The organism is Micromonospora sp. DSM 43699, assembly GCF_055517075.1.
This window is the reverse complement of the sequence record NZ_JBTMMT010000001.1, coordinates 1-112,734: the sequence shown is the minus strand read 5'-3', so window position 1 is coordinate 112,734 and position 112,734 is coordinate 1. Positions and strand designations below refer to the sequence as shown.

Here is a 112,734-nt window from a genome sequence, read left to right as displayed (position 1 = left end):
GCTGCTGCGGCGCAACGTCGGGCTCTCCGTGCTGGTCGGCGGTTTCGTCGCACCGTGGGCGGCGATCTCGGTGGCGGCGTCGGTGGTGGCGCTGTCCTGGGTGCTGCTGGCGTCGCTGCTGCCGATGTTCCTGCTCGCGCCGTTCCTGCAACGGGCCGGCGTGGTGGAGCACTGGTGGCGGGGGCTGCCGTCGATCTCACTGATCGGCTGGTCGCTGCTGAACTTCGTGGTGCTCACCCTGGCCGGGGCGCTGTGCTGGAGGGTGCCCGGCTGGTGGACGGTGCCGGTGGCCGGCGCGGCGGGGGCATTGAACGGGCTGCTGTGGAACCGGACGATCCGGGCGGCACTGCTGCCGTCGCGGGTGCGCTGGGCCCGGGTGCCGGTGACTCCGCTGGCGGCCCTGCTGGCGTTCGCCGTACCGCTCGTCATCCCACCGCTGACGGATCTGGTGCCGGGCAACGAGCCGTGGATCAAGACGGCCGTGCTCGACCGGCCGCTGCCGTCCGAGGTCACGCACGCGGTGATCGTGCTCACCGGCTACGGCTCGGCCTACGGGGGCGAGCAGCCGGCCGACCCGCGGGTGCAACGCTTCTCCTACCGGGGGCTGGGCCCCGACGGCAGGCCGCTGGCATACCAGCCCCGGGACACCACGAAGTCGATGGCGGACAGCGTGCGGCTGCTCGGCCAGCAGGTGGAACGGCTGCACCGGCGTACCGGACGGCGGGTGGCGCTGATCGGGGAGAGCGAGGGGGCGATGGTGGCCCGCACCTACCTCGCCCGACGCCCCGATCCGGCGGTCGACGCCCTCGTGATGTTCAGTCCGTTGATCTTCGCCGGCCGGGCCTACTACCCGCCCCCGCACCACGACCAGGGGTGGGGGGTGGTCACGGGGTGGCAGTTGCGGGCCGTCTTCGCGCTGGCCGGCGTCGGCAGCGGGCCGGACGAGCCGTTCATCCGTTCGCTGCTCGACGACGCGCCGTTCTACCGTAACCAGCTGATGTGTCCCGTGCCGGGGGTCCGGATGGTCGCCTTCCTGCCCACCGCGACGGCCACCGAGGCGCCCCCGGGCGAGTACACCCGGATTCCGGTGGTCCAGATTCCCGGGGTGCACGGCGCACTGTTGGACCGGCGGCTGCTCCAGCAGCGGCTGATCGACTTCCTCCTCGGTAAGCCGATCGCCCAGACCAGGGTCGAGTATCCGCTGCTCCAGAGCTTCGCCGCCGCCTGGCAGGCGCCGCCGCTGCCGATCGCGGCGAACCCGGCCTGGGCGGGCAACCGGCAGCCCGATCCGGCGTTCACCGGAAAGGTCTGCCTGCCGGCCCGGTGACTGTCCGGACCGGCCCTGTCACCCCACCCGCCGACCCGCAGGCCGCGCGCCGGCCGCCGTGGTCAGCTCCACAGCAGTTGGACGACGACCAGCGCGGCGACCAGATCAGGGCCGCGCAGCACCTGACGGACCAGGTCGACCGGCATCATCGCGAAGGGGGTGTTGACCATCGCCCCGCCGTAGCGCATCGGTGGGCGGGTGCCGGCCCAGAAGGCGGCCGTCACGACCCCGGGCAGCAGCACCGCGTCGAGCGGGCCGGGGACCGACCGTAGGGCGGGCAGGGTGGCCAGGTACCACAGCGTGGCCCCGACGCCCGGCAGGACCAGGTGCGTCAGTCGCAGCAGGATGTCGTTGCCGCCGAGGGACCGCCGCAGGCCCGGTGAACGGCTCACCGCGCGGAGCCCGCCGGTGAGCAGACCCGTCGCCAGGTACGCCAGGATCACGTGTGCCGGGCCCGCGGCCGACGGCAGCGCCACCGCGACGGCGTACATGGTCAGCAGCGCCCCGGCCCAGCCGACGAGGGCGCCCCGACGCCGGGACAACCGGCGTACCTCCGCCTGGAGCAGCACCGGGAACCGGCCACCGGGGCGGAACCGTCGGCCGCGCACCAGTCCGACCGCGCGCCACCGGCGGCTCTCCACCAGCGCGGCGAGCAGCGACGGATCCAGCAGCACGGCGGCGGTGGTGGCGGCGTTGGCGAACTGCGCCCCCGTGGTCAGCGCCGCCCGGTCCACCCGGGCGAGCTGCCGGTGCGCGCGGACGGTCGACGCCACCGCGACCGGCAGCAACGCCAGGCCGACGCCGGCGGTGAGCGGTACCGGTGGCAGCGGGAGGGACCACCCGACGGCGTGCCCGACCACCACCAGCACCGCGATCGCCGCACCGACGGCGGGCAGACCGACGGTGAGCAGTCCCGCCCAGCGGGGCGTGGCGCGGGCGCTCTGGGCGATGACGGCACACCCGGTCGCGGTGGCTCCGCAGGTGAGACCGGCCAACGCCGACCAGCCCAGGTCGGCGGGGCGGTCGAGGCCACCGGCGAAAGCGGCCGCCACCGCCAGCAGGCCCGCCCCGGCGGTGACGCCGCCGACCAGCCCGCCGAACCGGGGGAGCAGCCACGCCCGGCGGTCCACCGGAGAGCTGACCAGCCAGGTCTGGGTAGCGGGGGTGACCAGCAGCGGTCCGATCAGCCGCAGCCCCCACCAGGCGAGTCCGGCCCCCGCCGTCACGGCGGCGACGGCGATCCAGTACCGGTCGCCCGGGTCGGTCCGGGTGACCTGTGGGGCCGCCAGGTGGTCGCGGATCGCGGCGACCGCGAACCAGCCGTACAGGGCGACGAACAGGACCACGACGTAGGCGTCGGTGAGCACCTCGCCGAGCGAACCGGGATGGTGCCGGCGGCGGGCCCGTCGCAGCCGGGCCCGCAGTTCCCGGGGTGCGGGTCCGACCACCGGCGGTGGGGAGGTCCTGGTCGACGTCACCTCAGCCGCCGATCTCGACCCGCCGGTCGGCGACCGCGTCGATCAGATCGGTGTCGTGGGACGCCATCAGCACCGCCGTGCCGGCCGCCTTCTCCCGCAGGAGCCGCTGCGTCAGCCAGGCCCGGCCCCGGACGTCGAGGCGCTGCTCCGGTTCGTCGAGGACGAGCAACCGGCGCGGGCGTACGAAGCAGGAGGCGAGGGCGAGGCGGCGGCGCTGGCCGCTGGAGAGGGTCGCCGGGAGTTGGTCGCGGGCCGGTTCGAGACCGAGTTCGGTGAGCACCTCCGCGACCGGGTCGGCGGTGCCGCCGTGGGCGTAGGCGACCAGTTCGAGGTGTTCGACGACGGACAGGTCCGGAAAGAAGTCGACGTCGTCGAGGGCGGCGGCGACCGCCGCGCGGACCCGGGGGTCGGTCTCGTCACAGCGGCGGCCGTCGAGCAGGACCTCGCCCTCGTCGGGGCGGTCCGCCCCGACGACGCAGCGCAGCAGGGTGGTCTTGCCGGCGCCGTTCGGGCCGACGACGACGGCGACCTGCCCCGCGTCGAGCTGGAAGCGCACGTCGTCGAGGACGACCAGCGCGCCGAACCGGCGGATCAGCCCGCGTACGGCAAGGATGCTCACAGTTGCCCACTGTCGCACGCGGGCCGATGGTGCCGCCGCCCTGGTCCGACGTAACGGTCAGCCCTTCACGGCACCGATCAGCACACCCTTGATGAAGTGCCGTTGGATGAACGGGTAGACCGCGACGATCGGGGCGACGGTGAGCACCACCACCGCCATCTTGATCGCCTCGGTCGGTGGCATCGTCACGCCGCTGCTGCCGCCGGAGGTGTGCGGGGCCTGGCCAGCCAGCAGGTAGCTCTGCAACACCCGCTGGATCGGGTACATGTCGTTTCGGTCCATGAACAGCAGCGCGTCGAACCAGACGTTCCAGTAGCTCACCGCGTAGAACAGGCCGACCACGGCGATGACCGCCCGGGACAACGGCAGCACGATCCGCATCAGGGTACGGAAGTGACTGGCCCCGTCGACCCGGGCGCTGTCCAGCAGCTCCTGCGGGATGGCCTGGAAGAATCCCCGCACCACCACCAGGTTGAACACGCTGATCGCCGGCGGCAGGATCAGCGCCCAGATGGTGTCCTTGAGGCCGAGCCCGGTCACCACCAGGTATTTCGGCACCAGCGGCGGGTAGACCAGGAACGGGACCAGGAAGTAGATCAGCAGCCAGCGGTAGCCGACCGAATGCGGCTGGGACAGCCCGTACGCGGCGAGCACCGTCACGGTCAGCGCCAGCGCGCTGCCGATGACGGTGACCAGCGTGCTGATCCACAACGCCCGGGTGACCGCCCCACCGGCGAAGATCGTTTCGTAGGCCGCGGTGTCGATGCCCCGGGGGATGACGACGATGCCGCCGGCCTCGGCGAGGGTCTCCCGGGAGGACAGGCTGGTCACCAGGATCACCCAGAGCGGGAAGAGCACGCTGAGCACGAGCAGGGTCAGGAAGGCGGCCTTGAGCCCCTGGCCGATCCGGGTCGGCGGTTCCTCCCACACGGGCCGACGGTCGCGCCCGGTGCGGGCCCGCAGTGCGACGGTCTCGGTCATTTCGAGTAGATCCCCCGTTCGCCGAGCAGGTGGGCGACCCGGTTGGCGGCCAGGATCAGGCCGAGCCCGATCGCGGCCTTGAACAGGCCGGCCGCCGCCCCGTAGCCGTAGTTCCCGGTGGCGATGGAGAAGTGGTAGACGAAGGTGTCGAGCACCTCGGCGGCCTGCCGGCCCACCGCCTCGCGTTGCAGCAGGAACTGTTCGAAGCCGACCGAGAGGGCGTCACCCAGCCGCAGGATGAGCAGCAGCACGATCACCGGGCGCAGACCGGGCAGGGTGATGTGCCACAGCCGCCGCCACCGGCCGGCGCCGTCGGCCGCCGCCGCCTCGTAGAGGCTGGTGTCGATGGTGGACAGCGCGGCGAGGAAGACGATGGTCCCCCAGCCGACGTCCTTCCAGACCGCCTCGGCGGTGACCAGGATGATGAAGGTGTCCGGGTTGGTCATCACGTTCCACGGCTGCATGCCGGCGTCGCGCATGGTCTGCGCGAGCAGGCCGGCGCCGCCGAGCATGGCGACGAAGAAGCTGACCACCAGCACCCAGCTGAAGAAGTGCGGCAGGTAGACGACGGTCTGCACGAAGCCGCGCCACCGGCTGGAGAGCAGGTTGTGCAGCATGATCGCCAGGAAGATCGGCAGCGGGAAGAAGAAGACCAGCTGGAACGCGGTGATCGCCAGGGTGTTGCGGAGCGCTTCCCAGAAGGCCGAGTCCTCGAAGAGCAGCTGGAACTGGCCGAAGCCGATCCAGTTGCTGCGCGCGAACGCCTGCAGGGGATTGTCCCCGAGGTAGGGGTTGTAGTCCTGGAAGGCGATGACGTTGCCGAGGATCGGCAGGTAGCTGAAGACCAGCAGGACGAGGAAGCCGGGCGTCACCATGGCCAGCAGTTGCCAGTCCCGCCCGAGCCGGGCGCGCAGCGGCACCCGGCGCCGACGGGCGGGGCGCTGGCGGTGCCTCGCCCGGGTGGGGCCGTCGGGCCGGGTCCGGTCGGACCCGGCCACGACGGTGGTGTCGCGAGTGGTCATCGCCCGGCCTTGGGCAGCGACTTGGCGAGCAGTTCCCGTGCTTCCTCGCCCCCGTTGGCCTTCCACTCCTGCACGATGGCGTCGACGTCGGAGAGCGGCCGGCGGCCGCGCAGCACGTCGGTGAGCTTGTCCTCGGTGGGCACCTGGTTGGCCTTGTACGCGGCCGGCATCTCCAGCTTCACCCCGTCCCAGGGGTCCTTCTCCAGGTACTTCACCATATCGTTGGAGTAGGTCAGGAGGTCCGGCACGTAGTTCGGGGTCTCCGGGTACGGGCCGATGGTGGGGTTGCGACCGCTGATGAAGAAGTACTGGTTGGCGATCTCCTTGAACGCCAGGTCGGTCTTGACCGGCCCGTTCGGCGTGCTGGTGTGGTGCTTGCCCGCCACCCCGTAGTCACGCAGCTGGGCCTCCTGCGAGCCCAGCGGCGCGGAGCACCAGTTCATGATCCGCAGCAGCTCCTCGACCCGCTCCTTGCCCAGCCCCTTCTTGACGAAGGTGAAGGAGATCGGTTCGTCGTCCCCCCAGACCAGCGGGTCGCCGCCGGTGGCGGAGAAGACCGGCACCGGCTGGATGTTGAGCTTGGGGTTGACCTTCTGGTGCTCGGCCTGGGCGCCCTGCCAGAAGCCCACGCCGTTGCGGGTGAAGACGATCGCGCCGTTCTTGGCGAACAGCTGGGCGCTGTCCGCACCTCTGGTGGCGATGATCTCGGGGTGGACCAGACCGTCCTTGTAGATCTTGGCCATCACCTCCAGGGCCTGCCGGTACTCCGGGGTCTCGTACTTGAACTCCGGGGTCCCGTCGGCCTTCAGCCGCCAGCCCTGCTTGGAGGCCGGCACCTTGTGGTACATCTGGATCATGTCGAAGACGTTGTCGAACGCCCACACCTTCTTGGCCGGGTCGGTGACCTGCTTGGCCACGGAGAGCAGGTCGTCGAGCGACGCCGGCACCGCCAGCCCCCGGGCGTCGAGCAGGTCCTTGCGGGTGAACAGCGCCCAGGGGAACGGCCCGTCGGTGGGGTTGGGCACGGCCACCAGCCGCTCGTTCCACAGCGAGTTGCGCCAGGCCCCGGTCGGGAACGAGGCAAGCATCGGGTACGCGGCGGCCGCGTCGCCCTTGAGGTAGTCGGTGAGGTCCTCGAAGAGCACCTTGATCGCCTCGGAGAAGCGCGGGATCTTCTCCACTTCCCAGCCCGGTACGCAGAGCAGGTCCGGGACGTCCCGGGCGCCGAGCATCGCGTTGAGCTTGTCGGCGTAGGTGTTGCCGTCCTGGATGGTGAAGCTGACAGGGGTGCCCAGCTCGGCGTTCACCGCCTGCAGGTAGGCGCTCTGGGTGACCCCGGGCGGGGCCGGTCCCCACGCCGGGGTCATCGCGGTGACCTGCTTGCCGCTGGTGCCGGGCCGTTCGGTGATCGCGTCGACAAGCGAGCTCGGGTACTTCGTGTAGCCGTCGGGCACCGGGCGGGTGCCGATGATGTCGGGCTTGATGCTCTGGGCCAGGTCCTTGTGCGTCGGCAGCAGGTCGGCGAAGGCGTCGAGGTTCTGCGCGGCGCCGGAGCCGGCCGGCTTCTCGGAACACCCGGCGAGCAGCGGGCCGCCGGCGACGGCGGCCGTGCCGAGGCCGACCAGGCCGAGGAAGTGTCGGCGCGAGGCTGTCGAGCCGGGTTTCTGGGGTGTCATCGGTCCCCCTTCGAGAAGGGCTGGTAAGCGGATTCGCAGGCTGAGGTGCAGTAGTTGGTGTGGATGTTAAACAAACTAATGGACGGCGGGAGATTCCGACAAGAGGCATCGATGCCCCGGCCTCGGTGGACCCGGTCCCGACCCGGCCGTCGAGTCGGCCGGGTACGTCCGGTGACCCCGGACGTCGATGTCGGCCGGTGGTGACGGCGGGAACGGCGGCGCTGTCGACAGGCGGCCCCCCCGCCGGCTGCGTAGGCTGCCCGGATGAGCGCACCGTCCCGCATCCTGGTCTACGGGGTGTACGGCGCGGGCAAGTCCACCCTCGCGGCGGTGCTGGCCGACCGGCTGCGGCTGCCCTGGCACCCGGTCGACGACCTGCTGTGGCAGCCCGGCTGGGTCGAGGTGCCGGTCGCCCAGCAGCGCAGCCGGATCACGCAGATCTGCCGGGGAGAACGCTGGATCCTCGACGGGGCCTACCACGGGTGGCGGGATGTGCCGTTGGCCCGCGCGGACCTGGTCGTCGCCCTGGACTACCCGCGCTGGCGGTCCTTCGGGCGGCTGCTGCGTCGTACCCTCGGCCGGCTGGTGACGGGGGAGGAGATCTGCAACGGCAACCGCGAGTCACTGGGGAGCGTGCTGTCCCGGGAATCGATCCTGGTGTGGCACGTCAGCGCGTTCGGCCGGGCCCGGCGACGGATGCGGGCCTGGCAGGCGGATCCGTCCGGGCCGCCGGTGCTGCTGTTCCGGTCGCCGGCGGAACTGGACCGCTGGGTGGCCGCCCTGCCCCGGCGGTGAGCGGGCCGGGGCAGCCCCCTGCGCCCCGGCCCGTCACTGTCGTGGCGCAGGACCGTTGTCGACGAACCGGAACACCGTGTTCAGGGTGGCGTCGCCCAGCTCTTCGAGGATCAGCCCGCGCTGGTCGGAGTACTGGAGATAGGCGGAGTTGTTGCTGAGGGCATAGGTCTGCTGGCCGCCGTCCGAGCCGTGCGCGACGATCGAGAACAGTTGTCGCGGCTCGGCCGGCGAGCAGGTCGCCGCGACGACGGTCAGCGGGTCGGAGCCCGCCGCCCGGACCTGCCAGCAGGCCCGCTTCCCGTCCGCGTCCGGCTCGGCGGTGCGGACGAGGTAGTTGCCGGACTCCTGCGGCACGAACACGAACAGCCGACGACCCTCGTCGCCATCGACCTCACCGAGCCCCTCGTCGTCGAGCAGGGACACCACGGATTCCACCGCCGAGGACCGGACGAGGACGAACTGGCGTTGGCCGAGCCGCAGCGGGTCGGTGGGCGACGAACTCCGGGGCGCACTGGGCGTGGCACTGGGGGTGGCGCTGGGCGATCCGGACGTCGGTTCACCGGTGTCCGAGGTGTTCGGGGTCGGTTCGGCGGACGGGGTGCCCGGGGTCGGCCCGGCGGACGGGGAGCCCGACGTCGTCCCGTTCGGGCCGGCGGGCAGGGTGGTGTGTGGGGCCCCGGCAAGGCGGACCATGGTGACGCCGGCCCCCAGCGCGCCCACCAGGGCGACCCCCAGCGCGGCGCTCGCGACCTGTCGACGACGACGCCGGCTGTCGCCCCGACGACGGACCTCGGCGACGGCGGCGAGCCGACCGGTCTGTCGGGCGTGCTGGGCCAACCCGCGCAGGGCCTCGTCGAGCGTGTCGTCAGGCCCCATGGCTCCTCCCGCCCGTCGTCTGATGTTCGTCCGCGGTCAGGTGCACGGCCAGGCCCCTGCGTCCCCGGGCCAGCCGGGTCTTGACGGTGTTCGGATTCGCCCGGGTCTCCACGGCGATCTCGGCCACGCTGAGGCCGACCAGATGATGCAGCACGATGGCCCGGCGCTGCTCGGCGGGGATCCGCCGCAACGCGTCGACAAGCACGACGTGGTCGACGGAGACCGAGTCGACCTGCTGCCCGGCCGCCTCCCGCCGGTGCGCCCGGACGCGGTTCACCGCCTTACGCCACGCGCTCACCGCGATCCGGTAGGCGACCTTGCGGACCCATGCCTCGGGGCTGTCGCACTCCCGCACGGTCGACCACCGTCCCCAGGCGCGGGCGTACGCCTCGGCCACCGCGTCCTCGGCCTCGGTACGGCTGCCGACCATCGCGTACACCTGCCCCAGCACCCGCTGAGCCGACGAGGCGTAGAAGGCGTCGAACTCCTCGGTGTCACGCATCGATCAAACTCTCCACCCGACCGGTCACCGCTGATCCCACTCCACCGGGCCAGGGGGCCGCCCTGGCGCGGTCGGATCGGTCGGGGCCGTCCTCCCGTCCGATCCGACCGGCCTGCCGTCAGCGGTTGGCGGGCGCGGGTCCGTTGTCGTTGAACCGGAAGCTGCTCGTCGGCGGGGCGTCACCCAGCTCCTCGAGGATGAGGCCGGAGCGTGCGGAGTTCCGCAGGAACGCCCCGGCGTTGCTGATCAGGTAGGACGGCGTGGTGCCGCTGGTGGCGGTGATGATCTCGAACTGCTGGCGGGGGTCGTCGGCCTTGCAGGTGGCGGCCTGTACGACCAACGGCTGGGTGTTGCCCGGATTATGCACCCGCCAGCAGAGCGGACCCGCACTACCCCGGGCGTACGCCTTGATGAGGTACTTCTGCTGGCCCAGCGGAGTCGGCACGAAGAGCTGCCGGCCCTGGTCGTCGTCGACCTCGGCCAGCCGTCCGGAGTCGGTCAGCGACAGACCGCCCTCGAACGAGCCGACCCGCACGATCGTGTACTGACGGGTGCCGGTGAACCCTCTCGGCGCGGAGCTGGTCTTCGGCGGCGTGGCGGACAGCCCCACCGGGACGGCCGCCGCACCCTGCTCCGGCGCGGCCGCCGGTGCGCCGGGCCCGGTGTCGACCGCGCACGCCGCCAACGCGCCGGTCAGTGCCAGCAACCCGGCACCCGCGATCCATCGTTTCATCGACATTGTCCGCTCCTCGGGGTGGATGATGTGGTCGGTGGGCACGTCGTCGCACCGGCCCGGTGTCGGCCTCGTTGCCCGACTCACCCTTCAGGACGTCCGGCACGGCCACCCGGTTTCCACCCCACCCCACGTTTTTCGGCACCCCCGACGTCGTCCGCGGCGACGGGAGCGGGTGTGGGGCTCAGCCGCCCGGCCGATCACCGATCGCGGGTCGGCCCGCAGCCCGCGGAGCGACACGCGGTGCCGGCCGGCCGATGGGCGGTGCCCGGACGACGAGTTTGGGATGCTGTGCCGGTCCACAGATCGACATCATCCGACCCGAAGGGACCTCTCCGATGGCAAAGGTCATCTCCACGCTGTTCATCTCGGCCGACGGCGTGGCCGAGATCGACCCCGAGTGGCACTTCCCGTACTTCGACGACAACATGGGCCGGGCCGTCACCGAGGACTACGCCACCGCCGACGTGCTGCTCGTCGGCCGGGAGACCTACGACAGCTTCGCCGGGGCGTGGCCCGACCGGGAGGCCGCGGGCGGCGAAGACGCGCCCTTCGCCAAGCAACTCGGCGACCTGCGCAAGGTGGTCGTCTCGCGGCAGCCCCGGGACTTCTCCTGGCGGAACTCCGAACTGCTCGACGGTGAGCTCGTCGCCGCCGTCGCCGCGCTCAAGGACGACCCCGCAGTGGGCGGCATCCTCATTCCCGGGTCGATCTCCGTGGTGCAGCAGCTGCTCGCCGCCGGCCTGGTCGACGAGCTGCGACTGCTCGTGCACCCGGTGGCGGCGCGCAAGGGCCGTCGGCTGTTCGACGAGGGGGAGTCGCCGTACCACCTGCGGGTGACGACGACGGAGGCGTTCCCGACCGGGGTGATCCGGGTGATCTACGTGCCGGCCGACGCGCCCGTCCCGGCCGGTTACGACGAGGCCAAGGAGAATCTGGCGGGAGAGTAGCCGCCCGCCCCGCGCGGACCGCCCGGCCGCCGTGCGCCGCCGGTGTCGCGTGGTGCCGACCCGGTCGGCGGCCCGCGCGGCGTGACGCTGACGGATACGCGATCCTGTTCGTCCGGTCTGTCGTGGCGGTGTCGCCGGTCGGCGTACCGGACTATCGCGTGGATCCGGGTGGCTGTCGGTCCAGCTCGGCGGTGGTGACGCCGCCCTGCGTCCGCAACCAGGCGACCAGCTCGGTGGCGCCGCGCCGGACGGCCGCGTCCAGGGCGGTGCGGTGCTCCCACGGCGGTATCCAGTTGAGCCGGGCACCCCGCTCCCACAGGTAACCGGCGCAGGACTGCCGACCGCCGTGACAGGCTCCCCAGAACGCCACGTCGATCTCGTCCGACGACGGAAGGGTGACGCCGCTGAAGGCCTGCTCCACCCGGTCGAGCAGGCCGAGCGTGGCCGCGTCGGTGAGGGTGGTGCGGGCCCCCCGTACGACGAGCCGGTACGCCGCCCGCCACTGGGCGAAGGCCCGCGCGTCGGCGAGCGGCGTGCCGCCGGCGATCACACCCCCGGGGGCCTCGATGTCGGCACCGGCGTCCAGCAGCGCGTCGACGACGTCCACGTCGTCGCAGCTGGCGGCCCAGTGCAGCGGGGTCTCCTGGTGCGGTCCGACGAACCGGGCGTCGACGTCGGCACCGGCGGCGACCAGGGTGGCCACGGTGGCGGCACCGTGCGGAAACCGGCCCGGCCAGTCGGTGACCACGTGCAACAGCGTGCGGGAGGTGACGCCGGGTCGGTCGACGATGCGCGCGGTGGTCAGCCCCGGGTGTGCGGTGAGCAGCTGCCGCAGCGCGGTGCGGTCGCCGTCGCGGATCGCCCCGGTCACCGCGACCGCCAGCGGATCGTCGACGCTGAGCAGCAGGGGATCAGTCACCTCCGCGACCCTACCTGTCGTCGGGAAGCAGCCGGTCCAACGGCCGGGGACGTGCTCCAGATCGAGGGCGCGCACCAGCGCGACGGCGTATCGCGCCTTACGGCCGCTGGTGGTGCCCAAACTGGAGTTGCCACCGGGAGCCGTAGCGGCTGAGTCGGACCACCGCCAGCGGCGCGACGTCCAGCCGGGGCAGGGTGGCCGTCGGGAGCCGCAGTGCGTGCCCGATCGCCACCCGGACCACCATCGGGTGGGTCACCGCGACCACCCGGACGCCCTGGGCGAGTCGGCAGTCGAGCCAGCCCCCGACGCGTTCGCGTAGCGCGGCGAGGGACTCCCCGCCGTGCGGTGCGGCGTCGGGAGTGTCCCACCACTGCCGCAGCGCGTCGGGGTCCCGCGCCCCCACGTCCGCCAGGCTCTGCCCGGACCAGTCGGCGTACCCGCAGTCGGCCAGCGCGGCCTCGACTGTGGGGCGCAGCCCGAGGGCGTGAGCGGTCTGCACCGCCGCCGGCGCCGGGCTGGTCAGGCAGACGTCGACCGGGCCCAGTGGGCCGCGCCGGTCGGAACCGGCCAGGGCGAGGGCGGCCCGCCGGCCGCCCTCGTCCAGGTCGTCGTCACCCGCGCCGAACACCGCCCGCCGCAGGGCGGCGGTGTGCGCGTGTGCGACCAGCCGCAGGCTGGTCGCGGTCACGCCGGTGTTCCCGCACCGGTCATCGGCTCGCCGGGGTGACAGTCGGAATCCCGCCCGCCCCCGGTCGCCGGTCCAGCCGCCGGCCCTGGCTCATCAGGGCGCTGAACAGCAGGCCGATCGCCGCCCAGAGCACCACCTGGGTACCGAGAGCGGCCAACCGGAAGTTCCACAGCAGAGTCGCGGGGAAGTCGTCCGGCACCTCCTGGAAGGACGGCAGGACGACATACCCGGCACCGGCGACCAGGAGGAAGCCCCCGACGGCCGCGCCGACCCGTTGCCAGACCGGTGCGTCGGGGCGGACCGACCGGTAGCCGAGGGTGCCCGCCCAGACCGCCACCAGACCGAGCACCACCAGGGTCAGGTAGGCGGCGGTGCGTTGGTCGATGGTGTCGGGACTGCCGACCGCCGGGGGGTTGGCCGGATACTTGAGGAACGGCACGAGCACCGCGCCGAGCAGGGCGCCGCCGGCGAGCAGCAGCGCCGACCGGCCGTCGTCCGTGGTCCGCAGGCGACGGCGCAGGAGCGCGTACCCGGTCGCCAGCAGGCCACCCATCGCGGTGCCGAACAGCCCGGTGGCCAGGAACAGGCCGGCCCGCTGGCCGCCCCGGCCCACCAGGGCGTCGGCGTGGTGGTCGTCGGCCACCGGCCCGGTGTGGCTGGCTGCCTCCTCGATCGCGATGGCCGCCTCGATGCGCGGCTCACCGACGAGGTAGCCGAACGCCCCCGCGAGCAGGCCGGCGACGAGACCGGCGAGCAGACCGCGGAGCAGGACGGTGGCGAACGTGGGTGGATTGTGGGTGGGGTTCAGTGGCACGGGACACCGAGCAGGTGCCGGCCGTCGTGCATGAGCTCGTGCAGGTACATGCCACTGCGCGAGACCGCGCCCTGGTCGAACGCGACCAGATAGGTGAGCAGCAGGAGTACGCCGACGACGGCCAGTGCCGCCCAGTACACGCGGGTCGACCCGACGGGGTGCACCAGCGGCTGGGCGGGAGTGGAACTCGACATGGGACACGAACCTTCCCGGGGATGACGCGTCCCCATCGCAAGGCTGCGGACGACCGAGCGTCCTGGCTCGCGGACCCGTCGACGACGGGGACCGCTCACAGTGGCGCGACCGCGCCGGATTCTCACCGGCTTACCTCGCGACGCCGCAGATTTGGATCGACCGTAGCGGCGTGACCCCCGAGCGGTCAATCGTCATCCCGCCGAATGTGAGCAACCGGGGCGGGGACCGGCGCTGCGCGAGTCGACCGCCCCGTCCGACGCCGAGCGGGCGGCCGGACGGGGCGGTCGGTCATCGACCGGCTGGTGCGGGTGAGGTGGGGACGGTGCTGGTACGGCGTCGTCGGCCCACCGCCCCCAGGACGACGTCGACGAGGAGGAAGACGAGCAGGGTGAGCCCGAGCAGCGGCAGCGCCCAGCCGACCGCCACGACCAGTGGTGTGCCGACGATCAGGACGCCGCGCGGAAGGCCGGGTACGCCGCCGCGGGCCGGTGGGGTGCCGGTGAGGGCGCGGCGGTCGGCGCGGGTGGGCCGGCGTTGCCACCACATGCGGTAGCCCCAGACGATGACGCAGAGCAGCCCGAGGGCCAGCGCGGCGAGCAGGATCTGGTTGAGCGGTCCGAAGAGCACCCCCATGTGCGCCTGGATGCCGAGACCACTGAGCTTGGCCAGCAGTGGCCAGTCGGCGAAGTCGCTGCGGGCGGTGACCGTGGCCGTGGTGGGGTCGACGGCGACCCGGTCCTTCGCGACCGGCCAGACGTTGTCGACCTGCGTGACGGTCCAGGCCGAGCCCGGTTCCGGCGCCGGGGCGATCTCGACCGGGCCGGTCAGACCGGCCGCACGGGCGGCGGTCAGGACCCGGTCGAAGGCGGCCGATTCGACCACCCCACCCGCTCCGGCCGCCTCGTGGTGACCACCACCGGTGTCGGCCGGGGCGGTGGGCGCGGCGGTGAGGGCGGTGGAGATCTGCGGGGCGCGGGCGTCGAGCGCGTCGAGGCCGGCACCGAAGTTGGCCCCGGCGTACCGGGACCAGGTCAGCCCGGTCGCGGAGAGGAACAGCAGGCCGACGGTGAGCCAGACGCCGACGGTGGCGTGCCAGCCCCGGGTCCGCCGTACCCCTCTGGCGGTGGACAGATCCGGCACGAGCAGGTGCCGGACGGTGGCCCGGGAGGCGCGGCGGCGACGCCACCACAGTACGACCCCGCCGAGCGCGATGACCCACAGCCAGCTCGCGGCCAGCTCCGAGTAGTGCCGGCCCACCACCCCCAGATGCAGGTTGCGGTGCAGGTCGTCCAGCCAGGTGGTGGCCGGCGTGGACCCGAACCAGGTGGTCAACTGCCCCTGCACCCGGCCCGTGAACGGGTCGACGTATACGGTGTGCTGCTTCTCGCCCAGCTCCGGCGCCGAGAACACCACCCGGGTGGTCCGGTCGTCCGCACCGGGCTGCACCGCGGCGACGCTGCCGTAGGGGTGCGCGTTGCGTGCTGCCCCGACCTGGTCGGCCACCGGCAGCCGACGCTCACCCACCTGGGCCACCGTCAACCGGTCGCCGTAGAGCATCCCGTCCACCTGCGGAGCCACCGTGTAGGCGAGTCCGGTCAGCGCGGCGACCACCAGGAACGGCGCGACCAGCACACCGGCGTAGAAGTGCAACCGCAGCAGCAGCGCACCGAACGGGGAGGTACCTCGGGCCGACCGGGCGGGTGGGTCGGCGGTGGTGGCGGCGGGCTCCGGCGTCGACGGGCCGGACAACTCGGTGACAGACATGTTCTTCCGATCGGAATTGTCGGGATACACCCGGTGGTCGTTCCCCGTGCATGCGTGCGGGTCGGCCGGGTCCGTGGTGTCGGCCTCGCCCGGAGAGGTAGTCGGCGCGAGCGCCGCCATGGTTCCCGGGAATGTCCGGACGGGACGGGTCCGTCGAGGGTCCGGTGCCTGGTGGCGGCCCGTGCCGTCGCGGCTGTCGACATCGGAGGGTCCGGTCCCGGCGTACGGGTGGACGCCTGACCTCAGCGGCGAAGCGGGCGGCGTCGCCACCACACCAGGCCCGCGACCACCGCCAGGACGACCACCGCGCTGCCGGCGACGGCGGTGCCCGGACCACCACCGGTGTCCCCGGCCGCGGCGGTGACCGGGCCGCCCGACGTCGTCGGGGGAGCGGCCGTCGGCGCGGCACGGCCGGCGGGGTCGGCCACGGTGAACGGGTACGACCCCTGCACCGGATGCCCGTCGGCGGAGACCACCCGGTAGGCGACGGTGTACGTCCCGTTGGGCAGTGGGTCGGTCACCTGGACGGTGCTCTTCGTTCCGGTGACCACCGGATCGCCGGTGGGGACCCGCCGTTTCGTCCCGTCGGTGAGCACGATGGTGGTGAAGGTCGGGTCCAGCCGTGCCATGAATTCCAGCGTGATCTCGGCCGGCGCGCTCGGCAGCGTCGCCTCCCGGGCCGGGGAGGCCGAGCGGAGGCTGTTGTGCGCCCACGCCGGCGTTGCGGCGACGAGCAGCGCCAGCACGGCGGCCGACAGCGCGGCGGCGAACCGGACGACGGCGGGGCGGATCGGCGTGGTGATCATGATGCTCCGGGTGGGCTGGTTCATCCGAGCACCTGTTGGCCGATCCAGCCGTCGGGTGGGCAGCCGGGTGGGATGGCGAAGACGGCGGAGCCGATCGGGGTGGTCCACTCGTTGAGCAGGTCCCGGTCGGCGAGCCGGCGTTGGATGGGCAGGAACTGGTTGGTGATGTCGGCCTGGTAGGCGGCGAAGATCAGTCCACTGTCGGCGTGCCCCTGCGGGGTGGGGGTGCCGTCGTAGTTGTAGGGGCGGCGCAGGATCCTCAGCCGGTCGTCGGTGACGTGGGCCCGGGTGAGGTGGGAGAAGTCGGGGATGACGGTGAGACCGTCCTCGCCGACGGCGGCGAAGTCGGGTTCGTCGTGTTCGTCGGTGCCGGTGAGCGGGGCCCCGGTGTCGAGGCGGCGGCCGATGGCCAGCTCCCGGTCGGTGCGGCCGAGCAGGTCCCAGGTCTCCAGGTTCATCCGGATCCGGCGTACCACCAGGGTGGTGCTGTCCTTGAGCCAGGCCGGGCCGTCGGGCACCCAGACGGCGGTGTCCAACGGGGTGCCGGGGCGGGGGTTGGCGGTGCCGTCGAGTTGGCCGAACAGGTTGCGTTGGGTGTGGCCGGCGGGTTCGACGCCGGGGCTGCGCCGGAAACCCTGCTGCACCCAGCGGACGGTGGCGAAGGGCCGGCTGTCCTTGATCAGCACCCGCTGGGCATGGGCGACGGTGACCGCGTCGTCGGCGCAGATCTGCACCAGCAGGTCGCCGCCGGACCAGGCCTGTTGGAGCCGGTCGATCCGCAGCGCCGGCAGGTCGACCACCGAGGTCGGTCGCCGGTCGTCGACGCCGGCCGCCCGGTAGAGGCCCGGCCCGAAACCGAAGGTCACCGTGAGTCGGGCGGGCAGCAGCCCGAGTTCCGCCTCGGTGTCGGCCAGCGCCGGCCGGCCCTGGGTGAGTCGGGCGGCGTCGTCGCTGAGCAGCCGCAGCAACCGGCCCAGCGCCGCCCGGTCGGTTCCGGGCCGCAGGGTGAACGCGACGAACGCGCCGTGGGCCTGCGGCTCGGTGGCCACCCCTGCCTGCCGGGGGCCGTGGAACGGCTCGACCAGGCTGCCGACGGCCGCGACGGGCGTGATGTCGGGGGTGGCCTGTGGTGGTGCTGCACTGTCCTCGGCACGGATCGCGGTGACGGCGGCTGCTCCGGCGAGGGCTCCTCCGGCGGCCATGACCCCGCCGGTGAGCAGGCCGCGCCTGCTCACCGGCCGGGCGGGTGGCGTGTCCGTCACGACGCCGGGCTCATGCTCATGGTCGGCGTGGCGCTCATACCGGGCATGGGCTGGCCGTGACCCGGGGCGTAGCTCTCCTGCGCGCCGGTGAACGGCTTGGCCACGGCGGTGAACTGCTGGGTCCTGCCGTCGGCGAAGGTCAGGGTGAACGTCAGCTCGTCGCCGGCCTGCACGGGCTTGGCCAGGTTCATCAGCATGAGGTGGTCACCGCCGGGCTCCAGCGCGTGCGTGCCCTTCGCCTTGATCACGATGCCGCCCTGCTTCTGCTGCATGACCATCTTCCCGTCCTTCATGGTCATCTCGTGCAGCTCCATCGGGGACACCGACGTGGTGGCACCGGTCAGCGTCACATCCGCGTCGCCGTCGTTGACCAGGGTCCCGAAGGCCGCCGTCATCCCCTTGTCGGCCGCCTTCACCCACGGGTCGCGAATACCGACCACCCCTGCGGCCGTACCCGCCGAGGCCGCGGCAGAGGCGCTCGACTGCGGGCCCGACGCCGGGTCGGCCGGACCGCAGCCGACGACGCCGACCGCCAGCAACGCTGCGGTGGTGAGGATGACCGACGAGCGTCGATTCGAGCCGAGTGGGCCGGTGGGGCGCATGGGTTTCTTCCTCCGTTGTCCTGATGATCTGTCCCGTTGGTCGGTCACCGGGCACCGAAAGTTCCGGCCGGGCGGGATTGTGAAGTTCCGGCCGGGCGGATCGTCGTTCCGTCGGGCGGGCCGGGCGACGGCCGGTCAGGCCGCCGACCGGTCGCGGACCCGCGCCGAACCCGGGTGCGGGGGCAGCAGGCGCAGCGTCGGCGTGGCGGCGGCGGGCACGTCGTTCGCGGTGAGCCGCCAGGCGGGACGGTCGCCGTGGCCACGCCCGGCCGGACCGTCCGGTCGCCACCGGGGCCGGGACAGGGCGACCACGATCAGGTAACCGGTGAGCAGGAAACCGTGACTGACCAGCCGGGTCGGATCCACCCGGCCGGTCACCAGGTCGTTGGCCGAGAGCAGCACGAGCGCCCCCACGAAGGCGCTCAGGGTCGGCAGGAGCCCGCTGGTCGGGGTGCGCCGGGCCGCGACGAAGAGGAAGCCCGCGCCGACGGCGATGTTCCACGCCGCCGACTCGTGCCACAGGTGCCCGGACGCCAGTGCGTCGAGGGCGCCGTGGGCGTGGCCGCCGACCGTCGGGCCCCGACCCACCTGCGCCAGCCCCAGCACCAGTTGCAGGGCGCCGATGAGGGCCAGCCCGGTGCGCAGGGTGAGCACGAGTCGGTCCCGGAGCCGCCGGGGCGCGGGGAGCGCGGCCAGGACGACGTCGGCGAGGTCGGGCCCGGTTGGGTCGATGGTCGGACGTTGCCGGTCGGGAGCGGGTGCGGCGATCGTGAACCGTTGCCGGTCCGGACCGGGGGAGGAGAGCGTCAGACGGGACCGCCGGGTCACCGTCGCGGCCTTGTCACACCAGTCCCGGCAGTCCGCGCACCGGTCCAGGTGGGCGTCGGCCGCGAGCCGTTCGGCAGGGGTCTCCTCGCCGTCCAACTGCGCCGACAGGATCTCACGCCACTGCTCACACCCCATGTACCGATAGTCGGACCGCAGGGCGTCGTGGTTCCCCGCCGCCTTCCCTGATCTGCCGTGGCGGCCCAGGTCACCGGTCAGCCGGCGGCGCTTCCCGGCCTGCGTCGGATCGACTGCGGGTTGCCGTCGACCGCCGCGACGAGATCTTCCCGGGCCCGCGCGACCCGGGAGCGGATGGTGCCGACCGGGCAGCCACAGACCTCGGCCGCCTCGGCGTAGGACAGGCCGAGGACCTGGGTGGCGACGAACGCCTCCCGACGGTCGTCGGGCAGGGCCAGCAGCAGGTCGTTGAGGACCACCTCGCCGTCGAAGCCGCTGCCCCGGGTGTCGGGCGTGTCGTGCCACTCGGACAGCGGGACTGTCCGTGGCCTGGAGGTGGCGGCGCGGACGTGGTCGACGGCGGTGCGGCGGGCGATGCCGAGCAGCCAGGTGCGGGCCGACGACCGGGCGGCGAACGACGGTAGCGAGCGCATGGCCCGCAGGTACGTCTCCTGGGTGAGGTCGTCGGCCTCGGCCGGGCTGATCAGGTGGGCGACGAACCGTCGTACGTGCTGCTGGGTCGCCCGGATGAACCGGGCAGCGGCGTCCCGGTCACCCCGACCCGCAGCCAGCGCCCACGCGGTGATCTCCGCGTCGTCGTCGGTCACCTGCCACCTCCGTGTCCGGTTCTGCCGGCCGCCATGGTCCAGCGCCGCCCCATCAGCCGTCACGACGGGGTGTAGTAGGTCCCGGGTGAGCGTACGGCATACCCCGCGTCACCCCCGCCCACTGGTACGGACGGAAGCCGACGGCGGATCACCTCCGGGCGCAGGCCGTCGGGTGGGATGCCCGCCGGGAACGGTGGCACAGCCGTGGGCGAGTTTTGAACACGGGAACTCGATGTTGGGTGCTCGTGACCAAAACTTTTGCCATCTGCGTAAAAAGTTCGTGAACTGTTGCGCGAAGTCCACGCTTCGTGAGGATGATCCGATGCGCCGTCTCCCTCCGACCTGCGGACCCGTCGGACGTGCCCTCGCGGGCCTGTTCGCGTCCGTGCTCGCCGCAGCGATCGTCTTCCTGCCCACCCCCGGGCCGGCACAGGCACACGGCACCCTGGCGATGTCCACCCCGGCCGCCGGCGCCACGGTGGCCGAGCCGCTGACGGAGGTGGAGCTCTACTTCACCGAGCAGGTCGCCGCCAACGCGTACTTCACCGTCACCGGCCCCGGCGGCGGTCGGGTCGACGCCGGCTGGCGGCACGGATCGCCCCGGCCCCTGGACAAGCCGGTACGGGAGTACCTGCTGGTCAACGGGAAGTTCGAGCCCAAGGAGTACAGCACGGGGTTCCCTGCGGTGGTGACCCTCGCCCACCTTCCGGCGGCGGGGCAGTACGCGGTGAGCTATCTGTCGGTGGCCTCCGACGGCGAGCCGGTGCGGGGCACGATGAGCTTCCGGTACACCGGCCGGTCGACCGCCGCGCCGCAGGGTTGGCGTCCACCGGTCGACCAACCGGACCCGGCGCTGGTGGCCGCCGCCGAGCAGCACGCGACCTCCGGACACGCCGGCGGCCCGGCGGCGTCCGCGGTGCCGACGGCCCCCTCGACGGCCGCCGCCCCCGTGGCTCCGCCGGCCGCCGCCCCCGACGACGACGAGGGTGGCCTCGGGTGGTTGGTGTGGGCCGGCGGCGCGGTGCTGGTGGTGGCGGCGGTCGGTTACGCGGGCTGGCGTCGTCGCCCGGTTCCTGCCGGTCGACCGGCAGGCCGGGCGGGCGGTCGCTCCGGCGGCCGGTCGCGCGTGCCGGGTACGACCCCCCGGCGGGGTGCCGCCGCCCGTGCCGGACGGCCCGGGACGGTAGCCGGTCGCAAGGGCGCGGCCCGTACCGCCGCCACCGCCGCCCCACATGCCGCCGGCTCGCGTCCTGCCGTCACCGCCGCCTCGCGTGCGACCACCACCTCACGTGCCACCACCGTCGCCCCGCGGGCCAGGGTGGACGACCGGCTGGCAGTGGTGGCCGACGACGGTGCTGCCCCGACCGGTGACGGAGCACTGGCCGGTGACGGTGTCGTTCCGGCTGGCGGCGGTGCCGCCCCGACAGGTGACGGTGTCGGCCCGGCCCCCGGTTCTCGGCTGGGTAACCGGAACCTCGCGTTGCTGGTGGGGGGCCTGGTGGTGGCCCTGCTGGCCGGCTTCGGGCTGGGGCGGATCAGTCCCACCGCGCCGCCGCCCACCCGGGCCGCCGGCACGCCGCTGTCCACCGGGCCGGTGCTCTCGGCGGGGGACGGACACCAGCACGGGGCGGGCACCGGACCGCACACCCATCCCGGTGACGGGGGTGGGACCCAGGTGACCGGGATGTCGGTCAACGCCGGGGGCTACACGGTGCAACCGACGGCCCGGTCCCAGCCGGCGGGCGTACGGGCGGACTACCGGTTCCGGATCGTCGGCACCGACGGACAGCCGGCGACCCGCTTCGCTGTCGTCCACGACAAGCAGCTGCACCTGGTCGTGGTGGGTCGGGACCTGAGCGGTTACCAGCACCTGCACCCGACGATGGAGGCGGACGGCACCTGGACCGTCCCGCTGACGCTGGCCCGGCCCGGCGGCTACCGCATCTATGCGGACTTCTCGGTGACCGGTGCCGACGGCAGCACGTTGCCGCTGGTCCTGGGCGTCGACCACCAGGTCCCCGGTGCGCACGACCCGGTCCCGCTGCCGCCGGCCGCGCCCCGGGCGACGGCCGGGCCGTTCACGGTGACGATGGCCGGCACGCCCACGGTGGGCGTGACGGTGCCGCTGTCCTTCCGGCCCGACGGGGTCGACCCGGCGCGTCTGGAGCGCTACCTGGGGGCGTACGGGCACCTGGTCGTGGTGCGGGAGGGCGACCTCGGTTACGTGCACGTCCACCCGGAGCCGGAACTGGTGGACGGGGCGGTCCGGTTCTGGCTGACGGCACCGAGTGCGGGTCGGTACCGGGCGTTCTTCGACTTCCAGGTCGACGGGAAGGTGCACACCGCGCAGTACACGCTCGACCTGGCCTGAGCGCCGGCCGGGCCGGGGGCCGGCCGGTCGGGCATGATGGGTCGGTGAAGATCCTGTCCATCCAGTCCTCGGTCGCCTACGGGCACGTCGGCAACTCGGCGGCCGTGTTCCCCCTCCAGCGGCTCGGGCACGAGGTCTGGCCGGTGCTGACCGTGCACTTCTCCAACCACACCGGGTACGGCGCCTGGCGCGGGCCGCTGCTGGCCCCGGCCGACGTGGCGGAGGTGATCGAGGGCATCGCCGACCGTGGGGTGCTCGGCAGCGCCGACGCGGTGCTGTCGGGATACCAGGGCGACCCGGCGATGGGTGCGGTGGTCCTCGACGCGGTGGACCGGATCAAGGCGGCCAACCCGGACGCGGTGTACTGCTGCGACCCGGTGATGGGCGACACCGGCCGGGGGATGTTCGTCCGGCCCGGCATCCCGGAGTACCTGCGCGACGTGGTCGTCCCGCGCGCCGACATCATCACCCCGAACCACTTCGAGCTGGACTTCCTCGCCGGCCGGGCGACCACCACCCTGACCGACGTGCTGGACGCCGTCGACCTGGTACGGGCGACCGGGCCACGACACGTCCTGGTCACCAGCGTGCTGCACGGCGACGTGCCGGCCGGCTCGCTGGAGGTGGTGGCCGTGTCGGACGAGGGGGCCTGGGCGGTGACCACCCCGTTGCTGCCGATCAACCCCAACGGCGGCGGTGACGTGACCGCGGCGCTCTACCTGGCGCACCTGTGGACGACGGGGTCGCCCGCGACGGCGCTGGAACGGACCATCGCCTCGGTCTTCACCGTGCTGGAGCGGACCCTGGCGGCGGGTACCCGGGAGATCCAGCTGATCGCGGCCCAGGACGCGATCGCCGATCCGCCGGCCAGGTTCGCCGCACGCCGGTTGCGCTGACCAGGTCCGGGCGGCTGTATCGAGCAGCGTCGACCGGGCCGCCGTGCTCGTCGGCACCGCCGGTGAGGGCCTCCACCACCTGCCCGTAGTCGCCGAGGTCGGCCAGTAGGAACTCGCCGTCGACGTCGCGGGGATCGCGCCCTGCGGCCCGGTCCACGGCCAGCACGTCGACACCCACGGCCCGCAGGTGGGCCACCACGGCGCGGCCGAGCTTGCCGGTGGCCCCGGTGACGACGACACGTCTGGGAAGTGCGGATTCAGCTGCCCGGTCGGTCATGCCCCTCATCCTTGCGGCAGTGGGGTCGTACCGCATCCGGGAGCCGGTGACCCGGACCCTCGCGGGCCGGCGACCCGTCTCGGCGACGGGCGGCGACGGCCGGGCGCCGGCGCGACACCCGGGTCGGTCGGGTGGTCCCGGCGCAGGCTGACGCCGCCGGGCTCAACCGGCGCGCAGGGCGTGCGCGAGCCGGCGGACGGCCTCGTCCATCAGGCCGGGCGGGGCCGACGCGTAGCTGAGCCGCAGGTGCGGGGCCGGGGGTTCGGCGGCGTACCAGGGGCGGCCGGGGAAGACGACGACACCGGCGGCGGCTGCGGCGGCGGCCAGCGCGACGTCGTCGGTCCCCGCCGGCAGCCGGACCCACAGGTGCAGGCCGCCGCGCGGGACCGGCTGCCCGACGAGCTCGGGCAGGTGCCGGCGCAGCGCGGTCAGCAACGCCTCGCGACGGGCACGCAGCGCAGTGCGCAGGGTACGCCGGTGCCGCTCCCAGGCCGGGCCGCTGACGAACTCCATGGTGGCCTGTTGCAGTGGCCCGGCGACGAAGAAGTCGTCGAGCAGCCGGCCCGCCCGTAACCGGTGACCGGCCGGGCCACGGGCGCCGATCGCGGCCACCCGCAGCCCGGGAGCGGCGGACTTGGTCAACGACCGTAGGTAGACGACGTGTCCGTCGGGGTCGTCGGCGGCCAGCGGCGGCGGGGCCGGCCCGTCGATGGTGAGGTCACGGGCGTAGTCGTCCTCGATCAGGAACGCCCCGGCGTCGCGTACCGCCTCGACGACCCGGGGCCGGCGGTGCGCTGCGAGCGTCGCGCCGTGCGGATTGGCGTACAGCGGCTGGCAGTAGAACAGCCGTGCGCCGGTCCGGGCGAACGCGGCGGCGAGCTGGTCGGGTCGTACCCCGTCGGGGTCGGCGGGCACCGGCACCACCCGCAGCCCGGCGGCCCGGCCGGCGGCCAGCGCGCCCAGGTAGGTAGGTGACTCGACGAGCAGGGTGTCGCCGGGCGCGGCGAGCGCCCGCAGTGTCGACGACAGGGCGGCCTGTCCGCCCGAGCAGATCACCATGTCCTCGGCGTGCAGCCCACCCCCGGCCTCCCGGGCGAACCAGGCACGCAGGTCGGCCCGGCCGTGCGCCGGGTCGCGCTGCCAGGACGCGGGTTGCCGGGCGGCGCGGGTGAGCGCCGCGCCGAGCGCGGCGGCGGGCTGGAGGTCGGCGTCCAGGTAGCCACCGGAGAGCGGGATCGCCCCGGCGGGCGGCAGCGCCAGCAGCGCCCGCATCTCTTCCTCGCCGGGCCGGCGCGGGCCGAGCGCCACGGTCTGCCAGGACAGGTCGGCGACCGGCGTCGGCCGGGGCGGGGTGGCCACGAAGGTGCCCCGGCCGGCGCGTGCCTCGACCAGCCCCTCGGCCACCAGCTGCCGGACGGCCGCGGCGACGGTGACCGGGGAGGCGTGATGCCGGGCGGTCAGCTCACGGACCGACGGCAGCCGGGCACCGGGCTCCGCGCCGGCCACCGACCGGCGCAGATCTTGGATAACACGCTCGGCTGCGTTACCGTCTTCCATGAGAGCGAAGAGTAACGCTACCGTCCCCGAAGCGGTAACAGCCGACCGGTTTACCGGCCTCGCCCTGGGCGCGCTGGGCGTGTGCGCCTTCAGCCTGTCGCTGCCGGCCACCCGGGTCGCGGTGCAGCAGCTCGACCCGTGGTTCGTCGCCTTCGGCCGGGCCGTCGGCGCGGCGCTGCTGGCCTGGGCCTACCTGCGGTGCACCGGGGCGCCACGGCCCACCCGCGCCCAGCGGCGGCGACTGTCGATCGTCGCCCTCGGGGTGGTGGTCGGCTTCCCGCTGTTCACCTCGCTGGCGCTGCTCGACCAGACCGCCGCGCACGGGGCCGTCGTCATCACCGTGCTGCCGGCCGTGACCGCCGTGTTCGCGGTGCTCCGCAGCGGGGAGCGCCCACCGCCGACGTTCTGGTTCGCCAGTGGCGGCGGGCTGCTGACGGTGCTGGTCTTCCTCGGCGTCGGCGGCGCGGTGCGCGGCGCGCCGGCCACGTCGGACCTGTTCCTGCTCGCCGCAGTCCTGCTCTGCGGCCTCGGGTACGCCGAAGGCGGCGCGGTCGCCCGCGAGCTGGGTGGCGCCCGGACGATCTGCTGGGCGCTGCTCTACGCGCTGCCGGTCACCGTGCCGGCCGCCCTCGCCGCTGCCGTGGCCCACCCGCCACGGGCGGACGCCGGGGCCTGGTCGGCCTACGGCTACCTGACCGTGGTCTCCATGTTCCTGGGCTTCTTCGCCTGGTACGCGGGACTGGCCCGGGGTGGGGTCGCCCGGGTGGGTCAGCTCCAGCTCGCCCAGCCGGTACTCACCCTGCTCTGGTCGGCGTTGCTCCTCGCCGAGCATGTCCCGGTCACCGCGATCGGCGTGGCCCTGCTGGTGCTGGTGCTGGTCGTACTGATCCAGCGCACCCGCGACCGGACCCTGGCGTCGGCCCCGCCCCGGCCCGTGCCCCCGTCCACGGGCAGCCCCGATCGGGGTTCCGGTCAGCCGGAGCCGGATCGTTGCGGGGCGGCCTGAACCGCCGGGGGTCCGGTCCCCGTCGATGGGGCCGACGGGCGTTCCTGTTCCGCCGACAGTTCCTGTTCCGCCGACCGTTCTGGTTCCGGTGGTCGGGGTGGCGAGATCCAGGTGACCAGGACCACCGAAATGATCATGAGGAGGAACCACGAGGCGAGCTTCGTCGGCGACACCGGGTCCCAACCGGCCACCTGGCCCGGGTAGAGCCAGGCCTGCGACCAGGTGGCGATGTTCTCCGCCAGCCAGATGAAGAAGGCGACCAGGAGGAAGGCCAGCAGCAGCGGCATCCGCAGCCGGAACCGGAAGACCCGGAAGTGCATCACGCAGCGCCCGAACACCAACGCGACGACGGTGATGAGCAGCCACCTGCCGTCCGGAAGGTAGTGGTTGGTGAAGAAGTTGGCATAGATCGCGATCGCCACCAGGGCCGTCACCCAACGCCGGGGATAGCGGGCGAAACGCAGGTCGAACAGTCGGTTGACCCGTACCAGGTAGGAGCCGACCGCGGCGTACATGAAGCCACTGAACAGCGGCACCGCACCGAGCCGGAACACTCCGTCCGGGGCGTAGGACCACGAGCCGACCTGCGTCTTGAACAACTCCATGACCGTCCCGACGAGGTGGAACAGGAGCACCACCCGCAGTTCCCGCAGGGTTTCCAGGCGTCCGGCCAGCATGGCCATCTGGATGGCGACCGCGGCGACCGTCAACAGGTCGTTGCGGGCGAGGGCGGCGTCCTGCGGGTACCAGAGCCGGGCCGCCAGGATGACGGCCAGCATCGCCCCACCGAACACGCACGCCCAGGCCTGTTTGAGTCCGAAGACCAGGAACTCGACCAGCCAGCCGGCCGGTCCACGTCGGGGCAGCCGGGCCAGGAACGCGCGGAAGCGGGCATCGACCGCACGTTCCGTCGTGGTCAGACCGGCCGGTCCGGGCGCAGGAGGCATCGGTGGCGACGCTACCGTGCCCCGGTCGGGCGGGTGCCGACGGTCAGGGGGACGTCGAGAACACGCCGAGGAGACCGAGGCCACCGCAGCAGAGCACCCCGAACACGGCAAGCGTGACGAGCAGGATGCTGTAGTTCGACCACATGCCGAACTTCGTCACGTCGGTGCCGTGCCCGTCGTGGACCCGGTTGCGCCAACCGCCGAAACGGAACGACAGCGGGTACACGACCCCGGGCTGGACGACCAGCGCGGTGGTGATGACGGGGATGCCCATGAAGTCGGTGTAGCGGACGTCGTGCGGCCCGGCCGGAACGGCCACGTACCAGGTGCCCTCGCCGGGGATCGCCACCAACCGGCCGTCGACCTTGAACCGGCTGGTGGACGGGGCGGGCACCAGGTACGGCCCCCGGTTGACCGAGACGACCAGCACCGCGTGCCCCGGCGGCGGGGGAATCGGGTGAGGATAGGCGATCATCGGCGTGACGCCACCGGGCGCGGGCGGGTACGACGGCTGAGGAGGATACGACACCGCCACATCCTGGCACGGCCCCCGGAGCGGGTCCGCGCGGGCGGCGTACGACAGGCGTGGGTGGGACGGCAGCGGCGGACCGCCCCTCGCGCAGTCCGGAGCCGCTCGGGTTGAACCGTCGGCGCCCCGGTTCGTAGAAGGGGGCCGGGACGGGAGGATGTCGGTGGGACCGAGGGTGTGGAAAGCGATGGTGGGGATGCGGCGAGCCTTTGTCACGGTGCTGCTGGTCGGGATCGCGCTCGTCGTTCCGGCGGGACCGGCACGTGCGGTGCCCGCCGAGACCGGTCGGTACTACGTGGTCGGGCCACCGGTCGACGGGCAACGGGAGTACCTCTACGCCATCGCGCTGCGTACCCTCGGTAACGGCAACCGGTTCCGGGAGATCGTCGACCTCAACGTGGGTCGGGTCCAGCCGGACGGCGAGACGTTCACCGACGGTGTGGTCCTGCGCCCCGGCTGGCGGCTCGTGCTGCCCCGGGACGCCAAGGGCCAGGGGGTACGGATCGGACGGCTGCCGCAGGCAGGTGCGCCTGCACCGCGTCCGCCGAGCCCGAGCGCGCGGGCCTCGACCCCTTCCCGGCCCAGCCCGACCCCTCGTACGGTGGCCCCCTCCTCGGCGGTCGCCTCCCGCCCCGCCACCACCCCGGCGCAGGCGGGAACCCGGGCGGTCGCCCGGCCCCCCGACGACCCGGCAGCGTCCGGCCCGCTGGACCCCCTGGTGATCCGGGTCGGTGCCGGGTTGCTGGCGGTCTTCTTCGCCGCCGTCGCCGTCATGCTGCTGCGTCGGGGCGGGGGCCGCCGGGTGGTGCTGGAGGACGACGGGCCCTGGCCGCCAGCACGGCACCACACCCCGACCCCGGCCGAACTCGCTGCCGGGCCGGTGACCGACCACCCGGACCTCCCGCCGTCGGCGACCCGACCGGCACCGGCAATCCTGCCGCCACCTCCACCACCGCCCACCGTGCCACCACCACCGCCCACCGTGCCGGCGCCGCCCACCCTGCCGCCACCTCCGGCACCGCCCACCGTGCCGGCGCCGCCCCGGACGATCCGGCCGGTACCGCTGACCCGGCCGGCACCTGCACCTGCATCCGCGCCATCAGCACCGCCGGCAGTGGCGGCGGCAGTGGCACCTGAACCGGCGGCAACTGCATCGGCACCGGCGCAGCCGGGGATCGGGGCGACGAAACAGGACGAAGCCGCAGCCGCCGTGCCGTCACCCTCGGCACCGGTCCTGCCGGCGAAGCCGGTGTGGCCGCCCCGGACACCGCAGTCGGCACCGCCCCGGCCCACCACGGTCGACCTACCGTCGGTGGCGTCACCGGAGACAGCGACGCCAGCAGAGTCAGCGACGCCGGTGGCGCCGGTCGAGCCGGTGGCGCCGGTGGCGTCACCGGCCCCGGGCCGGCCGGCGACCGCAGTCCCGGCTACGCCCGCCCCGCCCACCGGGCCGGAGCTGCCCCGACCGGCGGTGCCGAGCGGGAACGAGGTCCCCTACCTCAGCACCGACCTGGAGACCGGGTTGGGGGCGATCCGGGTCCGGTTGGTCGGGGTGGCGGCGGGCCGGGGCGCGCCCGCCTATGCCTGGCTCGGTCCGGACGAGGCCGCCCCATCGGCGACCCTGCCGTTGGTGCTGGGGCACAAGGGGGGCTGGCGGTTGCACGTCGACCTGGGCCGGGCACCCGACGTGCTCACCCTCGTCGGTGACGCCGAGGACTGCCGGCACACCGCCGCTCTCTTCGCCCGACAGCTGCGGGCGGCCGGGATCGGGGTGGCCACGGTGGGCGCGGTGCTCGGCGCAGAGGCCCCGGAGGGCGCCTGGTCGCTGCCGGGGCTGCCGGCGGCACCCGCCCCCGGTGCCGACCCGCCGCCGTACGTGGTGTTCACCCCCGGCCTGACCGGCCCGGCGTTGGTCGGGGCGCGTCGACTCGCCACCGAGACCGGGGGGCGGTGCGTGCCGGTGGTGATCGGACCGGTGCCCGCCGGCCGGTGGTCGGTTCAGGTGGCCCCGGGCGACGGCGGGTCGACCACCCGGGGTGGGACGGCGGACTGAAGAGCGGCGACGGCGGACGGTAGCGGGCCTGGGGCGAGATCCCCGATCCGCTGCCACCCGCCCGCCTGCGCACGGTAGGCGCGCTGCACCACGATCCGGTCGTACGACCGGCTGCCGAGGACGAGCGCGACTCCGGCCCGATGCAGCTGCTCCACTCTGGTCCGCACCAGGGGCAGCCCGGTCAGCAGGGCGTGGGTGGCGTCGATGTCCACGGTGCGGCCCGGCGGCACGCGGACCTCGACCAGCAACCGGCCCGGCACTGCGACGGGCCGCTGCTGGTAGAGCGGCAGCCAGCCCCGAGGCAGCCCTCGCGACGTCGCCGGTAGCAGGGCATAGGCCTGCCGGCTGCCGAAGCCGGGCCAACGGCGGACGTCGTTCGGCAGCCCGGCGACCGACCGGCCGGTGGGTGCGGGCCGGATCCGCAGCGGTTCGCCGTCGGCGTCCACGGTGGGCAGCAGCCGGCCGAAGTCGTCGAACCGGAAGCCACCGACCAGCCGGACCCGGTCCAGCCGGCCCGCCGGTAGCAGGTATGTGTCGGGGCTGCCCAGGACGTGCTTGAACCGCGCCGGGACGTGCGAGCGCAGCACCACCGTAGGGATGGCGCCGCCGGGCCCGATCCGGACCCGCAGCAGGTGGCTGCCGGTGGGGGCCGACCGGGGGTCGAGGAAGGCGGCCAGGAACAACTCGACGCCGGGCACGCCGTCGCTGACCGCCCGGGACGGATCGCCCTCGGTGAGGACGTACGCCTCGAAAGCCTCGGCGTTGACCTGCTGGCCCCGCCGTAGCCAGGGCGGGCCGTAGTCCGCTGCGCGGCGGTGCTCGGTGACCAGGGCGGGCCGGGGTAGAGGCACCGCCGGCTGCCCCGACGCCGACCCGGTGGCACCGCCGGCCACCACCGGGGACGGTGCGGTCGCGGTGCCCGTGGTGGAGGGTCCGGTGCGGCTCGGCGTCGCAAGCTCGGTGGCGTCACCGTCCGGTACGGGTGCCGCGTCGTCCACCCGGTCCGCTGCGGGGTGGTGGCCGTCCACCAGGGCGGCGTCGTGGCCCCAGGCGGCGGGGGAGGCCACCACGATCCGCTGTCGGTCCAGCCGGGACACCAGCAGCCCGTCGGCTGTCGCATCGAGGGTGGACGGGCCGTCGGCGTACCTCGGTCGGTGGGCCTGCCAGGCGGCGACCGCGCCGGTCGGGTCGAATGCGCGCAGGTCACGGCGGTCGTCGACCAGCTCGGCCCGGCCTCCCGCGGGTGGGGTCCAGACGGTGGCCCCGGTCGTCTCGGCCAGTTCGACCGCCTGCGCTACGAGGCGGGCCTGTTCGTCGGCGTCGGACGGCCAGGTCAGCCAGAGTCGCAGGTCGGCCCCGTAGAGCGGCAGGTCGCCGAGGACCGCGGCGAGCTGCCCGCCGCTGTGCACCTCCTGGGTGCCGCTGTAGTTCCCGACCAGGAAGCCCCCGGACCGGGCCGTGACGGCGACGGTGACCACCCCGGTCGACGCGCCGAGGCGGTGCGCGGTGGCCCGCCTGGTCACGAAGTCGGCCCGGGTGGCGAGGGCGAGGCCGTCCGGCAGCGGCAGGCCCACCACCCCGGTACGGGGACGGACCAGACCGTCGTCCACCGCGAACCAGCCCGGCAGGGAGGTGGCGAGATCCGGTGGCTGGAGCACGAGCCAGTCCATCGGCTGGCGGGTCACCCGGTCCAGGGGGACCGCGTCCAGCGGCCCGCCGTCGGCGGCCGGCCGGGCGGCCCCGCCGGTCGTCCGGTCGGTGGCGTGCCGGATGTCGGAGCCGTCCGGGCTGACCAGCACGTCGTGCCCGAGCAGCCCGGCCACCTCGGTGAACAGGTCGAGGTGCCGGGCCCCGTCGTCGGCGAGGATCCGGACGTCCTGTGCGGCGTCTGCGCCGTGTCGGACCAGGGTGGCGACCGCGCGGGCGTCGAGCGGTCGGCCGGGGTCGGTGGGCACCACCAGCCGCCCGCCGGGGCCGGAGGCCAGCCAGAGGTCGAACAGCCCGGCGATCCGGCGGTGCCGGCGCGGATCGAAGCGGCGGGTGGCCGGCACCCGGTCCAACCCGCTGCCACCCGCCGGCCCTGCCGTGCGCCCAGACCCCTTCACCGCCGCCCCACCTTCGTCTCCACCGGCACCTGCCGTCCGGTCCGCCCGCTCGTCACCACCGTCGGCGTCGGACGGTCGGCTTCCTACCGGTCTACCCGCTCCCCCGGGGGACGGCCCGAGGAGATCTTCCCGTCATCGGCGGCCGGTACTCTCGGCTGACCTCATGACGAGGATCATGGAAATCTGGTTCAGATTGATTTGAACGAACTCGCCGCTGATCCGCAATAGACGGTGAAGGCCGGTGACGCCCGGCCGTGGCGACTGAAGGGGGACACCCAGTGCTGGCGAAGCGCTCCATCCTTGCCCGCCTGCTCGCGGTGGTGGTGGCCGGCTGCGCGCTCATGGCGCCGACCGGGCCGTCGGTGGCGAAGGCCGCGAACGATCCGCAGCCGTACGTGAAGTACTACGTGGTGGCGGCGCAGTACCAGGGCCAGCCGGAGAGCCTGACGGCGATCGCCCGGCGGTTCCTCGGCAGCGGCGAACGGTCCGCGGAGATCTACCAGCTGAACACCGGACGGGTGCAGCCGGACGGGTCCCGACTGACCGACCCGGGCCGGTTGAAGGCCGGCTGGCAGCTGGTGCTGCCGTGGGACGCGGCAGGTGAGGGGGTGGAGTACGGCCAGCTCCCGACCGGGAAGCGCCCCACCCCGAGCGCCCGCCCCACCGGCACGAGCGGCCAGGAGCCCGACGCCGCCAGCCCGAAGCCGAGCCCGACGCGGACCACCGGCAGTCCCCGACCCGGCGCTACCGGCCCGAAGTGCACCGCCACCACCGGGTCGAGCAGCCGTTCGGACTGGGCGCAGCTGAGGATGGCCGCCGACAGCGCCTGGACCCTGACCCGGGGCAACGGGGTCAAGGTGGCGGTGGTCGACACCGGTGTCGACGCGACCGTCCAGCAGCTGAGCGGTCGGGTCGCGGTCGGCGCGGACGTGACCGTCGGCAACGGGCGCGGCGACACCGACTGCCTGGGCAGCGGCACCGCCATGGCGGGCATCATCGCCGGTGACAGCAGTGTCGACGGCAGCCCGGTCGGCATCGCCCCGGACGCCACCATCCTGCCCGTGCGGGTCGTCCGTGGGTCGGGTGCCGCCCGGGCGGCCGACGCGGCGAACGCCATCGAGGTGGCGGTCAGCGCCGGTGCGTCGGTCGTCGCGGTCGGTTCCCACGTCGACCTCGGTGACCCGGCGGTGGCGGCCTCCGTGGCCACCGCCCTCGACCACGACGTCCTGCTGGTGGCCGGCGCGCCGACCAAGGCGGTGACGCCGCCGTCTCCCGCCGGCCGGTCCGGCGGTGGGGCGCTGCTGTTCACCGGCGGCGTCGGGGCCGGTGAGCAGCTCGCCGAGCAGTACGCGGAGGGTGCGGTCGAGGTGGTCGCGCCCGGGGTGGACGTGGCGAGCCTCGGCGTCGGTGGTGGCCGGGCGGTCAGCAACACCGGCACCGAGTTCGCCGTGGCGTTCGTCGCCGGGCAGGCGGCGCTGATCCGGGCGGCCCAGCCCGACCTGACCGCCGCCCAGGTCAAGGAGCGGATCCGGAGCACTGCCGATGCGATCGGCGGGACGGCCCCGGAGGCCAGGTACGGCTCGGGCATGATCAACCCGGCCGCCTCGGTGTCGGTGGCGGTGGACGACCGCAACCAGGTGGCCAGTCAGCAGCAGGGCAACAACGGCGCGGCGTTCGCCGTCATCCTCGGCATCGCGCTGCTCTGCGGCGCCGGCGTCGTCTTCGGACTCCGCCTGCGCCGCCGCCGGTTCGGCGGCTGACCGACCCCGCACCGGACGGACGGTGCCGGATGCCCGGTGGCCACCCCGAAGGGGCCACCGGGCATCCGGCCGTGGCGGTCGGCTACCGCCGGGTGAAGGTCTGCTTCGGGTTGAACACGCAGACCCAGGACATCATCGGGGCGCCCACCCCGTGACCGTCGACGTCGAGGCAGCGGTCGGTCTCCCGGTTGAGCAGGGAGCTACGCTCGCCGCGCTTGATCCACTCCCACTTCTGGGCGGGGTTGCCGCTGCACACGGCGACCTGCACGGGAGTGCCGTCCTTCTTCTCACCCCAGGCCACGTCGAGGCAGAGGCCGTTGGCCCGGACGCTGCCGTCGGAGCGGAAGTCCCACCACTGCGACCTCTCCTCCCGACACTTGCTCAGCACGGCGCGTACCCCGTCGCTGGTGCCGGCGGTGACGCACAGCCCGGTCTCCTGCCCGACGATCTGCTTGGTGCCGGCCGGTCGGGTCGGTGCCGGCGTCGGCTTCTTGCTCGGCGGGTTCGCGGGAGGCGTCGTCGGTGCGGCCGGGCTGTCGCTCGGGGTGGGCGACGGCGGCGCCGACGGCGTCGTGGTGGGCGTGGGTGACATGGGCGACGGGCTGGCCGACGGCGGTGCCGTCCGGAGCCGGTTGTCAAGGGCGTAGTAGTCGGTGTGCTCGCGTACGGTCCGCAGGAACGCCTGCGTCCCGGCGTCCAGGTCGCCGCCGGCCTGGCGCACGGCGGCCGGACCGTTGCGGTACGCGGCCAGCGCCAGCAGGGACGGGTCACCCTCCAGCCCGGCCAGCTCCCGGTGCAGGGCGCACAGGGCGGCGCCGGCCGCCGGGATCGCCACCTGCGGATCCCAGGCCGAGGAGTCGGTCGGGCCGTACGCCTGCCACACCTCGGGTCGGAACTGCGCGATTCCCCGCTGCCCCTCGGCGCCCAGCATGTTGGCGTCGAAACCGGACAGCGCCATCAACTGGGCGGCGACCAGCGGGGGCGTGACCTCCGGGCAGACCGAGCCGGCCCGGACGACGAGCGCGGTGTAACCGCCGGGCACCGCCTTGGGCTGCTGCACGCCGTTGCTCGGCCGGACCTCACCGGAACCGCCGAACGCGGTCAGCTTGCCGTAGTAGGCGGCGTACCCACTGGCCCGGTCGACGTACTCGACGGCGTCGGTCGGCACCCCCTTGGCGTCGCGTACCTGGTCGAGGTCGGTGTGGAACGCGGCCAGCGAGAGCCGCCACATCTCACCGGGGACGTCCGCCAGCCGGACCTGCCCGTTGAGGTCACACATCAGGTGGGCCAGGGCGAGGATGTTGGCGGCGGGATCGGAACGCTCCGCACCGGGCCAGGGGGCCCACTGCTTCCATGCGGCGGCGTCGAGACCGGCGATGCCCTGACCACCGGAGGCGGTGCTGCCGGCCTGCCCGTCCAACCCCGACTCGGCCATCAGCTGACCGGCCAGTCGGGCCGGGGTGAGCGTCGGGCAGGAGCGGGCGGCGGCCTGGATGGTCGTCAGGTGTTCCTTGGAGACGGTCCGACCGGTCAGGTCGTCGTCCCGGGCCGAGGCCGCGCCCCAGCCGACGGCGGCCACCACCGTGGACAACACGGCCAGGCCGGCGAGCACGCCGGCGGCGGTACGACGGGGGATCGACCCCAGTCGCGAGCGTAGGGAGGGGTGATCGGATTTCACGGGAGGTGTCCCTTCCGGCGTGGCGACATCGCTGTCGTGACGGACGCGCGATGCCTTCGGTTCACCGGGCTCGAATCGGATCGGATGATTTTGGTCCGGTCGTCATTGAACCGAGGGGGTGACCGGGCCGTCAACGTGGCTACCGCCGGGCCGGGCCGATTCGGCACCGGACGCCGGCGGCGATGGCCGTGTCGTTGATCGGAGCTGTGATGCTGACTCGCCGCAGGGTACTCGGGATGGGATTCGCCGGCGCCGCCGTGGTGGGCGTGCCGCTGGTGGCGGCCCCGTTGATCTCCCGGGCACGGGCCTCGGGTGGCCTACCGTTGAACGTGGTGAACAGCACAGGCCGCTTCGCCAACTCGGCGATCCGGATGTACGTCGTCGGCACCGACCCGGAGACCGGCGCGATGGGCTACGTCCGGGAGAGCGGACGCTTCACCCCGGCGGACCCGGCGCACAACGGCCCGGACGGCGTTGCCGACATCGGCATCCCGCTGGCCGGCTCCGGGGTGACCCGGTTCGTGCTGCCGATGATGTCGGGCCGGATCTACTTCGCCATCGACGGCCGGCTGAGGTTCACCGTCGTCACCGACGGCAACGGGCGGCCGGCGTTGCAGTACCCGGTCGGCTGGGTGGCCGACGACCCGAGCTTCGGGGTGCTGCACGACTGTTGCGAGTTCACCTACAACGCGACAGGGATGTTCTGCAACACCACCACCGTGGACATGTTCAGCATTCCGCTGTCGATCCGGCTGCTCGGCGACGTGGAGCAGGCCACCGGCAAACTGGTCGACGGCGGTCGGGATGCGATCTTCGCCGAGCTGGCCCGCCAGCCCGGGTTCGAACGGCTTGTGGTCGGCGGCGGGTTGCGCGTCATCGCGCCCGGCAAGGGCATCGAGACGGGTCGTTTCGACCCGGCGTACTACGACGGCTACATCGCCGAGACGTGGGACCGGTACAGCCGCACCGACCTGCGCGTCCACGGCCCGACGGGCACCTTCCGCGGCCGGGTGGTCGACGGGCGGTTCACCTTCGACGGCGGGGTACGGGCCTTCGACCGGCCCTCGACGCTGAACGTGTTCCACTGTGACGGGGCGCTCGCCGCGCCGAACGACGGGCGCTCCGGGCCGGTGGCTGCGGTCCTCGGCGCCGGGTTCAACAGGTCGGTGCTCGACCAGCCGGACCAGCCGACCACCAACCGGGACGCCTACTACCAGCATCCGGTGACCAACCACTACTCCCGGGTGCTGCACCGGCACAGCGCCGACGGCCGGGCCTACGGCTTCCCCTTCGACGACGTCGCCGACGACGCGTCGTACATCCAGGACACCGCGCCGCGGGAGATGACGATCACCCTGACGCCCTTCGGTGCGGGCGCGGCCGAGGCTCCGCCGCCCCAGGCCGGTCCGCCGGTGGTCGAGGCCGGTCCGCCGGTGGTCGTCGCGCCGGCACCTGTCGTCACCACCGGGAACCGTGGGGTGGGGCAGGAGATCGCGGCGGCGGGCTTCGACAGGCAGCAGGGCGTCCGGACCGCACCGTCCAGCGAGGGCGGCGAGCACCTGGGGTTCCTCGCCCACGGCGACTGGGCCGGGTACCGGGGGGTCGACTTCGGCCGTGAGCCGGCGACCCAGTTCCAGGTGCGGGTGGCCTCCGGCGCACCACAGGGCATCTCCGGCCTGATCGAGGTACGCCTCGACGCCCCCGGCCTGCCACCGGTGGGCACCATCGCGGTGGCCAGCACCGGCGGCTGGCAGAGCTGGGTCACCGTGCCGGGGAACCTCGCCCCGGTGACCGGGGTGCACGACGTCTACCTGACCTTCGCCAGTGGACAGCCCGAGGAGTTCGTCAACGTCCGCTGGCTGCGTTTCACCCGATGAGCCGGGCCACCCTCGTCGCCCCCGTCGACAGGTGGGTGGGGGCCCCGACCGCCACCGCCGTTCACCCCCGCCGTCGACCGGCCGGCCGACGGCCCGGGCGATCGTCCGATGAGCACGGTTATGCTCTCTTCCTAGGCGGGCTGGACGTCGAGACGACGGCGCGGCCGTACGGGTGCGACCCGTACGTCAGGGGGAGGCGTTCTGTGTCGGCGGTGCCCAACGAAGCGCCCGGGGTCACCGGCGACGCGGCGGTCGAGCGGGCCTCCCCCGAGGCCCTGATGCGCTGGATCCACGAGCAGTACCGGGGGCCGCTGCTGCGTTTCCTCACCCGGCTGGTCCTCGGCCGACAGGAGCTCGCCGAGGACCTGGTCCAGGAGACGTTCCTGCGTACCTGGCGGAACCTGGAGACGCTGGCGGAGGATCCGCGTCGGATCGCCCCGTGGCTCTACACGGTCGCCCGGCACGTGGCGATCGACGCGATGCGCGCCCGGCAGGCCCGCCCGCCCGAGGTGGCCATTCCCGACCTCAACCGGCTCGCCTCGGCCGACGACGAGATGGACCGGGTGGTCAGCACCCACACGGTCCGGCTGGCGCTGCAACAGATCAAGCCCGAGCACCGCGAGGTGCTCGTCGAGATGTACTACAAGGGCTCCTCGGTCGCCGAGGCCGCGCAGCGACTGGGAATTCCGGAGGGTACGGTAAAGTCGAGAACGTACTATGCGGTACGCGCGCTGCACGCAGCGATCGGCCCGACCGAGTCGCCCTGATGACGCGACGTGGCGGTTTCCCGCTCGATCCCCCGTACGGCTGCCGTCCCGGGGGTCGTCACACCGGCTACGGTGTGTCCGGGTCGAGAAGGAGGGCGTGATGCGCACCGGCGGCGAACATCCCACCGCTGAGCACGCCGCCCTGGCCCTCTACCTGCTCGGCGCGCTCGACGACACCGACCGGGTCGCCTTCGAGGCGCACCTGGCCGGGTGTGGGGAGTGCCTGTCCGCTGCGGGCGAGATGGGCAGCGTGACAAGTGCCCTCGGCGGGCTGGACGCCACCGACTGGGACGAGCTCGTCGCCCTGACGCCGGAGTTCGCTGTCCCCGTGGAGTTCACCCCACCTGCGAGCCGCGCACCTGCCTCCACACCCGCCCCGCCTGCCGATCCCCCGCCGCCGACGACCTCCGACGCGCCGGCGACCCCGGCCGCGTCGGCGACCCCGGCCGCGCCGACGACCCCGGCCGCCGACACCGGGCGGCCGACGGGGAGCCGTCCTGGCGGAAGTCGTCCCGGCGGAAGCCGACCGGGGAGAGCGTCCGGAGCCGGTGGCACCCGGCCCGGCGACCCGGCGCGGCGTCGCCGGATGATGCTCTGGGGCGGGGTGGCCGCCGCGCTGGTGGCCGTCGTCCTGGCCGGTGGGGTCGCGGCCGTCAACGGGTTCGGTGGCCGCAGCGGGGTGGTGCTCACCGCGACCGGGGAAGCGCCGGCCCAGGGGGTGAGCCTCTCCGTCGCGATCACCACCGACGAGGGACGCGGCTCCACCATCCGGATCACCGCGACCGGCCTGCGCCAGGGCCTGCGGTACCGGCTGTTCGCGGTGACCCGCGACGGCACCACCCACGTGGTACGGGACTGGACCGCCTCGACCGGGCCGCAGGAGGTGACCGGCGAGCTGTCGCTGCCGGTCGCCGACCTGGCCTTCGTCACGGTGGGGCTGGTGGACGGCACCGCGATCGTCACCGCGCCGATCTCCCGCTGAGCCGCCCGGACCCGACCTGTCAGGTTTCCGGGCCCGGGCGGTCTCCGTCGTCAGTACGGGTCGGTGTGCGGGACCTCCTTGGCCCGGTGTGCTCCCGCCTTGCACCCGGCGAACGGCCCGGCCGGGTTGCGCAGGCTGTTCAGCACCGGTTCCAGGTAGTCGCGGTGCCAGTTCGCCGGGCCGCACAGCCCGGCGTCCGGCCCGGTGAGCTCCTGCCAGGCCAGCCACAGGCCGTGCAACTGCGCCACCGCCTCGGGGTGCTGCCACCACCGCCCACACCAGGGCGCGGTGGAGGAGGCCTCCCGGGCGTAGACCGGTACGAGCAGCAGCCGGACCCAGTCACTGAGCAGCTCCAGTTCCTCGGTGTACTCGTCGTCGCGCAGGTAGAGGATGAACGGCGAGGTCGGCGGCTTGTCGACCGGTGGCCCGTCGTCGGCGGGGCGTTGCTCCTGCGGCGTCACCGTCATGGAAACTCCTCATCGGTCTGCCGGCCGGATCCGGTCCGCCGGTCGGGTCGGGCTGTCAGTCGGTGGGCGTCGCGGAGGGCGTCGCGGTCGGCGGGAACGAGGGCGGTGGGCCGCCGAGCCCCTGGTACTTAGCGAACAGTGACCGCACCTGCGCCAGGTAGAGCTGCGCCGCGTTGCTCGAGGGGACGCCACCGGCCCGGCGTACCTCGTCGATGCCGACGGCGTACGCGGCGAGCGTCAGGTCGAGCACCTCGCCGATCGCCTGGCCGTCGTCGAGCAGGGCCTGGGCCTGTCCGGCCAGGGCACAGACGTGTTTGGCCTGCGCCGCGATCGAGTCCTCCTCGTCGGCCGCGTCGGTGTCACCGTCGTCGTCGCTGTCCTCGCCGTACTTCGTGAACACCTCGGGCGGTAGCTGGGAGATGCCCTTCTCCCCGTTCGCGCCCACCTTCGCCGGATCCCACCCGGAGGCCACCTCGATCTGCGCGGCGATCACCACGGGCCCGATCTGGGTGCAGGTCTTCCCGGCGTCCTCGATGCTGTCGGCCAGGCCCTCGGGCACCTGGTCGGGGTCGAGGGTGCCCTTGCCGTCGCCCTGGGCGGCGGCGAGCGAGTCGTCGGCGGCGCTGACCGGGTCGGCCGAACCACCGCCGCCCCCGAAGAGCAGGATCAACGCGACAAGCGGGGCCAGCAGCACGCCCAGCGCGCCGATCACGAAGACGGCGGCGGCGCCGACGACCCCGGCCACCGGCGTGGCCAGGCAGCTCAGCCCGGCCGCGACGGCCGCCCCGATCAGGGCCGCGCTGCTCCGGTTGGACCCTTGCGTCGGCTCCGCGCCGTCGTTGTCGGACGCTGCCATCGTCGCCTCCCAGGCTGGTCGTCATCGCGGTGGAAAAAGTTCGTGCTCGGCGTGAACCGGGGGGCGGGGGCCCTCGTAGTGGCGTCCGTCGACCGCCCGGCCCGCCGTACTGACGGGGCCGGACCCGGGGTGGTTCAACCGGGAGCCGACGAATGGAGCGACATTTCCGAGGAGGTGGTGCATGGGGCCCGCGACGATCGCCGACCCGGTAGCACGCAGGCCACCGGGGCCGTCGTCCCCCCGGACCGGTCCCGGGGTGGGCACGCCGCCCCGCCGGTCGCTGTCCGAGACGGGCCTGGGCTGGATCGCGGCGCACGGCGGTGCCGGTGCGACGACGCTCACCCGGCTCTTCGGCGGCACCGACCTGGGCTGTCGGTGGCCGGATGCGGCACGGGCGGAACCGGCCACGGTGATGCTTGTCGGCCGGACCGACGCCGAGGGGATGCGGGCGGTGTCCCGGGCCCTCAACGCCCTGCGGGAGGGGCGTCACCCGCCCGGGATGCGGCTGGTCGGGCTGGTGCTGCTGGCCGACGCCCCGGGCCGGTTGCCGCCGGCGCTGGCCCGCCGGATCCGGGTGCTGCGGTCGGTCGCGCCGGTGCACCGGGTGCCCTGGATACCGGCCTGGCGGCTGGGACAGCAGCCCGCGCGGCTGCCCAAGGCCCTGGAGCGGCTGCGGGCGGCGGCCGGGGACGGGAGGAAATCGTGACCCGCGCGTCCGAGATCGTCGCCCACCTGCTGGCGCTCGGTCCGGGGGCGGGGCCATCCCCGTTGCCGACCTTCAGACCACCACCGCCGTACAACCCGGCGGGCGGGGCGGCGGACGACCTGCTGAACCTGCTCGCCTGGGGGGTCAGTGCGGCCGGTGTCGCCGGGCTGCTCATTCTCGGCATCTCGATGGCCATCCAACTCAACCGGGGCGTGCCCGGGGAGATGAGCGACCACTTCCGTGGGGCGGTGTTCGTCGCGATGGGCTGTGTGCTCGGCGCGACCGCCGGACCACTCGTCATGTTCTTCGGTGACCTCGGACTCTGAGCCGGATCGCCGCCGGCCGGACAGCGCACCCCGCACTGCCGGCCAGTTCCACCCCGTCACCGCCGGAGCGTCGCCGACGCCTCCGGTGATGTCCCCTGCCCGAAGGAGCTGTTCCGATGTCGTTCACGAGCCTGTCCCAGTACGCCGGGGCCTACCTGGTCGCCCGCTTCCCGGTGGCCCTCGACCCGACACCCGCCGGGGGTGGGGGGATCAACCCCACCCCCAACGCGCCGGGGCAGCTGAACACCCTGGTGAACAAGCTGCTGGGCCTGATCGCCTGGGCCGGCACCGCCGCCGGGGTGGCCGGGGTGCTGATCACCGGCACGATGATGGCGATCTCCGTGAAGCGCGGGGAGAGTTCCGAGCACATGTCCCGGCTCGGCCTGGTGCTCGGTGGTTGCATCCTGGTCGCCGTCGCGGGTCCGTTGGCGAACTTCTTCCTCGGCGGTGCCGGCACCACCGAGGGCCAGCCGCAGTGATCGGCGGGCGACGCCGGTCCCCGTCGGACGCGCCGTTCTGGGCCGAGCGCGGTTGGATCCTCTCCGTCGCGTTCCTCGCCGGAATGACGCTGCTGGCGGCGGGCGCCTGGGCGTCCGGCGCGACCCGGGAGACGCCTGTCGACCCGGTGGCCCGCACCGCTGTCGCGCAGGTGGCGCAGTGCCCACCCCGGCCGGTGGTGGCGGCGGGGCCGGCCGTGCCGCCGGAGGACGTGACGTGGCGGACCCTCGACGGTGGGGACCGGGTGCCGGTCTCCGCCACGCAGGGCCCGTCGCGCACCGCCGACGGGGTGCTGGGCTGCTTCGCGCACACCCCGATCGGTGCGGTGCTCGCGGCGCACGCAGTACCCACCCAGTTGGCCGGGTCGGCCTGGCGGGCGGTGGCAGAACGGCAGGTGTTGCCGGGGCCGGGCCGGGACGTGCTGGTGGCCCGACTGGAGGCCGCCGCCGGTGTGGTCACCAGTCGTGGCGGCGGCAGCTACGCCGGCTTCGCCCTCGTCCGGTACGCGGCCGACGCGGCCCAGGTGCAGTTGCTTGTCAAGACCGGTGCCGGCGGTTACGTGGCGACCCTGGTCGAGGTGCGCTGGGACGCCGGGGACTGGAAATTGGTGCCGTCCCGGGCCGGGGTGGTGCACGCCTCGATCGGCGCGGTCACCGGCAGCGCCGGCTACACCCTCTGGAGGAAGTAGATGGGCGGGTGTTCGCCTCCCAGTCCGCTCGACATCATCACCGGATTCTTCTCGTTCCTCGGTGACCCGATCGGCACCCTGGTCCGGATGATCGCCAACCTGATGCTGGCCGCCGCGATCTCGATCTTCGCCGAGCTGAGTGCCTCGGTGCCGACGCTGGGCACCACGGCCGAGGGCGGCCCGGACGACGTGCCCAGCCTGATCAGCGACCAGATCGAGTGGGTCGTCACCTATCTCGCGATCGGGTCGGTGCTCTTCGCCGGGGCCCGGATGGCGATGGAACGCAAGGGCACGGCCGGCCGGACGGCGTTGCAGGGCTTCCTGCGGGTGATCCTGGTCGCCGGGGCCGGTTCGTGGGTGGTGGGCCGGGCGGCCAGCCTCTCCGACGGCTTCTCCGACCATCTGCTCAAGTCCGCGGCGATGGAGGTGGTGATGGGGGTGCCGTGTGTGGACAACGGCTCCTCGATCGAGTCGTTCCTGCTGCTGGTGCTGGCCTTCCTGCTGCTGATCGCCGCCATCGTGCACGTGCTGATGCTCTATCTGCGGCTGGGCGTGATGACCATCATGCTCGGCACCCTGCCGCTGGCCGCCGCCGCGTCCATGACGAACTGGGGGGCCGGCTGGTGGCGCAAGCACATCGGCTGGACGGTGGCGTGGCTGCTCTACAAGCCCGCCGTCGGCCTGATCATGTTCTCCGGCGCGGAGATGCTCGCGGTCGGCAGCCGTACCCAGAACTCCTCGCACATCCGGATCGCCGGCATCGGCGTGCTGCTGTTGTCGGCGGTCGCTCTGCCGGCGCTGCTCAAGATCGTGGTGCCGGCCACGGCGGCGCTGGGCAACGGCGACCCGACCGGGACCGCCATCTCGGCTGCGGGCGGCATGGTCGCCTCCGGGGCGAAGCGGGTCGCCGGGTCCGCGCTGTCCCAGGGCGGCGGTGGTGGCGGCTCCCCGTCCGGAGCACGCGGAGCCCAGGGTCGCCGGGGCGACACCGGTGGGCAGGGCCCCGCGGGCAGCGAGGGGCGGACCGGCCGTACCGGTGGCACCGGTGGTGGCAGCGCGGCCGCCGCGAGTTCCGCGGCTCGACTCGCCGGCCCGGTCGGGGCGGCGATCGAGGGGGCGCAGCGGGCGGCCCGGACCGGCCGGAACATGGCGGCCGGCACGGTGTCGGGCGCGGACGGCGACGCCGGCCACAACTGACAGCGCGGGCCGCCGGCCGGCCGGGAGAGACCCCGGCCGGCGGCCCGGTGAGACGAGGGAGAGGCAATGTCGACGGAAGCCATCATCGAACCGACGTACGGCAACTGGCGTCGACCCCGCCGGGCCGGGCTCGGCCCGCTCGGCCTGGTCGGCACGGTCGGGGTGTTCGGCGGGCTGGTGCTGGTGCTGCTGGCCTCGCTGGCGTCGCTGCAGGCGGCGCTGGTGGTCGGCGTGCCGCTGGTGGTGGCCCTGCTGCCGATGGCCGTACGCACCCAGGACGGCCGCAACCTCTACCAGCTGCTGACGCTGCGGATCGGCTGGTCCCGCCGGGTGTCGCGGCTGGAGCACCTGTACGTCTCGGGGCCGCTGTCGGCCCGCCCGGGTGGCCGGTTCCCGCCGCCCGGCCTGCTCAGCGGGGTGCTCGCCCGGGAGGGCCGGGACGCCTACGACAGACCGTTCGGGGTGCTGCACCACAAGAGCCGCAACCTCTACACGATCGTGCTGCGCTGTGAGCCCGACGGTGGTTCGCTCGTCGACCCGGAGCAGGTCGACACCTGGGTGTCGCTGTGGGGTGAGTGGCTGTCCCGGCTCGCCCACGAACCGGGGCTGCGCGGGGCCTCGGTGGTGGTGGAGACGGCCCCGGACCCGGGCACCCGGCTCGCCGCCGAGGTGCTGCCCCGGTTGGACGCCGCCGCTCCCGCCGCGGCCCGTGCCGTGCTGGAGGAGGTGGTCGACGACTACCCGTCGGCGTCGTCGGAGATGAACTCGTACATCACCCTCACCTACGCCCCGGTGGGTGGGCCACGGCGCGATCCGGAGGACGTGGTCACCGACCTGGCCATCCGGGTGCCCAGCCTGCTGACCGGGTTGATCGGTGCGGGCGGGGGCGTCGCCGAGCCGCTGTCGGCCGAGCAGATCGCCGAGGTGGTCCGGGTGGCGTACGACCCGGCCTGCGCCGCCGAGGTGCTCAGCGTCCGGGCCGAGCACGGGGAGACCGGGCTGGAGTGGGCCGACTGCGGGCCGGTCGCCGCGGTCGAGTCGGTGGACGCCTACCAGCACGACTCGGGGGTCTCCCGGACCTGGCTGCTCACCCTGGCCCCCCGGGGCACGGTGCGCTCCAGTGTGCTGCGCACCATGCTCGACGCCTCCGCCGGGACCCGCCGCAAACGGGTGGCGCTGCTCTACCGGCCGATCGACCCGGCGACCTCGGCCCGGATCGTCGAGGCCGACCGCCGGACGGCGCAGTTCATGGCCACCTCCGGGCGGGGCATGGTGCAGGCGCGGGCGGCCGCCGAGGTACGCGCCGCCGAGCAGGCCGCCGCCGAGGAGGCCACCGGCGCCGGGCTGGTGGAGTTCTCGCTGATGCTCACCGTCACGGTCGACGACCGGTCCCAGCTCGACGACGCGTCGGTGCTGGTCCGCAACATGACCGGAGCCACCCGGATCGCGATGCGGCCGGCCCACCGGATGCAGGCGGCGGCGTTCAGCTGCACCCTGCCGACCGGGATCCTTCCGTGGGAGCAGACCGTGCTGCCACACGAACTCCAGGAGGCGATGTGAGCAGCGCACCGGTGGTCCGCGCGGACGGGCTCGGGGCGGGCTGGCCGACCGGGACCTCGGGGGCGCACACCGCGCTGACCGGGCTGGTCGGCGATCCGGACGACGGGGCTCCCACCCCACCGAAGAAAGCCCGCCCGCCGCGTCCCCGCCGTGAGCTGCCCCCCTCGGCCCGGGGCTGGGATGGGCCCGGCGGTGGCCGGGTCGGCTATCTCGACGCGCCGACCATGTGGCGCGCCACCACCGTGCAGGCGTGCGGGCTGTGGCCGTTCTCGGCCGGTTCGGGCGCGCCGATGTCCGGGGTGCCGCTCGGTCAGCACCTGTTCACCGGCGCCACGGTCTGCGGTGATCCGATCTCCTGGTTCACCCGGGCCCGGTACATCTCCAACCCGTCGCTGTTCATGCTGGGCATGCCCGGTCTGGGCAAGTCGACCCTGATCAACCGGATGGCGGTGGGCCTGGCCGCCACCGGTGTGGTGCCGTTGGTGCTGGGCGACCTCAAGCCGGACTACGCCGACACGGTCCGCGCCCTCGGTGGGCAGGTGATCCCGATCGGGCGCGGGGTCGGCGGGATCAACGTGCTGGACCCGGGGGCGATGGGCCTGGCTGCCGAACGCATCGGCGGCCGGGCCGGCCGGGCGCTGGCCGCAGAGACGCACGGCCGGGTGCTGAACATGGTGGCGGCGTTGCTGACCATCGTGCGGGGCCGGGCTCTGGACGACCACGAGCAGTCGGTGCTCTCTGCCTGCCTGCGGCACCTGCGGGAACGTACCCCGGAGCACCGGGCCCCGCTGCTGCCGGACCTGCTCCGGGTGCTGGAGGAGGGGCCCGACCGGGTCCGCGCGGTGACCCTGGACCGGGGCCAGGAGAGCCGCTACCGGGACGCGGTGGACCCGCTGCACCGCTCCCTGCTGGGCATCCTCGACGGTGCGTTGGGGGACACCTTCGGCGCGACCACCTCCACCCGGATCGACCCGGACGCCCCCGCCGTCTGCATCGACATCTCCCGGATCGGGGAGTCCGACACCCAGCTCACCGCGGCGGCGATGCTGGCCGCCTGGTCCGAGGGCCTGGGCACGGTCGCCGCCTCGCACGCCATGGCCGACGCCGGCCTGGCCCCGCGCCGCTGGTTCTTCACCATCCTCGACGAGCTGTGGCGGCCGCTGCGGGCGGCCTCCGGCATCGTCGACCGGATCGACGCGCTGACCCGGCTCAACCGGTCGCTCGGCCTCGGCGACGCCAAGATCACCCATACCCTGAAGGACGCCGAGGCGTTGGGTTCCGACGCCGACCGGGCCAAGGCGCGCGGTTTCGTGGAGCGGGCCGGGATCGTGGCCTGCGCCGGTCTGCCGGCGGCGGAGATGACCGACCTGGGCCGGGTGATCGGCCTGTCCAAACGCGAGATCGAGCTGGTCTCCTCCTGGTCGTCGCCGCCGGGCTGGGCGAGCACCGGCAGCAACGAGGAACCACCCGGGCGGGGCCGGTTCCTGATCAAGGTGGGTGGCCGGCCCGGCATCCCGATCCGGGTCTCCATCACCGACACCGAACGCCGGCTGCACGACACCAACCAGCGCTGGGTGCAGAACGGGTACGCAGCCCAGCAGGCCGCCGAGCGGGCGGCGGCCCGGCAGGCGGCCTTCGAGGCCGAGGCGGAGCTGGGAAACCTGGCCACCCGGCCGGAGCTGGCCCACCTCGCCGACGAAGCCGTTGCGGGCGAGCGGGGGTGGCGGGCATGAGCCGGACGTCGTCGGGCGCCCCCCGGGGGGCGGACCTGTTCTTCTGGGCGTTCTGCCTGGTGGTCCTCGCCAACGCGGCGCTGTTCACGGTCGCCTGGCTGGGCGGCACCCTGGGCGCCGGGGTGACCGGGCACGGTTGGCAGCCGCCGCCGTTCACGCTCGGGGCCTACCTCACGCTGATATCCGGGAACACCGGCACGCTCTGGCCCGGCGCGTCGCCGTACGCGGTCTACGCCGGGATGCTGGCGGTGTCGCTGCTGGTCGTCGTGCCGGCGGTGCTCGTCGGGCGTCGGCTGCTCGACCTGCGCGGGCGGGGCGTCGGGCTGGCCCGGGTGCGTGACCTGGCCCCGCTGACCCCCGTCGGGATCGCCGCCCGCGCCCGGGAGCTGCGTCCCTCGCTGGCCGGGGTACGGCAGCTCGCCCCGGACGAGACCGGCAACCTGCTCGGCGACCTCGCGCCGAACGGTCCCGAGCTGCGCTCCTCCTTCGAGGACGTGGAGTTGGACCTGATGGCCCCCCGGGCCGGCAAGTCCACCGGGATCGCCGTGCCCCGGGTGCTGCGGGCCCGGGGAGCGGTGCTGCTCACCTCCAACAAGTCCGACGTGTACGCGGTGACCCGGGCCGAACGGGACCGCGTCGGTACGGTGTGGACCTTCGACCCGCAGGGCATCGCCCACGTTCCCCGCCAGATGTGGTGGGACATCCTCGCCGACTGCGCGACCATCGAGGGGGCCCGCCGGTTGGCCGGGCACTTCGTGGCGTCGGTCAACGACGACACCGCCAAGAAGGACTTCTGGATCTCGGCGGCGCAGAACACCCTGACCGCGCTCTTCCTGGCCGCCGCCCGGGGGCGGGCACCCGTCGCCGAACTGCTCGGCTGGCTGGCCGACCCGGCCGACCGTACCCCGATCGACCTGCTGCGCGATGCCGGTCTGCCGGCGATGGCCGAGCAGTTGCAGGGCACCGTACGCGGGGCGGTGGAGACCCGCGACGGCATCTACGAGACGGCCCGGCAGTGCGTGGCGTGCCTGCTGGACCCGGAGATCCTGGCCTGGGTTTCCCCGGACCCGTACCTGCCGCAGTTCCGCCCGGACCGGCACGTGCTCGGTCGGGACACCCTCTACCTGCTCTCCAAGGACGGTGGTGGCTCCGCCGCCGGGGTGATCGCCGGGCTCGCCGACGCGACCCTGCGGGCGGGAGTGGTCGCCGCCGAGCGGATGGGCGGCCGGCTCGACCCGCCGATGACGGCGGTGCTGGACGAGGCGGCGAACGTGTGCCGGATCTCCGACCTGCCCGACCTCTACTCCCACCTCGGGTCCCGGGGGATCAACGTGGTCACCCTGTTGCAGAGCTACCGGCAGGGGTCCCGGGTCTGGGGCGAGGCCGGGATGGACGCGCTGTGGGGCGCGGCCACCATCAAGCTGCTCGGCGCGGGGCTGGACGACGCCGACTTCGTGGAGAAGGTCTCCAAGCTGGTCGGTCAGCACGACGTGAGCACGGTCAGCGTCTCCCGCAGCCGGGACGGCTCGTCCCGGTCCACCTCGTACCGGCAGGAGCACGTGCTGCCGCCGGACCGGATCCGGGCCCTGCCGAAGGGAACGGCGTTGCTGCTCGCCACCGGCATCCGCCCGGCCGTGATCACGCTGCGGCCCTGGTACAAGGAGCCGGACGCGGGTCGAATCTCCGCCCAGGCCCGGCAGGAGGTCGCGGCGATCACCGAGCGGGCCGCCGGCAAGGCCACCACGACGCCGTGGTAGGCCGGCCCGGCGAGAAAGTCGGAGCACCGGCTGAACCGGCCGCCGGGACCGGTCGTAAAGGGCGTGTCAACCGTTGGCCGAGCATCGAGGAGCCCAGGTGTCTTCACCCCATCAGCCGCCGCCGGGCGGGACCGGAGATCCCACCGGCAATGGCTACAACTACCCGGTCCAGCAGCCCTACACCCCGAGCAACTACAGCCAGAACAGCTACGAGAGCGGCTACACCCCGAGCAACTACAGTCAGGACGCACCGAGCACCACGTCCCTGCCGGCGGGCTACGGCCAGTACAGCGCGGCCGACTACCAGGCCGAGGTGGTCCAGCAGTACGGTACGTCGAACTCGTCCGGGCGCAGCAGCCCCGGCCCGGGTGACTCGATCAGCGTCGAGTGGAACGACCAGGAGACCAGCCAGCACTCCCTGGACGGCCAGAACCGGGTGATGACCTGGGCGCAGCAGGCCGGCCGGTGGGTCTACGAGAACGACGAGAAGATCGTCAACTTCGTGTCGTTGGTGGCCTCGCCCGGGGTGCAGGGCGCCGCCGGGCTCGGGGGCAGCGCGGTCGCGAACAGCGTCGGGCTGGCCCTGGCCGCCGGGCCGGGCGCGTACGTGGTGGGCAAGGAAGTGGTCAACTCGCTGCGCAACGGTCGGCAGGGGGACCTGGTACGGGCCGCGTACGGCGCGGTGGCTGCGGCGGGTGCGATCACCTGGGGTGTCGGCTACGCACCGGGCCAGAGCACGACGGCCGGCAACGCGGGGGCCGTCGTGCACGGCGTGGGCTCCGGGTTCATGGTCACCCGGGCTCCCCGGGAACAGCCGAGACGATCGCGACGGGACCCGGAGTCCGGAGGACGCGCCAACCGGGACGTCGCCGCCTCGGCCAGCTCACACCGCCGATCCGACGGGCAGTCCCGCCACCACAGCTCCCGCACCTCCGGCCACGACGCAGGTTCCGCCCGCGAGCCGGCGGTCAGGCGCGGCGCGTACGACCGGAACGCCGAGGGGCCTCGGAGAGGCGGGGGCGGGGGTGGGAACGGCTAGGGGCGCACCCTGCCGTAACCCGTTCGGCAGCGGGGTGCCGCCGCGTCGCGTCCGTGGACGCGGCGGCACCCCGTACCCCTGCGGCGGGTTGCCGGGTCACCCGGCGGGCCGCAACGCCGCCCGCCGGGACGGGCTGGTCGGTCAGACCCGCCCGTGGGGCAGGGTGAACCGCCAGCGCCGCGCCCGTAGCGCCGGCACGGCCCGGTCGACCGCGGTGACTGTCTGGCGGCGGTCCCCGCCGCCGTCGTGCATCAGCACCACCGCGCCGGGGGTGACCCCGTCGAGCAGCCGACGGACGAGTTCGTCGGTGCCCGGCGGCTCCCAGTCCCCGACGGCCAGCCGCCAGCCGAGCGGCTGCATGCCCAGCGCGGCGGCCACGGCGGGACTCGCCCCCCAGGCCCCGTAGGGCGCGCGGAAGTACCGGATTCTGGCTTCCGGCACGGCCCGCCGGATGGCCTCGTTGGTCTCCCGCAGATCCGCCTCGATCCGATCGGGTGACCAGGAGGTCATGTCGTCGTGCCGCATGCCGTGGTTGCCCAGGCGGTGACCGTCGGCCACGATCCGTCGTACCACCTCGGGGTGCGCGTCGACGTGCTCGCCCCACAGGAAGAACACGGCGGCGATCCGGTGCCGGCGCAGGACGGTGAGCAGCCGCAGCGTGTCGGTGGGGTTCGGGCCGTCGTCGAAGGTGAGGCTGACCGTCCGCCCGCCGCCCCGGGCCGTGTCGACGATGTCGGCGCTCACCGCCGGCCTACCGGCGCGGCTTCGGCGTCGCCCGGGCCCGCACGTACGGCGGTCCGGCGTAGATCAGGTCGGCCTTCATCAGCTGGTACGCCCGCTTGGGCTGGTAGTTCTCGTCGTAGATGGTGGCCAGGCCCTGCGGCGGGTCGTCGAAGGTGCCGGGCACCCAGGAGTGCCGGTCGGTGAAGCCCCAGACGGTGAACGACAGGCAGCGCGGCTCGGCCAGGCAGGCCTGCAACAGCACGTGGAAGTTCGCGGCGGACGCCTGGAGCCGCGGGTTGATCTCCTCGGAGTCGCCGGCCTGCACCCCGTCGGTCAACCGGCTGCGCACGTCGACCTCGGTGAACGCGGTGGACAGCCCCAACCCGGCGAACCGGTGCAGCGCGTCGGCGACCTGGAGGGTGTCGTAGTTGCCGTACTGGGTGCCCAGGTGACCCTGGCTGCCGACCCCGTCGATCGGTACGCCCCGGGCCAGCAGGCCCTTGACCATGTCGAACACGAACTGGGTCTTGTCGTTGGCCGGGTCGCCCGAGCCGAACGCCTCGATGTTGTAGTCGTTGTAGAACAGCAGGGCGGTCGGGTCGGCGGCGCGGGCCCAGCGGAACGCGTCCGCCACGTAACCCGGGCCGAGGTGCTCGGCCCAGAAGCCCTTGTAATGCAGGGTGGACGGGGTGTCCCAGGGGTCGCTGACGGCCTCGTTGACCACGTCCCACTGCCAGATCTTGCCCCGGTAGCGGCTGGCCACCGTGGTGATGTGCCGGCGCAGGATCGACCGCAGCTCGGTGTTGTCGATGGACCCGTCGGCCACCCCGTCGGTCAGCCACTTCGGCAGTTGGCTGTGCCAGACCAGCACGTGGCCCCGGACCTTCTGGCCGTTGCGTCGGGCGGTGGCGACGAGTTCGTCGGCCGCCGTCCAGTCGTAGGTGCCCCGGGTGGGTTCCAGGGACTCCCACTTCATCACGTTCTCCGCGGTGACCGTGGAGAACTCGTCGCGCACGATCTCCCGGTAGCGGGGTTCGGCGGGGTCGGCGAGGGCGGCCATGTCGACAGCGGTGCCGACGTACAGGCCGTGGCGCTGGCCCAGGGTGCGCAGGCTCTGCGCGGTCGGGTCGTACGGCCGCTGCGCTGTGGCCGGCACGGCGTTCAACACGCCGGCGGTCGCGACGGCGACCAAGCCGGCAGCCATCCACCGTCTGAACATCATCCGCGTTCCTTTCCTCAAGGCACGTCGACAGTCGACGGCGGTGAGCTGGGGGAGGGGCGCGGCCTGCCACCGCAGCGCGGGTGAGCGGCCGCACCGGACACAATCGATAGTCGAACATCGATTTCCGGAAGTCGACTGGAACATTACGAGCGCGGGCTCGTCGGGTCAACCATCGATACTTCCGGAACTGCTGGTCAGCCCCGTCGACCGGTCATCGCAACAGTTTCGACAGCCAGGTCGCGCACGACCACGACCGGCCCCTCCCGGAGCCGGTCGTGGTCGTGGTGGGTGCGGCCGGTCAGTGCTCCCGGTAGGTGGCCAGGTCGAAGTCGGCGTGGCCGCCGTCGCCGCCGAGATCCTGGACCCAGAGGCCGAGGAACGCCCCGGTGAACCCCCAGGCCGCAGGCTCGCCGTCGATGATCAGGGCGGCGTGCTCGTCGGACAGGATTGTCGCGTCCAGGTCGATCGGGAGCTGCTGCCAGCCCGCGTCCAGGTCGTAGCCGAAGCGGACCACCGGGCCGTCGAACTCCGCCCGCAGGCCGACCCGGGTGAGGCCGCCGGTGTCGACGGTCAGCTCGGGGTGGGCGGTGCGCCGGCCGTTGTCGGAGCTGAGCAGCTCCAGCACGGTCCGGCCGTCGTCCGCCCGGGTCAGGTAGAGGTGGTGCCAGTTGAGGGTGTTGTAGTAGGCGGTGATCCCGGCCAGCTGACGGTGGTCGACCGGGTCGAACTCGACCACCGTCTCCAGCGCGCACCGGGTCGCGCCCACCCGCCGGGCGACCAGGCTGGGGGCCTGCCGTCCCACCGGGGACTGCCCACCGTGCACCCGCAGGTGGGACGGGCGGGACCGCAGGTCGATCCAGTCCGGGGTGGCCGGTCGGCGCAGCGTCGACCAGGCCGGGCCGAGCTCGGCGGCGTCGAAGTCGTCGGTGGCGGGTTCCGCCGGCCAGGGATGCGCCGGCAGGTCGGGCGCGGTGATCTCGTCCGACGGCACCCCGCCGGGGATCCGGGGCCAACCACCGGCGGGCCACTCGACCTGCTGGAGCGCCGTCTCCCGGCCCAGCACACAGCTGCCCAGCGGGGAGTAGGGGCGGCCGACCAGGTGGGCCAGGTACCACCCGCCGTCGGGGGTACGCACCAGGCTGCCGTGGCCGGCCTTCTGCAACCGCAGATCGGGCCGGCCGACGGAGGTGAGCAGCGGGCCGTCCGGGTCCACCTCGTACGGCCCGAGCAGGTCCCGGGACCGGGCCACGGTGACCTGGTGCTCCCAGCTGGTGCCGCCCTCCGCGGTGATCAGCCAGTACCACCCGTCGTGGCGGTAGAGGTGCGGACCCTCGGTGACCCCGACCGGGGTGCCGGTGAACAGGATCCGGGGCCGGCCGACGAGGCGGCGCGTGGCCCGGTCGTACTGCTGGATCTCGATGCCGCCGAAGCGGTCCCGGCCGGGCCGCCAGTCGGCGCTCATGGCCAGCAGCCAGGTGGTGCCGTCGTCGTCGTGGAACAGTGCGGCGTCGAAGCCGCGCCCGTGCAGCTTCACCGGGTCCGACCAGGGGCCGGTGATGTCGGGCGCGGTGATCAGGAAGTTCTGCGGGTCCCAGTAGCCGCTGGCGAAGCTGGCCACGTCGCTGTAGACGAGGTGGAACTCGCCGTCGTGGTAGGTCAGGTCCGGGGCCCACACCCCGTTGGAGTCGCCGCAGCCGCGCAGGTCGAGCAGGCGACGGTCGGTGATGATCCCGCCCAGCTGTCGCCAGTGCACGAGGTCGCGCGAGTGGTGCAGGCGCACCCCCGGGTACCACTCGAAGGTCGAGGTGGCCAGGTAGTAGTCGTCGCCGACCCGCAGGATCGACGGATCCGGGTGGAACCCGGCGAGCACGGGATTGCGGATCGACCGGGCAGCGGTCGCCACTTCAGCGGTGTCGGTCGACACGGGCACTCCTCGGGGCAGCTCTCGAAACTTTCGGAATCATGGCCATGGTCGGTGAGGCCCTGCACACGCTAGCCGTTTTCACCGCGATAGGACAGAGGTCTTGACCCGCGCGGAAACAACTCGTAGCGTGCCCGCCATCGATCGGTAATACCGGCGACGCTCTGAAAGTTCCGGAGATACACGTTTCGAAATCGCCGGCTCGACCGGCACCCGAGCACCTCGTGAGTCCCCCGAAGGGATTGATCATGACCGCGCACCTCTCCCGCAGATCGCTGCTCGGCCTCGTCGGCGCCGGTGCCGGCGCGTACCTGCTCAGCGGTTGCAGCGACGACGCCTCCGACGACCCGGACGCCCCGCAGACCATCAACTGGTGGCACATCCAGAACACCGAGCCGATGCTGCCGGTCTGGGCGGCGGTCGCCCAGGAGTACCAGGGCGCGCACAGCAACGTGAAGATCGAGATCCAGCCGCTGGAGAACGAGGCGTTCAAGGCCAAGTTGACCACCGCCACCCAGGCCGGCTCCCCGCCGGACCTGTTCCAGTCCTGGGGCGGTGGGGTGCTCAAGCAGCAGGTGGACGCGGGTCTGGTCAAGGACCTCACCGAGACGGTGGCCCCGTGGAAGGACAGCCTGCTGCCGCTCTCCCTGGAGCCCTACACGGTCGACGGCAAGATCTACGGGGTGCCGTTCGACATCGGCATGGTCGGCTTCTGGTACAACAAGGACCTCTTCGCCCAGGCCCAGATCACCGCGCCGCCGGCCACCTGGGCCGAGCTGCTCGACGTGGTCCGCAAGCTCAAGACCGCCGGGATCACCCCGGTGGCGCTGGCCGGCAAGGACAAGTGGCCGGCCCACTTCTACTGGGCCTACCTGTCCATGCGCATCGGCGGGCTCGGCGCACTTCAGCAGGCCGCCAAGGACAAGAACTTCGAGACCCCCGACTTCGTGGCCGCCGGTGAGCGGCTCAAGGAGCTGGTCGATCTCCAGCCGTTCCAGAAGGGCTTCCTGGGCGCGGAGTACGGCTCGCCGGACGGTCAGGCCGCGACGATGGGCAACGGCAAGGCCGCGCTGGAGCTGATGGGACAGTGGGCCCCGTCGGTGCAGGCGTCCAGCTCCACCAACAAGAAGGGGCTCGGCGACAAGCTCGGCTTCTTCCCGTTCCCGGCCGTCGACGGCGGCAAGGGCTCGGCGACCGAGGTGTTCGGTGGCGGCAACGGCTTCGCCGTCGGCAAGGACGCTCCGTCGGCCACCCTCGACTTCCTCAAGACCCTGCTCAGCGTCGACGTCCAGCGCCGGAGCACGAAGACCGGCGCGGTGCTGCCGACGGTCAAGGAAGCCACCGACGCCGTCGCCGACCCGAACAACAAGGTCGTCGCCCAGACCCTGGCCGCCGCCACCGGCTTCCAGCTCTACCTCGACCAGGCGTACCCGCCGGCCGTCGGCCAGCAGGTCAACGACAGCGTCGCCGCGCTGGTCGCCGGCAGCAAGTCACCCGCCCAGATCCTCAAGGACATCACCCAGGTGGCGAAGACCCAGTAGTGACGTCCCACCCCACCGATCACCAGCCGCCGGCGAGAACTGAGTGGAGCAGGCATGACCACGCCATCGACCGTGTCCGATGCGGTACCCGGCGGTCGAGTGACCGACCCGTCGGGGCCGGGGCCGGGCGGCGTACGCCGTACCGGCCGCCGGCCCCGGCCGGGCCGCCGTCGCGCCCTGGCCGTCTTCCTGACCCCGTCCCTGCTGCTGTTCCTGCTGCTGGTGCTGGCACCCATCGTGGTGGCCAGCTACGCCAGCCTCTACAAGTGGAACGGCTTCGGCCTGCCCGAGAACTTCATCGGGCTGGACAACTACACCCGGGCCTTCGCCGACCCGGTGTTCCGGGGCGACCTGTGGCACGGGCTCATCCTGATCGTGCTCTCCCTGGCGGTCCAGCTGCCGGTCGCGATGGGCCTGGCCATGCTGCTCAACCAGCCGCTGCGGGGACGCGCGATCTACCGGGTGATCTTCTTCGCCCCGTACGTGCTCTCCGAGGTCACCACCGCGGTCCTGTTCAACCTGGTGTTCTCCCCGAACCGGGGATTCGGTGACGCGATCTCCCGGTTCCTGGGGGCCGACGCCGGTGCCGTCTTCGCCGACCCGGACACCGTCCTGTACGCCGTCTTCCTGGTGGTCTCCTGGAAGTACTTCGGCCTCTACATGATCCTCTTCCTGGCCGCCCGGCAGAACATCCCCAAGGAGCTGAACGAGGCGGCGGTCACCGACGGTGCCAGCGCCTGGCAGGCGTTCCGCCTGGTCACCCTGCCGCTGCTCGGGCCGACCATCCGGATCAGCGTGTTCCTCTCCGTGATCGGCACCATCCAGCTGTTCGACATGGTCTGGGTGCTCACCGGCGGTGGCCCGATCCACGCCTCGGAGACCATGGCCGTGACGATGTTCCAGTACGGCTTCCGCCGCTTCGAGGTGGGCTACGCCAGCGCGATCAGCATCATCATGTTCCTGCTGAGCCTCGTCTTCGCCCTCATCTACCAGCGCGTCGTCCTGCGCCGGGACACCGAGGGCGCTCTCACCGTCCAAGGAGACCAGCGATGACCAGCCCGGCGAACCCGGCCCAGCGGGCCCGCCGCCTCCTGCTGCACCTCGTCTGCATCGCCGTCGGCGCGCTCATCGTCGTGCCTGTCTGGTTCGGGGTGATCGGCGGGTTCAAGGACAACGGGCAACTCTCCACCAACCCGCTCGGGCTGCCCGACCCGTGGGTGCCGAGCAACTACGTCGACATCTTCACCTCCGGGGTGTTCTGGCGGAACGTGGGCAACAGCGTCTTCATCGCCGTGGCCAGCACGTTCGTCGTCGTCGCGGCGGCGGCGATGGCCGCGTACGTCTTCGCGCGGTTCGCCTTCCGGGGGCGGGAGTTCCTGGTCACCCTCTTCGCGATCGGGCTGATGTTCCCCTTCGCGGTGGCGATCCTGCCGCTGTTCATCCTGCTGCGCGGGATGGGGCTGCTGGACAACCCGCTCGGGGTGATCCTGCCCCAGGCCGCGTTCGGACTGCCGATCACCATCATCATCCTGCGCCAGTTCTTCCGGACCATCCCCGGCGAGGTCGAGGAGGCGGCGACCCTCGACGGCTGCGGCCCGTTCGGGTTCTTCTGGCGGGTGCTGCTGCCGATGGCCCGGCCCGCCCTGGCCACCGTCTCGGTGCTGGCCCTGGTGAGCAGCTGGAACAACTTCATGCTCCCGCTCGTGGTGTTCACCGACCAGAGCTGGTGGACGCTTCCCCTCGGGGTCCAGGCGTTCCAGGGCCAGTACTCCGACGACACCGCCCGGGTGCTCGCCTACGTGGTGCTGTCGATGATCCCGGCGCTGGGCTTCTACGCCATCGCCGAACGTCAGCTCATCGGTGGGCTGTCCGGCAGCGTCAAGGGGTGACCCCGACCTGCTGCGATAGCCTTCTGCGACCGTAGTTCCCACCAGACGAAAGGGCGACCGTGGGCTCCGAGAACGGCAGGAACGTCACCATCGCGATGATCGCGCGGTTGGCGGGCGTCTCCGTGCCCACGGTCTCCCGGGTGATCAACGGGCGCTCCGACGTCGCCCCGCAGACCCGGGAACGGGTGGAGGAACTGCTCACCCGGCACGGCTACCGCCCCCGCTCGGCCGCCCGGCGTACCCAGTCCGCCCTGGTCGACCTGGTCTTCAACGACCTGGACAGCCCGTGGGCCGTGGAGATCATCCGCGGTGTGGAGGACGTCGCCCAGGCCAGCGGGGCCGGCACCGTCGTCTCGGCCATCCACCGGCGTACCTCGTCGGCCAAGCAGTGGCTCGACAACATGCGTACCCGGTCCACCGAGGGGGTCATCTTCGTGACCTCGATGGTGGAGCCGCCGTTACAGGCCGAGCTGCGCCGGCTGCGGCTGCCGGTGGTCATCGTCGACCCCGCCGGGGTCGCCCCCCAGGAGGCCCCGACGATCGGTGCCACCAACTGGGCGGGCAGCCTGCGCGCCACCCAGTACCTGCTCGGCCTCGGGCACGGCCGGATCGGTTTCATCGCCGGCCCGCCCCAGCTGATGTGCAGCCGGGCCCGGATGGACGGCTACCGGGCCGCGCTCGACGCCGCCGGCCTCGCCGTCGACGACCGCCTGGTCCGGCCGGGCAACTTCTACCACGAGTCCGGCTACACCGCCGGCATGCACCTGCTGGGCCTGCCCGAACCGCCCACCGCCATCTTCGCCTCCAGCGACCAGATGGCGCTCGGGGTCTACGAGGCGGTCCGCAAGCGTGGCCTGCGGGTGCCCGACGACGTCAGCGTGGTCGGCTTCGACGACCTGCCGGAGGTCAGGTGGTGCTCGCCGCCGCTGACCACGATCCGTCAACCGCTTGCCGAGATGGGCATGCTTGCGGCCCGTACCGTGCTGCGGCTCGCCCGGGGCGAGACGATCGAGTCTCCGCGCGTCGAACTCGCCACCGACCTGGTCGTCCGGGACAGCGCCGCCGCACCGCGTAGCCGCTGACCCGACCCGGGTCGGCGGTCGGCCGATCGTCGCCGGAAGCGGTGGGTAGTGGCCGATCGGACGGCCCGGATGGGCCCGATCGGACAGCATTGCATCGACAGTCATCGAATGCCAGACTGTTCTGGCGTCGTCACGCTCGGGAGCCAGCGTGACCACTCGTGCGCCGATCCGTCGGACACGCGAGGTGGCCGCGCCACCCCGCGCCGGGCAGTCCGCGACGGTGACCACCGGTCGGTCGTCCTCGCCCGTCGACCGTGCCGTCCGGTCGTCCGACATCCACCCGGCCATGACAGCCGATGATCGCGCAGCACCTCACCCGCCCACCGCACGGTGGGCGACAGTCCCGGATCCGGCACCCAGGCCCGTCCCGGCCGTCGGTGCCCCCGCAACCCTCGGAGGTACGGATGTTCCGCACGTTCGGCGTGGTGCTGGCGACCACGACCATGACCCTGGCCGGACTGGCCGCGACGATCACCGGCGTCCAGGCGCAGCCGGCCCTGTCGGCCGCCGCCACCCCCACCCCCGGCCCCACCCTGACCTGCCCGCCGGCGCTGCCGGTCTCCGGTCAGTTCCTGTCCGCCACCACCACGAGCATCACCATCAGGTACTCGATGATCCTCAGCCCGCCGTGCGGATACGACCCGCCGATCACCGTCGTTCTCTTCGCGAGCCGGGAGGATGCCACGGCGTGGCGGAACCCGGTGGCCTCGGCGGTGTCCGGCGCGGAACGGTACGGGGACCTGACCGTTGGGGGACTGACCCCGGACAGTGAGTACTGGTTCCGGTTCAGCGCCGGGGACAAGCACGACCCGTACGTGATCAGCGGGCCGGTACGGACCCTCGCCGTCTCGTCGGCGGCGTGTCAGGCGACGGTCACCATCGACAACCGTTGGACCGGCGGATACGCCGCCACCGTCACCGTGCGTAACACGGCCCAGCAGCCGCTCAACGGCTGGCAGGTCACCTGGCGGTGGTCCGGTGACGAACGCATCTCGGCACTCTGGAACGGCGTGGCCAGCACCTCCGGTGCCGACGTCACAGTGCGCAACGCCTCCTACAACGGGACGCTGACGCCGGGTGGCAGCACGACGTTCGGCATGCTCGTCTGGACCAACGCGGCGACCGGCGGGCTGACGCTGACCTGCGGCCGGTGACCGTCGGCTCCGACCGGCAGGTGGCAGACGTGCCGGTCGGAGCCGAACAGGCCGCAACGGGGTCCGCACCGGAGTGCTGCCCTCCACCGGGTGGCGGCGCTCCGGTCGGCGGCCCGGGCGGCGCTGACCGTGCCGACCCCCGGTGATCCAGAAGGACCGGTCGACGCGGTGCGGCTACCGCGCGTCATGCGGGGAGCGACTCCGTGATCCGCGCGTACTCGGCGGCCATCTCCGGCGTGGCCAGGAAGTCGTCGAGCGCGGCCGAGACCCGGTAGTCGACCTCCTCGAGGGAGCGGATGGCGAGTTCGTACAGCTCGCCCCGCCGCTGCTCCTCCAGGTAGGTGGTCCAGTGTTCCAGCGCCGAGAGCACGATCAACAGTCCGGGGTCCATGTCGCCCTCGGCGAGGATGCCCTCGTCGATGCGGTCCAGGTGGGCGCGCAGTTCGGTCGCGTCGGCCGTGGCGATGTGCTCCCGGGCGGTGGTCAGCGCCGCCCAGGCATCCTCGTCGAGGTCGTCCTCACCGGCCTCGTCGATCAGGTCGGCCCGGACCAGGCGGGTGATGGTCGACAACCCGAAGGTGTGCAGGTCGTCCTCGCCGGCCGCGTCGACCAACTCGCGGATGGCCGCTTCGCACTCGTGGTATCGCACCGCGCCAGGGTAGTGCCCGGCCCCGACGACCACCACGTCCGTCGCAGTGGGCACGTGCCACCCGGCGGGCCGCCGACGGTGGCCGGTGCCGGCCGGGACGGAGCGCCCCGGCCGGCACCGGTGACGACTACGGCCGCCAGCGGATGCTCGGGTTCACCTGGCCGGTCCAGTTGAAGATGGCCATGTTGTCCCACTGGTTGCCGGTGCCGTTGATGTTCGCCGGATCCCAGCCGTTGCCGGGCACCGCGTACCAGGTCGGCTCCCAGTAGAAGACCCCGATCGCCCCGGCGTTGCGGGCGGTGTCCTGCACCCAGGAGAACTCGGTGGCCTGGCCGGCCCAGCTCGCCTGGTGGCCCGCACAGGGCTCGCCGCCGTTGATCGCGTTCGCCTCGTTGTCGGCGTTCGCGGCGGTGAACGGGTACGCCGTCTCGGTGAGCACGACGGGCTTGCCGTACCGGGAGCGGACGTCGGTGATGACGTTGTAGAGGTTGGCCAGCGTGCCGTGCCACATGCAGTAGTAGGACAGCGCGGTGAGGTCCCACTGCACGCCCTTGGCGCGGATGCCGTCGTAGAACCAGCGGGCGTGGTCCATGCTGTCCGAGTTGGCGGTGTGGATGATCACCTGGGTCCCGCCGTTGCACTGCTTGGTGGCCTGGTAGCCGGCCTTGAGCAGCAGGCTGAGGTTGGTGAAGTCGTTGTTGACGACCTTGCCGTCGTTCCAGAGCATGCCGACGTTGATCTCGTTGCCGATCTGCACGCTGTCCGGCGTGGTGCCCTGGGCGCGCAGGCTGGTGCAGACGTCGTAGGTGTAGTTGTAGACGTCGGTCTGGAGTTGACCGATGCCGTGGTTGGCCCAGGCCGCCGGCTTGTACTGCTTGCCAGGGTCGGCCCAGGTGTCGGAGTAGTGGAAGTCGATCATCAGCTTGAGGCCCTTGGCCTTGACCGTCCTGGCGTACGCCAGCACCTTCGCCTTGTTGTTCCAGCCGCTGGCCGGGTTGTTCCAGACCCGTAGCCGGACGTAGTTGACGCCGAGGCCCTTGAGGATGTCGAGCGGGTCGCGGGCGGTGCCGGCGGCGTCGTAGTACCGCGCGCCGAGGTCCAGGCTGCGTTGCACGGAGGAGACGTCCGCGCCGAGCATGGTCAACGTGTTCGCGGCCGAGGCGGGTGCCGGCGGGCCGAGCAGGGCGGCGGGCAGGGCGACCGCCGCGAGGAACGCGACGGCCCAGGCTCGCAGGCGGGAGCGGTACGGAGTCATCCGGACCTCCTCGGTGGTGGGGTGGTGGGGATGCGGGTGCGGCGTCACCGACGGCGACACCAATCGACGGTCATGACTATAGCGGGGTGCGGTGGTGCTACGGACCACGCGAAGCGGGCCATCCGGGAAACCCGGATGGCCCGCTCACGCCGCGAAGGTCAGAGGTTCAGGCTCCAACTGTTGAGGTAACCGGTGTCGAGACTCGCCGTGTCCTGGACCCGCAGCCGCCAGGTCCCGTTCGCGGTCTCGGAGGAGAGGTTCACGGTGTACGTCTGGTCGATGTTGTCGGCGCTGCCACCGGAGCGGTTCTGTAGCGTGTACACGCTGCCGTCCGGGGCGACCAGGCTGACCACCAGGTCACCGATGTAGGTGTGCACGATGTGCACCTCGATCTTGCTCGCGGTCGACGGGGTCGCCGCGCAGCCGCTGATCACGATCGCGCTCTCCACAGTCGAGTTGTCGGCGATCGGGACGTCGGTCCCGTTCGTGCCGTTGCAGCCCGGCAACCCGTTCACCGTCAGGTTCAGGGTGGCCGTCCGGGCGATCGAGGGCGAGGTGCCCACCACCGTGATCGCCACCGTGCCGCTGCCGGCAGTGGCGGCGGCGCTGACAGTGACCGTGGTCGAGCCACCCGCGGTGACCGACGACGGCGCGAACGACACGGTCACCCCGGCCGGCAGCGGGCCGGTCGAGAAGGTGACCGTCTCGGCGGTGCCCCGGACGACTGTGGTGGAGACCGTGGCGGTGCCCGAGGTGCCCGGGTCGAGGGTCAGCGTCGCCGGGGTGACCGCGACGGAGAAGTCGTTGGCGGCGCACGACTCGGTGCCGGTCACGTTCACCGCGGTCCAGGCGGCCATCACCGCCTTGTACTCGGTGCTGCACAGGCCGTAGAGGTCGGTGGCGGCCGACAGGGTGTGCAGCCGCGCGGTGTTGGTCGGCTGGGCGGTGTTCACGTAGCGGGTGTTCGAGACGAAGTACGCGTCCAACGCGCGGAACCAGATCTTCTCCGCCTTCTCCCGGCCGATCCCGGTCACCGGCGGGGCCGAGCCGCACAGCGGCGAGGTGCCGTACGGGGTGGCCCCGGAGCCCTCGGCCAGGTTGAAGAAGAAGTGGTTGGCCACCCCGGAGGAGTAGTGCACGTCGAGGCTGTTGGTGCTGCTCGACCAGCAGCCGTGCGACGAGCCGTCCAGCGTCGGGTTGTACATGTAGCGCAGCGGGGTGCCGTTGCCGTTGATGTTGATCTTTTCGCCGACCTGGTAGTCACCCGGGTCGACCGGGGTGTTCGCGTAGAACTCCACCATGTTGCCGAAGATGTCGCTGGTGGCCTCGTTCAGCCCGCCGGACTCGCCCGAGTAGGTCAGGCCACCGGGGACCACGTTCTCGGTGACGCCGTGGGACATCTCGTGACCGGCGACGTCGAGCGCGACAAGCGGCTTGGCGTTCCCCGCGCCGTCGCCGTAGGTCATCTGCGCGCCGTCCCAGAAGGCGTTGACGTAGGCGTTGCCGTAGTGCACCCGGCTCGGCACGCCGGTGCCGTTGCCGAAGATGCCGTTGCGGCCGTGCACCTCGGTGAAGTAGTCGAAGGTCGTGGCCGCGCCGAAGTGCGCGTCGACCGCGGCGGACTGCCGGTTGGACGCCGCCCCGGTGCCCCACACGTTGTCGGCGTCGGTGAAGGTCGTGCAGGTCGAGGTGCCGTTGTTCATGTCGCAGGTCCGACCGTTGCCCCGGGTCGGGTCGATCAGGCTGTAGGTCGAGCCGGACTGGGTGGTGTCGATCGCGACCGGGCCGGCGTAGACGCTGTTGCCGGTGCCGACGACGGACTCGATCTCGTCGTACGAGCCGATCCGGGTGCCGGTGAGCGCGTCGCTGATCACGTGCAGCTTGGAGGGGGTCTGCCCGTCCGGGGCCCAACCGGTGACGACGGTCTCCCAGGCGAGTCGGCCGGTGCCGCTGCTGGCGTCGACGAACAGCTCCGCCGCCCCGGTGCCGGTGACCTTGCCGGAGAACTCGGCGATCGCGGCCTTGCGGGCCTTCGCGGCGCTGACCTTCGGGGTGGTGGCGAGGGTCAGCGGGGCGGCCAGGCCGACCGAGCTGCCGGCGTAGTCACCGTCGGCCTCGGTGCGGATGACGAAGTCACCGCCGTAGACGCGGAGCCCGTCGTAGGTGCGGGTGTAGCGGACCGCGCCGCCCCCCTTGGCGTCCCGCCTGCTGCTGTGCACGGCGTAGCGGTCCTTCGCCGAGGACCTGACGGCTCCCGCGTGATCCTTGAGGGCGGTGTCGGCGGCGGCGACCAGCGCCGGCCCGGGGGTGGACGGTGGGGCTGCGGACACGCTCGTGGTGGTGACCACGAGACCGCTGCCGACCAGCATGGTGACGCCGGCCAGCGCTAGGGCTGATCTCAAACTGACCTCCCCAATCCGAGATGCTTTCGCATCCATCGATAGCGAGATCATCGTCGGCGGTGAGGAGTCTGGGAAGACAACTGTCGATGGATATTCATACCGACTTGCCCATCCCAGGAATGCTATGACCGATGAGTTGTGCCCGGGGTGTTCCGTCCCCGTTAAGGACGGAACACCCCGGCAACAATCCGGGTCGTGGTCAGCGCAGGCCGGCGAACAGGTCGTCCTCGGGCAGCGCCGCCCCGGTGGTGTCGCGGACCCGGACGAAGGTCTCCAGGCCCATCAGCTCGACGAACCGGTCCCGGCCCAGGCGCAGGAAGAAGATGTTCTCGGTCTGGCTGGCATGGGCGGCCAGCGCGTCGAACTTCTGCGCGCCGTGACTGCTGGTGTCCACCCAGGTGGTGATCTCGTCGTCGGGCAGGCCGAGCTGCGGCCCCGGCTCGTCCGCCGCGTCCGGCTCGGCCCACTCGACGCCGATCTCCTTCATCGCCCGGCCGAACTCCGCGAACGCCTTACGCGGCACGGTGGTCCAGTAGACCTTCGCCGGGATGTCGGTCATCGCGACGGCGGCCATGGTGATCCGGTGGGCCTGGATGTGGTCCGGGTGGCCGTAGAACCCGTTCTCGTCGTAGGTGACCACGACGTCCGGCCGGTAGCGGCGGATCAGCTCCGCCAACCGGTCGGCCGCCTCCACCACCGGCGTGGTCCAGAACGCGCCGGGCAGGTCGTTGTTCGGCCAGCCCATCATCCCGGAGTCGGCGTAACCGAGGGTCTCCAGGTGGGTGACCTTCAACGCCGCACAGCTGGCCTCCAGCTCCTCCTGCCGCATCGCCACCACGGCGGCCGGATCGTGCCCCGGATCGCCCGGCTTGACCCCGCCGGGACCGTCGCCGCACCGACCGTCTGTGCAGGTCACCAGCACGGTGGTGATGCCCTCCGCCGCATACCGGGCCAGCACGCCACCGGTGCTCGTCGCCTCGTCGTCGGGGTGCGCGTGCACCGCCATCAGGGTCAGGCCTCGCTCAGTCATGCCCTCACCCTAGGCGTCGCACCCGGCAGCGCCCGGTACCGGTGCGACGCCGGCTCCCACCGGCGCGGAACACCGGCCGGTCCGGCCGCACCATCGGCCCGGCCCGGTTGGTAGTTTGATCATTCAGCACCTCACCTGGAGACGACATGACCACCACCTGGACCGTGCCGGGCCTGCCGTTCGCCCTGACGCCGTACCCCGAGACGGCGTGGACGGTCGCCGCGGCAACCGGCACGGTGACGGTCGCGGCGGCCCCGCACAGCGACATCTTCCTCGACCCGGGAGCGGGCGACCCGCTCAACGCCGAGTCGATGCTCAACGCGGCGACCCTGCTCGGCCTCCCCCCGGACGGCGACTTCCAGCTCAGCGCCCGGGTCACCGTCGAGTTCGCCGCGACCTACGACGCGGGGGTGCTGCTGTTCTGGGTCGACGAGCGGCACTGGGGCAAGCTCTGCTTCGAGTTCTCCCCCGACGGCGAGCCGATGATCGTCTCGGTGGTCGCCCGGGGGGTCGCCGACGACGCCAACGCCTTCGTCGTCGACGGCCGTACGGTGTGGTTGCGGGTGTCCCGGATCGACCACGCCTTCGCGTACCACGCCTCGCTCGACGGCACGACGTGGCGGATGATCCGGTTCTTCGCCGTCGACGGCGCGGCCACCGCCGCCACGATCGGCTTCGAGGCGCAGTCGCCGACCGGTGACGGTTGCCGGGTCGTCTTCGACGACATCCGCTTCACCCGCGACCGCCTGGCCGACCTGCGCGACGGCTCCTGACCCGCGCCCCGGTCGCCGACGCTGGCCCTTCGGGCTGGTGCGGGCGTTCGATCCGGACGGCGTCGCCCCGGACGAGTTCGTCGTGGATGCGCCGGCGGGCGGCGGTGACGGCGCGGCCGGCCCGCTCGTCGCCGTCGGCGAGACGTTGCCGCAGCAACCGCAGCGCGACGGCGCGATTGAGGCTGAACTGCCGTTCGGTGTCGACCACGACGACGAGACCCGAGGGACGGTGGGTCGCCCGTACCGCCGTGCTTGCCTTGTTCCGGTGCTGGCCGCCGGGACCACCTGTGCGGCAGGCGACGATGTGCACGTCGGCCTCGGTGAACGTCGTGGTCGGGATGTCCACCTGGCACGGCCGGGCGGTGACGTACCAGTTCCGGCGACCCGTCGTGGGCCGGTAGGGGCTGGGCGCCTGCCAGCACAGGGTGCCGGTCCACCCGGCGGTGAACGTCTCCACGTCGGCCCCGGTGAGCCGCACCAGGACCGAGCGGTAGGTGGCGTGCCGGTCCCCGGCGACGGTCCCGACCCGGTGGGTGGTCACCCGGTGCCGGACGGCGTCGGCCTCCAGCCGGTCCAGGAGCCGGGCCGCCGCCCAGGCACACTCCTGCGGACCCCGCCCGGCGGACAGCAGCAGGTGGACGCTCATCACCGACCTCGCCGTCGGCGCTCGTCCCGGCGGGCCGGTCGGGGACCGGACCCGAGGTCGGGCGTCTTGTAGGTGACAAGCGGGACGGTGCTGGCCACGGGGGTGGCCAGGTCGTGGCCGACCAGGTCGGCGAGCACCTGCTCGATGCGTTTGTAGGCCGTCGGCGCCTCCTCGAAGAGCAACTGCCGGTCGCCGCACACCACGAGCGAGCCGACAGGCGTACGCCGCAACTCCTCGACGGTGTGCTTGGCCCGACCCCGACGCAGCGCGTCGGCGCGGGACATCTTGCGACCCGCGCCGTGGGCCACGGAATGGTTGGCCGCCGGCCCCGCGTGGCCGGCGACGAGGTAGGAGCGGGTGCCCCGGGTGCCGGCGACCAGCACGTCGCGGCCGTCGCCCGGGGCCGCGCCCTTGCGGTGCAGGTAGCAGCCGTCGCGGACCTCGACCAGGTTGTGGCACTGGTCGACGACCGGTGCGGTGGGCTCGGCCCCCAGCGCGTGGGCGACCCGGGCGGCCAGCAACCGCCGGTTGAGCGCACCCCAGCGGACGGCCTGGTCGTGCCGTACCAGGTAGTCGGCCGGATCGGGGGCCGGCCCCGCCCCGTGGACCTCGGTGTGCGCCCGCAGGATCCGCTCGCCCAGGCCCCGGGATCCGCTGTGCACGACGAGCACGAGGTCACCGGCGGTGAGCCCGAGCCGGGCCGCGTGGTCCGCCGCGAACACGGTCTCGATCCGGGCGAGTTCCACGAAGTGGTTGCCCCGACCGACCGTGCCGAGGCCCTCGACATGACCGGCGGGCGGATCGCCGGCCGCGACGGCCCAGGCCGGATCGTCGGCGTCCCGCCCGGGGGCCAGCGCCCGGTCGAGGTCGGGGAACCGCGCGGCGAGCCGCTCGGGTACGACCCGCCTGAGGCTGATCGGGAAGACGGCGATGCCGCACCCGATGTCGGAGCCCACCAGGTGTGGGTAGAGCACGGTCGAGGACATCGCGGCGCCGATCGGGGCACCCTTGCCCGGGTGCAGGTCGGGCATGGCGGCGACGTGGCGCATGCCGTCGAGGGCGGCCACCTGGTGGCACTGCCGGACGGCGTCGGACTCGATCCAGCTCTCGGGGGAGGCGAAGACGGTGACGGTGGCCATGGTCGACGGCGGCAGGGAACCCTGCCGTGGAGGGTGCTCGGACACGGACGCTCTCTTCCGGAACGGGATGGACGGACGGCGCGAGGGCACGACGACGCGACCGGGGCGTCGTGGGCCTACGGGTGCGGGTGGGGTGTCCGTCAGAACGTCATGTCCACCAGCCTGCCCCGGCGGACCGGGTACGCCAACCGGTTTTCCGGCCGGCCGGGCGCTCAGCCGACCCGGACGCCCAGCGGGTCGGCGAGCAGCCGGGCGAAGCCGAGCTCCGCCGCGCCGACCACTGTGGCGTCGTCACCGAGGGCGGAGACCCGCAGTTGCGCCCGGGTGCGCGAGACCGGCAGGACGTTCGCGGCGATCCGGTCCCGGACGTGCACCGCCGAACCCCGGTACACCTCTCGCAGCATGCCACCGAAGATCACCATGCCGGGGTTGAACAGGTTGATCACGTTCGCCACCCCGATGCCCAGCCAGTCGCCGATGGTCCGTAGTGCGTCGCGGGCCGCCGGTTCGCCGCGACCGGCGGCCTCGACCACCTCGCGGACCGCGTCCCGGCCGATCAGGTCGGCGGGTCGACCGGCCGCGTCGAGCAGCGCCCGCTCGCCGACCTCCGCCTCCAGGCAGCCGCGCGAACCGCACCCGCACGGTCGTCCGTCGTACGGGTTGACGAGCATGTGACCGACCTCGGAGCCGTACCCGCCGTCGCCGCCGAGCAGCTCGCCGTCCACGATGATCCCGCCGCCGACCCCGACGTCGCCGTGCAGGTAGACCAGGTTCCGTACCCCGACGCCCACGCCGCGCTGGTGCTCGGCCAGCGCGCCCAGGTGGGCCTCGTTGCCGACCAGGACCGGCAGCCCGAGATCGAGCCGACGCTCCAGCTCCGCGCCGAACGCCTGGTCCACCCAGCCCAGGTCCGGGCCGAACCGCACCATCCCGTCCCCGGGTCGGATCATGCCGCAGTACGACGCGCCGATCCCGACGCAGACCGCCCCCGGTGCCGCCGTCCGGTGCAGTTGACGGCCGAAGTCGGCCAGCACCCGGACCACGGTGTCCAGGTCGACGCCCGCGCGGGCCCGGTGTGCCTCCCGCCGCTGCTGGATCTGGCCACCCAGCCCCACCCGGGCGGCCACCAGCCGGTCCACCGCGATGTCGAAGGCGAGCACGTACACCCGGTCGGACGCCGGCCGGACCACCAGGGACGGTCGTCCGGCCCGGCCGGTCAGCTCCGGAAAGCCCTCGTGCACCAGGCCGGCCGCGACGAGTTCCGTGGTGAGCGCCAGGACGGTGCTGCGGTTGACGCCCAGCCACTCGGCCAGCCCGGCGCGCGACACCGGGCCGCCGAGGTGCACCCGCCGGAGCAACGTCCCCAGGCTCCGGCGGCGGCTGTCACCAGGCGACTGCCCGTCCACTGTCGGACTGTTCGGCATCACGAGGCGGACCCTGTCGATCGGCGGCGGACTACCCGTCGAGCGTAGTTGCCGGCACCGCCGTGAGTCACCTCGCCCGCCGGGGACCCCGCGCCGTAGCGGCGCGGAGTCCCGTCCCGTCGGGGGACCGGTCAGCCGTCGATCCGGGTGATGTTGCGGATCTTGTTCACCGCGTCCAGGGCGGCGACCTTGTACGCCTCGGACAGGGTCGGATAGTTGAAGACCGTGTCGATCAGGTAGTCGACCGTGCCGCCGCAGCCCATCACCGTCTGCCCGATGTGGACGATCTCGGTCGCGCCGGTGCCGAACACGTGCACCCCGAGCAGCCGGCCGTCCTGCGGGGAGACGAGCAGCTTCAACATGCCGTACGAGTCGCCGACGATCTGCCCCCGGGCCAGCTCGCGGTAGCGGGCGATGCCGACCTCGAACGGGGTGGAGCTGTTGGTCAGCTCCTCCTCGGTCTTGCCGACGAAACTGATCTCCGGAATCGTGTAGATGCCGATCGGCTGCAACTCCTGGAGCTCGCGGGACGGCTCGCCGCAGGCGTGCTGCGCGGCCATCCGGCCCTGCTCCATCGAGGTGGACGCCAGCGCCGGGAAGCCGATCACGTCGCCGACCGCGTAGATGTGCTCCACGCTGGTGCGGTAGTGCTCGTCGACCGAGATCCGGCCGCGTTTGTCGGCCTCCAGGCCCGCCGCGTCGAGGGCCAGGTCGTCGGTCTGCCCCTGCCTGCCGGCGGAGTACATGACCGTGTCGGCGACGATCTTCTTGCCGCTCTTGAGGATGCACAGCGCGGCGTTCTGGTGCTTCTCCACCGCGGCGACCTCCTCGCCGAAGCGGAACGTCACCGACAGGTCGCGCAGGTGGTACTTGAGCGACTCGATGATCTCCTCGTCGCAGAAGTCGAGCATCCGGTCGCGGCGTTCCACCACCGTCACCTTCGTGCCCAGGCCGGCGAACATGGAGGCGTACTCCATGCCGATCACGCCGGCGCCGACCACGACCATGCTGCGCGGCACGGCCTCGAGGTTGATCACCCCGTCGGAGTCGACGATCGTCCGGTCGTCGAAGTCGACGCTGTCCGGCCGGGCCGGCCGGGTGCCGGCGGCGATGACGGCCTTGTCGAAGGTGATCCGGGTGTCGTGCCCGGAGCCGGCGTCCACCCAGACCGAGTGCGGGTCGGCGAACCGGCCGGTGCCGGTGATCAGCGCGACCCGGTTGCGGGCCAACTGGTTGCGGATCACGTCGGTCTGCCGCTCGATCACGTGCTGGGTGCGGGCGGCCAGGTCGGCGACGGTGATCTCCTCCTTGACCCGGTAGCTGCTGCCGTAGAGGTCCCGCTGGCTCAGGCCGGTCAGGTAGAGCACGGCCTCCCGCAGTGTCTTGGAGGGGACGGTGCCGGTGTTGATGCACACCCCACCGATCATGTCGCGGCGGTCCACGATCCCGACCCGCCTACCGAGCTTGGCGGCGGCGATCGCCGCCTTCTGACCGCTGGGCCCGGAGCCCAGCACCAACAGGTCGTAGTCATACACGGCTCCTAGCCTCGCAAGCAGCCGCAACATCCGCCAGTCGTGATCGTCCCGCCGCTGCGGGGTCAGGCGTGTGCGGGCACGCTGGTGGCGACGGGCTGCGGGCGGCCCGGCAGGAACAGGCTCGCCAGGGCGACGATCACGGCCCCGGCGACGGTCCACCAGAACGCGCCGTCGAAGGCGTCGGCGGGGGAACGGCCGTCGGTGAGGCCGCTCTGCACGATGAGCGCCACCATCGCGACGCCCAGGGACGCGCCGATCTGGTTGAGGATGAACAGCGTGCCGGTCGCCCCGCCGATGGCCTCGGCGGGCACGGTCCGGTAGACCGCGCCCATCGTCGGCGCGCCGACCAGGCCCATGCCGAACCCGGTCACCAGCTGGGCGGCGGTGAGCAGCACCTGCGAGGTGGCCGGGTCCGCCCCGGTGTAGACCAGGGCGCCGAACCCGATCAGCACCGCCCCGGCCGGTACGAGTCCCCGGGGGCCGAACCTGTCGGCGAGTTTGCCGGCGATCGGCATCCCGAACATCGTCCCCAGCCCCAGCGGCATGAGCAGCAGGCCGGCCGCGAGGACGCTCTCACCGCGTACCTGCTGGTAGAACAGCGGAAGCAGGAACAGCAGCGAGAACAGCATGCTGCCGAGCAGGAACATGGTCACCACGCTCGAGCTGAACCCCCGGCTGGCGAACAGGCGCAGGTCGATCAGCGGATGCGCGGTGCGCCGCGCGTGGGCGACGTACCCGCCGGTCAGGAGCACGCCCAGCACGATCCCGAGCACGACCCGGGTGGCACCGAAGCCGGCGGTCCCCGCCTGGGACAGGGCGTAGACCAGGGCGGCGAAGCCGGGGGAGAGCAGTGCCACGCCGAGCACGTCCAGGGGCGGGGCATTGCCCGGCGCGGGTCGTTCGTCCCTGAGTACCACCACGGCGAGCACGATGGCCAGCAGCGCGATCGGCACGTTGACCAGGAAGATCCACTGCCAGGTCAGGTTCTGCAGGATCAGGCCGCCGACGATCGGGCCGAGGACCGGCCCCAGGGTGATCGGGATCGAGATCAGGCCCATCACCCGGCCCATCCGGCCGGGACCGGCGGCGGTGGCGACGACGGTGAGCATGATGGGTTCGAGCAGGCCGCCGGCGAAGCCCTGGAGCACGCGGAACGCGATCAGGCTGCCGACGTCCCAGGCCAGCGCGCACAGGGCCGAGCCGACCAGGAACAGGGTCAGGGCCGTCAGCCAGACCCGCTTCGCGCCGAAGCGGGCCACGGACCAGCCGGCCAGGGGGATGGCGACCGCCACGGCGAGCAGGTAGCCGGTGGCGACCCAGGAGATCGTGCCGAGTGAGGTGCTGAACCGGGCGGTCAGGGTCTCGACGCTGACGTTGATGATCGTCGCGTCGAAGTAGGACATCACGCCGCCGAGCACCATCACGCCGAGCAGGCGCAGTAGCGGGGCGTCAAGTCGGTCGGACTGGGGTGGGGTCATGGCCGTCTCCGGATTGGTCGGATCGGTTCGTTAGATTGAACTGGCCAGTTCATTTTGACGCACTGGACGGTAGCATGGCGACATGACTGACGGCGAGACCCCGACCGCACCGCGCGGCAGGCTGGACAAACGGCAGGCGATCATCGGGGCGGCGCTGCGCGTCTTCGCCCGTGAGGGCTACGGCCAGGCCAGCATCGACGTGATCGCGGCCGAGGCCGGCGTGGCCAAACCGACCATCTACAACCACCTCGGTGGCAAGGAGAACCTGTTCCGCCACGTCCTCGCCGAGATCGCGGCCCGCTCGAACGCCAAGACCCTGGCTGCGCTCCAGACCTTCCCCACCGATCCGCAGGACCTGCGCAATCATCTGAACACCGTCGGCCTGCGGCTGGCCGAGTGCTTCGTCGACGAGCAGTCCTCGGCGCTGCGCCGGTTGCTGCACGCCGAGATCGGCCGGTTTCCCGATCTGTTCGACGCCGTCCTGGACAGCGGGCCCAACCAGGCGACCGAGGCGCTGGCGGGGCGGTTGGCGAGGCTCGCCAACGCGGGTTACCTGACCATCGAGGACCCGATCCGGGCCGCCCGGCAGTTCGTCGCCCTGCTCACCGACGAACTGCCCGCGATGAGTGCCCTCGGCACCCGCCCGGTCGATCCCGACGACCTGGAGCGTGCGGTGGCCGCTGGAATCGACACCTTCCTGCGCGCCTTCGCGAACCCGCCGGCCGGGCCGGGCCGGGCGGCCGCACCCGGACGGCCGGTGGCCCTGCCACGCTGACCGGTGGGCCGCACCGGAGGCGGCACGGACACCAGGGTCACGACGCTCGCCTGCCGTGCCCTCTCTCATGATTGCGGCGGTGGCCACCGGCGCGTACGCCGACGTCCGCCTCCGTCACCTACGGCCCGAGCGACAGTCCGGATATCGCGCGACTGCCCGGTACCGGGCAGTCGGTCGGCGCTACGGTGGCACGGTCGCCTCGGCACCCTGCCGTGGTCGGCACCCCGCCGGGGAACGCGCGCACAGGCGACGAGGGGATCAGGTGACGGCAGCGTCATGACCGACTACGGACACGAGTTGCTGTTCGGCGGCTTCCTCACCCCCGACGCCCGGCGCCCGGAGCAGGTCGTCGCCCGCGCCAGGTTCTGCGAGCAGGTGGGCCTGGACCTGGTCACCTTCCAGGACCACCCCTACCAGCCGGGTTTCCTCGACAGCTGGACGCTGATGTCCTACCTGGCGGCGGCGACCAGCCGGATCCGGCTGGCCGGCAACGTGCTCAACCTGCCGTTGCGGCAGCCGGTGGTGCTGGCCCGCAGCGTCGCCAGCCTGGACCTGCTCAGCGGCGGTCGGGTCGAACTCGGCCTCGGCACGGGCGCGTTCTGGGACGCCATCGAGGCCAACGGCGGCCGGCGGCTCGCCCCCGGGCAGGCGGTGGACGCGCTGGACGAGGCGATCCGGATCATCCGCGAGGTGTGGGCCGCCGACCGGCGTGGCGGGGTACGGGTCGACGGTGAGCACTACCGGGTGGTCGGCGCGAAGCGCGGTCCCGCCCCGGCGCACCCGGTGGGGATCTGGGTCGGCGCGTACAAGCCGAGGTTGTTGCGGCTGGTCGGGCGGGCGGCGGACGGCTGGCTGCCGTCGCTTGCTTACCTGCCGAAGGGGCCGGGGGAGTTGGCCGACCTCAACGCGCTCGTCGACGAGGGCGCGACGGCGGCCGGGCGGGACCCCGCCGAGGTGCGGCGGCTGCTCAACATCTCCGGCCGGTTCACCCGCACCGGCGCGGGGTTCCTCGACGGGCCGCCGCAGCAGTGGGTGCGGGAGTTGACCGAGCTGGTGCTGGAGCACGGCACCTCCGGGTTCATCCTCGGCGCCGACGACCCGACCAGCATCGAGCTGTTCGCCCAGGAGGTCGCCCCCGCCGTCCGCGAACTGGTCGCCGCCGAGCGGGCCGGGTCGACCGCGCCCACGCCGGCCACGCCGACGGCCGGCCCGGAGACGCCGGTCCCGGGCGGACCGGCGGGGGAGCAGCGCGAGGTCGCCCGGACCGGCGGCATTGCGGGGCTCGCGGTGACCCCGACCCCCGATCCCGGGGTACGACACAGCGACCACCGGCTCTGGGACGAGTCGACCCGCCCGGTCGCTCCGCCCGCCCCGGCCGGGCACGTCTACTCCCCGCAGGCGCAGGCCGTCGGCGGGCACCTCGTCGACGTCCACGACCACCTGCGTCAGGAGCTGACCCAGGTACGCGACCTGCTCGACCAGGTCCGCCGGGGAGTGGTCTCCGCCGGGGACGCCCGGGGCGTGCTCAACCGGATGACCATGCGGCAGAACAACTGGACGCTGGGGGCGTACTGCGCCTCGTACTGCACGATGGTGACCCAGCACCACGGGCTGGAGGACGACGCGATCTTCCCGCACCTGCGGCGGGCCGACCCGGGGCTGGTGCCGGTGATCGACCGGCTGGAGCAGGAACACGTGGTGATCCACGACGTCGTCGAGGGCGTCGACCGGGCGCTGGTGGCGCTGATCGGGGACCCGGGGCGGCTCGGCGAGCTCCAGCAGGCGGTGGACGTGCTCACCGACACGCTGCTGTCCCACCTGTCGTACGAGGAGCAGAACATCGTCGAGCCGTTGGCCCGGTTCGGCTTCTACCCCGGCCAGCTCTGACCGTCCCGCCCGGCGGCCTGCCGGTCGCCCGTCGCGCTACGCCTCCGCTGCCGGCGCGAGGACCCCGGTGCCGGACCAGTCGATGTACTCCTCGCTGATGGACCGGTCCGGTTCACCGTCCTCGTCGAGGGTGCCGAACGCGGCGTGGAAGCGGCCGAAGCCGTACCCGCAGGCGGCCAGGGTGGCCAGCGCCCACGGCCGCAGGTTGGCGGGCAGCTTCTCCGGATAGCGGCGGTCGACGGTGACCTGGACGACGCCGAGCAGGTCGTAGGACTGCTCGAAGGTGCCGGCGTCGAGCACCCGGCACAGCGAGAAGGCGTGCGGAACCCGCTCCTGCTGGTACACCCAGCGACCCACCTGTTCCATGACCGTTCCTCCCTGGTGTTGTCGTCGTATTTTCGAGGATGCACGCGAGAGTGCTTGATATCAAGCGTGTCGGCCTGAATACTTATCGTCAATGTTGGTGGCGGGAGGAGTGGTCATGTCCGCAGGGTCCTCGGCATCGTTCGACGGTCGAGAAGGGTTGGCGCAGTTGGCGTCCTCACCGGTGGTGCAGGCATGGGAGTTGGGCATGCGCCTGCGCCAGCGCCGCGAGGAGGTCGGCTTCACCGCCGCGGCGGCCGGTCGCGCGATCGGCATCATCCAGGCGTACGTCTCCGGTGTGGAGGCCGGGCGGGTCAAGCTGCCGGCCCGACGGCTGGCCCAGATCGTCGAGGCGTACGAGCTGGAGCCGGAGGAGGCCGCCGAGTTGGAGCAGTTGCGGGCCGGGGCGGCCCGGCGTGGCTGGTGGCACGAGTACTCGCAGCTCTTTCCGGCGGAGTTCCTGCGTTTCCTCGGCTACGAGGCCGGTGCCGACCACATCCGCAGCTTCCACCCGGAGGCGATCCACGGCCTGTTGCAGACCGAGGAGTACGCCCGCGCGGTGATCCGGGGCGGCACCACCACGATCCGGCTGACCGAGGTGGACCGGCGGGTCGGGGTCCGGATGGCCCGGCAGGCCCGGCTCGACGGCGCGCACCCGCTGCGGATCAGCGCGGTGCTCAGCGAGGGCGCGCTGCGCCAGCAGGTCGGCGGCCCGGAGGTGATGCGTGCCCAGCTCGACCATCTCGTCCGGCTGGCCACCGAGCGACCCGGGCAGATCGAGATCCGGGTGCTCCCGTTCACCGTCGGGGCGCACCCGGCCTTCGGTGGCCCGTTCCAGGTGCTGTCGTTCCCGTCGCCCCGGCTGCCCGCCCTGGTCTGGCAGGAGAACCTGACCTCCGTCGACATCATCGACCAGTCCGTCCGGGTGACCGACTACGTGGTCACCTTCGCCGAGACCCGCGAGTTGGCGTTAGGCTCGGACGACTCGGTCGACCTGATCCGCCGGATCGCCAAGGAGATGATGTGACCACCTCTCGTCGTGACTGGTTCAAGTCGTCCCGTAGCTCCGACAACGCCAACTGTGTCGAGGTGCGGTTCGGCGACAGCGGGGTGGGCGTCCGCGACTCCAAGGACCGCAGCGGCCCCACCCTCGCCTTCGCCGGTGCTTCCTGGGTCAGCTTCACTTCCGCGCTCAAGCGACGTGCGGTCCCGCCTTCCTGATCGGTGGTCGTCCTTCCTGGAGCCGATGTCAGGTTTCGGATAGTGAGCACGCCGCACCTGATCGGCTACCTTGGCGGTTCGTCACTCTCGCCAAAGGACAAACGTGGAACCGGGTTCGCTCGCATCCGACGCAATCGGCCTGCTGGCCGCGCTCGCTCAGGGAACGCTGCAAGGGGTGGGGGCGCAGGCTGGCGAGGAACTGTACGACCTGGTGGCCGCCCGGATGCGCACGGCCGGTGAACGCCCGGCGCTCGAAGCATTCGAGGAGGATCCCACCAACACCGCGATCCAGCGGCGGTTCCGGGCCGCGCTCGCGCACGAGTTGGCGGCCGACCCCCAGTTTCGGGCCACCGTCTCCCGCATTGCCGAGAAGGCCGTCGACGGGAATGCGCAGGTGTCATTCGGCAACACCGTGAATTCGCCCACCAACATCCTCTCCGGCGAGGCCCAGCAGGGGGACAGGTACAACTACGGCCACCAGGGCAACAAGATCAATTTCGGTGGCATCCTGATCGCCGTGGTGGCGGTCGTCGCGCTGTTCTTCGCCGGGCGGGCGATCTACGTCAACGTCGGTGGCGACTCGTCGGGCGGCACGGGCCTGAGCGAGAGCAGCACCTGCACCGAATACCTCGCCAAGGACGACGCTACCCGCAAGGAGACCATGCGCAGGCTCTACCTGGAGGCGGGAAAGGCGGACCGGGCGGGTGACGCGTTCATCCTGCAGAACGCGGACTACGAATGCGGGCAGCGACCGAAATCCACGCTGGCGCAGATCGTCGGTTGACGACGTGCCTGATCCGCACCGCGACCCCAGCCGGCCGGGACGTCGGTCAACGGGCTGACCGACCCGGGCGTCCTGTGGGTGCAGGGGTACCGGCGTGCGACGCGCGGTGCCATAATCGTGACGGTGCCCGTGGCTGTCGCCGCCGGCTCCGGGGGGCGCCTCCGCACCGCGCGGACGGCGGGGACAGACTCCCCCGGAGGCCACCGTGGACACCATCCCTCTCGCCGATCTCGTCGACCTGCTCGACGGCCTGCTGCAACTCGGCGCGGCGGCGCTCGGTCTCGCCACCGCCGTCGTGGTCGCCCGGGCCGACCGGTCGCGCCGACAGCGTGACGAATGACCAGTGACCGGGCGTGTCCGGCCATTGACACGTCTCATGGTCCGAACCATCGTCTGGGGAACCGTCTCTCGCGTCGAAGGGCTCCCCGATGGTCGACACCGCGCACACGTACGTCATCGTCGGAGCCGGCCCCGCCGGCCTGCAGCTGAGTTACCACCTCCAGCAGCAGGGCGCCGACTACCTGACGCTCGAACGCAGTGCCGAGCCGGGCGGGTTCTTCCGGCGGTTCCCCCGCCACCGTCGGCTGATCTCGCCCAACACGGTGCACACCGACAGCACCGACCCGGAGATCCGGCTGCGGGGGGACGGGAACTCGTTGCTCAACGACTCGGCGGAGCTGCTGTTTGCGAACTTCAGCGAGGAGTACCTGCCGTCCGCCGACGACCTGGTGCGCTACCTCGCCGAGTTCCAACGGGTCCACCAGCTCCGGGTCCGCTACGGCACCACAGTCGAGCAGATCAGCCGCGAGGACGACGGGTTCCGCGTCCGCACCGACCGGGGTGGCGTACGGGCGCGCTGCCTCGTCGTGGCCACCGGCTGGGGCAGGCCGTTCGTGCCGGAGATCACGGGCATCGAGCACGCCACCGGGTACGAGGAGATGGACCTCGATCCCGATCGGTACGCCGGCCGGCGGGTCCTGATCATCGGTAAGGGCAACTCGGCCTTCGAGACCGCCTCGGCCCTGCTCGGCAAGGCGTCGCTGGTGCACCTGGCCAGCCGGCAGCCGGTGCGGTGGGCCCGGGACACCGGTCACCCCGGTGACGTCCGGGGCCAGTACGGCGCGATCGGGGACAGCTACCCGTCCAGCGCGGTGCTCGACTGCACCATCGACGGGATCCGGCCGGTCGACGGGGGATTGCGGGTCTGGGTCACCCATCCCCACGGCGAGACCGCCGAGCTGGAATACCACGAGGTGCTGCGGTGCACCGGGTTCCGGATGGACACCACGGTGTTCGACGCCTCCTGTAGCCCGCAGCTGGTGCGCGACGGCCGGCTGCCCGCACTGCGCCCCGACTGGCAGTCGCGAAACGTCGACGACCTCTACTTCGCCGGCACCGTCGCGCAGGCGCGGGACGTGCGGCACGCCTCGTCGCCCTTCATCGCGGGCTTCCGGTACAACCTGCGGACCTTCACCCGGATGGTGCGGGAACGCTACGACGACGTACCGATGCCCGGCACGACGACCCCGGGTGAGCCGGCGGCGCTGGCGAAGGTGATGCTCGACCGGGTCAACTGGAGTTCGGCGCTGTGGAACCAGGCCGGGTACCTCTGTGACGTCCTCGTCCGCGACGACGCCACCGGGGACTTCCGGCACCACGAGGACCTGCCGGAGGACTACGCCGTCGCGCGGTTCGCCGACGCCGCCCACTGCTACACCCTCGCCCTGCGTCGGGGCCACCACGATGAGAGCTCCGCCGTCGACCGGCCCCCGACGGGGGAGAGCGCCCTGCTCCACCCGGTCATCCGGCGGTACCGGCACGGGGAACTGCTCGCCGAGCAGCACCTGCGGGAGGACCTGCTGGCCGAGTGGCGGCGGCCGGACCGCCACGTCCAGCCGCTCGTGGAGTTCCTGATCGGGGACCTCAACGGCGGATGACGGCGGGTGCGTCCGCCACGAACGGCGGCAGGCCAGCCGATCGGCGAACGTCTGCGGGCCGGTCCGGCAACCCACCCGCCGGCACCGCCCGACGACGGTCGTGAGGGATCCGTGCTCAGCCGATCGGTGCGGCGAAGGCGTCGACGGCCTGACGCGGCGCGGCCCCCTGCGTACCGCACAACGCGGCGACCAGGAACTGGGACCGGGCCCGGTTGATCGGGCTGGCCTGACCCGGTGCGGCGTAGCGGATCAGGTTCTCGGCGAGGGTGACCTGGCGGCTGCCGTCGGCGCGGTGGAACGTGTACGCGCTGTGCCCGATCACGCCGCCGGTGTGCCCCCAGACCGGCCCGCAGGGCAGCTGCGCCCAGGACAGCCCCAGCCCGTAACCGGCGCTCGGGTCCGCCGGGTTGGCCACCACCGTCTGCATCGCGGCGAGCTGCGCCGGTGGCAGCAGCCGACCCGCCAGGAGGGCCCGGTAGAACCGGTTGACGTCGTGCGGAGTCGACACGATCTCCCCGGCCGCCCAGCCCCAGGACATGTTGTAGACGCTGAAGTCGCCGAGCGTCCCGTCCGTCAGCGGCACGTACGCCAGGGAGTGCGGGCCACGGATGTGGGTCCGGAGGCCGGGGAAGTAGGTGTCGCGCAACCCGAGGGGACGCAGGATGCGCCGGCCCACCTCGGCCGCGACCGTTTCACCGGTGAGCTGTTCCAGCAGCATGCCCAGGACGATGTAGTTGGTGTTGGAGTAGGAGTACGCCGCCCCCGGTGCGTGGGTCGCCGGCAGGGACAGCCCGATCCTCACCAACTCCGGCGGGGTGAACGTGCGGTGCCGCAGCGCCTCGAAGTCGTCCACGGTCCGCAGGATGGCCTCCGGGTAGTCACCGAGGCCGCTGGTGTGGTTGAGCAGCATCCGGACCGTGATCTGCCGGCCGGTCTCGCCGGGGATCAGGTCCGGCAGATAACCGGCGATCGGCGCGTCGAGCCGTACCCGGTGTTCCGCCTCCAGTTGCAGCAGCGCGGTGGCGACGAAGGTCTTGGTGAGGCTGCCGACCCGGTGCTGGAACCCGGGCCGGACCGGGCGGCCGGTGTCGACGTCCGCCACCCCGGCGGCGCCCTGCCAGGTCCGCCGGCCGGTGCGTACCTCGGCAAAGACCCCCGGCATACCGGCGGCCCGCTCGGCGTCGAGGAGCTGTTGCAGGACGCCACCGGTGTCGGGGCGGGTGGTGCCGGGCGCGGCGGCGGCCGGCGGCGCGGTCGGCAGCACCAGCAGCAGCACACCGCTGATCGCGCCAAGGAGGACTCTGTCTCGAATGAGGGATCGCACCGGCGAAGACTATGGACGGGGCCGGTTCGCGGGCATCAGGTGAGTCCCCGACCTCGTCCACCGGTTCGTCTCAGGGGCGCGCTCGACTGTGGAACCGCTGTCGTACCGCAGGGGCCGCTGCCCCGCCGTCGCGCGGTCAGCCGGCGTCGGACAACCGGGCCGCCCGGCCGTACAGGTAACGCTGGCGGGGGAGGTTCGTCGACAGTCGGGCCGCGTGGGCGTACGCCTTTCGGGCCTCGGTGAGTTCGCCGGAGCGTTCCAACAGGTGTGCGCGGGCGGCGTACCACCTCGGGTCGTCGCCGATCCGGGCATCGGCGGCCAGCGCGTCGAGCAGGTGCAGCCCGGCGGCGGGGCCCCGGGCCATCGCCACCGCCACCGCGTGGTTGAGGGCCACCACCGGGCTGGCTGAGATCCGCATCAGCACCGCGTACAGGGCCTCGATCTGCGCCCAGTCGGTCTCCTCGGTGCTCGCCGCCTCGTCGTGCACCGCCGCGATCGCCGCCTGGAGCTGGTACGGCCCGACGTCCCCGCGCGGCAGCACCGTGCTGATCAGGGCCACCCCCTCGGCGATCTGGTCGGCCCGCCACCGACCGCGGTCCTGCTCGGCCATCGGCACCAGTTCGCCGCCCGGGCCGACCCGGGCCGGGCCCCGGGCGTCGGTGAGCAGCATCAACGCCAGCAGCCCGGTCACCTCGGGGTCGTCCGGGAGCAGCCGGTGCAGCATCCGGGTCAGCCGGATCGCCTCGGTGGACAGCTCCACCCGGCGCAGGCGCGGGCCGGCGGTGCTGGCGTACCCCTCGTTGAAGATCAGGTAGAGCACCTGCCGGACCGCGTCGAGCCGGGCCTGACGCGCGGCGGCGTCGGGTAGGGCGAACGGCAGCCCGCTGTCCCGGATGCGCTGTCTGGCGCGGGTGATCCGCCGGGCCATGGTGCCCTCGGGCAGCAGGAACGCCCGTGCCACCTCGCCGGTGCTCAGCCCGCCGACGATCTGGGCGGCCGGCGGCAGCGCCGGATGACAGCACAGGAACAGCAGCACCAGACTGTCGTCGCCCGGATCCCGATGGTCGGCCGCCGGGACGAGCCACCGCCCGGCCGGCACCGCCCGGCCAGCGTCGTCCTCCCGTCGGCGGCGGGCCTGCTCGCTGCGGAGCAGGTCGGTCAGCCGGCGGGCGGCCACGGTGATCAACCAGCCCCGGGGGTTGTCGGGCAGGCCGTCGACCGGCCAGCGCGTCGCGGCGGCCAGCAGCGCCTCCTGGACGGCGTCCTCTGCGGTGTCGAAGTGACCGTACCGGCGGACGAGCGCGCCGAGGACCTGCGGCGCGAGCACGCGCAGCAGGTCCTCGACGGCGGGTGGGCCCATGATGACCGGTCAGCCGTCCAGGTCGTCGATGCCGTCGGCGACCGGCCGCACGTCCACGTATCCGCCCTCGGCGTCCGGGTCGACGAAGCGGGCGGCGATCTCGGTGGCCCGGTCGAAGCTGGCGCAGTCGACGACGGTGAAACCGGCAAGCACCTCCTGCGTCTCCGGGTAGGGGCCGTCGGTGACCACCGGCGTGCCCTGCCGCAGCCGCACCCGCCGGGCGTGCACCGGGGCGGTCAACCCCTGCCCGTCGACCAGCTCGCCGGACTCGGCCAGCTCCTCGTGCACCGCCGCCATGTGGGCGTGCATCGCGGCGACCTGCTCCGGCGACATCGGCGGCTGGGCACCGGGGCGACCGGCCATCGCGTCGTAGAAGCGCTGCGTGCCGTACAACATGATCATGTATTTCATGGGTTCTCCTCTCGGCCGGCCGCCGCGCGGCCGGACATCCGAGACGTCGGAGCCGCCGGGCCGACCCGGACACCGGACCCGAGGCTAACCGCCGACGATGCGGGGGACGCCGTGGTTGGCGGCGATTACCTATCGTGGTCCCATGACGACGATGTGGGTGGTGCTCGGGGTGGCGGCACTGGCGACGGTGGGCACCGTCGGTTGGGTGGCCTGGCGCGACCGGGCCCGCGCCGCCGGGGCCGAGGACCGGGCGGCCGGGCAGGACGCCCAGGCCAGAAAGCACCGGTACGAGATGGAGCGGCACCACGCCCAGAGCGAGACGGTCCACCGGAACCAGCGGCATTCCTGACCGGTCGGGCCGGGTCGATCCGGGTCGCCCATGGTCAACGGGACGCCGGCCGGGCATGATCGTTCCACGGTCGGGGTAGCACCGACCACAGGACCGGGACGCCTGGGAGGCACACGGTGACGGCAGGCTCGCGACGCCGCTCGCACGGACCACTCGTCGCCGCGCTGACGGCGCTTGTGGTGGCGGTCGGCTGCGCCGCCGGCGGGGTGGGGGAGAGTAGCCCGCAGCAGCCCCGGGAACCGGCCCCGCAGCGGTCGTCCCGCCCGGCGGCCTCGCCCGAGGCGCAGACCACCCGCGCCGACGGCACCACGAGCGTGGCCGAGTTCAAGAGCGACATCGACGACGCCGTCACCATCGCCGAGCGGTACTGGACCGCCCAGTTCCGGGCCACCGGTCAGCAGTTCCGGCCGATCCGGCGGATCGTTCCCTACCAGCGGGAGGGCGAGGTCTCCTGCGCCGGGCAGGCGCTTCCCCGCAACAACGCGGTCTACTGCTCCCAGGGCGACTTCATCGCCTACGACGTCAACTGGTCGGTGGCGGCGTTCCGGCAGGTCGGTGACGCGTTCGTGTTCTACCTGCTGGGTCACGAGTACGCCCACGGCATCCAGGTCCGGCTCGGCATCCGCGCCGACTTCACCATCCAGCAGGAGTTGCAGGCCGACTGCATGGCCGGGGCGTACCTCGGTGACTCGGTCCGCGACGGCACCCTGAAACTCGACGCCGGTGACCTGGACGAGTTCCGCGAAGGGCTGCTCGCCGTCGGCGACGACCCCGACCAGCCGTGGTTCGCCGAGGGGTCGCACGGCACCGCCGAGCAGCGCACCGACTGGTTCTTCCGCGGCTACGAGAAGTCCCTGGACGCCTGCAACCTCGGTTGAGGAGCAGGTCACGTCCGGGCGGCGTGGCGGCGGGCGGTCCCGGCCGGGCTGGCAGGATCGCCCGGAGACCACCACCCGACCGCCAGGAGGACCCGCTGAGCAGCCCACACCCCGCCGCCGTGCTCTTCGACATGGACGGCACCCTGGTCGACAGCGAGAAGCTCTGGGACATCGCCCTGTACGAGTTGGCCGCCGAGTACGGCGGCACCCTGACCGGCCCGGCGCGGCGCGCGATGATCGGCACCGCGATGGCCGCGTCGATGCGCATCCTCCACGACGACCTCGGTCAACCCGAGCGGGATCCGCAGGCCAGCGCCGAGTGGATCCAGGCGCGGATCCTGGAGCTGTTCCGCACCGGGCTGCGCTGGCGGCCGGGCGCGCTGACCCTGCTGCGGGCGGTCCGCGCGGCCGGCATCCCCACCGCGCTCGTCACCTCCAGCGGCCGGTCGCTGGTCGAGGTGGCCCTGGACACCCTCGGGCGGGACAGCTTCGACGCGGTGGTCTGCGGCGACGAGGTGGACTCGGCCAAGCCGCACCCGGAGCCGTACCTGACGGCCGCCCGGTTGTTGGGTGTCCCGATCGGTCGGTGCGTGGCGATCGAGGACTCGCCGACCGGGGTGGCCAGCGCGCTCGCCGCCGGTGCGGCGGTGCTTGCCGTACCGGCGGAGGTGCCGGTGCCGCCGACCGACGGCGTACACCAGTTGGAGAGCCTGACCGCGGCGGACCTGGAGCTGCTGGCGGCGCTGCTCGGCGAGCCACCGGCCTGAGCTGGCCCCACCTGCGGTGTCGGCCGGCATGCGCGGCTATGACGAAGGGGGTTCCGCCGACCGGCGGAACCCCCTTCGCGGTGAGTGGGATCAGTCGTGCGCGATCGCGCCCAGCACGTTGATCCGGGCCGCCCGGATCGCCGGGAGCACCGCCGCCACCACGCCGATGACGGCCGCCAGCAACAGGAACAGCCCCATCTGACCCCAGGGCAGGATCAGGTCGGTGATGCCGTCGTCCTTGAGCGCCCGGACCACCGCCGCGCCGAGGCCGACGCCGACCACGATCCCGAGCAGCGCCCCGAAGACGGAGATCACCACCGCCTCCACGGTGATCATCCGCATGGTCTGGGCCCGGCGCAGCCCGATCGCCCGCAGCAGGCCCAGCTCGCGGGTCCGCTCCAGCACCGACAGGGCCAGCGTGTTGACGATGCCGAGCACCGCGATCACGATGGCCAGCGCCAGCAGGATCTGGATCATCGTGAGCAGGCTGTCCAACTGGCCGGTCTGCTGCGCGATGAACGCTTCCCGGTCGGCCACCGACACCTCCGGGCTGTCGGCGAGCAGGGCCTCCAGCTGCGCCTGTACGCCCGCCACCGGCGTTCCGGGTGCCAGTTGGACGAACCCCTGGTTGGGCTTCGGGATGGCGAAGTCCTGCACCGCCTGCGGCGGCAACTGCACCGGGCTGGTCAGCTCGGAACTCTGGTAGATGCCGCTGACCGTGTAGGTGCGTGGCTCGCCCCGGGAGGCCTGCACGGTCACCTTCGACCCGACCGAGATGTTGCGGGACTCGGCGGTGTCCGAGCTGAACAGCATCTGGTCCGGGCCGAGCCGGCTGATGTCACCGGCGGTGGCCTTCGCCCCGAAGATCCGCTGCAACGCGCTCACGTCGCTGGACGCGGCCAGCCAGGTGACCTTCCCGTCGACCATTCCCATGTCGCCGTACTCGCCGTCGGCGAGCTGGACACCGGGCAGCGCCGCCGCCTTCGCCAACACCGCCGGGTCGAAGCTGGCCGGGCGGGAACCACCCGACGCCCCGGAGATCACCAGCTCGGCCTTGATGGTGTCCCGGGCCAGAGCGCCGATGCTGCCCTTCGCCGAGTCCAGGATCACCGTCACCCCGGTCACCAGGGCGATGCCGACCATCAACGCCGCGGCGGTGATCGCCGTGCGGCGCGGGTTGCGACCGGAGTTGAGCCGACCCAGCTTGCCCGGCACCGACCAGGCGAAGACCGCCCCCAGCAGGGAGACCACCGGTCGGCTGATCAGCGGGGTCAGCAACGCCACCCCGATGAAGGCGAACAGCACCCCACCCAGGATGACGGCCAGCGTGTTGTCGTCGGCGGTGCCGCTGAGCCCGAGGAACAACAGCACCGCACCGATCCCGGTGATCACGCCGCCGGTCACGGTCACCCTGGTCAAGGGCCGGTCCGGGTTGGCGACGTCCTGCATCGCCGCGATCGGCGGGATGCGCGACGCCCGCAGCGCCGGCAGCAGCGCCGCCACCACCGTGATCACCAGACCGACCGCGAACGAGCCGATCACCGCCGAGGACGGCACCCCGATCCCGGCCAGCGTCAGCCCACCCGCCAGGTTGCCGAAGACGTACGCCAGCAGCGCGCCGATGCCGATGCCGGCGCCCAGCCCCAGCACCGAGGCGATCAGGCCGATCGCCACCGCCTCCAGCACCACCGAGCCGATGATCTGCCTGCCGCTGGCCCCGATCGCCCGCATCAGGGCCAGTTCCCGGGTCCGCTGGGCCACGATGATCGAGAAGGTGTTGAGGATGAGGAAGGTGCCCACCAGCAGCGCGACGGCGGCGAACCCGAGCAGGATCTTGTTGAAGAAGGACAGGCCCTCCTTCAGGCTCGCCGAGGCGTCCGCCGACAGCTGTGCGCCGGTCTTGACCTCGACGTCGCCGCCCAGCGTCCGGGCCAGGTCGTCGCGCAACGCGGTGTCGTCGACCCCGTCGGCGGCCCGGACCGTGACGTTGGTGAAGACGTCCCGCGCGCCGAGCAGCAACCGCTGGGCCACCGGCGTGGTGAAGGCGACCTCGTTGACCCCGCCGATCGAGTCCCGGTCACCGCTGTAACCGAAGACCCCGACCAGGGTGAAGGTCTCCTTCGGCGACAGCGGGGTCAGCACCCCGACCCGGTCGCCCACCTTCACCTTGCCCGCCTGCGCCAGCGCCGCGTTCACGACGATCTCGTCGTCCGCCCGGGGCTCCCGCCCCTCCCGCAGCTTCACCAGGTCGCTCTCGCCCCGCCAGTTCGCCCCGAGCTGCGGAGGCCCGAACGAGGTGACCACCTTGCCGTTGCTGCCGATCAGCTGGGCCCCGTCGGTGGTGACCACCCCGGTGGCCTCGGCCACCCCGGCGACCTCGCGGACCCGTTGCACAGTGGCCGCCGGCACCGTCGCCGGCACCTGCTCACCCTGCATCTCGCCGAGCGCCACCTTGGGCTTGCCGGCGACGTTGACGTCGATGCCCTCGTACGCGTCGGCGAAGACCGCGTCGAACGAGCGGCCCAGGGTGTCGGTGAGCACGAACGCCCCCGAGACGAACATGACGCCCAGCACCACGGCCAGGCCGGACAACAGCAGGCGCACCTTGCGCGCCAGCAGACTCTTGAGGGTGGCCCGCAACATCAGCCGGCCACCTCGACCGGGGTGTCCAGCTTCTTCATGGTGTCCAGCACCGTGTCGGCGGTCGGCTCGATCAGCTCCGAGACGATCTGCCCGTCGGCGAGGAAGACCACCCGGTCGGCGTACGCGGCGGCGGTCGGGTCGTGGGTGACCATCACGATCGTCTGCCCGTGCTCGCGTACCGAGTTGCGCAGGAAGTTGAGCACCTCCGCGCCGGAGCGGGAGTCCAGGTTACCGGTCGGCTCGTCGGCGAAGATCACCTCGGGGCGGGCGACAAGCGCCCGCGCGCAGGCGACCCGCTGCTGCTGACCACCGGAGAGCTGCGACGGCCGGTGCCCCAGCCGGTCCCGCAGACCCACCGTGTCGATCACCGTGTCGTACCAGGCCGGGTCGGGTTTGCGACCGGCGATCGACATCGGCAGCAGGATGTTCTCCTGGGCGGTGAGCGTGGGCAGCAGGTTGAACTGCTGGAAGATGAAGCCCACCTTGTCGCGGCGCAGCTTCGTCAGACCCGAGTCACCCAGCCCGGTCACGGTGGTCTCGCCGATCTGCACGGTGCCCCTGCTCACCGAGTCCAACCCGGCCAGACAGTGCATCAACGTCGACTTGCCCGAGCCCGACGGGCCCATGATCGCGGTGAATCTGCCCCGCTCGAACTCGGCGCTGACCCCGCGTAACGCGGCGACCTGCGCCTCGCCGGTGCCGTACACCTTCCACACGTCGTTCGCCCGGGCCGCGGCCGGTGATTGCCGGCCTACCGTCACGGTCACGTCATCTACCTCTTCCGTCTGGCTGTGTATGCCCCACCGCCCCCGCTGGTCGGTGGGGTAGCTCCCATCCTCGGTGCCGTCCGGCGCGGATCCGTCCGACCGTGGGTTGACCCGGCGCGGATTTCCCGCTGCGGGTCGGCCCGGAGATCGTCTCAGGGTTCTCCCCGAGCCGGCCGCCGATCGCGCCACACCCCGCAGTGCGCTGGGGTGTCGGCGTCGACGCTAGAGCCTGACGTCACGTCACGGTCAACCGCGCCGCGCCGTCCTCCGTCACGGTAGGTGAGCACGACAACGCTGCCATCGGCCCACCGGCCTCACTGTGGGTACACCTCGGGGCGGACCCGCCACCGGTCGGCTACGCCTTGGGGCGGACCAACCCCGACTCGTACGCCAGCACCACCGCCTGCACCCGGTCGCGCAGCCGCAGCTTGGTCAGCACGTGCCCGACGTGGGTCTTGATGGTCGTCTCGCTTACCGACAGCGCGGCGGCGATCTCCGCGTTGGACAACCCCCGCGCCACCTGGACGAGCACCTCGCGCTCCCGTTCGGTCAACGTGCCCAGCGCCTTCGGCGGGCTCGCCGTCGGGTCCGGCAGCACGGTGGCGAACCGGTCCAGCAGCCGCCGCAGGATGCGTGGCGCCACCACCGCCTCCCCGGCGGCCACCGTGCGGATGGCGGTGACCAGGTCCTCGGCCGGCACGTCCTTGGCCAGGAAGCCGCTCGCCCCGGCCCGCAGCGCCCCCACCACGTACTCGTCGAGGTCGAAGGTGGTGAGGATGAGCACCCGCACCGGCAGCCGGGCGTCGACGATCGCCCGGGTCGCGGCCACCCCGTCCATCCGGGGCATCCGGATGTCCATCAGCACCACGTCGGGCAGCAGCCGACGGGACAGCTCCACCGCCTCCTGACCGTCCCCGGCCTCGGCCACGATGTCCAGGTCGTCCTCGGTGCCCAGCACCATCCGGAACCCGGTACGCAGCAACGGCTGGTCGTCGGCGAGCAGGATCCGCACCGGCCGCCCCGATGTGCGCGGGGAGGCCCGCCCCTCGTCCTGCGCCAAGGGAGGGGCGCCGCCGTGCGTCTCGCCCATCTGCCGTCCCCGTTCCACAGTCATGCCGGGACCGTCCCGACCGGTTCCACCGGAATTCTCGCGTACACCCGGAAGCCGCCGCCGGGTCGTGGCCCGATCCGCAGGGTTCCACCGTAGAGGCCGACCCGTTCCCGCATGCCGACCAATCCGTGCCCGATCCGGTTGGGCCCCGGTTCGGGACCCCGTCCCGTGTCGGTGATCTCCACGGTCAGGCCACCGTCCTCGACCCCCAACCGGACCGTCGCGGTGGCCCGCCCGGCGTGCTTGAGCGCGTTGGTCAGCGCCTCCTGCACGATCCGGTAGACGGTCAGCGACACCCCCTCATCGACCGCCGGCCCCGGCTCCGCGACCTCCAGGGTGACCGGCAGCCCCGCCTCGCGTACCTGCTCCACCAGCGCGGCGATGCCGGCCAGACCGGGCTGCGGGGTGAGGTCGGCGGCCGGCTCCGCGTCGGTACGCAGCACGTCGAGCAGCCGCCGCAGCTCCCGCAGCGTGACCCGGCTGGTGTCCTCGATCGTGGCGACCGCCTCGTCGGCGGCGGCCAGGTCCCGGTGCAGCACCCGCCGTGCCCCGGTGGCCAGCACCCCCATCACGCTGACGTGGTGGGCGACCACGTCGTGCAGTTCCCGGGCGATCCGCCGCCGTTCGTCGGCCACCGCCTGCTCGGCCAGCGACCGCTGGTTCTCCTCGGCCACCCGGGCCCGCTCCCGCAGCGCCCGCAGCGAGGTGCGCCGGGCCCGCACCGCCCGACCCACCGCGTAGGCGAGCAGCGCGGTCAGCAGGTTGTTGAGCACCAGGTACGCCGGGCCGACGTCGAGCCCGGTGTCCACCGGGGTGAGCACGTTGAGCACCGCCACCGGCACCCAGAGAAGCGTCGTGGCGGCGACCGCCGGCAGCACCTGCCAGCCGACCGCCATCGTGTAAGTCAGCACCAGGAACGTCAGGCTCTGGGTGGTCGGGGCGTGCCCGAGCAGCGCCGGCACCGCCAGGGTGGCCAGTGCGGCCCCCACCGCAGGCCACGGGGCGACCCGGCGCAACACCACCGGCGCCGCGCACAGCACGCTCCAGCCCAGCGCGGACGGCAACTGCCGGGGCCAGAACTCGCGCGGGGTGAGCAGGACGAAGGCGACCTCCAACACCACCAGGGCGACGGCGAAGAGGGCGTCACCGGCCAACGGCCGGCGCACCCACCACCGTTCGGCTCCCTCGGTCATACCGCGACGCTAGCCGCCCACCGGGCCGCCCGGTCGTCGCCGACGGTGAACCTCGCCTCATCCTCGCGGATGAGCACGTCTCCGCCCACCGGGCGGATCCGCCGCCGCTACTCGTCGGCGCCGGGGGTGGCCGGTCGGGACCGGGCGTCGCGCAACGGGTCGGCTGCGGCGGCCCGCTCGGGAAACGGCGGCGGGGTGCCGCCGAACGTCGGGCAGTGCGCCTGGTGGTTGCACCAGTCGCAGAGCCGACTCGGCCGGGGGCGGAAGTCCTGCCGCTCGGTGGCCTGCTCGATGGCCTGCCAGAGCGCCACCACGGTGCGCTCGAAGCGCAGCAACTCCTCGGCGTCGGGGGAGTAGTCGCAGATCTCGGCATCCTTGAGATAGAGCAGGCGCAGCACCCGGGGCACCACGCCCCGGGTGCGCCACAACACCAGCGCGTAGAACTTCAGCTGGAACAACGCCCGCGCCTCGAACGCCTCCCTCGGCGCCCCGCCGGTCTTGTAGTCGACCACCCGCAGCGCCCCGTCCGGGGCCACGTCGAGCCGGTCGAGGTAGCCCCGGATGAGCAACTCGTCGTCGACCACCGCGGAGATCAGGCTCTCCCGTTCGGCGGGCTCCAGCCGGCGCGGGTCCTCCACCGCGAAGTAGCCCTCCAGCAGCGCCGCCGCCGACCGGAGGAACTCGGCGGTGCCCGCCTCGTCGCCCGGATCGAACAGGGCGGCCAGCTCGGGCTGCTCGGTGACCAGCCGGTCCCACTGCGGCCCGACGAGATCACCGGCGGCGTCCGGGGTGCGCCCGCCCGCCGGCAGGTCGAACAACCGCTCCAGCACCGCGTGCACCAGGGTGCCCCGGGCCTGCTCGACGCTGGTGCGTTCGGGCAGCCGGTCGATGCTGCGGAACCGGTAGAGCAGCGGGCAGGTCTTGAAGTCGGCCGCCCGCGACGGCGACAGCGACGCCCGGATCGTGGCGGGTAGCACCGCCGGAGAATGCTGCTTGTCGACCACCGGTTCCGCCGTCATGCCCCGAAGGCTAGGACACCGGTGTGACAGGGCCGCCCTCGCCGCACCGGAGCATGATCGCGTGGCGCGTAGCATCGTGGCGGTGGAGTCCCGTTCCCGCACGCCGCGCCGGCGTACCGGCCTGACCGTCGGCCGGGTGTTCGGGGTGCCGCTGCACCTCAACGTGTCGATGCTGCTGCTGACCCTGCTGGTGACGGTCACCTACGCCGAGTTCGCCCGGGACCGGCTCGGGTTGTCCCCGCTCGGCGGCTACCTGATCGGCCTCGGCTTCGTGGTGTCGCTGCTCGGCTCGGTCCTGCTGCACGAGTTGGGGCACGCGCTGACCGCCAGGCGGTACGGCATCGGTGTGCGCGGGATCACCCTGGAGCTGCTCGGCGGCTACACCGAGATGGACCGGGACGCCCCGAACCCCCGGGTGGAGCTGCTCGTCGCGCTGGCCGGGCCGGCCGTCTCGGCGGTGCTCGGCGGGCTCGCCGTGGCCGCCACCCTGGCCGCCCCCGATCACACCCTGACCCACCAGCTCGCGCTGCAACTGGCGCTGAGCAACGTCATCGTGGCCGTGTTCAACCTGCTGCCCGGCCTGCCCCTGGACGGTGGCCGGGCGCTGCGGGCCCTGCTGTGGCGGATCACCCGGGACCGGCACCGGGCCACCGAGGCCGCCGGCTGGGTCGGGCGGGCCGTCGCGGTGGGCACCGCCGGGCTGGTCGTGCTGCTCACCGTGCAGCGGGTCCTGGTGCCGCTGGCGTTGCCGCTGATGCTGCTGGTCGCGATCACCCTCTGGCGGGGCGCCGGCCAGTCGATCCGGTACGCCCGGATCAGCCGCCGGGTGCCGCTTATCGACCTGGCCCGGCTGGCCCGGCCGGTCTTCGCCGTACCCACCGGGACGCCGCTTGCCGAGGCGCAGCGCCGGCACGCCGAACAGGGCCCACCCGGGTCCGCCGTCGCCGTGGTCGACGGCGCCGGCCGACCGGTCGCCCTGGTCGACCCGGCGGCGGCGGACGCCGTGCCGCCGGGCCGGCGGCCCTGGCTGGCGGTGGACACGGTGGCCAGACCGCTGGCCGCCCTGCCGACCCTGCCGCTCGGTCTCGACGGCGAGCGGGTGATGGCGGCCGTCCAGGCACACCCGGGCGCGCGGTACGTGGTGACGTCAGGCGAAGATGTGGTCGGCGTTCTGCACATCGCGGATCTCGCCCAGGTCCTCGAACCCACACGGAAGATGAACAGGTGACCGCAGCACATCCCCCCACCCTCCCGGCCCGCGACGGCACACCGGCGTCCACTGCCACCGCCGAGCTGCCCCCGGTGCACCGGGGGCCGTTCCGCCCCGGCGACCGGGTGCAGCTGACCGACCCCAAGGGGAGGATGCACACCGTCACCCTGGAACCCGGCAAGGAGTTCCACACCCACCGTGGCATCCTGGCGCACGACGCGCTGATCGGGCAGCCCGACGGCAGCGTGGTCAGCACCGCCGGCGGCGGGACGGCCTTCCTGGCGCTGCGTCCGCTGCTGTCGGACTACGTGCTGTCCATGCCGCGCGGCGCCCAGGTGATCTACCCGAAGGACTCGGCGCAGATCGTCGCCATGGGCGACGTCTTCCCCGGCGCCAAGGTGCTGGAGGCCGGCGCCGGCTCCGGGGCGCTGAGCTGTTCGCTGCTGCGCGCCGTCGGCACCGGCGGCGAGCTGCACTCCTACGAGGTGCGCGACGACTTCGCCCAGATCGCCCGGCGCAACGTGGAGGCGTTCTTCGGTGCGCCGCATCCCGCCTGGCGACTGCACGTGGGCGACGTCGCCGACTGCCCGGAGACCGGGTTCGACCGGATCATCCTGGACATGCTCACCCCGTGGGAGACCCTCGACATGGTCGAGCGGGCGTTGCTGCCCGGTGGCGTTTTCGTCGGCTACGTGGCGACCACCCCGCAGCTGTCCGAGCTGGTCGAGGCGCTGCGCGAGCGGGGCGGCTGGACCGAGCCGCGGGCCTGGGAGTCGCTGGTACGCGACTGGCACGCCGAGGGGCTCGCCGTGCGCCCCGACCACCGGATGATCGCGCACACCGCGTTCCTGGTCTCCGCGCGTAAGCTCGCTCCGGGCGTCACCGCGCCGCCACGCCGCCGCAAACCCAGCAAGGGTGCCGAGGCGTACGCGGAACGCAAGCAGGCGCTGCGCGAGGCGGCGGCGGCCCGGGAGGCGGCGGCGCTGGCCGCCGTCACGTCGGCCGTCGGAGCCGACGAGGCGGACCGGTCGTGACGGCGGATCGGAGCGGCTGGGCGTGAACGGGCGGATCCCGACGGCCGGTGCGGGCCGTCGGTGTGACCTGGGGGAGAGGGCATGAGTCAGCCGGGTTTCGGCGGCGAACTGCCGGCCGTGTTCCCGGACTGGTCGCCGTACCAGGATCTGGAGTCGGCGGCGCGCGCCTATCTGCGCGACCCGGACATCGCCCTGGAGGCGCTCGGCGGGGTGCTGCGCGGGGCCTCGGTGCTCGGGTTCACCCTGGAACGCTTCGTCAACGAGGTCAACGGGGTGTGGCAGGAGGTCGTCGTCTGTGACGGCAGCCGGCTGGTGCTCTGGCACGGCGAGGACGTGCCGCCGGGGGAGGGGCCGCCCGGGTCGATGACGTCGTCGCTGCGGGTGGTGCCGGTCTCCACGGTCACCGAGGTCGGTTGCCGGCGCCGGCTGACCCGGGCAGAAAACGGCGAGGTACGGGTCGACAGCATCGACGTCTACCTGCTGCTCACCTCGCTGGACGAGGCTCCGCCCGGTGACGAGATGGTCGGTGCGCCCCGACACGACGCGCTGCGCTTCGGCAAGACCCTCGACGACGGCGGGGCCGGCCAGATCGCCCGGTTGGAGGAGTTCGCCCGGATGGTCGCCTCGGTCGTCGGTCGGCCACTGCTGTAGTCGGGCCGACGGGTCGGGAGTGACGGTCATCACTTTCGGCCCGTCGGCTCACCACAGAGTCGTCTTTCCGACGGTGGATGTCGGGACGTCACCGGGCCGGGCGGACCGGCGCCGGAGCGGTCAGCCGCCGACGGTCAGTCGTCCTCGGCCTCGGGGCCGGCCACCTCGACGCCGTCGCTGCCGCGCACCACGTGGATGCACTCGCCCGGGCACTCCTTCGCGGAGTCGATGACTTCCAGCCGCAGGTGTTCCGGCACGTCGACCCGGCTACCGGGGGCGAGCCGCAGCTCACCGTCGGTGCCCTTGACGTACGCCAGGCCGTCGACGTCGAACTCGAAGACCTCCGGCGCGTACTGCACACAGAGCCCGTCGCCGGTGCAGAGATCCTGGTCCACCCAGACCTGCAACTGGTCGGTCGCGACGTCGGTCACCCGGCACCCCCCATGTTCTCCCGTCCCACCCCTCGACGGTACCCGAACGGCCGGACCCGCCCCGCAGGCGTCCCTTGGCGATCAAGGTTCGGTGACGAGGGCGTTGCGTGGGACCGAATCGGCCTCATAGCGGCTAGTGTTAGGGCAGAACGTTCAAGCCCCCCGGGGAGGTGGGACGTGGCACGCAGTGACGACGCGGACTCGCGCGCCGCACGGTGGGAGAAGGAGGCCCACGATCTCTCCACGCAGGTCGCGTTCCTTCAGGAGGAACTCGCCCTGGTGCGGCGCAAGTTGACCGAAAGCCCCCGACACGTCCGGCAGCTCGAAGAGCGGCTGGCGGCCACCCAGGCACAGTTGGCGCGGCTCACCGAGAACAACGACCGGCTCGTGAGCACCCTCAAGGAGGCTCGCGCGCAGATCGTGACGCTCAAGGAGGAGATCGACCGGCTGGCACAGCCGCCGTCCGGCTACGGCGTCTTCCTCGCGCGGCACGACGACGGCACGGTGGACATCTTCACCGGCGGACGCAAGCTCCGGGTCGCCGTCTCACCCTCACTGGACGCCGAGGAGTTGCGGCGTGGCCAGGAGGTCCTGCTCAACGACGCGCTCAACATCGTCGACGCGTTCGGCTACGAGCGGGTCGGCGAGGTGGTGATGCTCAAGGAGATCCTCGCGGGTCCCGAGGGCAGCCCGGGCGACCGGGCGCTGGTGGTCTCGCACTCCGACGAGGAGCGCATCGTCCACCTGGCCGACACCCTGATCGGCACGGCGATCAGGGCCGGCGACTCGCTCATGATCGAGCCCCGCTCGGCGTACGCGTACGAGCGGATCCCGAAGAGCGAGGTCGAGGAGTTGGTGCTGGAGGAGGTGCCCGACGTCGACTACACCGACATCGGCGGCCTCCAGTCGCAGATCGAGCAGATCCGCGATGCGGTGGAGCTGCCCTTCCTGCACGCCGACCTGTTCCGGGAGCACCAGCTCCGGCCGCCGAAGGGCATTCTGCTCTACGGTCCGCCGGGCTGTGGCAAGACGCTCATCGCCAAGGCGGTGGCCAACTCGTTGGCCAAGAAGATCGCCGAGCGGTTGGGCAAGGACCGGCACACCAGCTTCTTCCTCAACATCAAGGGCCCGGAGCTGCTCAACAAGTACGTCGGCGAGACCGAGCGGCACATCCGGCTGATCTTCCAGCGGGCCCGGGAGAAGGCCGGGGAGGGCACTCCGGTCATCGTGTTCTTCGACGAGATGGACTCGATCTTCCGGACCCGTGGCTCCGGCGTCTCCTCCGACGTGGAGAACACCATCGTCCCGCAGCTGCTCAGCGAGATCGACGGTGTCGAGGGCCTGGAGAACGTCATCGTGATCGGCGCCTCCAACCGGGAGGACATGATCGATCCGGCCATCCTGCGCCCCGGCCGGCTCGACGTGAAGATCAAGATTGAGCGTCCGGACGCCGAGGCGGCCAAGGACATCTTCTCCAAGTACATCCTCGCCGGGCTGCCGCTGCACCCCGACGACCTCGCCGAGCACGGCGGCGAGCCGAAGGCCACCGTGGCAGCCATGATCGACGCGGTGGTCCTGCGGATGTACTCGGAGACCGAGGAGAACCGTTTCCTCGAGGTGACCTACGCCAACGGTGACAAGGAAGTCCTCTACTTCAAGGACTTCAACTCCGGCGCGATGATCCAGAACATCGTCGACCGGGGCAAGAAGATGGCGATCAAGGAGTTCCTCACCTCCGGGCGCAAGGGGCTGCGGTTGCAGCACCTGCTCGACGCCTGCGTCGACGAGTTCCGGGAGAACGAGGACCTGCCCAACACCACCAACCCGGACGACTGGGCCCGGATCTCCGGCAAGAAGGGCGAGCGGATCGTCTACATCCGCACGCTCGTCTCCGGCGGCAAGGGCACCGAGACCGGCCGCTCCATCGAAACCGCGAGCAACACCGGCCAGTACCTCTGACCGGGAGATCGGACGGGCCCGCGACGCGACGCGTCGCGGGCCCTGTCGTCTGCATCACCCACTGTTAACCGGACCGCCCCCGCGTCCGGCAGGTGGAATGCCGGACTCGTCGTTAGACTTCCCCCACCGCGTAGTCGACTCCGAGGAACCGCGTGCCGCCCGAGCTCTCCGTCGTTGATCCGCCACTGTCCCCGGCGGTGGACCAGACGCCCCCCACCGTCCCGACGCGCCGGCCGGCCCGCCGCTGGCGGTGGATTCCCCTCCTGCTGGCCGCCCTCGTCGCCGCGTGGGTCGTACCCCTCGCCGGGCACGCCCTGCACCGGGAGTGGCTGCTCCCCCCGATCGTGCTGATCGCCACGGCCAGCGTGCTGCGCGGTGGCCGCACCCTGCTCGACCGGCTGATGCTCGCTCTCGGCCTGCTGCTCGGCCTGGCCGCCGTCGGCGGTCTGATCTTCCCGATCTGGCCCTGGGGGATGCGTCCGGTGCCCGTCACCGGGGTCGCCCTCACCGTGCTCGTCCTCGCCGCCGCCGCGCTGCGCCGCCTGCCCCGGTTGCCCAGACCTGGCTGGGCCGACCTGTTCCCGCTGGCCGGGGCCACCGCCATGGTGGCCTACCTGAGGCAGCCCTGGCAGCGCGCCGACGACCTCGCCGACCGGCTCACCGTCCTCGGCATGGGCGAGGACAACTGGCGGCACATGGCGCTGTTCGACGTCATGGGACGCCTCGACGGCTACACCTTCGTCGACCCGGCCGCCGCCCGGGAGCAGATCACCGCCCAACTCGTCTACTACCCGCAGGGCTGGCACCTGATCACCGCCCTGCTCGACGGCTTCCTGACCCCCACCGCGCCGCGCGTCGACGACCTCGTCGCCCACTACTTCGGCTGGACCATCGCCGGCTTCGGGCTGCTCACCCTGGTGCTGATCTGGGCCGCCCAGCGGCTGTCCGGCCCGATCCACCTGCTGCACCGCACGGTGCTCACCGTGGTCGTCGGCGCGGTGGTGCTCGGCACCCAGCTGCCCCGCCTGCTCAACGCCGGCTACCCCACCGAGGTGCTCGGGCTGACGCTGACCGTGCTGATCGCCGCGCTGGTCGCCCGCCCGGTCCCCGGCACCCGGGAGCAGGTCGTGCTGCTGTGCGCCCTGCTCGCCGCCGTCGGGTTCACCTACTACCTGTTCCTGCCGGCCGCCGCCGTGCTGGTGCTGTGCTGGGTGCTCACCCACTGGCGGGAGGCGCTGCGCCGGTGGTTCACCGTGCTCACCGTCGGCCTGGCCGGCGCCGCCCTCGCCCTGATCGCCCCGCTGCTCGGCGTGCTGCGGGCCGGGCAGACCGAGGCGTTGGTCATCGGCTCGTCCCAGGCCGTCGAGGGGTGGCGGGCGCTGATCTGGCTCGGCGGCATCGTCGGGGTGGCCCTGCTCGTCCAGGTCGCCCGCGCCGATCCGGCCTGGCGACGCTGGCTGCTGGTCTGCGTCGTCGGCGCGGCCCTGCCGCTGACCATCGCCCAGCTCAACACCAACTCCGGGGTGCCGCCGGGCTACTACTTCGTCAAGGCCACCCACCTGGCCACCGCGCTGCTCGTCGTCGGCGCCGCCGCGGTGGTCCGGCTGCTGCCGGTGCCCCGGCCCGCGCTGAGCTGGCGGGGGGTCGGCAGTACGACGGCGGGGGTGCTCGCCGCCGCGCTCACCATGACGGTCGCGGTGGCGCTCTGCGGGGTCACCGGGTGGCACCGTAGCCTGCTGCTTGTCGACGAGAAGACCTGGGCGCAGCACTGGGTCCACCAGGACCTCACCCTGCCGTCCAGAGTGGCCTGGGTGTGTGCCGACGCCCAGCAGCGCTACCCCGAGGTGCCGGGCACCACCACCCTGGTCATCGACCGTGGCCCGATGCGGTCGTACCTGATCTCGCTGTGCCTGTCGGCGCTGCACGGCACCACCGCGGCCACCGACCCGGGCATCTACAGCCTGCCGTTCCTCGAACCGGACCGCACCGACATCATCGTCCGGCGGGTGGCCGGTCCGATCCGGTTCGTCACCTCCGACCCCAAGGGGGAGCGTCGGGTCCACCGGATGCTGCGCGACGAACCCGCCCTGCGGCACCGGCTCAGCTGGGTGCCGCTGACCGTGCCGGAGTGCGACGTGGCCCCCTCCGACGAACCGCCCCCGCCGACCCTCGAGACCGCGACACCCGACCCGGCCGAAGCGGCATGCCCCCTTCCCCGGTGAGGCGGACTACGCTCGACGTGACGGCGGACCGGGTCAGGCGAGCGGAGCGGGTAGGTCGATGAGCGTCAGAAGAATCATGGGCACCGAGGTCGAGTACGGGATCTCCGTGCCCGGCCAGGCCGGAGCCAACCCGATGGTCACCTCGTCCCAGGTGGTCAACGCGTACGGCGCACGCCCGGAACTCAACCGTGGCGGCCGGGCCCGCTGGGACTACGAGGAGGAGTCGCCGCTGCGCGACGCCCGCGGCTTCACCTACTCCGGGGCCGCCTACGACCCGGCGGAGGCGCTCGCCGACGAGGACCTCGGCCTGGCGAACGTGATACTCACCAACGGTGCCCGGCTCTACGTCGACCACGCACACCCTGAGTACTCCACCCCCGAGGTGACCAACCCGCTCGACGTGGTGCGGTGGGACAAGGCGGGGGAGCGGGTGATGGCCGAGGCGGCCCGCCGGGCGGCCACCATTCCCGGCACCCAGCCGATCCACCTCTACAAGAACAACACCGACAACAAGGGTGCCAGCTACGGCGCGCACGAGAACTACCTGATGCGCCGGCAGACCCCGTTCGCCGACATCGTGGCGTACCTGACGCCGTTCTTCGTCACCCGCCAGATCGTCTGCGGTGCCGGCCGGGTCGGGATCGGCCAGGACGGCGGGCAGAGCGGGTTCCAGATCTCCCAGCGGGCGGACTTCTTCGAGGTCGAGGTCGGCCTGGAGACCACCCTCAAGCGGCCGATCATCAACACCCGCGACGAGCCGCACGCCGACGCCGACAAGTACCGTCGGTTGCACGTCATCATCGGCGACGCCAACCTGTCGGAGATCTCCACCTATCTCAAGGTGGGCACCACCGCGTTGATCCTCACCATGATCGAGGAGAAGGCGCTCGGTGCCGACCTGGGCATCGCCGATCCGGTCGCGGAGCTGCGCGCGGTCAGCCACGACCCGTCGCTGACCCACCGGATGCGGCTGCGCGACGGCCGTCGACTGACCGCCCTGGACCTCCAGTGGGCCTACTACGAGCGGGTGCGGTCCTTCGTGGACGAGCGGTACGGCGCGGACACCGACGCGCAGACCCTGGACGTGCTGGAGCGCTGGGAGCGGGTGCTGGACCGGCTCGGCCGTGACGTGTTCCTCTGCGCCGACGAACTGGACTGGGTGGCCAAGTTGCGGCTGCTGGAGGGTTACCGGGAGCGGGAGAAGCTGGGCTGGGGCTCGCCCAAGCTCCAGCTGGTCGACCTGCAGTATTCCGACGTACGGCCGGAGAAGGGCCTCTACCACCGGCTGGTGACCCGGGGGTCGATGAAGACGCTGCTGGACGACGAGCAGACCCGCCGGGCGATGACCGAGCCGCCCGAGGACACCCGGGCCTACTTCCGGGGTCGCTGCCTCGCCCAGTACGCCCCCGAGGTGGTCGCGGCGAGCTGGGATTCGGTGATCTTCGATGTGGGCCGGGAGTCGCTGGTCCGGGTGCCGATGATGGAGCCGGAGCGGGGCACCCGCAAGCACGTCGGCGCGCTGTTCGACAGGTGCGACACCGCCAAGGACCTGCTGGAGACGTTGACCGGCGGCTGACCCGACCGGTGACGGCGGCCCGTCGTGCGTCGGATGCCGGCGCGCGGCGGGCTTTTCGTCGTCTCCGCGAGGTAAGTTCATCGCAGACGATCGTGGAGGAGGCAGCGAGATGGCTTCACAAGAGGGCGGCCAGACCCAGTCGGGCAAGTCGCACCAGGCCGAGGAGATCGACGACGTCACCACCGAGGCCAACCCGGAGGTCGCCGAGCGGCACGCCGAGATCACCGAGGACGTCGACGACCTGCTCGACGAGATCGACTCCGTCCTGGAGGAGAACGCCGAGGAGTTCGTGAGGGGGTATGTCCAGAAAGGGGGTGAATGAGGCAAATGTCCGGTTTGCCGGAGGCGACGGACAAGGTGTGCCCCCAGTGCGGTCGCTCGTTGCCGACGTCGGCCTTCCACCGGAACCGGCGACGCGTGGACGGCTTGTCGTTCTACTGTAAGACCTGCGCGGCGGCCCGCTCCGAGACGAGCCGCCGCAGGCGCGGGATCGCTCCGCAGCGGAAGGCGGACGTGCCGCTCGCGGACGGTCTGAAGTGGTGCCCTGACTGCGAGCAGATCAAGCCCATGGACGCCTTTCCCCGCACCACCAACGCGAGCGGACGCCACAGCTACTGCAAGCCCTGCCACAACTCACGCGGCAAGGAGACCGTGCAGCGGCTCTACGGTGGCAGTCGCGAGTACCACCTGCGCCGCCGCTACGGGATCGGCGAGCAGGAGTTCCAGGAGCTGCTCGCCGAGCAGGGCGGTGTCTGCGCCGTCTGCGGCGCGGAAGATCCTCAACATGTGGACCACGATCACCGCACCGGATGGGTGCGCGGGATACTCTGCTTCAACTGCAACGGTGGTCTTGGCCAGTTCCGTGACAGTCCCACGAGGCTGGCCAGGGCGATCACGTATCTGAGAGGAACCACGTGGCAGCGGGCTTTGATCCATCCGGGCGTCTACCAGATGTGTTCACCAACGCGGGGACGTCCTCCTTCACCTCGTTCCTGAGCCGGGTGGCCCCCGAGATGCTGCCCGGCCGACGGCCGCTGCCGCCGGGCATGGCCGCCGACCTGGCGCCGCACGCGACCACCATCGTGGCGATCTCGGCCGTCGGTGGCGTGGTGCTGGCCGGCGACCGTCGGGCCACCATGGGCAACCTGATCGCGCAGCGGGACATCGAAAAGGTGCACCCCGCCGACGCGTACTCGCTCGTCGGCATCGCCGGCACGGCGGGCATCGGCATCGAGCTGATGCGGCTGTTCCAGGTGGAGCTGGAGCACTACGAGAAGATCGAGGGCGCGATGCTCTCCCTCGACGGCAAGGCCAACCGGCTCGCCTCGATGATCCGCGGCAACCTCGGCGCGGCCATGCAGGGGCTCGCGGTCGTCCCGCTCTTCGCCGGGTTCGACCTGGCCGCCCGGGATCCGGCCCGGGCCGGGCGGATCTTCAGCTTCGACGTCACCGGTGGCCCCTACGAGGAGACCGGCTACGACGCGATCGGCTCCGGTTCGCTCTTCGCCAAGTCGGCACTGAAGAAGCGGTACCGCGCCGGTGTGTCCGTCGACGACGCGACCCGGCTCGCCGTCGAGGCGCTCTACGACGCCGCCGACGACGACACGGCCACCGGTGGGCCGGACCTGACCCGGCGGATCTATCCGGTGGTGATGACGGCGACCGCCGAGGGCACCCGCCGGCTCACCGAGGCCGAGACGGCCACCATCGCCGAGAGCGTCGTCGCCGGGCGGATGGAGAACCCGGGCGGCTGACCCGTCCCCACCCCACCAGCCTCAGTCGTCGAGACAGCGCCAGAAGGAGAACCGCCGCCGTGGCCATGCAGTTCTACGCCTCGCCCGAGCAGATCATGCGCGACCGCTCCGAGCTGGCCCGCAAGGGCATCGCCCGGGGGCGCAGCGCGGTGGTCCTGAGTTACACCGGCGGGGTGCTCTTCGTCGCGGAGAACCTCTCCAGCGCCCTGCACAAGGTCAGTGAGATCTACGACCGGATCGGCTTCGCCGCCGTCGGCCGGTACAACGAGTTCGAGAACCTGCGCCGCGCCGGGGTACGGATGGCCGACCTGAACGGCCTGAGCTACGACCGGCGCGACGTGACCGGCCGGGCCCTGGCCAACGCGTTCGCGCAGACCCTGGGCGCCATCTTCACCGAGCAGTCCAAGCCGTTCGAGGTGGAGATCTGCGTGGCGCAGGTCGGTGCCACGGCCGACGAGGACGAGCTGTACCGGCTCACCTACGACGGGTCGGTCAACGACGAGCCGGGCCGGATGGCGATGGGCGGCCAGGCCGAGGCGATCACCGGGGTGCTCAAGTCCGAGCACCGGGCCGACCTGTCGCTCGCCGAGGCGGTCAAGGTGGCCATGAAGGCGCTGAGCAGCGTCGGCGGCGAGGGCGGCGCGGCCCGGACGATCGCCCCCAACCAGCTCGAGGTGGCCGTCCTGGATCGCGGTCGGGTCGGGCGTACCTTCCGGCGGATCACCGGGGCGGCGCTGACCGCGCTGCTGGAGGGCGACGCGGCCGCTGACGCCGCGCCGGCCGACGGCCGGGCCAAGACCCCCTCGGTGCCCACCGAGGAGGCGCACAAGCCCACCACCTCGGCCGGCTCGGCGGACCTGGAGGGCCAACCCCAGGAGAAGCCGGAAGCGTAACGGCGACACGCGTAGGGGCCAGGGTGGTGAACCCCGGCCCCTACGCGTGGATTCCGTGCCGACGCCCCGCCGCTGTGCCGTGCGGCACAGCGGCGGGGCGTGTGGGACGGGTCAGGACTTGCGCAGCAACGGCTTGGCCATGGCCCAGTAGGCGGCGGCGATGACGTTGAAGATGCCCATGCCGGGCGGCGACTCGACGTTCGACGGGTCGACCTTCGCGGTCATCAGCTCGGCGATGACCCCGTCGGGGACCATCCGCTCCTGCTGGAGCTGCCGCCGCCGGGTGCGCACCCAGGCCCGGTTGGTCCAGAGCCAACCCCAGCCGCGTGCCTTCTCCCGCCCCCAGCCGCCGAGCAGCGCGGCCACCAGCAGGGCCGCCTCGGTGAGCAGCAGCATCGGGGCCAGCACCACCAGGGTCCGCGTCTCGTACGCGGTGAGCAGCGAGATCAGCCTGTTGCGTTCCAGCAGGTAGTGCTTGAGCTTGTTGCGGGAGAACTCGTAGTGGTGCACCACCACGGCGTCCGGGACGTACTCCTGGCGCAGCCCGCGCTGCCACAGCCGCAGGCTGATCTCGGTGTCCTCGTGGTAGGCGAAGTACTCGGCGGCGAAGCCGTCCAGCTCCCTCCACAGCGCCCGGTTGATCACGAAGCAGCAGCCGCTGATCGACGGCACGGTGGTCCGCCGGGCGTGCGCGCTGGCGGGTTCGCCGTTGCCGCCGGCCCAGGACAGCCCGATGTAGTGCAGCGGGTTGCCGGAGGTGTTGATCAGGTCGGGGTTCTCGGCGAGCCGGATCGAGGCCATGGCCGCGCCGACACCGGGCTCGCCGGCCACCGCCACCGTCCGGGCCAGCGCGTCGGGGGCGACGACGGCGTCGGAGTTGACGAAGGCCAGCCACTCCCCGGTGGCCTCGGCGGCACCGACCCGGCAGCCGCCGGAGTAACCGGTGTTCTCCTCCGGCCGGACCACCCGTACCCCGGCGAAGCCCTTGACCACGTCGATGCCGTCACCGGTGCAGCCGTTGTCGACCACGATCAGCTCGATCTCGACGTCGGTGCTGGCCAGCACGGCGCGGGCGGCGTCGACCAGGTAGGGCTCGGCGCCGTAGGCGAGCATCACCGCGGACACCTGTGGGCGGGGCATCTAGAGACCTCCGGAGACGCCGGTGGCCACCACGTCGTCGAGTGGCCGGACGGGGGTGGGGGTGGCCGGGCGGGTGCCCCGGCGCAGCAGCAGGACGGCCATGGTGGCGGCCACCACGACGGAGCCGACCGCATAGGCCAGTTCGACGCGGAGCGCGATCGGGGCCGGGACGGCGGTGACGGCGAGCAGGGCGGTCACCCCGATCGTCCAGGAGATCGCCTGGGCGCGGTGCCGGTCCAGGGCGAGCAGGGCCTGGCCGAGGACCATGGCCCACAGGTAGGCGAGGGTGCCGACGGCCAGCCAGGCGAAGTCGCCGTGGCCGAGCACGCCTGGGGCGTCGAAGAGCCGGTGGACCAGCCAGGGGCCGAGCACCACCGCGCCGAGTGCCCCGGTGACGCCGAGGGCGGTGACCACGCCGAGCGCCCGGCGCAGCAGACCGTGGAAGCCGGTGACGTCGCCGGTGGTGGCGGTGGTGGCCAGGCCGGGCAGCAGGGACGCCTGCATCGAGCCGAAGACGAACAGCGGGATGCGGACCAGCACCAGGGCGGAGAGCAGCGCGCCGGCGGTGGCCACGTCGGCCGGGTCGAGCAGCCGCGCGTTGATCACACCGACGTTGACCACGACCTGGGAGAGCAGGCTGGAGACGGTGAGCAGGCCGAGGCCGCGCAGCAGGGTTCCCCAGGCGACGGGGACGCCGCCGCCGACGACGCGCAGCACCGGTGGGAGGGTCACCAGCACCGACAGCAGCGGGGCGACGACAAGCACCGCGCCGTACCAGACCGGGTCGGTGACGCCACCGAGGCCGAGCCCGGCGACCAGCGCGATGCGCAGCCCGCCGTCGACCCCGAGCTGGGTGCCGTACCAGGGGAAGAGTTGCAGACCGGACAGCACGCCCCGGGTGGTGTAGGCGACGGCCATCGCCACCAGCGCACCGATCAGCACGGCGACCATGGTCCCGTCGCCGGCGAAGAGCCGGTCGGTCAGCGCCCGGTGGCCGGCGATGGTGGCCACGACCAGCAGCCCCAGCACGACGGTGGCGACGATCGCCCCCCGGGCCAGCACCGGGCCGGGGGGCAGCCCCTGGCTGCGGCGGGCGGCGACGACCCGGGCCACCTCCTGCTCGACCGGGATGAAGACGCCGATGCCGAGGGTGAACACGATCGACCAGAGCACCGACAGCGAGGAGTAGTCGGCGAGGTCGAGGGCGTGCCCGGCGACCGCGAGGTGCACGTAGGAGGCGAGCCCGAGCAGGGCCAGGCCGCCTCCGACGGCGAGGGTGCCGGGCGGGACGAGGTGGAGCAGTCGCCGCATCACCGGCGGATGAGCGCCAGGGTGAGCACCGCGAAGGCCCGGCCCAGGTAGATCATCGCCTTGGCGGGGGAGTGGCTGGGGGTGCCGGCCATCCGCTTGCGCATGGCGACCGGCACCTGACGGATCCGGTAGCCGCGTCGGGCGGTGTGCACCAGGGTCTCCACCGTGTCGCCGAGGTACTCGGCCGGGTACCAGCCGGCGAACATCTCGATGACCCGTCGGTTGGCGGCCCGGAAACCGGAGGTGGTGTCGGTCAGCCGGGTCTTGGCGACCCGGGAGAGCACCCCGGACAGCATCACCATCGCCCAGCGCCGGGGACCGCGCACCGAGTAGTCGCCCTCGCCGGCGAACCGGGCGCCGATGACCAGGTCGTTGTCGTCGAGCAGGTCGACCAGCTTCGGCACGTAGCGCGGGTCGTGCTGGCCGTCGGCGTCGATCTGGATGGCGACGTCGTAGTCGTTGTCCCGGGCGTAGCGGTAGCCCAGCCGCATCGCCCCACCCACCCCGAGGTTGTACGGCAGCTTGGCCACCAGGGCACCGGCGGCGGCGGCCACCGCGGCGGTGCGGTCGGTGGAGCCGTCGTCGACCACCAGCACGTCGACGCCGGGCAGTTCGCCACGGACCTCGCCGACCACGTCGGCGATCGACCCGGACTCGTTGAGCGCCGGGATGATGATCAGGACGCGCTTGCCGTTAACCATCGTGGGACACCAGTTCGTCTCGGGCGGCTGCGCCGGTCCGGGCGGTTTCGGCGAGGCGGGCGGCGCGCTCCGCCTCGATCTGGGCGCGGAGCAGGGCGAAGTCCTCGGCCAGGGTGCGGGTCTCCTCCTCCAGCGCGCTGACCTCCCAGCTCAGGTGTACGCAGACCAGCAACAGGAAGACGATGCCGAGGAAGAGCACCAGGCTGACGCCGGAGACCACCCCGAGAAAGCCGGCCACGTTGTCCAGCAGCCGGGGGAACAGCGACAACGGGATCACGATGACCAGGACGCCGAGCCAGAGCATGCCGTACTTCTCGCGGAGCTGCCGGCGGCGCAGCAGCTCGACGATGGTGGCGAGCAGGATCAGGCCGGTCAGACCGGTGACGAGGGTGAGCTTCATGCGACCTTCCACGGGGCGGGTGCAGTGGGGGAGTCGAAGGCGGCGGACAGCGCGTCGCGCCATTCCGGCAGGGGGGACAGGCCGGCCTCGGCCCAGCGGTCGTGCCCTAGCACACTGTACGCCGGTCGCGCGGCGGGACGCGGAAACCGGTCACTGGTGGTGGGCCGGACCCGGTCCGGGTCGAGCCCGGCGAGGGTGAAGGCGGCGCGGGCCAGGCCGTACCAGGTGGTCCGGCCGGTGCAGGTGCCGTGGTAGATCCCGGCCGGGGCCCGTCCGGCCAGGGCCGCGTCGGCGAGCGCCACCAGTTGGGTGGCCAGCGCGTACGACCAGGTGGGCTGGCCCTGCTGGTCGTCGACCACGTCGAGGTGCTCGCGGTTGGCGGCCAGACCGATCATCGTGGTGACGAAGTTTCGCCCGTGCGCCCCGTAGAGCCAGGCGGTCCGTACCAGGTAGCCGGTTTCGGGGAGGAATCGGACCACGGCCCGTTCCCCGGCGAGCTTGCTGCGGCCGTACGCGTTGACCGGGGCGGTGGGGGCGTCCTCGGCGTACGGGGTGTCGGCGTCGCCGGCGAAGACGTAGTCGGTGGACACGTGCACCAGCCGCGCGCCGTGCTCGGCGCAGGCGCGGGCGAGGTGGGCGACCGCGTCGCCGTTGACCGCGGTGGCCGCCGCCTCGTCCCGTTCGGCCCCGTCGACGTCGGTCCACGCGGCGGCGTTGAGCACCACGTGGTGACCGGCGACGGCGGCCCGGACCGCTCCGGCGTCGGTGATGTCCAGCTCGGGGCGGGTGACGGCGGTCACCTCGAGGTCGTCCCGGGCGGCCAGCACGGCGAGCAGGTCCCGGCCGAGCATGCCGCCCGCACCGGTGACGAGGACCCGGGTCATGCGGCAGGTGCCGTCTTCAGCGGCTCCCACCAGGCCCGGTTGTCCCGGTACCAGGCGACCGTCTGGGCCAGGCCCCGGTCGAGGTCGATGCTCGGGGCGTACCCCAGCTCGGTGTTGATCTTGCTGATGTCCAGCGAGTAGCGGCGGTCGTGGCCCTTGCGGTCGGTGACCGGGACGACCCGGTCCCAGCCGGCGTCGCAGGCCTCCAGCAGCCGCCCGGTCAGCTCCTTGTTGCTCAGCTCGGTGCCGCCGCCGATGTGGTAGACCTCGCCGGCGCGGCCGGCGTGCGCCACCATCGCGATGCCCCGGCAGTGGTCGTGCACGTGCAGCCAGTCCCGGACGTTGCCGCCGTCGCCGTAGAGCGGCACGGTCCCGCCGTCGAGCAGGTTGGTGACGAACAGCGGGACGACCTTCTCGGGATACTGGTACGGGCCGTAGTTGTTGGAGCAGCGGGTGACCACCACGTCCATCCCGTGGGTCCGGTGGTAGGCCAGCGCCAGCAGGTCGGACCCGGCCTTGGCGGCGGAGTACGGCGAGTTCGGCGCGAGCGGCCAGCTCTCCGTCCAGGAGCCCTCGTCGATCGAGCCGTACACCTCGTCGGTGGAGACGTGCACGAACCGGCCGGTGCGGTGGCGCAGCGCGGCGTCCAGCAGGGTCTGGGTGCCGAGCACGTTGGTGGTGACGAACGGGGCGGCACCGGTGATCGAGCGGTCGACGTGCGACTCGGCGGCGAAGTGCACGATCACGTCGTGCCCGGCCACCACCTCGTCGACCGTCGCCGGGTCGCAGATGTCACCCCGGACGAACCGCAGCCGGGGATCGTCGCGCACCGGGATCAGGTTGTCGAGGTTGCCGGAGTAGGTCAGCTTGTCCAGCACGGTCACCGCGGTGGGTTCGACGGCGGGCACCCCGGCGGCGTCGCCACCGGGCGCACCCAGCAGCATCCGTACGTACTCCGACCCGATGAATCCGGCTCCGCCGGTGACGAGAATCCTCACGGGGACGGAAGTGTACGCGCATCGGCCCGCCCGCCCGGGGAGCACGACCCCGGTGTCCGGTTCGCGTCGGTCCGGGTAGGCTCCCCCGGTGCGTGGAATCCTTCTCGCTGGTGGCACCGGGTCGCGGCTGTGGCCGCTCACCCGTGCGGTGTCCAAGCAGCTGATGCCGATCTTCGACAAGCCGATGGTCTACTACCCGCTGTCGACGCTGGTGATGTCCGGAATCCGGGAGATCCTGGTGATCACCACACCGGAGGACCAGGACCAGTTCCAGCGACTGCTCGGCGACGGTAGCCAGTGGGGGTTGCGACTGGAGTACGTCGCCCAGGCCCGCCCGGAGGGCATCGCGCAGGCGTTCGTCCTCGGCGCGGACTTCGTCGGCGACGACTCGGTGGCGCTGGTGCTGGGTGACAACATCTTCCACGGCGCCGGCCTGGGCCGGCAGTTGGCCGACAACGGCGACCTGGTCGGCGGGCGGGTCTTCGCGTACCCGGTGGCCAACCCGCAGGCGTACGGGGTGGTCGACTTCGACGCCGACGGGCGGGTGCTGTCGATCGAGGAGAAGCCGGCCCGGCCGAAGTCGCGTTACGCGGTGCCGGGGCTGTACTTCTATGACAACCGGGTGGTCGAGATCGCCGGCAAGCTCACCCCGAGCGCCCGGGGCGAGCTGGAGATCACCGCGGTCAACGAGGCGTACCGGGTGACCGGGGAGCTGTCGGTGACCGTGCTCGACCGGGGCACCGCCTGGCTGGACACCGGCACCTTCACCTCGATGATGCAGGCCGGCGAGTTCGTCCGGGTGATCGAGGAACGGCAGGGGATGAAGATCGGTTGCGTCGAGGAGGTCTGCTGGCGGGCCGGCCTGATCGACGACGACCAGCTCCGCGCGTTGGCCGATCCGCTGCTCAAGAGCGGTTACGGTGACTACCTGCTCGAACTGCTGGCCGACAAGCACGACGAGGTGGTGCTGCGCGGCGCGCAGCCGGGAACGGAGAGGGAGCGGTGAAGATCCGTCCGCTGAGCATCGAGGGCGCCTTCGAGGTCACCCCGCAGCAGCACGGCGACTCGCGGGGCCTGTTCATGGAGTGGTACCGCTTCGACCACCTCGCCGAGGCGGTGGGCCACCCGCTGCGGCTGGCCCAGGCCAACCTGTCGATCTCCGGCCGGGGGGTGGTGCGCGGCATCCACTTCGCCGACGTTCCGCCCGGCCAGGCCAAGTACATCACCTGCGTACGGGGCGCGGTGCTCGACGTGGTGGTGGATGTGCGGATCGGCTCGCCGACCTTCGGCCACTGGGAGGGTGTCCGGCTCGACGACACCGACCGCCGGGCGGTCTACCTGGCCGAGGGGCTCGGGCACGGCTTCTGCGCGCTGACCGACGACGCCACCCTGACCTACTTCTGCTCGACCACCTACAACCCGACCGGGGAACACGGGGTGCACCCGCTCGACCCGGAACTGGGCATCGAGTGGCCGGCCGAGACGCCGCAGTTGTCCGCCCGGGACGCGGCGGCGCCGACGTTCGCGCAGGCCCGCGCGGCGGGGCTGTTGCCGGACTACGCGTCCTGCCGGTCGTTCGTGGCCGGATTGGGACCGGACGGAATGTCGTACTCGGACGGGATCTGAGCGCCCGGACGACACGACCTGTGCTGTGACAGTGACGAACCGACCCTCCGGGCGGCTAGTGTCACATCATGGAGCGGCGAATCTTCGGCCTCGAGACCGAGTACGGCGTCACCTGTACCTATCGCGGGCAGCGGCGGCTGTCCCCTGACGAGGTCGCCCGGTATCTGTTCCGCCGGGTGGTCTCCTGGGGTCGGTCGAGCAACGTGTTCCTGCGCAACGGGGCACGGCTCTACCTGGATGTCGGGTCGCACCCGGAGTACGCCACTCCGGAGTGCGACTCGGTCACCGATCTGGTCGCCCACGACCGGGCCGGTGAGCGCATCCTGGAGGGCCTGCTCGTCGATGCGGAGAAGCGGCTGCACGACGAGGGCATCGCGGGTGAGATCTACCTGTTCAAGAACAACACCGACTCGGCCGGCAACTCGTACGGCTGCCACGAGAACTACCTGGTGTCCCGGCACGGCGAGTTCGGTCGGCTCGCCGACGTGCTCATCCCGTTCCTGGTCACCCGGCAGCTGATCTGCGGGGCCGGCAAGGTGTTGCAGACCCCGCGCGGTGCGGTCTACTGCCTGTCGCAGCGGGCCGAGCACATCTGGGAGGGCGTCTCCTCGGCGACCACCCGCAGCCGACCGATCATCAACACCCGCGACGAGCCGCACGCCGACGCCGAGCGGTACCGCAGACTGCACGTCATCGTCGGCGACTCCAACATGAACGAGGTCACCACGCTGCTCAAGGTCGGCTCGGCCGACATCGTGCTGCGGATGATCGAGGCCGGGGTGGTGATGCGCGACCTGTCCCTGGAGAACCCGATCCGGGCGATCCGGGAGGTGTCGCACGACATCACCGGCCGGCGCAAGGTGCGGCTCACCTCCGGCAAGGAGGTCAGCGCGCTGGAGATCCAGCAGGAGTACCTGGCCCGGGCCACCGAGTTCGTCGAGCGCCGGGGCGGCGACCAGACCGCCAAGCGGGTGGTGGAGCTGTGGGGCCGGGTGCTGAACGCGGTGGAGAACGGCAACCTGGACCCGGTGGCCCGGGAGATCGACTGGGTGAGCAAGCTCCGGCTGATCGAGCGTTACCAGCGCAAGCACGACCTGCCGCTGTCGCACCCCCGGGTGGCGCAGATGGACCTGGCCTACCACGACCTGCGCCGGGGTCGGGGCCTGTACGGGCTGCTGGAGCGGCGCGGTCAGGTCGACCGGGTGGCCACCGACCCGGAGATCTTCGAGGCCAAGGAGACCCCGCCGCAGACCACCCGGGCCCGGCTGCGCGGTGAGTTCATCCGGCACGCCCAGGAGAAGCGGCGCGACTTCACCGTCGACTGGGTGCATCTGAAGCTCAACGACCAGGCGCAGCGCACCGTGCTCTGCAAGGACCCGTTCCGGGCGTACGACGAGCGGGTGGAGCGGTTGATCGCCAGCATGTGACCGGGTGGGCCGGCGGCCGACATCGACCGTCGGCCCCACCGGTACGCTGGCGGGGCGATGAACGACTCCGAACCCACCGACCGTGAGCGCGGCGACGCCGAGCGGCTCACCTGGATCGAGCGCCGCCGGGCGAAGATCCGGGACGAGGTCGCCCGCAACCGTCGGGGCGAGTACACCGTGCCGACCTGGGTGCTGGCCGTGGCGCTGGTCGCCATCGTGGGCGGCTGGCTCGCACTGGTCTTCCTGGCCGGATGAGTCTCTTCCTGGCCGGTTGAGTCGTCCCGGTCGGGTCAGCCGGCCAGCGCGGCGGCGTGCCGTCCGGCGGCTGCCGCCGCGAGGAAGTAGGCGTGGTCGGCGTCCAGGCCACGGCCCATCGTGGACAGCTTCACCGGACACCCGCGCAGCGCGGCGTCCAGGCCCTCGGTGCCGACCCGGACCAGGGTGTGCCGGGCGGCCAGCGGGGCCAACGCGGCGTCCACCTGGGCCGCCAGTGCGACCGGAAGGTCGCCCGGCACCACCAGGTCCGCCGGGGCCAGCGCCACCCGGCCGTACGCGGTGAGACTGTGGTGCGAGACGCCCCGGTGCCGGGGGCGGGCGTCGGCGTCGGAGATCCGTAGTGAGCCTACCGGCCGGCCACCGAGCACTGCCACCGCGTTGACCGCCTCACCGACGGCGACCCCGGAGAATCCCCACCGGGTGCCGGTGCCCAGGTTGCCGGGGCCCTGCGCGACGATCGCCACGTCGGCGCGGAGCACGTGCCGGGCGGCCAGCAGACCGGTGTGCAGGGTGGTCGCCTCCAGGTCCCCGCCGAACGCCTGCCCGACGCTGATCGTGCCGACGAGCGTGTCCCGCAGCCCGTCGAGGGTGCGGGAGAACCAGGCCGGCAGCGCGCCACCGTCGGTGAGCAGGTACGCGACCCGGGCCCGCGGGGCGTCGGCGTGGATGCCGGCGAGGACGGCAGGCAGGGCGGAGTGCAGGTCGGCGGTGACCACCGGCAGGCCGTCCAGGGTGTCGACGTCGGCGAGCAGCGCGTGGTGCGGCGACGCCTCCTCGTCGACCCCCAGCAGGATCGGCTGGAGCGGGGTGTACCGGGCCTTGACCAGGTGCCCGGCGTCGCGGGTGTCGCCGGCCTGCGCCGGGTCGGCGGGCAGCCGGTCGGGCAGGGCCACCACCAGGGCGTACCCGCCGGTGCCGAGGCCCATCAGCAGCGCCCCGGCGTTGAGCAGCACCCGGTCGCCGGGCTCCGGGTCACCGACCAGCTCCGGGTAGGCCAGGGCGCGCATGGCGGTCCCGTCGGGCAGGGTGACGTCGATCTCCACCGCGCCGGCCCACCGTCGTCGTACCGCCGTGACCGTTCCCGACCGCCATCGCACCATGCCCGGCACGCTATCGGCGGACGCCCGGGCGACCGCGTGCGGGTCCGCCGTCACTCAGGCCGGCCCGGCCATGTCCTGGTCGGACCCCTGCCCGGCAGGTCGGGCGTCGGCGGCGGGGTCGGTCCGTTCCCGGGTGATCCGGGCCTGCGCCGTCGAGTCGCGCTCTTCCTGGGTACGCCGGGCGCGTCGGTCGGTGACGCCGGGCAGCGACCGGGTGGGGTCCAGGAAGACGTATCCGATCTCCGGATAGCGGCCGGTGAGCCGCCGCTCGGCCTCGTCGGCGGCAGCCTCGATGTCGGCCCCGGTCGCCTCGTCCCGGAAGTCGACCTTGGCAGCCACCAGGATGTCCTCCGGACCGAGCTGCATGGTCAGCAGGGTGTCGATCCGGTCCACCGTCGGCAGGGCGGCCAGTTCCGCCTCGATCTCCTGGTGCAGCCGCTCGGGCACCGCCCGGCCGACCAGCAGCGAGATGTTGCTCTTGGCGAGGATGCCGGCGACGACGAGCAGCAGCAGACCGATCAGGATCGAGGCCAGACCGTCCCACAGCTCGTCGCCGGTCCACTCGGACAGGCCCAGCCCGACGCCGGCGATGAGCAGGCCGATCAGGGCGGCGCTGTCCTCCAGGAACACCGCCTTGACGGTGGTGTCGGCGGTCAGCCGCAGGAACCGGCGGGGGGTGGTCCGCCAACGGCGGGACTCGCCGCGCACCTGGCGTACCGCGCGGGCCAGCGACACCGACTCGATGGCGAAGGAGACAGCCAGCACGACGTACGAGATCAGGTAGTTGCCGCTGTGCTCGTGGACCAGGATGGTGGTCACGCCGTGGGTGATGGCGAAGCCGGCCCCGGCGACGAAGGTGAACAGCGCGGCGAGGAACGCCCAGACGTAGCTCTCCTTGCCGTACCCGAAGGGGTGGCGGACGTCGGCGGGCCGGGCGCCCCGGCGCAGCGCCAGGTAGAGCAGCACCTCGGTGGTGGTGTCGGCGACCGAGTGGGCCGCCTCGGAGAGCATCGCGGCCGAGCCGGAGAGCACCCCGGCGACCAGCTTGGCCACCGCGATGGCGAGGTTGGCCGTCCCCGCCACCACGACGGTGCCGACGCTCTCGGTCTTGACTTCGGCTTCCGACATGCGGTCACCGTAAGTCCCCGGAGCCCGTCCCGCCCGGAGCGGCCGGCCGGCTGGGCGGGGGCTGGGCGGGGGCTGGGCGGGGGCTGGGCGGGGTGATCAAGAGGTAAAGG

General features: G+C 72.6%; 106 protein-coding genes and 1 riboswitch (1 of these 107 only partly in view). Of the genes, 50 read left to right on the top strand and 56 right to left on the bottom strand.

Annotation, left to right across the window (positions count from 1 at the left end; all coding sequences use genetic code 11):
* Nucleotides 1-1,327: the 3' portion of a hypothetical protein gene (locus AC0AIB_RS00530; RefSeq protein ID WP_442930712.1), read on the top strand. The gene continues 290 nt to the left of window position 1, outside the view; 1,327 of the gene's 1,617 nt are visible here — the last part of the coding sequence; its start codon lies off the left edge, out of view; its stop codon occupies nt 1,325-1,327.
* Nucleotides 1,328-1,389: 62 nt separating this feature from the next.
* Here the strand turns inward: AC0AIB_RS00530 and AC0AIB_RS00525 are convergent, their stop codons facing one another.
* Genes AC0AIB_RS00525 through AC0AIB_RS00505 form a run of 5 tightly spaced genes read right to left on the bottom strand, consistent with a single transcriptional unit; the run spans nt 1,390 to nt 7,103 of the window.
* Nucleotides 1,390-2,805: a DUF6297 family protein gene (locus tag AC0AIB_RS00525; protein WP_328346375.1), complete on the bottom strand. Its 1,416-nt coding sequence runs from the start codon at nt 2,803-2,805 to the stop codon at nt 1,390-1,392.
* Between the two features lies 1 nt (nt 2,806).
* Nucleotides 2,807-3,424 (bottom strand): ABC transporter ATP-binding protein, encoded by a 618-nt coding sequence (locus AC0AIB_RS00520; protein ID WP_328346377.1) that lies wholly within the window; start codon nt 3,422-3,424, stop codon nt 2,807-2,809.
* A 57-nt stretch (nt 3,425-3,481) separates the two neighbouring features.
* Nucleotides 3,482-4,405 (bottom strand): carbohydrate ABC transporter permease, encoded by a 924-nt coding sequence (locus tag AC0AIB_RS00515; protein ID WP_328346379.1) that lies wholly within the window; start codon nt 4,403-4,405, stop codon nt 3,482-3,484.
* Nucleotides 4,402-5,427, bottom strand: a complete 1,026-nt coding sequence (locus AC0AIB_RS00510) for an ABC transporter permease (protein ID WP_328346381.1) — start codon at nt 5,425-5,427, stop codon at nt 4,402-4,404. The genes AC0AIB_RS00515 and AC0AIB_RS00510 overlap by 4 nt, the downstream gene beginning before the upstream one ends.
* The gene (locus AC0AIB_RS00505) at nt 5,424-7,103 is read right to left on the bottom strand and encodes an extracellular solute-binding protein (RefSeq protein ID WP_328346382.1); all 1,680 of its coding nucleotides are present in this window, start codon (nt 7,101-7,103) and stop codon (nt 5,424-5,426) included. Before AC0AIB_RS00505 ends, AC0AIB_RS00510 begins: the two co-directional genes overlap by 4 nt.
* A gap of 264 nt (nt 7,104-7,367) precedes the next feature.
* Between AC0AIB_RS00505 and AC0AIB_RS00500 the strand changes: the two genes are divergently transcribed.
* Nucleotides 7,368-7,898 (top strand): P-loop NTPase family protein, encoded by a 531-nt coding sequence (locus AC0AIB_RS00500; protein ID WP_328346384.1) that lies wholly within the window; start codon nt 7,368-7,370, stop codon nt 7,896-7,898.
* Nucleotides 7,899-7,931: 33 nt separating this feature from the next.
* Here the strand turns inward: AC0AIB_RS00500 and AC0AIB_RS00495 are convergent, their stop codons facing one another.
* The 3 genes from AC0AIB_RS00495 to AC0AIB_RS00485 form a co-directional block, all read right to left on the bottom strand.
* Complete coding sequence (locus AC0AIB_RS00495; protein WP_465095788.1) at nt 7,932-8,774, bottom strand: RICIN domain-containing protein; 843 nt, start codon at nt 8,772-8,774, stop codon at nt 7,932-7,934.
* Nucleotides 8,764-9,276 (bottom strand): sigma-70 family RNA polymerase sigma factor, encoded by a 513-nt coding sequence (locus AC0AIB_RS00490; protein ID WP_328346388.1) that lies wholly within the window; start codon nt 9,274-9,276, stop codon nt 8,764-8,766. The genes AC0AIB_RS00495 and AC0AIB_RS00490 overlap by 11 nt, the downstream gene beginning before the upstream one ends.
* A gap of 118 nt (nt 9,277-9,394) precedes the next feature.
* Nucleotides 9,395-10,015 (bottom strand): hypothetical protein, encoded by a 621-nt coding sequence (locus AC0AIB_RS00485; protein ID WP_328346390.1) that lies wholly within the window; start codon nt 10,013-10,015, stop codon nt 9,395-9,397.
* Between the two features lie 332 nt (nt 10,016-10,347).
* Between AC0AIB_RS00485 and AC0AIB_RS00480 the strand changes: the two genes are divergently transcribed.
* Nucleotides 10,348-10,959 (top strand): dihydrofolate reductase family protein, encoded by a 612-nt coding sequence (locus tag AC0AIB_RS00480; protein ID WP_328346392.1) that lies wholly within the window; start codon nt 10,348-10,350, stop codon nt 10,957-10,959.
* 151 nt (nt 10,960-11,110) lie between these two features.
* Here the strand turns inward: AC0AIB_RS00480 and AC0AIB_RS00475 are convergent, their stop codons facing one another.
* The 10 genes from AC0AIB_RS00475 to AC0AIB_RS00430 form a co-directional block, all read right to left on the bottom strand.
* Complete coding sequence (locus AC0AIB_RS00475; RefSeq protein ID WP_328346394.1) at nt 11,111-11,878, bottom strand: ankyrin repeat domain-containing protein; 768 nt, start codon at nt 11,876-11,878, stop codon at nt 11,111-11,113.
* Nucleotides 11,879-11,975: 97 nt separating this feature from the next.
* Nucleotides 11,976-12,566, bottom strand: a complete 591-nt coding sequence (locus AC0AIB_RS00470) for a histidine phosphatase family protein (RefSeq protein WP_328346396.1) — start codon at nt 12,564-12,566, stop codon at nt 11,976-11,978.
* Nucleotides 12,567-12,585: 19 nt separating this feature from the next.
* Nucleotides 12,586-13,380 (bottom strand): CbtA family protein, encoded by a 795-nt coding sequence (locus AC0AIB_RS00465; RefSeq protein ID WP_328346398.1) that lies wholly within the window; start codon nt 13,378-13,380, stop codon nt 12,586-12,588.
* Nucleotides 13,371-13,574, bottom strand: coding sequence for a CbtB domain-containing protein (locus tag AC0AIB_RS00460; RefSeq protein ID WP_328346400.1), 204 nt, complete (start codon nt 13,572-13,574; stop codon nt 13,371-13,373). The genes AC0AIB_RS00465 and AC0AIB_RS00460 overlap by 10 nt, the downstream gene beginning before the upstream one ends.
* A 34-nt stretch (nt 13,575-13,608) precedes the next feature.
* Nucleotides 13,609-13,750, bottom strand: a riboswitch (cobalamin riboswitch).
* A 113-nt stretch (nt 13,751-13,863) separates the two neighbouring features.
* On the bottom strand, nt 13,864-15,339 hold the full coding sequence (locus tag AC0AIB_RS00455; protein WP_465095787.1) for a PepSY-associated TM helix domain-containing protein: 1,476 nt from the start codon (nt 15,337-15,339) through the stop codon (nt 13,864-13,866).
* Nucleotides 15,340-15,581: 242 nt separating this feature from the next.
* Nucleotides 15,582-16,145 (bottom strand): copper resistance CopC family protein, encoded by a 564-nt coding sequence (locus tag AC0AIB_RS00450; protein ID WP_465095841.1) that lies wholly within the window; start codon nt 16,143-16,145, stop codon nt 15,582-15,584.
* Nucleotides 16,146-16,165: 20 nt separating this feature from the next.
* Nucleotides 16,166-17,380: a Dyp-type peroxidase gene (locus AC0AIB_RS00445; protein ID WP_442930805.1), complete on the bottom strand. Its 1,215-nt coding sequence runs from the start codon at nt 17,378-17,380 to the stop codon at nt 16,166-16,168.
* 23 nt (nt 17,381-17,403) lie between these two features.
* Complete coding sequence (locus tag AC0AIB_RS00440; protein WP_328346408.1) at nt 17,404-18,009, bottom strand: copper chaperone PCu(A)C; 606 nt, start codon at nt 18,007-18,009, stop codon at nt 17,404-17,406.
* A 135-nt stretch (nt 18,010-18,144) separates the two neighbouring features.
* Complete coding sequence (locus tag AC0AIB_RS00435) at nt 18,145-18,972, bottom strand: zf-HC2 domain-containing protein (protein WP_328346410.1); 828 nt, start codon at nt 18,970-18,972, stop codon at nt 18,145-18,147.
* A 77-nt stretch (nt 18,973-19,049) separates the two neighbouring features.
* A complete protein-coding gene (locus tag AC0AIB_RS00430; protein ID WP_328346412.1) occupies nt 19,050-19,619 on the bottom strand; it encodes a sigma-70 family RNA polymerase sigma factor in 570 nt (189 codons plus the stop codon).
* 322 nt (nt 19,620-19,941) lie between these two features.
* Between AC0AIB_RS00430 and AC0AIB_RS00425 the strand changes: the two genes are divergently transcribed.
* Nucleotides 19,942-21,990, top strand: a complete 2,049-nt coding sequence (locus tag AC0AIB_RS00425; RefSeq protein WP_328346414.1) for a copper resistance CopC family protein — start codon at nt 19,942-19,944, stop codon at nt 21,988-21,990.
* 44 nt (nt 21,991-22,034) lie between these two features.
* Entirely contained in the window at nt 22,035-22,886 is an 852-nt protein-coding gene (gene pdxY / locus AC0AIB_RS00420; protein WP_328346416.1) for a pyridoxal kinase PdxY, read from the top strand.
* On the opposite strand, the gene AC0AIB_RS00415 is transcribed toward pdxY, so the two are convergent.
* Both AC0AIB_RS00415 and AC0AIB_RS00410 read right to left on the bottom strand, forming a co-directional pair.
* Complete coding sequence (locus tag AC0AIB_RS00415; RefSeq protein ID WP_465095786.1) at nt 22,774-23,163, bottom strand: NAD-dependent epimerase/dehydratase family protein; 390 nt, start codon at nt 23,161-23,163, stop codon at nt 22,774-22,776. The genes pdxY and AC0AIB_RS00415 overlap by 113 nt on opposite strands.
* A 162-nt stretch (nt 23,164-23,325) precedes the next feature.
* The gene (locus tag AC0AIB_RS00410; RefSeq protein WP_328346420.1) at nt 23,326-24,720 is read right to left on the bottom strand and encodes an aminotransferase-like domain-containing protein; all 1,395 of its coding nucleotides are present in this window, start codon (nt 24,718-24,720) and stop codon (nt 23,326-23,328) included.
* Between AC0AIB_RS00410 and AC0AIB_RS00405 the strand changes: the two genes are divergently transcribed.
* Complete coding sequence (locus tag AC0AIB_RS00405; protein WP_328346422.1) at nt 24,719-25,726, top strand: DMT family transporter; 1,008 nt, start codon at nt 24,719-24,721, stop codon at nt 25,724-25,726. The genes AC0AIB_RS00410 and AC0AIB_RS00405 overlap by 2 nt on opposite strands.
* Here the strand turns inward: AC0AIB_RS00405 and AC0AIB_RS00400 are convergent.
* Nucleotides 25,693-26,673: a DUF817 domain-containing protein gene (locus tag AC0AIB_RS00400; protein WP_328346424.1), complete on the bottom strand. Its 981-nt coding sequence runs from the start codon at nt 26,671-26,673 to the stop codon at nt 25,693-25,695. The two genes, AC0AIB_RS00405 and AC0AIB_RS00400, sit on opposite strands and share 34 nt — an antisense overlap.
* A 43-nt stretch (nt 26,674-26,716) precedes the next feature.
* On the bottom strand, nt 26,717-27,148 hold the full coding sequence (locus tag AC0AIB_RS00395; protein WP_328346426.1) for a hypothetical protein: 432 nt from the start codon (nt 27,146-27,148) through the stop codon (nt 26,717-26,719).
* Nucleotides 27,149-27,398: 250 nt separating this feature from the next.
* Between AC0AIB_RS00395 and AC0AIB_RS00390 the strand changes: the two genes are divergently transcribed.
* Complete coding sequence (locus tag AC0AIB_RS00390) at nt 27,399-29,255, top strand: hypothetical protein (protein ID WP_465095785.1); 1,857 nt, start codon at nt 27,399-27,401, stop codon at nt 29,253-29,255.
* Here AC0AIB_RS00390 and AC0AIB_RS00385 read toward each other — a convergent pair.
* Nucleotides 29,201-31,360, bottom strand: a complete 2,160-nt coding sequence (locus tag AC0AIB_RS00385; RefSeq protein WP_465095784.1) for a hypothetical protein — start codon at nt 31,358-31,360, stop codon at nt 29,201-29,203. The genes AC0AIB_RS00390 and AC0AIB_RS00385 overlap by 55 nt on opposite strands.
* A gap of 278 nt (nt 31,361-31,638) precedes the next feature.
* On the opposite strand from AC0AIB_RS00385, the gene AC0AIB_RS00380 reads away from it, so the two are divergent.
* Nucleotides 31,639-33,120: a S8 family serine peptidase gene (locus AC0AIB_RS00380; protein ID WP_465095783.1), complete on the top strand. Its 1,482-nt coding sequence runs from the start codon at nt 31,639-31,641 to the stop codon at nt 33,118-33,120.
* Between the two features lie 82 nt (nt 33,121-33,202).
* Here the strand turns inward: AC0AIB_RS00380 and AC0AIB_RS00375 are convergent, their stop codons facing one another.
* The gene (locus AC0AIB_RS00375; protein WP_328346434.1) at nt 33,203-34,798 is read right to left on the bottom strand and encodes a ricin-type beta-trefoil lectin domain protein; all 1,596 of its coding nucleotides are present in this window, start codon (nt 34,796-34,798) and stop codon (nt 33,203-33,205) included.
* 236 nt (nt 34,799-35,034) lie between these two features.
* On the opposite strand from AC0AIB_RS00375, the gene AC0AIB_RS00370 reads away from it, so the two are divergent.
* The 3 genes from AC0AIB_RS00370 to AC0AIB_RS00360 all read left to right on the top strand — a co-directional run bounded on the left by AC0AIB_RS00370 (nt 35,035) and on the right by AC0AIB_RS00360 (nt 38,424).
* Nucleotides 35,035-36,675 (top strand): beta-1,3-glucanase family protein, encoded by a 1,641-nt coding sequence (locus tag AC0AIB_RS00370; RefSeq protein ID WP_328346436.1) that lies wholly within the window; start codon nt 35,035-35,037, stop codon nt 36,673-36,675.
* A 212-nt stretch (nt 36,676-36,887) separates the two neighbouring features.
* The gene (locus AC0AIB_RS00365; RefSeq protein WP_328346438.1) at nt 36,888-37,442 is read left to right on the top strand and encodes a sigma-70 family RNA polymerase sigma factor; all 555 of its coding nucleotides are present in this window, start codon (nt 36,888-36,890) and stop codon (nt 37,440-37,442) included.
* 100 nt (nt 37,443-37,542) lie between these two features.
* Nucleotides 37,543-38,424 carry a zf-HC2 domain-containing protein gene (locus AC0AIB_RS00360; protein ID WP_465095782.1) on the top strand — a complete coding sequence of 294 codons (882 nt, stop codon included), beginning with the start codon at nt 37,543-37,545 and terminating at the stop codon, nt 38,422-38,424.
* Nucleotides 38,425-38,474: 50 nt separating this feature from the next.
* Here the strand turns inward: AC0AIB_RS00360 and AC0AIB_RS00355 are convergent, their stop codons facing one another.
* Both AC0AIB_RS00355 and AC0AIB_RS00350 read right to left on the bottom strand, forming a co-directional pair.
* Complete coding sequence (locus tag AC0AIB_RS00355; RefSeq protein ID WP_328346442.1) at nt 38,475-38,891, bottom strand: DUF4913 domain-containing protein; 417 nt, start codon at nt 38,889-38,891, stop codon at nt 38,475-38,477.
* Between the two features lie 55 nt (nt 38,892-38,946).
* A complete protein-coding gene (locus AC0AIB_RS00350; protein ID WP_328346444.1) occupies nt 38,947-39,747 on the bottom strand; it encodes a transglycosylase SLT domain-containing protein in 801 nt (266 codons plus the stop codon).
* A 181-nt stretch (nt 39,748-39,928) separates the two neighbouring features.
* Between AC0AIB_RS00350 and AC0AIB_RS00345 the strand changes: the two genes are divergently transcribed.
* The 9 genes from AC0AIB_RS00345 to AC0AIB_RS00305 all read left to right on the top strand — a co-directional run bounded on the left by AC0AIB_RS00345 (nt 39,929) and on the right by AC0AIB_RS00305 (nt 49,251).
* Nucleotides 39,929-40,453 carry a hypothetical protein gene (locus AC0AIB_RS00345; RefSeq protein WP_328346446.1) on the top strand — a complete coding sequence of 175 codons (525 nt, stop codon included), beginning with the start codon at nt 39,929-39,931 and terminating at the stop codon, nt 40,451-40,453.
* Nucleotides 40,450-40,779: a hypothetical protein gene (locus AC0AIB_RS00340; RefSeq protein WP_328346448.1), complete on the top strand. Its 330-nt coding sequence runs from the start codon at nt 40,450-40,452 to the stop codon at nt 40,777-40,779. Before AC0AIB_RS00345 ends, AC0AIB_RS00340 begins: the two co-directional genes overlap by 4 nt.
* Before the next feature lie 116 nt (nt 40,780-40,895).
* Nucleotides 40,896-41,258 carry a hypothetical protein gene (locus AC0AIB_RS00335; RefSeq protein WP_328346450.1) on the top strand — a complete coding sequence of 121 codons (363 nt, stop codon included), beginning with the start codon at nt 40,896-40,898 and terminating at the stop codon, nt 41,256-41,258.
* Complete coding sequence (locus tag AC0AIB_RS00330; protein ID WP_328346452.1) at nt 41,255-41,965, top strand: DUF8175 domain-containg protein; 711 nt, start codon at nt 41,255-41,257, stop codon at nt 41,963-41,965. The genes AC0AIB_RS00335 and AC0AIB_RS00330 overlap by 4 nt, the downstream gene beginning before the upstream one ends.
* A complete protein-coding gene (locus tag AC0AIB_RS00325; protein WP_328346454.1) occupies nt 41,966-43,162 on the top strand; it encodes a hypothetical protein in 1,197 nt (398 codons plus the stop codon). It abuts the gene before it with no gap.
* A 66-nt stretch (nt 43,163-43,228) separates the two neighbouring features.
* A complete protein-coding gene (locus AC0AIB_RS00320; RefSeq protein WP_465095781.1) occupies nt 43,229-44,722 on the top strand; it encodes an SCO6880 family protein in 1,494 nt (497 codons plus the stop codon).
* Nucleotides 44,719-46,455, top strand: coding sequence for an ATP/GTP-binding protein (locus AC0AIB_RS00315; RefSeq protein WP_328346458.1), 1,737 nt, complete (start codon nt 44,719-44,721; stop codon nt 46,453-46,455). Before AC0AIB_RS00320 ends, AC0AIB_RS00315 begins: the two co-directional genes overlap by 4 nt.
* Nucleotides 46,452-48,212, top strand: a complete 1,761-nt coding sequence (locus AC0AIB_RS00310; protein ID WP_328346459.1) for a type IV secretory system conjugative DNA transfer family protein — start codon at nt 46,452-46,454, stop codon at nt 48,210-48,212. Before AC0AIB_RS00315 ends, AC0AIB_RS00310 begins: the two co-directional genes overlap by 4 nt.
* Before the next feature lie 97 nt (nt 48,213-48,309).
* Nucleotides 48,310-49,251, top strand: coding sequence for a hypothetical protein (locus AC0AIB_RS00305; RefSeq protein ID WP_328346461.1), 942 nt, complete (start codon nt 48,310-48,312; stop codon nt 49,249-49,251).
* A gap of 141 nt (nt 49,252-49,392) precedes the next feature.
* Here AC0AIB_RS00305 and AC0AIB_RS00300 read toward each other — a convergent pair whose 3' ends face one another.
* The 3 genes from AC0AIB_RS00300 to AC0AIB_RS00290 all read right to left on the bottom strand — a co-directional run bounded on the left by AC0AIB_RS00300 (nt 49,393) and on the right by AC0AIB_RS00290 (nt 53,120).
* A complete protein-coding gene (locus AC0AIB_RS00300; protein ID WP_328346463.1) occupies nt 49,393-49,995 on the bottom strand; it encodes a polysaccharide deacetylase family protein in 603 nt (200 codons plus the stop codon).
* A 7-nt stretch (nt 49,996-50,002) separates the two neighbouring features.
* On the bottom strand, nt 50,003-51,196 hold the full coding sequence (locus AC0AIB_RS00295) for an endo-1,4-beta-xylanase (RefSeq protein ID WP_328346465.1): 1,194 nt from the start codon (nt 51,194-51,196) through the stop codon (nt 50,003-50,005).
* 298 nt (nt 51,197-51,494) lie between these two features.
* Nucleotides 51,495-53,120 (bottom strand): glycoside hydrolase family 43 protein, encoded by a 1,626-nt coding sequence (locus AC0AIB_RS00290; RefSeq protein ID WP_328346467.1) that lies wholly within the window; start codon nt 53,118-53,120, stop codon nt 51,495-51,497.
* Between the two features lie 245 nt (nt 53,121-53,365).
* On the opposite strand from AC0AIB_RS00290, the gene AC0AIB_RS00285 reads away from it, so the two are divergent.
* The 5 genes from AC0AIB_RS00285 to AC0AIB_RS00265 all read left to right on the top strand — a co-directional run bounded on the left by AC0AIB_RS00285 (nt 53,366) and on the right by AC0AIB_RS00265 (nt 58,783).
* Nucleotides 53,366-54,658, top strand: coding sequence for an extracellular solute-binding protein (locus AC0AIB_RS00285; RefSeq protein ID WP_465095780.1), 1,293 nt, complete (start codon nt 53,366-53,368; stop codon nt 54,656-54,658).
* Nucleotides 54,659-54,712: 54 nt separating this feature from the next.
* Complete coding sequence (locus tag AC0AIB_RS00280) at nt 54,713-55,711, top strand: carbohydrate ABC transporter permease (RefSeq protein ID WP_328346471.1); 999 nt, start codon at nt 54,713-54,715, stop codon at nt 55,709-55,711.
* Nucleotides 55,708-56,547, top strand: a complete 840-nt coding sequence (locus AC0AIB_RS00275; protein ID WP_328346473.1) for a carbohydrate ABC transporter permease — start codon at nt 55,708-55,710, stop codon at nt 56,545-56,547. Before AC0AIB_RS00280 ends, AC0AIB_RS00275 begins: the two co-directional genes overlap by 4 nt.
* A 95-nt stretch (nt 56,548-56,642) precedes the next feature.
* On the top strand, nt 56,643-57,629 hold the full coding sequence (locus tag AC0AIB_RS00270) for a LacI family DNA-binding transcriptional regulator (protein ID WP_442930806.1): 987 nt from the start codon (nt 56,643-56,645) through the stop codon (nt 57,627-57,629).
* A 404-nt stretch (nt 57,630-58,033) separates the two neighbouring features.
* Nucleotides 58,034-58,783, top strand: a complete 750-nt coding sequence (locus AC0AIB_RS00265) for a cellulose binding domain-containing protein (RefSeq protein ID WP_465095779.1) — start codon at nt 58,034-58,036, stop codon at nt 58,781-58,783.
* Nucleotides 58,784-58,967: 184 nt separating this feature from the next.
* On the opposite strand, the gene AC0AIB_RS00260 is transcribed toward AC0AIB_RS00265, so the two are convergent.
* From AC0AIB_RS00260 to AC0AIB_RS00245, 4 genes are all read right to left on the bottom strand, one after another.
* Complete coding sequence (locus AC0AIB_RS00260) at nt 58,968-59,432, bottom strand: hypothetical protein (RefSeq protein ID WP_328346478.1); 465 nt, start codon at nt 59,430-59,432, stop codon at nt 58,968-58,970.
* Nucleotides 59,433-59,559: 127 nt separating this feature from the next.
* On the bottom strand, nt 59,560-60,687 hold the full coding sequence (locus AC0AIB_RS00255) for a glycoside hydrolase family 53 protein (RefSeq protein ID WP_328346480.1): 1,128 nt from the start codon (nt 60,685-60,687) through the stop codon (nt 59,560-59,562).
* Nucleotides 60,688-60,845: 158 nt separating this feature from the next.
* A complete protein-coding gene (locus AC0AIB_RS00250; RefSeq protein WP_328346481.1) occupies nt 60,846-63,089 on the bottom strand; it encodes a M4 family metallopeptidase in 2,244 nt (747 codons plus the stop codon).
* 199 nt (nt 63,090-63,288) lie between these two features.
* A complete protein-coding gene (locus AC0AIB_RS00245) occupies nt 63,289-64,119 on the bottom strand; it encodes a PIG-L family deacetylase (protein WP_328346482.1) in 831 nt (276 codons plus the stop codon).
* A gap of 146 nt (nt 64,120-64,265) precedes the next feature.
* On the opposite strand from AC0AIB_RS00245, the gene AC0AIB_RS00240 reads away from it, so the two are divergent.
* Nucleotides 64,266-64,892 carry a DUF1349 domain-containing protein gene (locus AC0AIB_RS00240; RefSeq protein ID WP_328346483.1) on the top strand — a complete coding sequence of 209 codons (627 nt, stop codon included), beginning with the start codon at nt 64,266-64,268 and terminating at the stop codon, nt 64,890-64,892.
* Here the strand turns inward: AC0AIB_RS00240 and prfH are convergent.
* From prfH to AC0AIB_RS00215, 5 genes are all read right to left on the bottom strand, one after another.
* Nucleotides 64,852-65,538 carry a peptide chain release factor H gene (prfH, locus tag AC0AIB_RS00235; RefSeq protein WP_328346484.1) on the bottom strand — a complete coding sequence of 229 codons (687 nt, stop codon included), beginning with the start codon at nt 65,536-65,538 and terminating at the stop codon, nt 64,852-64,854. The two genes, AC0AIB_RS00240 and prfH, sit on opposite strands and share 41 nt — an antisense overlap.
* Nucleotides 65,538-66,677, bottom strand: a complete 1,140-nt coding sequence (locus AC0AIB_RS00230; protein ID WP_328348776.1) for an RNA ligase RtcB family protein — start codon at nt 66,675-66,677, stop codon at nt 65,538-65,540. The genes prfH and AC0AIB_RS00230 overlap by 1 nt, the downstream gene beginning before the upstream one ends.
* A 212-nt stretch (nt 66,678-66,889) precedes the next feature.
* On the bottom strand, nt 66,890-68,101 hold the full coding sequence (locus tag AC0AIB_RS00225) for an ROK family protein (protein ID WP_465095840.1): 1,212 nt from the start codon (nt 68,099-68,101) through the stop codon (nt 66,890-66,892).
* A gap of 131 nt (nt 68,102-68,232) precedes the next feature.
* Nucleotides 68,233-69,636 (bottom strand): Si-specific NAD(P)(+) transhydrogenase, encoded by a 1,404-nt coding sequence (gene sthA / locus AC0AIB_RS00220; protein WP_328346488.1) that lies wholly within the window; start codon nt 69,634-69,636, stop codon nt 68,233-68,235.
* 62 nt (nt 69,637-69,698) lie between these two features.
* On the bottom strand, nt 69,699-71,114 hold the full coding sequence (locus AC0AIB_RS00215) for a DHA2 family efflux MFS transporter permease subunit (protein ID WP_328346490.1): 1,416 nt from the start codon (nt 71,112-71,114) through the stop codon (nt 69,699-69,701).
* 82 nt (nt 71,115-71,196) lie between these two features.
* On the opposite strand from AC0AIB_RS00215, the gene AC0AIB_RS00210 reads away from it, so the two are divergent.
* On the top strand, nt 71,197-71,889 hold the full coding sequence (locus AC0AIB_RS00210; protein ID WP_328346492.1) for a TetR/AcrR family transcriptional regulator: 693 nt from the start codon (nt 71,197-71,199) through the stop codon (nt 71,887-71,889).
* A 276-nt stretch (nt 71,890-72,165) separates the two neighbouring features.
* Nucleotides 72,166-73,776, top strand: a complete 1,611-nt coding sequence (locus tag AC0AIB_RS00205; RefSeq protein WP_465095778.1) for an LLM class flavin-dependent oxidoreductase — start codon at nt 72,166-72,168, stop codon at nt 73,774-73,776.
* 36 nt (nt 73,777-73,812) lie between these two features.
* Here the strand turns inward: AC0AIB_RS00205 and AC0AIB_RS00200 are convergent, their stop codons facing one another.
* Nucleotides 73,813-74,142, bottom strand: coding sequence for a hypothetical protein (locus AC0AIB_RS00200; protein WP_465095777.1), 330 nt, complete (start codon nt 74,140-74,142; stop codon nt 73,813-73,815).
* Nucleotides 74,143-74,257: 115 nt separating this feature from the next.
* Between AC0AIB_RS00200 and AC0AIB_RS00195 the strand changes: the two genes are divergently transcribed.
* From AC0AIB_RS00195 to AC0AIB_RS00175, 5 genes are all read left to right on the top strand, one after another.
* On the top strand, nt 74,258-75,166 hold the full coding sequence (locus AC0AIB_RS00195) for a DUF5753 domain-containing protein (RefSeq protein WP_465095776.1): 909 nt from the start codon (nt 74,258-74,260) through the stop codon (nt 75,164-75,166).
* Nucleotides 75,163-75,360, top strand: coding sequence for a DUF397 domain-containing protein (locus AC0AIB_RS00190; protein ID WP_465095775.1), 198 nt, complete (start codon nt 75,163-75,165; stop codon nt 75,358-75,360). Before AC0AIB_RS00195 ends, AC0AIB_RS00190 begins: the two co-directional genes overlap by 4 nt.
* A gap of 103 nt (nt 75,361-75,463) precedes the next feature.
* Nucleotides 75,464-76,144: a hypothetical protein gene (locus AC0AIB_RS00185; RefSeq protein ID WP_465095774.1), complete on the top strand. Its 681-nt coding sequence runs from the start codon at nt 75,464-75,466 to the stop codon at nt 76,142-76,144.
* 205 nt (nt 76,145-76,349) lie between these two features.
* Nucleotides 76,350-76,484, top strand: coding sequence for a hypothetical protein (locus AC0AIB_RS00180; RefSeq protein WP_465095773.1), 135 nt, complete (start codon nt 76,350-76,352; stop codon nt 76,482-76,484).
* Between the two features lie 88 nt (nt 76,485-76,572).
* Complete coding sequence (locus AC0AIB_RS00175; RefSeq protein ID WP_465095772.1) at nt 76,573-78,081, top strand: NAD(P)-binding domain-containing protein; 1,509 nt, start codon at nt 76,573-76,575, stop codon at nt 78,079-78,081.
* Nucleotides 78,082-78,196: 115 nt separating this feature from the next.
* Here AC0AIB_RS00175 and AC0AIB_RS00170 read toward each other — a convergent pair whose 3' ends face one another.
* From AC0AIB_RS00170 to AC0AIB_RS00160, 3 genes are all read right to left on the bottom strand, one after another.
* Complete coding sequence (locus AC0AIB_RS00170; RefSeq protein WP_465095771.1) at nt 78,197-79,405, bottom strand: serine hydrolase domain-containing protein; 1,209 nt, start codon at nt 79,403-79,405, stop codon at nt 78,197-78,199.
* A 136-nt stretch (nt 79,406-79,541) separates the two neighbouring features.
* The gene (locus tag AC0AIB_RS00165; protein WP_465095770.1) at nt 79,542-80,765 is read right to left on the bottom strand and encodes an RNA polymerase sigma factor; all 1,224 of its coding nucleotides are present in this window, start codon (nt 80,763-80,765) and stop codon (nt 79,542-79,544) included.
* Nucleotides 80,766-80,774: 9 nt separating this feature from the next.
* Entirely contained in the window at nt 80,775-81,176 is a 402-nt protein-coding gene (locus AC0AIB_RS00160) for a YciI family protein (RefSeq protein ID WP_328346513.1), read from the bottom strand.
* Between the two features lie 142 nt (nt 81,177-81,318).
* Here AC0AIB_RS00160 and AC0AIB_RS00155 point away from each other — a divergent pair, with 142 nt between their 5' ends.
* The 3 genes from AC0AIB_RS00155 to AC0AIB_RS00145 all read left to right on the top strand — a co-directional run bounded on the left by AC0AIB_RS00155 (nt 81,319) and on the right by AC0AIB_RS00145 (nt 83,170).
* On the top strand, nt 81,319-81,525 hold the full coding sequence (locus AC0AIB_RS00155; protein WP_328346515.1) for a hypothetical protein: 207 nt from the start codon (nt 81,319-81,321) through the stop codon (nt 81,523-81,525).
* Nucleotides 81,526-81,641: 116 nt separating this feature from the next.
* Complete coding sequence (locus tag AC0AIB_RS00150) at nt 81,642-82,403, top strand: neutral zinc metallopeptidase (protein WP_328346517.1); 762 nt, start codon at nt 81,642-81,644, stop codon at nt 82,401-82,403.
* 119 nt (nt 82,404-82,522) lie between these two features.
* Complete coding sequence (locus tag AC0AIB_RS00145) at nt 82,523-83,170, top strand: HAD family hydrolase (protein ID WP_465095769.1); 648 nt, start codon at nt 82,523-82,525, stop codon at nt 83,168-83,170.
* 90 nt (nt 83,171-83,260) lie between these two features.
* Here AC0AIB_RS00145 and AC0AIB_RS00140 read toward each other — a convergent pair whose 3' ends face one another.
* From AC0AIB_RS00140 to AC0AIB_RS00120, 5 genes are all read right to left on the bottom strand, one after another.
* The gene (locus AC0AIB_RS00140; RefSeq protein WP_328346521.1) at nt 83,261-85,813 is read right to left on the bottom strand and encodes an ABC transporter permease; all 2,553 of its coding nucleotides are present in this window, start codon (nt 85,811-85,813) and stop codon (nt 83,261-83,263) included.
* Nucleotides 85,813-86,580, bottom strand: coding sequence for an ABC transporter ATP-binding protein (locus tag AC0AIB_RS00135; RefSeq protein ID WP_328346523.1), 768 nt, complete (start codon nt 86,578-86,580; stop codon nt 85,813-85,815). Before AC0AIB_RS00135 ends, AC0AIB_RS00140 begins: the two co-directional genes overlap by 1 nt.
* Before the next feature lie 355 nt (nt 86,581-86,935).
* Nucleotides 86,936-87,670 (bottom strand): response regulator, encoded by a 735-nt coding sequence (locus tag AC0AIB_RS00130; protein WP_465095839.1) that lies wholly within the window; start codon nt 87,668-87,670, stop codon nt 86,936-86,938.
* A 20-nt stretch (nt 87,671-87,690) separates the two neighbouring features.
* Complete coding sequence (locus AC0AIB_RS00125) at nt 87,691-88,884, bottom strand: sensor histidine kinase (protein ID WP_465095768.1); 1,194 nt, start codon at nt 88,882-88,884, stop codon at nt 87,691-87,693.
* 107 nt (nt 88,885-88,991) lie between these two features.
* Nucleotides 88,992-89,903, bottom strand: coding sequence for a RecB family exonuclease (locus AC0AIB_RS00120; RefSeq protein ID WP_465095767.1), 912 nt, complete (start codon nt 89,901-89,903; stop codon nt 88,992-88,994).
* Nucleotides 89,904-90,039: 136 nt separating this feature from the next.
* Between AC0AIB_RS00120 and AC0AIB_RS00115 the strand changes: the two genes are divergently transcribed.
* The 3 genes from AC0AIB_RS00115 (at nt 90,040) to AC0AIB_RS00105 (ending at nt 92,798) form a co-directional block, all read left to right on the top strand.
* A complete protein-coding gene (locus AC0AIB_RS00115; RefSeq protein WP_442930808.1) occupies nt 90,040-91,131 on the top strand; it encodes a site-2 protease family protein in 1,092 nt (363 codons plus the stop codon).
* A gap of 65 nt (nt 91,132-91,196) precedes the next feature.
* Nucleotides 91,197-92,147, top strand: coding sequence for a tRNA (adenine-N1)-methyltransferase (locus tag AC0AIB_RS00110; protein ID WP_328348778.1), 951 nt, complete (start codon nt 91,197-91,199; stop codon nt 92,145-92,147).
* Between the two features lie 81 nt (nt 92,148-92,228).
* Complete coding sequence (locus tag AC0AIB_RS00105) at nt 92,229-92,798, top strand: hypothetical protein (RefSeq protein WP_328346530.1); 570 nt, start codon at nt 92,229-92,231, stop codon at nt 92,796-92,798.
* A gap of 134 nt (nt 92,799-92,932) precedes the next feature.
* Here the strand turns inward: AC0AIB_RS00105 and AC0AIB_RS00100 are convergent, their stop codons facing one another.
* On the bottom strand, nt 92,933-93,229 hold the full coding sequence (locus tag AC0AIB_RS00100; protein WP_328346532.1) for a ferredoxin: 297 nt from the start codon (nt 93,227-93,229) through the stop codon (nt 92,933-92,935).
* Nucleotides 93,230-93,406: 177 nt separating this feature from the next.
* On the opposite strand from AC0AIB_RS00100, the gene arc reads away from it, so the two are divergent.
* The 7 genes from arc to prcA all read left to right on the top strand — a co-directional run bounded on the left by arc (nt 93,407) and on the right by prcA (nt 101,633).
* Nucleotides 93,407-95,188 carry a proteasome ATPase gene (gene arc / locus AC0AIB_RS00095; protein ID WP_328346534.1) on the top strand — a complete coding sequence of 594 codons (1,782 nt, stop codon included), beginning with the start codon at nt 93,407-93,409 and terminating at the stop codon, nt 95,186-95,188.
* Between the two features lie 197 nt (nt 95,189-95,385).
* Nucleotides 95,386-97,410: a hypothetical protein gene (locus tag AC0AIB_RS00090; RefSeq protein WP_465095766.1), complete on the top strand. Its 2,025-nt coding sequence runs from the start codon at nt 95,386-95,388 to the stop codon at nt 97,408-97,410.
* A gap of 58 nt (nt 97,411-97,468) precedes the next feature.
* Nucleotides 97,469-98,986, top strand: a complete 1,518-nt coding sequence (dop, locus tag AC0AIB_RS00085; protein ID WP_465095765.1) for a depupylase/deamidase Dop — start codon at nt 97,469-97,471, stop codon at nt 98,984-98,986.
* Nucleotides 98,987-99,095: 109 nt separating this feature from the next.
* Nucleotides 99,096-99,308 carry a ubiquitin-like protein Pup gene (locus AC0AIB_RS00080; RefSeq protein ID WP_328346538.1) on the top strand — a complete coding sequence of 71 codons (213 nt, stop codon included), beginning with the start codon at nt 99,096-99,098 and terminating at the stop codon, nt 99,306-99,308.
* A gap of 5 nt (nt 99,309-99,313) precedes the next feature.
* Nucleotides 99,314-99,982, top strand: coding sequence for an endonuclease VII domain-containing protein (locus AC0AIB_RS00075; protein ID WP_465095764.1), 669 nt, complete (start codon nt 99,314-99,316; stop codon nt 99,980-99,982).
* Nucleotides 99,901-100,740 carry a proteasome subunit beta gene (gene prcB, locus AC0AIB_RS00070; protein WP_328346541.1) on the top strand — a complete coding sequence of 280 codons (840 nt, stop codon included), beginning with the start codon at nt 99,901-99,903 and terminating at the stop codon, nt 100,738-100,740. The genes AC0AIB_RS00075 and prcB overlap by 82 nt, the downstream gene beginning before the upstream one ends.
* A 59-nt stretch (nt 100,741-100,799) precedes the next feature.
* Complete coding sequence (prcA, locus tag AC0AIB_RS00065; protein ID WP_328346542.1) at nt 100,800-101,633, top strand: proteasome subunit alpha; 834 nt, start codon at nt 100,800-100,802, stop codon at nt 101,631-101,633.
* Between the two features lie 111 nt (nt 101,634-101,744).
* Here the strand turns inward: prcA and AC0AIB_RS00060 are convergent, their stop codons facing one another.
* From AC0AIB_RS00060 to rfbB, 6 genes are read right to left on the bottom strand one after another with little or no spacing between them, the layout of a single operon-like run.
* Nucleotides 101,745-102,773, bottom strand: coding sequence for a glycosyltransferase family 2 protein (locus tag AC0AIB_RS00060; RefSeq protein ID WP_328346543.1), 1,029 nt, complete (start codon nt 102,771-102,773; stop codon nt 101,745-101,747).
* Nucleotides 102,774-104,084, bottom strand: a complete 1,311-nt coding sequence (locus AC0AIB_RS00055) for a lipopolysaccharide biosynthesis protein (RefSeq protein ID WP_328346544.1) — start codon at nt 104,082-104,084, stop codon at nt 102,774-102,776.
* Nucleotides 104,084-104,785, bottom strand: coding sequence for a glycosyltransferase family 2 protein (locus tag AC0AIB_RS00050; RefSeq protein ID WP_328346545.1), 702 nt, complete (start codon nt 104,783-104,785; stop codon nt 104,084-104,086). The genes AC0AIB_RS00055 and AC0AIB_RS00050 overlap by 1 nt, the downstream gene beginning before the upstream one ends.
* Nucleotides 104,778-105,185: a DUF2304 domain-containing protein gene (locus AC0AIB_RS00045; protein ID WP_328346546.1), complete on the bottom strand. Its 408-nt coding sequence runs from the start codon at nt 105,183-105,185 to the stop codon at nt 104,778-104,780. Before AC0AIB_RS00045 ends, AC0AIB_RS00050 begins: the two co-directional genes overlap by 8 nt.
* Complete coding sequence (gene rfbD / locus AC0AIB_RS00040) at nt 105,182-106,069, bottom strand: dTDP-4-dehydrorhamnose reductase (RefSeq protein ID WP_328346547.1); 888 nt, start codon at nt 106,067-106,069, stop codon at nt 105,182-105,184. The genes AC0AIB_RS00045 and rfbD overlap by 4 nt, the downstream gene beginning before the upstream one ends.
* On the bottom strand, nt 106,066-107,067 hold the full coding sequence (gene rfbB, locus AC0AIB_RS00035) for a dTDP-glucose 4,6-dehydratase (RefSeq protein WP_328346549.1): 1,002 nt from the start codon (nt 107,065-107,067) through the stop codon (nt 106,066-106,068). Before rfbB ends, rfbD begins: the two co-directional genes overlap by 4 nt.
* Nucleotides 107,068-107,155: 88 nt before the next feature.
* Between rfbB and rfbA the strand changes: the two genes are divergently transcribed.
* The 4 genes from rfbA (at nt 107,156) to AC0AIB_RS00015 (ending at nt 110,375) form a co-directional block, all read left to right on the top strand.
* Entirely contained in the window at nt 107,156-108,073 is a 918-nt protein-coding gene (rfbA, locus tag AC0AIB_RS00030) for a glucose-1-phosphate thymidylyltransferase RfbA (RefSeq protein WP_328346552.1), read from the top strand.
* Nucleotides 108,070-108,693 (top strand): dTDP-4-dehydrorhamnose 3,5-epimerase family protein, encoded by a 624-nt coding sequence (locus AC0AIB_RS00025; RefSeq protein WP_328346554.1) that lies wholly within the window; start codon nt 108,070-108,072, stop codon nt 108,691-108,693. Before rfbA ends, AC0AIB_RS00025 begins: the two co-directional genes overlap by 4 nt.
* Before the next feature lie 68 nt (nt 108,694-108,761).
* Nucleotides 108,762-110,120, top strand: coding sequence for a Pup--protein ligase (pafA, locus tag AC0AIB_RS00020; RefSeq protein ID WP_328346555.1), 1,359 nt, complete (start codon nt 108,762-108,764; stop codon nt 110,118-110,120).
* A 57-nt stretch (nt 110,121-110,177) separates the two neighbouring features.
* On the top strand, nt 110,178-110,375 hold the full coding sequence (locus tag AC0AIB_RS00015) for a hypothetical protein (protein ID WP_328346556.1): 198 nt from the start codon (nt 110,178-110,180) through the stop codon (nt 110,373-110,375).
* Between the two features lie 35 nt (nt 110,376-110,410).
* Here AC0AIB_RS00015 and AC0AIB_RS00010 read toward each other — a convergent pair whose 3' ends face one another.
* Both AC0AIB_RS00010 and AC0AIB_RS00005 read right to left on the bottom strand, forming a co-directional pair.
* A complete protein-coding gene (locus AC0AIB_RS00010) occupies nt 110,411-111,496 on the bottom strand; it encodes a DUF3866 family protein (RefSeq protein ID WP_465095763.1) in 1,086 nt (361 codons plus the stop codon).
* Between the two features lie 54 nt (nt 111,497-111,550).
* A complete protein-coding gene (locus AC0AIB_RS00005) occupies nt 111,551-112,624 on the bottom strand; it encodes a cation diffusion facilitator family transporter (protein ID WP_328346559.1) in 1,074 nt (357 codons plus the stop codon).
* Nucleotides 112,625-112,734: the final 110 nt, after the last annotated feature.

Excerpts from the sequence above, each read along its gene's own strand:
- AC0AIB_RS00515 (WP_328346379.1), bottom strand. The coding sequence starts at position 4,405 with ATGACCGAGACCGTCGCACTGCGGGCCCGCACCGGGCGCGACCGTCGG.
- AC0AIB_RS00510 (WP_328346381.1), bottom strand. The coding sequence starts at position 5,427 with ATGACCACTCGCGACACCACCGTCGTGGCCGGGTCCGACCGGACCCGG.
- AC0AIB_RS00505 (WP_328346382.1), bottom strand. The coding sequence starts at position 7,103 with ATGACACCCCAGAAACCCGGCTCGACAGCCTCGCGCCGACACTTCCTC.
- AC0AIB_RS00500 (WP_328346384.1), top strand. The coding sequence starts at position 7,368 with ATGAGCGCACCGTCCCGCATCCTGGTCTACGGGGTGTACGGCGCGGGC.
- AC0AIB_RS00495 (WP_465095788.1), bottom strand. The coding sequence starts at position 8,774 with ATGGGGCCTGACGACACGCTCGACGAGGCCCTGCGCGGGTTGGCCCAG.
- AC0AIB_RS00490 (WP_328346388.1), bottom strand. The coding sequence starts at position 9,276 with ATGCGTGACACCGAGGAGTTCGACGCCTTCTACGCCTCGTCGGCTCAG.
- AC0AIB_RS00485 (WP_328346390.1), bottom strand. The coding sequence starts at position 10,015 with ATGTCGATGAAACGATGGATCGCGGGTGCCGGGTTGCTGGCACTGACC.
- AC0AIB_RS00480 (WP_328346392.1), top strand. The coding sequence starts at position 10,348 with ATGGCAAAGGTCATCTCCACGCTGTTCATCTCGGCCGACGGCGTGGCC.
- AC0AIB_RS00460 (WP_328346400.1), bottom strand. The coding sequence starts at position 13,574 with ATGTCGAGTTCCACTCCCGCCCAGCCGCTGGTGCACCCCGTCGGGTCG.
- AC0AIB_RS00455 (WP_465095787.1), bottom strand. The coding sequence starts at position 15,339 with ATGTCTGTCACCGAGTTGTCCGGCCCGTCGACGCCGGAGCCCGCCGCC.
- AC0AIB_RS00450 (WP_465095841.1), bottom strand. The coding sequence starts at position 16,145 with ATGATCACCACGCCGATCCGCCCCGCCGTCGTCCGGTTCGCCGCCGCG.
- AC0AIB_RS00440 (WP_328346408.1), bottom strand. The coding sequence starts at position 18,009 with ATGCGCCCCACCGGCCCACTCGGCTCGAATCGACGCTCGTCGGTCATC.
- AC0AIB_RS00435 (WP_328346410.1), bottom strand. The coding sequence starts at position 18,972 with ATGGGGTGTGAGCAGTGGCGTGAGATCCTGTCGGCGCAGTTGGACGGC.
- AC0AIB_RS00425 (WP_328346414.1), top strand. The coding sequence starts at position 19,942 with ATGCGCCGTCTCCCTCCGACCTGCGGACCCGTCGGACGTGCCCTCGCG.
- AC0AIB_RS00415 (WP_465095786.1), bottom strand. The coding sequence starts at position 23,163 with ATGACCGACCGGGCAGCTGAATCCGCACTTCCCAGACGTGTCGTCGTC.
- AC0AIB_RS00405 (WP_328346422.1), top strand. The coding sequence starts at position 24,719 with ATGAGAGCGAAGAGTAACGCTACCGTCCCCGAAGCGGTAACAGCCGAC.
- AC0AIB_RS00410 (WP_328346420.1), bottom strand. The coding sequence starts at position 24,720 with ATGGAAGACGGTAACGCAGCCGAGCGTGTTATCCAAGATCTGCGCCGG.
- AC0AIB_RS00400 (WP_328346424.1), bottom strand. The coding sequence starts at position 26,673 with ATGCCTCCTGCGCCCGGACCGGCCGGTCTGACCACGACGGAACGTGCG.
- AC0AIB_RS00395 (WP_328346426.1), bottom strand. The coding sequence starts at position 27,148 with ATGATCGCCTATCCTCACCCGATTCCCCCGCCGCCGGGGCACGCGGTG.
- AC0AIB_RS00390 (WP_465095785.1), top strand. The coding sequence starts at position 27,399 with ATGCGGCGAGCCTTTGTCACGGTGCTGCTGGTCGGGATCGCGCTCGTC.
- AC0AIB_RS00370 (WP_328346436.1), top strand. The coding sequence starts at position 35,035 with ATGGGATTCGCCGGCGCCGCCGTGGTGGGCGTGCCGCTGGTGGCGGCC.
- AC0AIB_RS00360 (WP_465095782.1), top strand. The coding sequence starts at position 37,543 with ATGCGCACCGGCGGCGAACATCCCACCGCTGAGCACGCCGCCCTGGCC.
- AC0AIB_RS00355 (WP_328346442.1), bottom strand. The coding sequence starts at position 38,891 with ATGACGGTGACGCCGCAGGAGCAACGCCCCGCCGACGACGGGCCACCG.
- AC0AIB_RS00350 (WP_328346444.1), bottom strand. The coding sequence starts at position 39,747 with ATGGCAGCGTCCGACAACGACGGCGCGGAGCCGACGCAAGGGTCCAAC.
- AC0AIB_RS00345 (WP_328346446.1), top strand. The coding sequence starts at position 39,929 with ATGGGGCCCGCGACGATCGCCGACCCGGTAGCACGCAGGCCACCGGGG.
- AC0AIB_RS00335 (WP_328346450.1), top strand. The coding sequence starts at position 40,896 with ATGTCGTTCACGAGCCTGTCCCAGTACGCCGGGGCCTACCTGGTCGCC.
- AC0AIB_RS00325 (WP_328346454.1), top strand. The coding sequence starts at position 41,966 with ATGGGCGGGTGTTCGCCTCCCAGTCCGCTCGACATCATCACCGGATTC.
- AC0AIB_RS00320 (WP_465095781.1), top strand. The coding sequence starts at position 43,229 with ATGTCGACGGAAGCCATCATCGAACCGACGTACGGCAACTGGCGTCGA.
- AC0AIB_RS00310 (WP_328346459.1), top strand. The coding sequence starts at position 46,452 with ATGAGCCGGACGTCGTCGGGCGCCCCCCGGGGGGCGGACCTGTTCTTC.
- AC0AIB_RS00295 (WP_328346465.1), bottom strand. The coding sequence starts at position 51,196 with ATGATGTTCAGACGGTGGATGGCTGCCGGCTTGGTCGCCGTCGCGACC.
- AC0AIB_RS00285 (WP_465095780.1), top strand. The coding sequence starts at position 53,366 with ATGACCGCGCACCTCTCCCGCAGATCGCTGCTCGGCCTCGTCGGCGCC.
- AC0AIB_RS00280 (WP_328346471.1), top strand. The coding sequence starts at position 54,713 with ATGACCACGCCATCGACCGTGTCCGATGCGGTACCCGGCGGTCGAGTG.
- AC0AIB_RS00275 (WP_328346473.1), top strand. The coding sequence starts at position 55,708 with ATGACCAGCCCGGCGAACCCGGCCCAGCGGGCCCGCCGCCTCCTGCTG.
- AC0AIB_RS00270 (WP_442930806.1), top strand. The coding sequence starts at position 56,643 with ATGATCGCGCGGTTGGCGGGCGTCTCCGTGCCCACGGTCTCCCGGGTG.
- AC0AIB_RS00265 (WP_465095779.1), top strand. The coding sequence starts at position 58,034 with ATGTTCCGCACGTTCGGCGTGGTGCTGGCGACCACGACCATGACCCTG.
- AC0AIB_RS00255 (WP_328346480.1), bottom strand. The coding sequence starts at position 60,687 with ATGACTCCGTACCGCTCCCGCCTGCGAGCCTGGGCCGTCGCGTTCCTC.
- AC0AIB_RS00245 (WP_328346482.1), bottom strand. The coding sequence starts at position 64,119 with ATGACTGAGCGAGGCCTGACCCTGATGGCGGTGCACGCGCACCCCGAC.
- AC0AIB_RS00240 (WP_328346483.1), top strand. The coding sequence starts at position 64,266 with ATGACCACCACCTGGACCGTGCCGGGCCTGCCGTTCGCCCTGACGCCG.
- prfH (WP_328346484.1), bottom strand. The coding sequence starts at position 65,538 with ATGAGCGTCCACCTGCTGCTGTCCGCCGGGCGGGGTCCGCAGGAGTGT.
- AC0AIB_RS00230 (WP_328348776.1), bottom strand. The coding sequence starts at position 66,677 with ATGGCCACCGTCACCGTCTTCGCCTCCCCCGAGAGCTGGATCGAGTCC.
- AC0AIB_RS00225 (WP_465095840.1), bottom strand. The coding sequence starts at position 68,101 with ATGCCGAACAGTCCGACAGTGGACGGGCAGTCGCCTGGTGACAGCCGC.
- AC0AIB_RS00215 (WP_328346490.1), bottom strand. The coding sequence starts at position 71,114 with ATGACCCCACCCCAGTCCGACCGACTTGACGCCCCGCTACTGCGCCTG.
- AC0AIB_RS00210 (WP_328346492.1), top strand. The coding sequence starts at position 71,197 with ATGACTGACGGCGAGACCCCGACCGCACCGCGCGGCAGGCTGGACAAA.
- AC0AIB_RS00205 (WP_465095778.1), top strand. The coding sequence starts at position 72,166 with ATGACCGACTACGGACACGAGTTGCTGTTCGGCGGCTTCCTCACCCCC.
- AC0AIB_RS00200 (WP_465095777.1), bottom strand. The coding sequence starts at position 74,142 with ATGGAACAGGTGGGTCGCTGGGTGTACCAGCAGGAGCGGGTTCCGCAC.
- AC0AIB_RS00195 (WP_465095776.1), top strand. The coding sequence starts at position 74,258 with ATGTCCGCAGGGTCCTCGGCATCGTTCGACGGTCGAGAAGGGTTGGCG.
- AC0AIB_RS00175 (WP_465095772.1), top strand. The coding sequence starts at position 76,573 with ATGGTCGACACCGCGCACACGTACGTCATCGTCGGAGCCGGCCCCGCC.
- AC0AIB_RS00165 (WP_465095770.1), bottom strand. The coding sequence starts at position 80,765 with ATGGGCCCACCCGCCGTCGAGGACCTGCTGCGCGTGCTCGCGCCGCAG.
- AC0AIB_RS00160 (WP_328346513.1), bottom strand. The coding sequence starts at position 81,176 with ATGAAATACATGATCATGTTGTACGGCACGCAGCGCTTCTACGACGCG.
- AC0AIB_RS00155 (WP_328346515.1), top strand. The coding sequence starts at position 81,319 with ATGACGACGATGTGGGTGGTGCTCGGGGTGGCGGCACTGGCGACGGTG.
- AC0AIB_RS00140 (WP_328346521.1), bottom strand. The coding sequence starts at position 85,813 with ATGTTGCGGGCCACCCTCAAGAGTCTGCTGGCGCGCAAGGTGCGCCTG.
- AC0AIB_RS00130 (WP_465095839.1), bottom strand. The coding sequence starts at position 87,670 with ATGGGCGAGACGCACGGCGGCGCCCCTCCCTTGGCGCAGGACGAGGGG.
- AC0AIB_RS00125 (WP_465095768.1), bottom strand. The coding sequence starts at position 88,884 with ATGACCGAGGGAGCCGAACGGTGGTGGGTGCGCCGGCCGTTGGCCGGT.
- AC0AIB_RS00120 (WP_465095767.1), bottom strand. The coding sequence starts at position 89,903 with ATGACGGCGGAACCGGTGGTCGACAAGCAGCATTCTCCGGCGGTGCTA.
- AC0AIB_RS00105 (WP_328346530.1), top strand. The coding sequence starts at position 92,229 with ATGAGTCAGCCGGGTTTCGGCGGCGAACTGCCGGCCGTGTTCCCGGAC.
- dop (WP_465095765.1), top strand. The coding sequence starts at position 97,469 with ATGAGCGTCAGAAGAATCATGGGCACCGAGGTCGAGTACGGGATCTCC.
- AC0AIB_RS00080 (WP_328346538.1), top strand. The coding sequence starts at position 99,096 with ATGGCTTCACAAGAGGGCGGCCAGACCCAGTCGGGCAAGTCGCACCAG.
- AC0AIB_RS00075 (WP_465095764.1), top strand. The coding sequence starts at position 99,314 with ATGTCCGGTTTGCCGGAGGCGACGGACAAGGTGTGCCCCCAGTGCGGT.
- AC0AIB_RS00060 (WP_328346543.1), bottom strand. The coding sequence starts at position 102,773 with ATGCCCCGCCCACAGGTGTCCGCGGTGATGCTCGCCTACGGCGCCGAG.
- AC0AIB_RS00055 (WP_328346544.1), bottom strand. The coding sequence starts at position 104,084 with ATGCGGCGACTGCTCCACCTCGTCCCGCCCGGCACCCTCGCCGTCGGA.
- AC0AIB_RS00050 (WP_328346545.1), bottom strand. The coding sequence starts at position 104,785 with ATGGTTAACGGCAAGCGCGTCCTGATCATCATCCCGGCGCTCAACGAG.
- AC0AIB_RS00045 (WP_328346546.1), bottom strand. The coding sequence starts at position 105,185 with ATGAAGCTCACCCTCGTCACCGGTCTGACCGGCCTGATCCTGCTCGCC.
- rfbD (WP_328346547.1), bottom strand. The coding sequence starts at position 106,069 with ATGACCCGGGTCCTCGTCACCGGTGCGGGCGGCATGCTCGGCCGGGAC.
- pafA (WP_328346555.1), top strand. The coding sequence starts at position 108,762 with ATGGAGCGGCGAATCTTCGGCCTCGAGACCGAGTACGGCGTCACCTGT.
- AC0AIB_RS00015 (WP_328346556.1), top strand. The coding sequence starts at position 110,178 with ATGAACGACTCCGAACCCACCGACCGTGAGCGCGGCGACGCCGAGCGG.
- AC0AIB_RS00010 (WP_465095763.1), bottom strand. The coding sequence starts at position 111,496 with ATGGTGCGATGGCGGTCGGGAACGGTCACGGCGGTACGACGACGGTGG.
- AC0AIB_RS00005 (WP_328346559.1), bottom strand. The coding sequence starts at position 112,624 with ATGTCGGAAGCCGAAGTCAAGACCGAGAGCGTCGGCACCGTCGTGGTG.